Consider the following 112,697-nt stretch of genomic DNA (forward strand, 5'->3'; position numbering starts at 1 on the left):
CCCGTGCCGTGGCGACCGCCGAGCGCGCGTTGCTCGCGGCGCTGGAAGCCGGGTGCAGCGCACCGGTCGGAGCGCTGGCGGAGATCGTCGAGGACCTGGACGCCGAAGGGCGGGTCGTCGAGCGGATCTCGTTGCGGGGCACCGCCGCCGTCGAAGGGGACGGGGACGCGGTCGACATGGTGCGCGCTTCCGCGCTCGCCGACAAGCACGAAGCCGATCAGCTCGGCCGGACACTGGCCGCCGAGCTGCTCGACCTGGGGGCCGGTGCGCTGTCCGGCCCCGCCCAGTGAGTCAGAACGTTGAAGGTAGGGCCGCGCTCGACTGCGGCCGCTCAAGAGGAGAACGCACAGATGACCCCCGCGCGTAAGACCACCGGGCGTGTCGCCTTCGTGGGCTCGGGCCCCGGTGACGCCGGTCTGCTGACCGTCCGCGCTCAGGAGCTGCTCGCCAAGGCCGAGGTCGTGGTGACCGACCCGGACGTCCCTTCGGGCGTCTTGGCCTTCGCCGCCGAGGGCGCCGAAGTGCGCCCCGCCGTCGGCGAGGCCACCGAGGTCGCCAAGGACCTGGTGAACGAGGCCAAGGCCGGACGACTGGTGCTCCGGCTCATCGCCGGTGACCCGCTGACCCAGCCCGCCGTCGTCGCCGAGGTGCAGGCCGTTTCCCGGACCAGCGCCGTGTTCGACATCATCCCGGGCGTCTCGCCCGGCGCGGCCGTCCCGGCGTACGCCGGTGTCGCGCTCGGTGGCACGCACACCGAGGTCGACGTCCGCGGCGACGTCGAGTGGGCCGCGCTGGCCGCCACCCCCGGCCCGATCGTGCTGCACGCGACGTCGGCGCACCTGGCCGAGGCCGCGTCCGCGCTGACCGAGCACGGACTGGCGCCGACCACCCCGGTCGCGGTCACGTCGAACGGCACCATCAACACCCAGCGCACCCTGGACACCACGCTGGCCACGGTCGCGAACGAGGCGGGCGAGCTCGTCGGCCCGCTCATCGTGACCATCGGCCAGGCCGTCGGCCAGCGTTCGAAGCTGTCGTGGTGGGAGTCGCGCGCGCTGTACGGCTGGAAGGTCCTGGTGCCGCGCACCAAGGAGCAGGCCGGTGAGATGGCGGAGCGGCTTCGCGGCCACGGCGCCACCTCGCACGAGGTCCCGACCATCTCGGTCGAGCCGCCGCGCAGCCCCGCCCAGATGGAGCGTTCGGTCAAGGGGCTCGTCGACGGCCGGTACCAGTGGATCGTCTTCACCTCGACCAACGCCGTCCGCGCGGTGTGGGAGAAGTTCGAGGAGTTCGGCCTCGACGCCCGCGCCTTCTCCGGCGTGAAGATCGCCTGCGTCGGCGAATCGACCGCCGCGAAGGTGCGCTCGTTCGGCATCATCCCCGAGCTGATCCCGGAGGGCGAGCAGTCCTCGGAGGGTCTCCTCGCCGAGTTCCCGCCGTACGACGACGTCCTCGACCCGGTCGACCGCGTGCTGCTGCCGCGGGCCGACATCGCCACCGAGACCCTTTCGGCCGGTCTGCGCGAACGCGGCTGGGAGATCGACGACGTGACCGCGTACCGCACCGTGCGGGCCGCGCCGCCGCCCGCCGAGACCCGCGAGATGATCAAGACCGGCGGTTTCGACGCGGTCTGCTTCACCTCGTCCTCGACCGTGCGGAACCTCGTCGGCATCGCCGGCAAGCCGCACACCCGCACGCTGGTCGCGTGCATCGGCCCGAAGACCGCGGAGACCGCCGTGGAGTTCGGGCTGCGGGTCGACGTCCAGCCCGAGAAGGCCGACGTCCCGCACCTGGTCGACGCGCTCGCCGAGCACGCCGCCCGGCTCCGTGCCGAAGGAGCGCTTCCGCCGCCTCGCAAGGCGAAGCGGGCTCGCCGCTCCTGACGATCGGTTAGTACGTGAAGGCCCCCTTCATTGCGCTAGACGCGGTGAAGGGGGCCTTCACGTACTTGGGCCGTCGCGTGCGGCCTCAGCTGAAGAACTTCACGACCTCCGTGTACGCCAGGTAAGCGAACATCGCCAGGCAGATCCCCAAAAGCCCGTTCGACAGCCACCGCGAACGCCCTTCCCGCGGCACCCGCGAAGTGTTCAGCAGCATCAGCAACGTCGCCGCCAGGAACGGCATGAACAACGCGCCCAGCACGCCGTAGATCACGGTGAGCTGGAACGGCTGGTCCAGGAACAGCAACGCCATCGGCGGGAAGGTCAGCCACAGCACGTATCCGCGGTACGCGACACTGCGTTCACCGGCCTTCTTCTCATACGCCTCAACGCTTTCCGTGGTGTTCGCGGGCAGCCGAAGGATGCGCCACCAGTCGGCGAACAGCAGGCTCACGCCGTGCCAGACACCGATCACCGACGTGAACGAAACGGCGAAGAAGCCGATGAGGAACGGGATCCGCGCCCACTGCCCGTAATCCGCGGCGAGGGTGTCGCCGAGGAACAGCAGGCCCTTGTCGCCCGAGATGATCTTCTGGCCCAGCAACAGTTCCGCGCCGACGATCAGCATCGCGATCACGAAGATGCCGGTCATCACGTACCCGACGGCGTTGTCGGTGCGCATCATCGGCAGCCACTTCGACGAACGCCAGCCCTTCGCGAGAGTCCAATAGCCGTAGGCCGCCATGGTGATCGTGCCGCCGACGCCGCCGACCAGGCCGAGGACGTAGACGAGCGAGCCGTCGGGCAGGGTCGGGACGGCGCCCTTGAACAGTTCGGCGAAATCCGGCACGACGAGGATCGCGGTGCCGACCACGGTCACGAACATGACGCCGGTGAGCACCGTCATCAGCTTCTCGATGATCGCGTAGCGCCCGAACCACACCAGCGCGAAGCCGAGCAGGCCGCAGATCATCGCCCAGTACCGCACCGAAATCGCGGGGAAGAGCGCGTTCAGCGGCAGCCCCGACGCGGACATGGCCGTCGCGCCGTAGACGAAGCCCCAGATCACCGCGTAGATCCCGAAATAGATCAGCGCCCAGATCCCGAGCGTCCGCCAGCCGGAAAGGATCGTCCGGCCCGAGGTCAGATGCCAGCGGCCCACGGCTTCTGCCAGCGCGAGTTTGAAGATCGTGCCGACGAGCACCGCCCACAGCAGCGTGTACCCGAAGCGCGATCCGGCCACCATCGTCGCGACGAGGTCGCCCGCGCCGACCCCGGTCGCCGCGGCCATGATCCCCGGCCCGACCTGGCGCAGCCGTGCGCGCCAGCCGACGGGCGGTTCTTCCAGTTGGTCGGTCACCGTTGAACTCGACATGCCGTGGAAGGTAACCCAAGTCACACGGCGGAGGAATCGGACAAAGGTGACTCTTTACCGTTCCTTAGGAAAGGTTCGGCCGTTCACCGCCTCTCAAGCGGGCGGGAGTACCGTCGTGAGGGTGTTTCCCGAACATCGTCCCCGCAGGCTCCGTACCACTCCGGCGATGCGCAGGCTGGTCGGTGAGACGACGCTGCGCCCACGTCAGCTGATCCTCCCGATGTTCGTGGCCGAGGGCGCCGACGCGCCCCGCCCGATCTCCAGCATGCCCGGGGTCGTCCAGCACACCCGCGACACGCTGCGCAAGGCCGCCGTCGAGGCGGTCAACGCCGGTGTCGGCGGCCTGATGCTGTTCGGCATCCCGAAGACCCGGGACGCGGAGGGCTCCGGCGCGATCGACCCGAACGGCATCCTCAACGTCGCCCTGCGCGACCTGAGGTCCGAGCTCGGTGACGCGACGGTCCTGATGGCGGACACGTGCCTCGACGAGTTCACCGACCACGGCCACTGCGGTGTCCTCGACGCCGACGGCGGTGTCGACAACGACGCCACCCTCCGCGTGTACGCGGAAATGGCGCTGGCGCAGGTGGAAGCGGGCGCTCACCTGCTCGGCCCGAGCGGCATGATGGACGGCCAGGTCGGCGTCATCCGCGGTGCGCTGGACCGCGCCGGGCACACCGACGCCGGGATCCTCGCGTACTCGGCCAAGTTCGCCAGCGCGTTCTACGGTCCCTTCCGCGAAGCCGTCGACTCGCAGCTGAAGGGCGACCGGAAGACGTACCAGCAGGATCCGGGCAACGTGCGTGAGGCGCTGCGCGAGATCGAGCTGGACATCGCCGAGGGCGCCGACATGGTCATGGTCAAGCCCGCCCTGTCCTATCTGGACGTCATCAGGGCCGCCGCCGAGGCGTCGCCGGTTCCCGTCGCGGCGTACAACATCTCGGGCGAGTACGCGATGGTCGAGGCCGCCGCGGCGAACGGCTGGCTCGACCGCGAGCGCACGATCCTCGAGGTGCTGACCTCGATCCGCCGCGCGGGCGCGGACATGATCCTGACCTACTGGGCCGCCGAAGCCGCAGCTTGGCTGGATTAAGCTGCCCAGCGTGAGCGACAGCAAAGCCGACGAAACGGACGACGAGCGCCGTAAGCGCGGGATGTCCCCGGATCCGATCCTGCCGGGCCAGAAGCCGCCGAAGATCGTGGTGCCGAAGCCGGTCGCGATCTCGTTCTGGCTGTGGATCGTCGCCGGTGTCGTCCTGGTGGCCGGCCAGATCGCCCTGCTGGTGCTGAAAGACGAACTGACCGAGGGGATCCTCAAGCAGATCAGGGAGAACCCGGTCCCCGGCCAGCCCGCCGATCCGGCGCAGGTCGCGTCCGGCGTGAACACCCTGCTGTGGATGCTGTTCGGCGGTGCGCTCACCTTCGCCGTCCTGTTCGCGTTGTTCGCGTACAAGGCCCGCGAGGGAACACGGTCGGCCAGGACGGTGCTCACCGTGGGGGCGGTCTTCCTGGTCCTGGTGGAACTGCTGATCCTCCGCGGTTCGCTCAACGTGTTCCTGCTGGTGTCCACGTTGCTGGTGGCGATCGCGCTGGTCCTCATGTACCTGCCGAGCGTCTCCGATCATTTCCCGAAGGTCGGGCGCACGCTGCCATGACCGCCGAGCCGCCCCGCTACGACGAACCCGGCGTCGGCTGGACGGCTTTGCTGTGGGCGCCGCTGTTCGCCCTCGCCGGGCTGCTCGCCGAACTGGCGACCGGCGGCCCGGTCCATTGGCTCGCCTGGATCCTGGTCGCGGTGGGGCTGGTGGCGATCACCGTTCCCTGGGTCTACGCGCGCCGCCGGTACCTCTCGCTCGAAGTCACGCCGGACGGCTACCGGCAGGGCAAGGAAACGCTGGAGGCGGCCAGGATCGCCGAGGTGCTGGAAGACGAGGCGCCGGTCGGCTCGCGCGTCCTCGGCGGCGGCTGGACGATCCCCAAGAAGTTCGGCGAAGTCGGGTTGAAGCTCGAAGACGGCGTGTTCGTGCGCGCTTGGGCGAAGGATCCGGACGCTCTTCGCGAGGCTCTCGGGGATTTGGTGCGTGCTCGCACCACAGAGTCATGAGAAACTGCTCACCGTGATCGACCTTCCCCAGCCGACCGGCGCCGATCTGTGGCCACCGGAGGACTCCCGGCCCGCGGCCCGGCTGCACAAACCCCTGCGCGCCGTGGTGGGGGCGGTCGAGCTGATCCTCGCCGCGCTCGCGGTGTGGGGTGCCTTCGCGTGCTGGAAGGCCGGTGTCGTCCCGGTCGTGATCACCTACGGCGAGACGACGACGCTGGAATCGCAGCGGTATTTCGGCGGCCCGCTCGCCGGCGCCATCGGATTGGGCGTTCTGGCCGCGATCCTCGTGGTGGACGCGATCCGCCAGTTCCTGCTCGCGGTGCGCGCCAAGGGCCGCAAGCCCAAGGACTAGTTGAGCCAGACGACGGCGGCGTTGACCGCGGTCGAGTACAGCAACCACAGCAGATACGGCACCAGCAGCCAGGCGGCGAGTTTCGACCGGCGCCCGAACTCCATCATCGTGACGGGCACCATGAAGTCCAGGACGACGACGTCGGCCAGGGCCAGGGCGTGCGCTCCGCCGGCGAAGAACAACGGCGTCCACAGCAGGGTCAGCAGCAGGCAGACGCCGTAGAAGGCGAAGCCGCGTGTCTCGCCGTCGGTCCGCCAGTAGCACCAGCCCGCGACGGCGACCACGAGGAGCAGGGCCGTCCACGTCGGACCGTAGAGCCAGCCCGGCGGCGCCCACGACGGGCGGATCAGCGTGTTGTGCGTTTCGGAGCGGGTGGCCACGGCGAGCGCGGCCACGACGCCGACGATCGCCGACAGCGCGATGAATCCGGCCAAGGCCTGCCAGCGCAGGCGACGGTGGTGGGTCGGTGGTGACGGCACCGTGGACACGTGGATTCCTCCGCGAGGGTTTCGACGCCGAGTACTTCCACCCTAGTGGGCCTGGTCACGCCATGCCCGGAACAGACACGACCTGGCGGCGGGTGTCATCGGGGATTTGCGAGACTGGGGAAGTGACTACCGGAGTCGATCAGTCCAAGGCATGGTTCGAACGAGCGAAGGCCGCGATCCCGGGCGGGGTGAATTCCCCGGTGCGGGCCTTCAACTCCGTCGGCGGCACCCCGCGGTTCATGGTGCGCGGCGAGGGACCGTATCTCTGGGACGCGGACGGCGCCCGCTATGTCGATCTCGTCTCCTCGTGGGGGCCGATGATCCTCGGGCACGCGCATCCGGACGTCGTCGCCGCCGCGCGCGAAGCCGCTGTCGACGGGCTGTCGTTCGGCACCCCGACGCGCGGCGAGGTCGAGCTCGCCGAGGAGATCATCGCCAGGGTCGAGCCGGTGGAGCGGGTGCGCCTGGTCAACTCCGGCACCGAGGCGACGATGAGCGCGATCCGGCTGGCCAGGGGCTTCACCGGCAGGCCGAAGATCATCAAGTTCGCGGGCTGCTACCACGGTCACGTCGACGCGCTGCTCGCCGAAGCGGGCTCCGGCGTCGCGACCCTCGGCCTCCCGACCTCGCCCGGTGTCACCGGCGCGCAGGCGGCCGACACGATCGTCTTGCCCTACAACGATCTCGACGCGGTCCGTAAGTCCTTTGTGGACAACCCGGACTCGATCGCCGCGATCATCACCGAAGCCGCCGCGGGCAACATGGGCGCCGTCGCGCCGGTCGACGGCTTCAACGCCGGGCTCAAGGAGATCGCGCACGAGCACGGCGCGCTGCTGATCATGGACGAGGTGATGACCGGGTTCCGCGTTTCCAAGGCGGGCTGGTTCGGCCTCGACGGGGTCGCCGGCGACCTGTACACCTTCGGCAAGGTGATGTCCGGCGGATTGCCCGCCGCGGCCTTCGGCGGTCGCGCCGACGTGATGGCGAAGCTGGCCCCGGGCGGGCCGGTGTACCAGGCGGGGACGTTGTCCGGGAACCCCGTCGCCGTCGCGACCGGCCTCGCGACGTTGCGTGCGGCCGACGACGCCGTGTACGCGGCCCTCGACGCCAACGCGAAGCGGCTCGGTGACCTGTTCGACCGGTCGCTGACCGAGGCGGGGGTCACGCACACCGTGCAGTACGCGGGCAACCTCGTCAGCGTGTTCTTCAGCGAGAACCCGGTGACGAACTACCCGGGCGCGCAGGCTTCGGAGACCTGGCGGTTCCCGGCGTTCTTCCACGCGCTGCTGGACAACGGCGTGTACGCGCCGCCGAGCGCGTACGAGGCTTGGTTCGTCAACGCCGCCATGGGCGACGCCGAGTTCGAGATCATCGAGTCCGCGCTTCGCGTGGCCGCCCGCGCCGCCGCCGAGGCGGTCCAGGCGTGAGCGCGACGACGATCGTGCACCTGCTTCGCCACGGCGAGGTGCACAACCCGGACAAGATCCTGTACGGCCGCCTGCCCGGCTTCAAACTCTCCGACCGCGGACAGCGTCAGGCGCTGACGGTCGCCGAAGCGGTCGCGACGCACGACATCACGCATGTCGTCGCTTCGCCGCTTCAGCGCGCGCAGGAGACCGCCGCGCCGATCGCCGCCGCGCACCGGCTCGACGTCGAGACCGACGAGCGGCTCATCGAGGCGGACAACCAGTTCGAGGGCGAGCGGGTCGCCGTCGGCGATGGCGCGCTTCGCGAGCCCAAGCACTGGCCGAAGCTGGTCAACCCGTTCCGGCCGTCCTGGGGCGAGCCGTACGTCGAGATCGCGCACCGCATGCTCGGCGCGATCCACCGCGCGCGGCAGGCGGCCGAGGGCCACGAGGCGCTGTGCGTCTCGCATCAGCTGCCGATCTGGACCGTGCGGCGGTTCCTGGAGGCGAAGCGGCTCTGGCACGACCCGCGCAACCGGCAGTGTTCGCTCGCTTCGCTGACCAGCTTGGTCTTCGAGGGCGAGGAACTCGTGCGGATCGTCTACAGCGAGCCCGCCGGGACGACCGATCCGAAGGTGACCGGGGCATGAAGCGTGCGCTGGCCGCCATGGCGGTGCTGATGCTCGTCGTCACCGGCTGCACCACCGGCAAGGACGCCGTCGTCACCGGCGGCTCGTTCAACTTCGTGTCGCCGGGCGGGAAGGTCGACATCACCTACGACGTCGCGGAGCGCCAGCCGTCGCCGACGCTGTCCGGCGACGACCTGATGAACGAGGGCAAACAGCTTTCGATCGCGGATTTCCCCGGCAAGGTCATCGTGCTGAACCTGTGGGGCCAGTGGTGCGGGCCGTGCCGGGTCGAGGCGCCGGAGATGCAGAAGGTCTACGACCAGACCAAGGCGTCCGGCGTTCAGGTGGTCGGCATCGACCTGCGGGACAACGACCGGGCGCCCGCGCAGGACTTCATGCGGGACCGGAAGCTGACGTACCCGTCGATCTACGACCCGTCGGGGCGGACGTTGCTGCAGCTCTCGGGTTATCCGCGCAACATCATCCCGTCGACGATCGTGCTGGACAAACAGCACCGCGTCGCGGCCGTCTTCCTGCGGGACCTGCTGGCCTCGGACCTGCTGCCCGTCGTCCAGCGCCTGGCCGCCGAACCCGCCTGACCCCCTCCCGCGTTTCGTCCTCTGAATGCGTTCCTTGCGCGTGCAACGACTGCATTCAGAGGACGAAACGCGCTGGTCTGTCGGCCGGGGCGGCTATCCTCCTCGTCTCAGCCGCGCGACGGCTCTGAACTACTGGGGAGAAGGAAATGACGACCGCTTCGGACGTGCCCAGATCCGGTCAGCGTGACGCCGAGGCCATGATCGCGGAGGCCAAGAAGGCCTTCTGGGTCATGGTCGGCGCGCTGGTGGTGCTCTGGCTGATCCAGATCTACAACGCGGTGGACGGCTACGGTCTCGTGTTCGAATACGGGACGCGGGCACGCGAGATCAGCTCGCTGCCGACCGTGCTCACCGCGCCGCTCCTGCACGCCAGCTGGGGACATATCGAGTTCAACTCGGGGCCGCTGTTCATCTTCGGGTTCCTCGCGGCGTATCGCGGGGTGAAGAAGTTCCTCAGCGTCACGGTGCTGATCGCGGTGCTGAGCGGGCTCGGCGCCTGGACCCTGCACGACTCCGGCACGGTCGGCGTCGGAGCCAGCGGCCTGGTCATGGGCTACTTCGGGTACGTGCTGGTGCGCGGGATCTTCGATCGGCACAAGATCGACATCGTCATCGGGCTGGTGATGGCCCTGTGCTTCGCCTACCAGTTCGCGGGCCTGTTCCCGCAGGACGCGGGGGTCAGCTGGCAGGCGCACCTGTTCGGGTTCCTCGGTGGCCTGATCGGCGGCTGGGTGTTCCGGGACCGCCGTCCCAAGCCCGAGGTCACCGCGCCCGCCTTCCCGACCATCCCCTGACCCCCTCCCGCATTTCGTCCTCTGAACGCGGTCCTTGCGCGTGCAACGACCGCATTCAGAGGACGAAACGCGCGTGAGGGGGGCGGGACCAAGGTCCTGACCGGGTGCGACGTAGGTCCCGTTGGGCCAGCCCCGGCGTTTTCACGCCGACCACACTGCCTACGCTCAGCCGAGTGAACTCCGTTACCGAGCTGGCCCTGTCCGGGCCGCTGCTGCTCGCGGCGGGTGTGGCGCTGCTGGCCGGGACGATCTCCTTCGCGTCGCCGTGCGTCGTGCCGCTGGTGCCCGGGTATCTCGCGTACCTGGCGGCGCTGGTCGGCGCGGACGCCCCCGCCGTCAGCCCCGACGAGGAGCGCAAGAAGGGCCGTTACGCCGTCGTCGGCGCGGCGGCGCTGTTCGTGCTCGGGTTCACCGTCGTCTTCGTGGTGACGCTGGGGACGCTGGTGTGGATCGCCGACGTCGTCGCGCTCAACGTGGACCTCCTCCAGCGCCTCGGCGGCGTGCTGACGATCGCGATGGCGCTGGTCTTCATCGGCTGGATCCCGGGGCTCCAGCGCGAGTTCCGCTCCCACCACGTACCGCGCGGCGGACTGTGGGGCGCGCCGGTGCTCGGCGCCGTGTTCGGGCTCGGCTGGACGCCGTGCATCGGGCCCACGCTGTCCGCGGTCATGTCCATGGCCAGCGCCACCGGCGGCGCGGCGGCGCGCGGGTACGTGCTGACCCTGGTCTACTGCCTCGGTCTCGGCCTGCCGTTCCTCCTCATCGCGTTCGGCACCCGCTGGGCCGTCCGCGCCACCGACTGGCTGCGCCGCCACGGCCGTCAGGTGCAGGTCTTCGGCGGCGTCCTGCTGCTGATCGTCGGCCTTCTGCTGGTGACCGGACTGTGGGGCGACATGACCGGCTGGATCAGGAACACCCTCGTGACCGACATCAGGCTGCCCTTGTGACCACCACCGAATACCGTCAGACCCCGCTCAAGCGTGTCCTCGGTTTCCTGCGCAACACCTGGCGCGGTCTGACGTCGATGCGCACCGCGCTGGTGCTGCTGTTCCTGCTCGCGCTCGCCGCGATGCCCGGCGCCCTGCTGCCGCAACGGAACCTCAACGTCGCCAAGACCGACGAGTACATCGCCGCGCACGGCTGGTGGGGCGAACTGCTCGACCGCACCCAGTTCTTCGAGGTCTACGGGAGCGTCTGGTTCTCGGCGATCTACATCCTGCTGATGGTCTCGCTCATCGGCTGCCTCGCGCCGCGCAGCTTCGAGTACGCGAAGGCGATGCGCGCGAAGCCCGTGCTCACGCCGCGCAAGCTCTCGCGGATGCCGCATCACGTGTCCACCACGACCGACCGGACCCCCGAGACGGTCATGTCGGACACGCACACGCTGCTCAAAGGCTGGCGCCGCGTCGAACGTGAAGAGGCCGACGGGAGCCGAAGCATCTCCGCCGAACGCGGGTACCTCCGCGAGACCGGCAACCTCGTCTTCCACTTCGGCATGCTCGGCCTGATCATCTTCTTCGCGCTGGGCAAGATGTTCGGCTACGAAGGCCAGGTCATCGTCCAGGCCGACGGCAGCCCGTGGTGCAACTCCGGCATCCTCGGCTACGACACCTTCAACGCCGGGCTGCGCGTCGACGGCACCGACCTCAACGCGTTCTGCATCCGCCTGAAGGACTTCGAGGCGCGCTACACCGAGAACGGGCAGGCGAACTACTACCACTCCAACATGGAGTACCAGTCCGGCGAGGATCTGCGGACGGGCGCGTGGAAGCCGTACGGACTCGAGGTCAACTCGCCGCTGCGCACCGCGGGCGACCGCGTCTACCTGCTGAACTTCGGCTACTCCCCGAAGTTCACGGTGACCTTCCCCGACGGCACCGTGCGCACCAACATCACGCCGTGGCGTCCCGCCGACGAGCCGACGAAGCTCTCCGAAGGCGCGACGAAGATCGACCAGCCGGGCATCGCCGACCCGGTCGAACGCCGCACCCGTCAGCTCGCGATCACCGGTCTGCTCGCCCCGACCGCGTTCCTGCACGGCAACGTGCTGACGTCGTCGCGGCCCGAGGCGAACAAGCCGGCGGTGGCCGTCGACATCTACCGCGGCGACCTCGGCCTCGACGCCGGTCGCGGGCAGTCGATCTTCCAGATCGACCAGTCGCTCGTCGAGGACGGCAGGCTCAAGAAGCTCACCCGGCAGAACCTGGACCAGGGCCAGGAGACCGTGCTGGACGACGGCACGAAGGTCCGCTTCGACGGCGTCCAGGAATGGGTCGCCATCCAGGTCTCGCACGACCCCGTGCAGGGCTGGGTGCTGGTCTGCGCGGTCGCGATGCTGATCGGGCTGGCGGGATCGCTGCTGGTCAAACGGCGCCGGGTGTGGGTGCGGGTGACCCCGGCGCGTGAAGGTGGGACGGGTACCGTGATCGAGGTCGCCGGGCTGGCGCGCACCGATCAGGCGGGCTACGGCGAAGAGTTCCAGCGGATCAGCGACAAGCTGGTCCAGGGGCAGAGAGGCAACTAGAGGTCATGCCGATCAACGAGACGCTGTCCCAGTACAGCGACTACTCCTACACCACCGCGGCGGCGATCTACGTCCTCGCGCTGATGTTCGCCCTCGTCGAGCAGGGCTTCGGCGCGAAGGGTCGTCTGGCGGCGGAACGCAGCAAGCAGAAGGCCCGCGAGCTGGTCGGTGCCGGCGGTCCGCCTCCTGCTTACGGGACGCCCGTCGAGACGCCGCGCGAGGTCGGCCGCCCCGAGCGCATCGGCCGCATGGGTGCCGCGCTGCTGGTGCTGGCCGCGCTGCTGCACCTGGCCGCGATCGTGCTGCGCGGGTTCGCCGTGCACCGCGCGCCGTGGGGCAACCTCTACGAATACGGCATGGCCACGACCTTCATCGCCGTCGTGACCTGGCTCGTCATCATGCGGAAGTTCCCGGTCCGCCACCTCACCGGCTTCCTGCTGCTGCCGGTCGTGATCCTGATGTTCGTCAACGGCACGATGCTGTACACGACGGCCGCGCCGGTGCAGCCCGCGCTCCAGTCGTACTGGCTGGTCATCCACGTCTCCGCGGCGATCATCGGCTCGGGCGTCTTCCTGGTGCCCGGTGTCGCGAGCGTCCTTTACCTTTTCCGCGCCGCGCACGACGACAACCCGGCGAAGTTCGCCAAGTTCGCCCCGAAGCTGCCCTCCGCGGACGTGCTCGACCGCATCGCCTACCGCACCACCATCTTCGCGTTCCCGATCTTCACCTTCGGTGTGCTCTGCGGCGCGGTGTGGGCCGAGGCGGCGTGGGGCCGGTTCTGGGGCTGGGACCCCAAGGAGACCGTCGCCTTCGTGGCGTGGGTCGTCTACGCGGCGTACCTCCACTCCCGGGCCACCGCGGGCTGGCGCGGGAAGCGGGCCGCGATCATCAACATCGTCGGTTTCTCCGCGACGATCTTCAACATGTTCTTCGTGAACCTGGTGACGTCGGGCCTGCACTCCTACGCCGGGGGCTGACCGTCGCCGCTGCGCGCGACCCGGCTACCGTCAATACTGAGGTAATGGGGGAAGACGTGCGCGGAGGAGGAATTCAGCGGTGACCGGACCCAGCGAAGAATCGGCTCCTGGCCACCCCGAACCGACCGAGAGCGCCCAACCCTCGGAGCTGTTCTCCGAGGACAGGACGGACTCGGCGCCGCATCCGACCGCGAGTGGTTTCGAGGCCGAGCCGACCCAGGTCGTCCAGCCCCAGTACCCGCAGCAGGGTCAGTATCAGCAGCAGCAGCCCGCTCCTCCGCTGCCGCAGCCGTCGCACGGGCAGCAGTACCAGCAGCCCTACGACCAGAACCTGCCCCCGCTGCAGCCTCAGCAGGCGCCGCCGCAGCAGGCCGCCCAGTACCCGCCGCAGCAGCAGTACGCGCAGCCGCCGCAGCAGCAGGCGGTGCCGGGGCTTCCGCAGCCGCAGGGCAGGCACGCGCTCCCGGACGAACTCGCCACCGCGAGCCTGGTGAAGCCGCAGAAGCGCAAGCCGCAGTCGGGCTGGCGCAAGGCGCTTTACGTCGGCACCGGCAAGCTCGTCAATCCGGGGGAGAGCCCCAAGGACAGGCGTAAACGCGAACTGATCGCGCAGATCAACCAGCCGCTGCGCGGGTGCTACAAGATCGCGATGCTGAGCCTCAAGGGTGGCGTCGGCAAGACCACCACGACGACCACGCTGGGCTCGACGTTCGCGTCGCTGCGCGGTGACCGGGTGGTCGCCGTCGACGCGAACCCGGACCGCGGCACGCTGTCGCAGAAGATCCCGATCGAGACCACCGCGACCGTGCGGCATCTGCTGCGGGACGCGGACAAGATCACCAGGTACAGCGACGTCCGTTCGTACACCTCACAGGGCGGGAGCCGGCTGGAGATCCTCGCCAGCGAGCAGGATCCGGCGGTCTCGGAAGCGTTCTCCGAGGACGACTACCGGCGCACGGTCAACCTGCTGGAGCACTTCTACAACATCGTGCTCACCGACTGCGGGACCGGTTTGATGCACTCGGCGATGAAGGGCGTCCTGGACGTCGCGGACGCGCTGGTGGTGGTGTCGTCAGGCTCCGTCGACGGGGCGCGCAGTGCGTCGGCCACCCTCGACTGGCTGGAGGCGCACGGCTACGGCGACCTGGTCAAACGGTCTGTCGCGGTGATCAACTCGGTGCGGCCGAAGGGCGGCTCGGTCGATCTGGACAAGCTGTCGGCGCACTTCGGCGCGCGTGTCCGTTCGGTATGCCGCATCCCGTTCGACCCGCACCTGGAAGAGGGCGCCGAGATCGAACTGGACCGGCTCGACGAGGACACGCGGCTGGCGCTATTGGAACTGGCGGCCACCGTCGCGGACGGCTTCGGCGGCCAGCAGTACCAGCCGATCCAGCCCTAATCTTTGTCTTCGTCTTTACCTTTGCGCTGCTGCTCACCGAGCTTGCGCAGGAAGTCGGGGTCGTCGTCCGGGGCCAAGGTCGGTCGCGACGAGGGCACCCCGACACGCTCGATCCCGAACGCGCGCCACAACACCACGGCGACGGTGAGCGCTCCGATGGCCGCGAGCAGATAGATCATGCTCGGTCCCTTTCCGCGTGGAGGACGTTGCTCAGTCCCACGAGGCTAGCCTCTTTGCCGCGCGCGGGGGGACTCATGGATACCCCAATGTGACGAAGGGCGGTTACGAGCCCTTCGTCACTGGAGTCCTTTTTAGGGGAAATGCCTGGTCAGACCTTGCGAGCGGGCTCGCTGGCGTCGGTGGTCAGCTCGGCGAGGAGCTCGTTCACCTCGGCCTCGCGGAACCGGCGGTGCCCGCCGGGAGTGCGGATCGAGCCGATCCGGCCCGCGGTCGCCCAGCGGGTCACGGTCTTGGGGTCGACCCGGAACAGGGCCGCCACTTCACCGGGGGTGAGCAACCTTCCGCCCATGGTCGCGGTCATTTTCCGCCTCCTTCACGGTTTCGGTGCTAAACCGGAGGCGGGTCCGATGCCCGTCGTGCCGGGTAGCCAACACGGCAATCGTTGCATCTCACCCGTCAGGTACTCGAACGGTTGTCCATAGGTAAAGAGCCCTTAAAGGTCAAAACCGACAACCACGACATGCGCGGCTCGGTGCCCCGGTCTTGTCACGGATGTATGAAAACGCGCCCTGATCCCGCGAATCGGGCCGTGGCACCTAAGGTGTAGCGGTGGACCAGGTGGATCGGAAGATCATCGCGGCATTGCGGGAGAACGGGCGGGCTACCTACGCCGACCTCGGCCGGTCTGTCGGGCTCTCGGCTTCATCAGTGCACGAGCGGGTCGGCAAACTCGAGGCCGCCGGCGTGATCACCGGCTACCACGCCATGGTCGACCCCAACACGGTCGGACTCGGGGTGACGGCGCTGGTCGGCATCCACCCCACCGACACTGCGACCGAGGACGACGTCGCGGAGGCGCTCGGGGCACTCGACGAGGTCGAAAGCTGCTACGCCGTCGCGGGTGACGAGGCCTTCGTCGTCAAGGTGCGGGTGGCGACCGTCGACGATCTGGAGAAGACCCTCGGCAGGCTGCGGCGGATCCCCGGCGTCGGCCGGACGAACACCACCGTCGTGCTCTCCACCCGCTTCGAAGGGCGGCCCAACAACGCGGGCCTGGACGAGGGCCGCAACGGCAACGCGTAGCCTGCGTTGATGTGAGCGATAATCACCTGCCCCGTGACCTGACGCTGTACGTGCTGGCCAGGTTCGTCCTGGTCGGGGTCATCGCGGGGGGCTTGCTGCTGGTCAACGTCCCGCTGCTGGTCGCGTTGCTGATCGGCCTGGTCGTGGGGCTGCCGCTGGGTCTGCTACTGTTCCGCCCGCTGAACGCGCGCGTGACCGCCGGACTCGCCCGCCGCAACGAAAAGCGCGCTCGCGCCCGTGCCGAACTGCGTTCCCAGCTGCGCGGCGACCGAGCGGACGGCGCAGCGTGAGCCGTCTGCACAGCCGGAGCTGGGTCCGCGAAGCCGTCCGCATCATCGAGGCCGACGCGAACCGCAGCGCCGACACGCACCTGCACGTCTTCCCGCTCCCCGCCGAATGGGGCATCGATCTTTACCTGAAGGACGAGTCCGTCCACCCGACCGGCTCGCTCAAGCACCGGCTCGCGCGTTCGCTGTTCCTGTACGGCCTGGTGAACGGCCAGATCGGGCAGGACACCGTGCTCGTCGAGGCGTCCAGCGGGTCGACGGCGGTTTCGGAGGCGTACTTCGCGCGGATGCTGGGGCTGCGGTTCATCACCGTGGTGCCGCGCAGCACGTCGCCGGAGAAGATCGCGCTCATCGAGTTCTACGGCGGCGAATGCCACTACGTCGACCGCGCGCCGGACATGTACCCGGAGGCCGAGCGGCTCGCCGCGGAGTGCAACGGCCACTACCTCGACCAGTTCACCTACGCCGAGCGCGCGACGGACTGGCGCGGGAACAACAACATCGCCGAATCCGTGTACGCGCAGATGCAGTCCGAGCGGCACCCCGTGCCGACGTGGATCGTCGTCGGCGCCGGGACCGGCGGCACGAGCGCCACCTTCGGCCGCTACGTGCGCTACAAGCGGCACACCACGAAGATCGCCGTCGTCGACCCGGAGAACTCGTCGTTCTTCGGCGCTTGGCAGACCGGGGCACTCGACTACAGCACCGGCATGCCGTCGCGGATCGAGGGCATCGGGCGGCCGCGTGTCGAGCCTTCGTTCGTTCCCGGCGTGATCGACGAGATGCTCCAGGTGCCGGACGCCGCTTCGCTGGCGGCCATCCGCGTGCTGCGCGAGCGGACCGGGCACTGGGCGGGCGGCTCGACCGGGACGAACCTGTTCGGCGCGTTCACGCTGATCTCGCGGATGGTGTCGGAGGGGCAGGCGGGCAGTGTCGTCACGCTGCTGTGCGACGGCGGCGAGCGGTACGCGAACACGTACTACGACGACGCTTGGCTGGCGCAGAAGAACATCGACATCGCGCCTTATCTGGACAAGTACCGGGAGTTCCTGGTGAGCGGGAAGCTCGCTCCGGAGGCCTGAAGGTCTTCTACCTCAGGTGGCGCCGGATCACCAAAGGGAGCAAGGGACCTTTGCTACCACTTGGGCTACATGTGGTGACCGCGCCGCTCCCGAAGCACAACAGCTAGTGCCCCAATGCGAAAAACCCAAGGTATGAACGGTCCGTTCACGCCCACTGTGTGGATTTCGGGTCATCCAACGACCCGAAATCCACACAGTCGCGCATCAAAGGTCCGGTGACGCCTCAGCGATCACAGCGCCAGCGCGACCGCGGTCAGCACCGCCCACCCCAGCATCGCGAACCCGGTGTCCCGCAACGCCGGGATCAGCGCCCGACCCTGCGCGCCGCCGCCGACGGCCTTGACCGACTTCAGCAGCAACGGCGCGGTCAGCAGACCGAGCAGCGCCCACGGCGTCACGAAGGCGAGCAGCACGCTCACGACGTACGGGACGGCGACCAGCACCAGGTAAAGCCGCCGCGTGCCGCCATCACCGAGCCGGGTGGCGAGGGTGCGCTTGCCGGACTCGATGTCGGTCGGGATGTCGCGGAGGTTGTTGGCGGTCAGCACACCGGTCGAGAACGAGCCGACGGCCACCGCGCAGCCGAGCGCGGTCCAGCTCAACTGTCCGGCTTGGACGTACACGGTGCCCAGCACGCCGGCCAGCCCGAAGAAGACGAAGACCGCGATCTCGCCGAAACCGTAATAGCCGTAAGGCTTCTTGCCGCCGGTATAGAACCAGGCACCCAGGATGCAGACCGCGCCCATCGCCAACAGCCACCACAATCCGCTGATCGCGACAAGCACGAGCCCCAGCACTCCGGCGAGCCCGAGTGCGACGAGAGCGGCCGCGAGGACGGCCTTCGGCTTCGCGACCCCGGAGCCGACCAGCCGCAGCGGGCCGACGCGGTTCTCGTCGGTGCCGCGGATTCCGTCGGAGTAGTCGTTGGCGTAGTTGACGCCGACGATCAGCGAAAGCGAGACCAGCAACGCGAGAATCGAGCGAGGCCAGGAGAAGCCGTCGAGCGCGATCGCCGCGCCGACTCCGGCGACCACCGGCGCCACCGCGTTGGGCAGCGTCCGCGGGCGCGCCCCTTCGATCCATTCACCAGCAGTCGCCATGCCGCCATTCTGGCCCTGGCGACTACCGGCCGGTATGCGGGGCTCGTCACCTGCCCGGCCATCGCGAGCAGGTGACGAACCGCCCTACTTCAGGTCGTCGATCGTGTCTTCCAGGGTCCAGGTGAGCGTGCCGCTGTTCGGAACGGCGGTCTCCGGTTCGTCCGCCAGCGCGGGCCCGGCCAAAGCGACCAGTCCCATCGTGACGGCGGTGCAGGCCAATACTGTGCGTGTCCAGCGCGTCATATGTAGACGTAAACCCGCCGGTAATGATCGTGTCAACAACGTCCCGGTAATCGGTGGGGAATTCACGACCTTCGTAGGAGATTCCTGACGGCCGCCCTGTCGACCTTCCCTGGACCCCGCAGAGGGAGTTGTTCGGCGAATTCGACCCGCTTCGGAGCGGCCGCCGCACCGGCTTCTTCACGGCACGCGGCACGCAGCGATTCGACGTCGCGACCAGCGCCGACGACGAGCGCGACGACGGCCTCGCCCCACTCGGGGTCGGGTACTCCGACCACGCACGCGTCCCGGATTCCGGGCTGTGCGGTCAAGATCCGCTCGACGGCCGCGGCGGCCACCTTCACCCCTCCGGTGTTGATCATGTCGTCGATCCGCCCGAGGATCTCCAACCGGCCGTCGGCCGTCCACTGGCCGCGGTCAGAGGTACGGAACCGCCCGCCCTCGAAGGCCTCCGCGGTCAGGTCGGGTCGCAGCCGGTAGCCGTGCGCGAGGACGTCACCCGTGATACAGACCCGCTCGTCTTCGAGTTCGACGTGTACTCCGTCCAGCGGTACGCCGTCGTAGACGCAGCCGCTCGCGGTCTCGCTCATGCCGTACGCGGGCACGATCTTCACGCCCGCTTCGGCCGCGCGCTCGCGGAGCTCGGCGGTGGTCGCCGCGGCGCCGACGACGATCGCGTCGAAAGCGCGGGCCGCCGCGAGACCCGGGCCGCCCGCGTCGAGCAGCCGCCCGAGCTGAGTCGGCACGAGTGCGGTGTAGCGCGGGCCGCCCAGCGACAGCAGCGGCGCGGCGGCTTCGGCGAAGTCGTCCGGCCGGAAACCGGCGGCGTGCAGGACGGCCGGTGTCGTCCCGGCCAGCAGCGAGCGGACCAGCACCTGCAGCCCGCCGACGTACTGCGCCGGGGTCGCGAGCAACCAGTGCCCCGGCCCGCCGAGCCTCTTGTGCGTGGCGTGAGCCGACGCGGTCAGCGCCGCCGCCGACAGCAGCACACCCTTGGGTTCGCCGGTCGACCCGGAGGTGGCGATGATCACCGCCGTCCCGGGCTCGGCCGGCCGGGCCGGTTCCATCGCGTCCCGCAGGGCCTCGGACGAGTAGGGGAGGACGGGCGAGCCGCCGTCGAGCGCCCCGGCCAGTGCCGTGGTCAGCTCGACGATCGACTCCGGACTCCCGTCCACCTCCACCGCACGCATCCCGCCACCCTACGTCCGCGTTTCGTCCTCTGAATGCGATCGTTGCGCACGCAACTACCGCATTCAGAGGACGAAATGCGGGAGGTCAGTAGTAGTACGGGAACGCCGACCAGTCGGGGGAGCGCTTCTCCAGGAAGGAGTCGCGGCCTTCGACGGCCTCGTCCTGCATGTATGCGAGCCGCGTCGTCTCGCCGGCGAAGAGCTGCTGGCCGACCAGGCCGTCGTCGGTGAGGTTGAACGCGTACTTGAGCATCCGCTGCGCCGTCGGCGACTTGCCGTTGATCGCCCACGCCCAGTCCAGCGCCTCGGCCTCGAGTTCCGCGTGCGGGACGGCGGAGTTGACCGCGCCCATCGCCTGCATCTGCTCGGCCGTGTACTCGCGTCCGAGGAAGAAGATCTCCCGCGCGAACTTCTGCCCGACCTGCTTGGCCAGGTACGCCGAGCCGTAGCCGCCGTCGAAGGAGCCGACGTCGGCGTCGGTCTGCTTGAACCGCGCGTGTTCGGCCGAGGCCAGCGTGAGGTCGCACACCACGTGCAGCGAATGCCCGCCGCCCGCCGCCCAGCCAGGGACCACGGCGATGACCACCTTCGGCATGAACCTGATCAGCCGCTGGACCTCGAGAATGTGCAGACGGCCTGCCCTGGCCGGATCGATCGTGTCGGAGGTCTCCCCGTCCGCGTACTGATACCCGGAGCGTCCGCGAATACGCTGGTCACCGCCGGAGCAGAACGCCCAGCCGCCGTCCTTCGGCGACGGGCCGTTGCCGGTGAGCAGGACGCAGCCGACGTCCGAGCTCATCCGCGCGTGGTCGAGCGCGCGGTACAGCTCGTCGACGGTGTGCGGGCGGAAGGCGTTGCGGACCTCGGGACGGTCGAACGCGACACGTACGACACGTTTGCCTGAGCGGCTCTCAGAGGAGCGGTGATAGGTGATGTCGGTGAAGTCGAACCCTTCGACCTCGGTCCACAAGGCGGGGTCGAACAGCTCGGAAACCTGGGCGTCATCCACGTTTGGGAGAATAGGACGTGTGGCCGTGAGTCGTAGTGTGAAACCCGAGGTCTGCCGGTGAATCCTTCCACCGCGCAGGCCAGGGTCATCGTCGACGAACTCGTCCGCAACACCGTGTCCCACGTCGTCCTGTGCCCGGGCTCACGCAACGCCCCGCTGTCGATCGCGCTGTACGACGCGGCGGCCGCCGGACGCCTCCAGTTGCACGTCCGCATCGACGAACGCGGCGCAGCCTTCCTCGCCCTCGGCATCGCCGCGCGCACCGGCCGCCCGGTCGCCGTGCTGTGCACTTCGGGCACCGCGGCCGCGAACTTCCACCCCGCCGTGCTGGAGGCCGATCGCGCGGGGGTCCCGCTGATCGTGCTGACCGCCGACCGGCCGCCCGAGATGCGGGCCGCCGGCGCGAGCCAGGTCATCGACCAGCACCAGCTCTACGGCAACGCCATCCGCTACTTCGACGAGCTCGCCGTCGCCGAACGCCGTGCCGGGCAGAACTCGTACTGGCGCGGCCAGATCTGCCGCGCCTGGAACGCCGCGTACGGCGAATGGCGCTGCGGCCCCGTGCACCTGAACATCCCGTTCCGCGAGCCGCTGGTGCCGGACATCGACGATGACGGCGAGTGGTACGAGTCACTCGAAGGGCGTCCCGACGGTGCTCGCTGGACCGAGCTCCCCGACTTCGGCGCGCTTCCCTCGTTCGTGGTGCCCTCGGCCCGGTCCGGCCTGGTCATCGCCTGCGACACCGGTGTGCAGGCGGCCAGCGAATGGGCCGAACTGCACGGCTGGCCGGTCGTCTCCGAGACCGGCGGCATCGGGATGGCGGGCGCGACGGCGATCTCGTCCGGCGCGTGGCTGCTCGGGGTCGAGGAGTTCATCTCGCGGCACAAACCCGAACAGGTCCTGTGCATCGGGCGTCCGACGGTGTTCCGGCAGGTCCAGCGGGTGCTGTCCGATCCCGACGTCGAGGTGCTGCTGGTCCGGCCGGATTCGGACTGGCCCGCGCCCGCGCACAACGTCCGCCAGGTCGGGCAGTGGTTCGACGAGCCGTCCAAACCGGCCGACCCGGAATGGCTCGCGAGCTGGCAGCGCGCGGACCGGGCGGCGTCGGCCGCGGTGGCCGAGGCGCTCGCCGCGGAGCCGTGGCCGAGCGGGCTGCGGCTGGCGACCGAACTCGTCGACGCGGTCCCGGAAGGGTCGCTGCTGGTCGTCGGCTCGTCCAACCCAACGCGGGACGTCGCGCTCGCCGGACGCTTGCGGCCCGACGTCCTCGTGCACCGCAACCGCGGTGTCGCCGGGATCGACGGCATGGTCTCGACCGCGATCGGCGCCGCGACCGTCCACAGGGGACATTCGTACGCCCTGCTCGGCGATCTGACGTTCCTGCACGACGCGAGCGGTCTGCTGACCGGGCCCGCCGAACAGCGTCCCGACCTGACGATCGTGGTGCTCAACGACGACGGCGGCGGCATCTTCTCCCTTCTGGAGCAGGGTGCGCCGGAGCACAACGCCAGCTTTGAGCGCGTCTTCGGGACGCCGCACGGAGCCGATCTGGGCGCGCTGTGCGCCGGTTACCGCGTGCCGCACGTCGTCGCCGAGACGCTGACCGAGTTCCGCGAGGCGCTCAAGCCCGCGCCGGGGCTGCGGGTGGTGGAGGTCCGGGTGGACCGAACGCGTCACCGCGAGCTGCACGCGCGCCTCCGTACGGCGGTTTCCTCCGCGGTGCGGGCTGTCTAGCCGATTTTGCTCTCAGTCCAGGGGTTAGGAACCCCTCCTTTGGACGTGTCTGGAGCATGATCGGCTGGCTACGTTCGAGCGCGCTGACAAATCCTGGGAGGATTCGCAATGCGCTTGAAGACTCGCGCCGGCTTCGCCGGATTGACCGCGGGCGTCGTCTCGGTACTGCTCGCCGGCAGTGCGGCCGCCGCACCCGCGCCCGGCTCGATCGGCATCGGCGACCCGTACTACCCGCACGCCGGTAACGGCGGCTACGACGTCGGTCACTACGACCTGCGGCTGACCTACCAGCCGTCCACCGACCTGCTGTCCGGCGCCACGACGATCCTGCTCACCGCGACGCAGGACCTCTCGGCGTTCAACCTGGACTTCGGCCTGAAGGTGTCGAGCGTCCGAGTGAACAACCGGCCCGCGAAGTTCGCGACGTCGACCGACGGCACCGGCGAGCTGACCGTCACGCCGTCGGCGCCGCTGAAGAAGGGCCAGACGGCGACCGTCGTCGTGGCCTACGCGGACACGCCGTCGAAGGTGAAGATCGACGGCTTCACCGCGTGGAAGAAGACCCCGGACGGCGCGCTGGCCGTCGACGAGCCGCAGAGCGCGGCCTGGTGGTTCCCGTCCAACGACCACCCGACCGACCTGGCCACCTACGACATCTCGGTCGAGGTCCCGAACGACGTCGCGGCGCTGTCGAACGGCACGCTCGTGCGCAAGACGGTGCAGCGGCCCGGCTGGACGCGCTGGAACTGGCGCAGCACCAAACCGCAGGCGACGTACCTCACGTCGCTGGAGGTCGGCAAGTTCGAAGTGAACCAGCAGACCACCCCGGACGGTCAGCCGTTCATCACCGCGTACGGTGCCGACCTCGGCGAATCGCTCGGCGCGGCCAAGGCCAGCGTCGAACGGACGCCGGAGATCACCGAATTCCTCGCCTCGAAGTTCGGGCCTTACCCGTTCGAGGCGCAGGGCGGTGTCGTCACCACCGGCATCACCTTCGCGCTGGAGAACCAGACGCGGCCGGTCTACGGCGCCCGGGCGTTCCGGTCCGGTTCCAACACCTCGGTCGTCGCGCACGAGCAGGCGCACCAGTGGTTCGGTGACAGCGTCACGCTCGGCAAGTGGAGCGACATCTGGCTGAACGAGGGTTTCGCGTCCTACGGCGAATTCCTGTGGTCGGAGGAGACCGGCGAGGGCACGGCCGACGAACTCGCGCAGTACATCTACGACTCGGTGCCGGCCGAGGACCCGTTCTGGCAGGTCCTGCCCGCCGACCCCGGTGCGGAGAACCAGTTCGACGCGGCCGTCTACGACCGTGGCGCGCTCGCCGTGCACGCGTTGCGCAAGGCCGTGGGCGACGACAAGTTCTTCCGGATCCTGCAGACCTGGCAGCAGGTGAAGAAGGCCAAGCCGGCGGTGATCCCGGAGTTCATCGCGCTGGCGGAGAAGATCTCGGGCAAGCCGCTGTACGACCTGTTCCAGACGTGGCTGTACACCAAGGGCAAGCCCGCGGTGGGCCCGAACGGCGCGCAGGCCGCTGCTTTGCGGGCCGCTGTGGCCCCGGTCGCACCGAAGTCCTACCCGCAGATCAAGGCGACGCACGAATTCCTCGCCGAACGACACGCCCACTGACGGGTAGCGATACGCTCGCGGCGTGACGGCCAAAACGGAGCGGGTGAGGCGCATCGGGTGGTATGCCGCCCTCGTTGTCGCCTCACTCGTCACCGTGCTCGGTGTCTCGCTGCTGTTCGCCGCCATCCGCAACGACAACGCGATCGAAGCGGAACTCGGGCAGGCCACGGCCCAGGTCGAGTCGGTGACGTTCGACCGCACGATCATCAACTACGCCACCCCCGACGGCATCATCCACAGCCCGGCCAACGGCGTGCTCTACCCGTCGGGGCTGGCCGCCGGTCAGCTGGTGAACATCGAGTACGACGTCGGCGACCCGGAACTCGCGCGGGTGGCCGGGCGCTCGGCGGCGAACACGCTGCTGCCGCTGGGCAGCATGATCTTCTTCACCTGGCTGATCGCCGGTCCGCTGCTGTGGTGGATCCGGCGGCAGCGGCTGGCCTACCGGCGCTCGCTCGCCGAGTCCGCCGCCTGATCACGCGAGTCGCGCGCCCAATCACGCGAGTTCCGTCTTCAATCACGCGAGTCGCGCGCCCAATCACGTGAGTTCGCCGTCTGATCACGAGTGTCGTCCAATGCGGCACGCGGGCTCGGCGTGCGGAAACGGCGAACTCGCGTGATCAGACGGACGACTCGGGTGATCAGACGGCGAACTCGCGTGATCAGGGGCGGGACTTGCGTGATTAGAGGCGGAACTCAGCCGACCGAGTCCCGCCACCAGCCCAGGACCTCGTCCGCCACCCCGGGGGCAGCCACCAGGAGCGCGTCGACGGGCAGGGCGGTGTCCTCGCCGTGCCGGTCCAGCACCACGGCCCCGGCCTCGATGGCCAGCGCGACCGAGCCGGCGACGTCCCATTCGCGGTAGCTGTGCAGCACGGCCGCGGCCGCGTGCCCCAGCGCGACCTGCGCGATCGCGAGCGCCGCCGAGCCGAGCACCCGGACCCCGGCGTGCGCGGCGGCGGCCCGTTCGATGAACTGGCCCATCCCCGGCCAGACACCCTTGCGCGTCAGCTCGGTGCAGACGATCGCCCCGGCGGTACCGCACCGGTCGGTCAGCTTGATCGGTTTGCCGTTCGCCCGGGCGCCGCGGCCGCGCGCGGCGGCGTAGATCTGGGCGCGGTACGGATCCGCGACCACGCCCACCACCGGGCCCGAAGCGTCGATCAGGGCGAGGCTGTACGCGCACCACGGCACCCCGGCGACGTAGTTCGCGGTGCCGTCGACCGGGTCGACCACCCAGCGGTACTCCGCGACGTCGGCACCGTGGTCGGCGCCGAATTCACCGCCGACGACGGGAATGCCGGGGAACTCCGCGGTCAGCACGCGGCGGGTGTGGCGTTCGAGGATCCGGTCCGTGTCGGTCACCCAGTCGAAGGGCGAGTCCTTCGGATCGGGCTGGGCGCCCCGGCCGGCGGTCGCGGTGATCACGTCGGTCGCGTCGTTGGCCAGCCGCCCGGCCACTTCGAGGGCCCTCGACACCAGCCCGGGCTCGACGGGCTGAGGCGGCCTAGACGACAGGAGGGTCATGCCTGCCTAGTGTGGCCGAGCCTGGTTTACGGAACACGACCTTGAGATGACATGTCGTCTGTTCCGTTTTTGTTGGCGTGGCCGTCACAACCGGATGCGACAGTGATCCGCGTGCGAGTCGCGATAGTCACCGAAAGTTTCCTGCCCCAGGTGAACGGCGTGACCAACTCCGTGCTCCGCGTCGTGGAACACCTCCGCGACCGCGCGCACGACGTGCTGATCATCGCCCCCGGGCCGGGTCCCGTCGAGTACCTCGGCGCCCCGGTCGTGCGCATTCCCGCCCTCGATTTCCCCGGCGTGAACTCCCTCCCGGTCGGCGTGCCGACCAGGACGGTGCTCACCGCACTGGCCGATTTCGGGCCCGACGTGGTGCATCTGGCGTCGCCGTTCGTGGTCGGCGCGCGAGGGCTCGCCGCGGCCAGGCGGCTGCGCGTGCCGTGTGTCGCGGTGTACCAGACCGACATCGCCGGATTCGCCGCCGCGTATGGCTTCGGCATCGCCGCCCGCGCCGCCTGGCGCTGGGTGCGCCGCCTGCACTCGCGGGCCGACCGCACGCTCGCGCCGTCGACGGATTCGGTGGAACAGCTGAAACTGCACGGGATCCCGCGGGTGCACCGCTGGGCGCGAGGCGTCGACATCGAGCGGTTCTCGCCGGTCCACGCCGATCCGGCGTTGCGTGCCGAACTGGCGCCGAACGGCGAACTGCTGGTCGGTTTCGTCGGCAGGCTCGCACCCGAGAAGGAGGTCGAGCGGCTGACCGCGCTCGCCGGGGTCGACGGGATCCGCGTGGTCGTCGTCGGTGACGGGCCGGAGCTGCCGATGCTGCGCGAACGCATCCCGGGCGCGGCGTTCCTCGGCGCCCGCTACGGCGAGGAACTCTCCGCCGCGTACGCGAGCCTCGACGTCTTCGTCCACACAGGACCGCACGAGACGTTCTGTCAGGCCATCCAAGAGGCGATGGCGTCCGGTCTCCCCGTGCTCGCGCCGGACGCGGGCGGGCCGAAGGATCTGGTCCTGCCCGGTCGCACCGGCTATCTGCTACCCGCCGACCGCGCCGGATTCGCGACGGCGCTGGTGGACAAGGTGAACGATCTGCGTGACGAAGCGCTCCGGGCCAGGCTGGGGGAGAAGGCGCGCAAGGTCGTGCTCGGCCGGACCTGGCCCGCGGTCTGCCACGAACTGGTCGGCCACTACGAGGCCGTTCAGGGCAAAGTCGCTCGCGCGGCCTGACGAAATGCACCGGCCGGGAAGAGACCGGGCACGAGGTGGACTGGAATGCATATAGTCCAGCTGGCCAACTTCTACGGACCACGCTCGGGCGGGCTGCGGACGGCACTGCACCACCTCGGCGCCGGTTACGTGGCCAGCGGCCATCAGGTCACCCTCGTGGTGCCCGGGCAGCGCCACGCGGACGAGACACTGCCCTCGGGCGTACGCCGGTTTTCCCTTCCCGCGCCACAGATCCCCGGCACCGGCGGCTACCGCGCGGTCGATCCGCATCGCGTGCGCGCGGTGCTCAAACGCCTGGAGCCGGACAGGCTGGAAGTGTCCGACAGGCTCACCCTGCGCGGCATGGGGGTGTGGGCGCGGCGCAACGGCGTGCCCAGCATGGTGATCTCGCACGAACGCCTCGACCGGCTGCTGGAGCAGTTCCTGATGCCCGAACCCGTCGCGCGGCGCGTCGCGGACGTCGCGAACCGGCGGATGGCGCGGCATTACGACACGGTGGTCTGCACGACGGCGTTCGCCCGCGCGGAGTTCGACCGCATCGCCGCGCCGAACGTGCGGCGCGTCCCGCTCGGCGTCGACCTCACGACCTTCACCCCGGCCCGGCGAGACGACGGCTGGCGGCACGCGTTGACCGGGAACGCCGACGCGCTGATCGTCCACTGTGGACGCCTATCGCCGGAGAAACACGTCGAGCGCAGTGTGGACACCGTCGCCGAGCTGACCGAGGCGGGGCACCGCGTACGGCTCGTCATCGCGGGCGACGGGCCCCGGCGCCGGGCGCTGGAACGGCGGGCACGCGGGCTCCCGGTGACCTTCCTCGGCTTCCTCTCCGGACGCGGCGACGTCGCACGGCTGCTGGCCAGCGCCGACGTCTCCCTCGCGCCCGGTCCACACGAGACGTTCGGGCTCGCGGCGCTGGAGGCGCTCGCTTCGGGTACGCCGGTGGTGGTCTCGGCGTCGTCGGCGCTGCGGGAGATCGTGCGGCCCGGCTGCGGTGAGGCCGTCGACGATCGCGCCCCCGCGTTCGCGGGTGCGGTCACCGGACTACTGGAGAGCCCGGAGGACGCGCGGCGCGCGGCGGCGCGGGCTCGCGCGGAGGAATTCGCCTGGCCACGGGCGGTGCGGGGAATGCTCTCCGCGCACACTTGATCACTTTGTATCTCTTTTGTACAACCGGCATTCATCGTCCCCTCACGCCATCGAGCGAGAGGACGGCACGTGAGGTTCGAAGTACTGGGAACGTTCAGCATCTCTTCCGGTTCGGGGTCGGTCCCCCTGCACGGCCGGATGCGGAGAACGCTCCTCGGCGTGCTGCTGGTCCGGGCCAACACCTTCGTCCCGGTGAACGTGCTCACCGAGGCGCTGTGGGACAGCAAATGGGAGCCGCGGGCGGTGCCGAAGCTGCACTGGCACGTCCACAAGCTGCGGCAGGCCCTGCCCGAGGGCGACCGGCTCGCCTTCGACAACGGCGGCTACCGGCTGGAGGTCCACCCCGGCGAACTGGACGTCGAGACCTTCGAGACGCTGGCGGGCCAGGCGCTGAAGACCGCGGACCCCGCGCAGCGCGCGTCGCTGATCCGGCAGGCCCTCACGCATTGGCACGGCGCGCCCTACGAGGGCCTGGACGTCCCCTTGCTCTCGGACGAGACGATGCGGCTCTCGGAGCACCGCCTGGTCCTGCTCGAAGAGCTCTACCAGGCCGAACTCGACCTCGGGCGGCACGCGAGCGCGGCCGTCGAACTGGCCGATCTGGTCCGGCGGCACCCCTTGCGGCAGCGTGCCCAGTACCTCCTGATGGACGCTCTGTGGCGAGCCGGGCGCACATCCGACGCGCTGGCGGCGTACCGGCGTGCGCGCCGGATCTCGGTCGATCAGCTCGGCCTCGAACCGGGGCCGGAACTGCGGTTGCTGGAGCGGAGGATCCTCGCCGGCGAGGTCGCGGGGGCCGGTGCGCACCGTGCCCCGGCGTTGCTTCACCGGGCCAGGTGAACCTACGGGCTGTCGCTTTGCTCCCGCTTGGGTGACCTGTCTCAGGGGCTCGGGGTTAGTGTTCGGGTATGTCCCGAGCGAGTCTTGACAAGGATCCGCACGAAGTCGCCGCCATGTTCGACGACGTCGCGGACGGCTACGACCGCGCGAATTCGTTCATGACCTTCGGCTTCGACCGCCGCTGGCGCACCATCACCGGCCGGGTGCTGGACGCCAAACGCGGGGAGAAGGTGCTGGACCTCGCGGCGGGCACCGGCGTGTCCACCGTCGAGTACGCGCGCAACGGCGCGTGGTGCCTCGCGGCGGACTTCTCGGTCGGCATGCTCAAGGCGGGCAAGCATCGCGGCGTCCCCATGGTGGCCGCCGACGCGATGAAGCTGCCGTTCGCCGACGACAGCTTCGACGCGGTGACCATCTCGCTCGCGCTGCGGAACTTCGTCGACACCAAGGCCGCGCTCACCGAGATCGCGCGGGTGGTCAAACCGGGCGGCCGTCTGGTGATCTGCGAGGTGTCGACGCCCACATTCCCGCCGATCCGGTTCCTGCACCGGAAGTTCATCGCGAAGCTGCTCACCTGGGTCGGCGCCAGGACCTCGTCGAACCCCGAGGCCTACTCCTACCTGGCCGAATCCATGCTGGCGTGGCCGGATCAGCGGGCGCTGGGCGAGATCATCGCGAGCGCCGGATGGACCGAGGTGGAGTGGCTGAACCTCACGTTCGGCGTCGTCGCCATCCACCGCGCCAAAAAGCCCTCCGTAAACTCGCGGCCATGACACGTCGCAACGCAGACCACGACGCCGAGGTCATCGTCGTCGGTGCCGGACCGGCCGGCTCCACCGCCGCCACGTACCTCGCCCGCGCGGGCGTCGACGTGCTGCTGCTGGAGAAGACCGAGTTCCCGCGCGAGAAGGTGTGCGGCGACGGCCTGACCCCGCGCGGCGTCAAGCAGCTCATCGACCTGGGGATCGACACCAGCGAGGACGCGGGCTGGGTACACAGCCGCGGCCTGCGGATCCTCACCGGCGAGCTCACGCTGGAACTGGACTGGCCGGACCTGACGAGCTACCCGCCGTACGGCGTTTCGCGGACCCGCCAGGACTTCGACGACCTGCTCGCGAAGACCGCGGTGAAGGCGGGCGCGCGGCTCTACGAGCGCACCACCGTCACCGGTGCCATCACCAGCCCGACCGGTCGCGTGATCGGCGTCGAGGCGAAGGTCGGCCCGGAGAAGACGCCGGTGAGCTACCGCGCTCCGCTGGTGCTGGCCTGCGACGGCGTCTCCGCGCGGCTCGCGCTGAGCGTCGGCATCCAGAAGAACGAGAAGCGCCCGATGGGTGTCGCGGTGCGGCAGTACTACAAGAGCCCGCGTCACGACGACCCGTTCATCGAGGGCCACCTGGAGCTGTGGGACCGCTCGGACCCGCGCGACCCGAAGCTGCTGCCCGGCTACGGCTGGGCGTTCCCGCTGGGCGACGGCACGGTGAACGTCGGGCTCGGCATGCTGTCGACGTCGGCCGCGTTCCGCAGCACGGATTACCGCGCGCTGCTGCGCCAGTGGCTCGACGGGACGCCCGAGGAATGGGGCTACCGCGAGGAGAACGCCATCGGCAAGGTCGGCGGCGCCGGTCTCCCGATGGGCTTCAACCGCACTCCGCACTACCGAGACGGCCTGCTGCTGCTCGGCGACGCTGGCGGCATGGTCAGCCCGTTCAACGGCGAGGGCATCTCGGCCGCGATGGAATCCGCGCAGCTGGCGTCGGAGTTCGTCGTGCAGGCGCTGGCGCGGCGCGAAGGACCTTCGCGCGAGCGGGCGCTGGAGGGCTACCCGCGCGCCGTCGGGGAGCTGATGGGCGGCTACTACCGGCTCGGCAACGTGTTCGCGAAGCTGATCGGGAAGCCGAAGGTCATGCACGCCGCGACGAAGTACGGCCTGCGGATCAACTCGATCCTTCCGTTGGTCTACAAGGGACTTTCGGGTTGCTACGACGCCAAGGGCGGGGACGGCGTCGACCGCCTCATCGCCGCTCTGGCCCGCGCCACCCCCTCCCCGCGCTGACCCCGCGCTGACGCCACGCATTTCGTCCTCTGAATGCGGTAGTTCGCCCTCCGAACCACCGCATTCAGAGGACGAAATGCTGTACGCCACGGCCCGCCACCACACGTCTGGACCGCTCATGGGCAACCCGGCCCTGCTCAGAGGGTTGTGAAAGCCACTTTCACAACCTTCAGCGTTGCGAAAGTGGCTTTCACAACGTCCCGTCCGAGGGGACGGCGGCGGGCGCGTCGCTCCAGGGGTCGTGAGTGTTTTGGGTCGTTCTAACGACCCAAAACACTCACGACCAACCCCACCGCGCGCTTCGGAAGCGGCCGCAGGCAGTCGACTAATTGCGCTGGTTCCACACGTCTGGACCAGTCACGGGAACTCTGCGCAGTGGTATCGGTCACAGGACAAACGCGGTCAAACGGACCCCCGAAGCCGATCTTGAGAACGACGTCGCAGGTCACCGGCACCGCACGCGCGAAGAAACCGTACTGGCCGTGCGGTCAAGTTAGGGCAGCCTTATAGCACGGGGCCTAGGGACAAGAATGTGAGTCACGTCCTACACTCGCCCCATGCTTTGTGAATCGCTTCACATCCTCGACGGGAGGCTTGTGAACTATTTCACAAGCAAGGGGGCCGTCATGCACGGCCCGTAAGGGTTGCCTAACCCTCGGCGGTGTGACCCAGGTGACTTAGGGTGCCGACCGAGGGAAGCGGTGAACCCCGACTCGAATACCGCAGCGGCGCGGAAAGGATGGCGAAAACCCCGTGCTGATGTTGCCCGTGCTGGCCCAGGCGGACACCTCGAAGGTGCCCAACCTGGACATGTACCTCCCCTTGGTCCTCCTGTTCGTCCTCGCTCTCGCGTTCGCGGTGCTTTCGGTGCTGCTCGGCCCGCTCGTCGGCCCGAGCCGGGCCAACAAGGCGAAGCTCGCGGCCTACGAATGCGGTATCGAACCGTCGCCGCAGCCGGTCGTCGGCGGCGGCCGGATGCCGGTCGCGTACTACATCACCGCGATGCTGTTCATCCTGTTCGACATCGAGATGGTCTTCCTCTACCCGTTCGCGGTCTCCGCGGACGCGCTGGGCATGTTCGGCCTGGTGGAGATCGTGCTGTTCATCGCGACGGTCGGTTTCGCGTACGCCTACGTGTGGCGTCGCGGCGGCCTGGATTGGAACTAGAGAAGCATGGGCCTCGAAGAAAAACTCCCCAACGGCATCCTCCTGGCCAGTCTCGAAGGCCTGGTGAACTGGGCCCGCAAGAACTCCATGTGGCCCGCCACCTTCGGTCTCGCCTGCTGCGCGATCGAGATGATGACCGTCGGCGGTTCCCGCTACGACATCGCCCGCTTCGGCATGGAGCGCTTCAGCGCGACGCCGCGCCAGGCCGATCTGATGATCGTCGCCGGCCGCGTCACGCAGAAGATGGCGCCGGTGCTCCGCCAGATCTACGACCAGATGGCCGAGCCCAAGTGGGTGCTGGCGATGGGCGTCTGCGCCTCGTCCGGCGGCATGTTCAACAACTACGCCGTGGTGCAGGGCGTCGACCACATCGTCCCGGTCGACATGTACCTCCCCGGCTGCCCGCCGCGCCCCGAGATGCTGCTCGACGCGATTTTGAAGCTGCACGCCAAGATCCAGGACGAGCCGATCAACGCCCGCCGGGCCGCGATCCGCGCCGCCAGCGGTGAGCGCACCGAGCTGATCGCCTCCTCGATCAAGTACGCGAAGAAGTGAGCGACGTGCCCGAAGAAAACTCCCCCGAAACCCCGGAAACCGGCGGCGAGCAGTCCAGCGCCGACCGGCCCGCAGGCGGCCTCGAGCCGCAGGGCGCCCGCCCGGCCGAGCCGGTCGTCACCGGTAAAGAGCGCCAGGGCATGTTCGGTGTCCGCGGCACCGGCGACACCTCCGGTTACGGCGGCGTCCGCCTCCCCGCGTACAGCCCGCCCCCGGCGGAGCGCCCGTACGGCGGCTGGTTCGACGAGTTCGCCGACGAGTTCTACGCGGCCTTGGCGGACAACAAGATCCCGGCGAACGCGATCCAGCAGACGACGGTCGACCGCGGCGAGATCACCTTCTACGTCTCCCGCGAGCACCTCGTCGAGATCGCCAAGGTCCTGCGCGACGACGCCGGTCTCCGCTTCGAACTGCTCAGTTCGGTGTCCGGCGTCGACTACGGCGTCGACGTCCCGCAGCGGCTGCACTCGGTCTACCACTTCACGTCGATGACCTACCGCCGCCGCATCCGGCTCGAGGTCACCCTCGACATCGAAGACCCGCACGTCCCGTCGCTGGTCGGGGTCTACCCGACGGCCGACTGGCAGGAGCGGGAGGCCTGGGACATGTTCGGCATCGTCTACGACGGCCACCCGGCGCTGACCCGCATCCTCATGCCGGACGACTGGGACGGTCACCCCCAGCGCAAGGACTACCCGCTCGGCGGGATCCCGGTCGAATACAAGGGCGCGGAGATCCCGCCGCCGGACCAGCGGAGGTCGTACTCGTGAGCACCGAAAACCTCTCCGACGTCACGACAGGCACCGCCACCGGACCCCGAGGCGCCGACAGCACCGACGACGTCAACTACGCCGACTCCCGCGAGACCACCGAAGGCCGCGTCTACACCGTTTCCGGCGGTGACTGGGAAGACCTCATCGAGGACTCCCGCCACGACGAGCGCATGGTCATCAACATGGGCCCGCAGCACCCGTCGACGCACGGCGTGCTCCGGCTCGTGCTGGAGATGGAGGGCGAGACCGTCACCCAGCTCCGCTCGGTCATCGGCTACCTGCACACCGGGATCGAGAAGAACTGCGAGTACCGCACGTGGACCCAGGGCGTCACCTTCGTGACGCGCATGGACTACCTCGCCCCGCTCTCGACCGAGATGGCGTACTGCCTCGGCGTCGAGAAGCTGCTCGGCATCCAGGCCCCGCGCCGCGCCGAGCTGCTGCGCGTGATGCTGCTGGAGATCAACCGCATCGGTTCGCACCTGGTCTACATCGCCACCGGCGGGATGGAACTCGGTGCCACCACGGCGATGACGCTCGGTTTCCGTGAGCGCGAAGAGGTCCTGCACCTGCTGGAGCACCTCACCGGTCTCCGGATGAACCACGCGTTCATCCGCCCCGGCGGGCTCGCGCAGGACATGCCCGCCGACTACCACGAGGTGGTCAGCCAGTTCGTCAAGACGATGGACGAGCGGCTTCCCTTGTACGACAAGCTCTTCACCGGTCAGCCGATCTGGCGCAACCGGCTCAAGGGTGTCGGGTACCTGCCGGTCGACGCGTGCCTCGCGCTCGGTGTCACCGGCCCGGTGCTGCGCAGCGCCGGTCTCCCGTGGGACATGCGCAAGACCGAGCCGTACTCCCGCTACGAGGAGTTCGAGTTCGACATCCCGACCTCCACCGAGGCGGACTGCTGGGCGCGCTACCTGCTGCGTGTCGAGGAGATGCACCAGAGCCTGCGGATCATCAAGCAGTGCCTGAAGAAGCTCGAGCCGGGCCCGGTCATGGTCGAGGACAAGAAGGTCGCCTGGCCGGCGCAGCTCTCGATCGGCAGCGACGGCATGGGCAACTCGCTCGAGCACGTCCGCAAGATCATGGGCCAGTCGATGGAATCGCTGATCCATCACTTCAAGCTGGTCACCGAGGGTTTCAAGGTCCCGCCGGGCCAGACCTACACCTCCGTGGAGTCGCCGCGCGGCGAACTCGGCGTGCACCTGGTCTCCGACGGCGGCACCAGGCCGCTGCGGGTCCACGTGCGCGAACCGAGTTTCGTGAACCTGCAGTCGATGCCCGCGATGGCCGAAGGCGGCCTCGTGGCGGACGTCATCGCCGCCATCGCCTCGATCGACCCCGTCATGGGGGGAGTGGACCGTTGAGCACCCAGCCCGGAACGACACCCACGCCCGAGCCCGGCACCAGCCTGGCCGAGCAGACCCACATCGCCGCCGGTGGCGACGTCGACGTGATCGCGATCGCGCCGGATCCCGCCGAGGCGGAAGGGATCCTGGAGAACGCGAAGCTCGAAGACATCTTCGACGCCGACACGTACGCCAAGGCACAGAACCTGATCGCGCGGTACCCGCAGTCGCGGTCGGCGCTGCTGCCGATGCTGCACCTCGTGCAGTCGGTGCAGGGTTACGTGAGCCAGGAGGGCATCGCCTTCTGCGCACAGAACCTGGACCTCTCCGACGCCGAGGTCAGCGCGGTCGCGACGTTCTACACCATGTACAAGCGCCGCCCGTGCGGCGAGCACCTGGTGAGCGTCTGCACCAACACGCTGTGCGCGGCCATGGGCGGCGACGCGATCTACAAGAAGCTCCAGACGCACCTCGGCTCCGAAGAGAAGCCGTTGGGGCACAACGAGACCGCGGGCACGCCGAACGAGCCCGGCTCGATCACGCTGGAGCACGCCGAATGTCTCGCGGCCTGTGACCTCGCCCCGGTCATCCAGGTCAACTACGAGTACTTCGACAACCAGACCGAGGAAAAGGCCGTCGCGCTGGTCGACGCGTTGCAGGCGGGCAAGAAGCCGGCCCCGACGCGCGGTGCGCCGCTGACGAACTTCAAGGGCGCCGAACTGCAGCTCGCCGGGTTCTTCCCGGAGGACGCGCAGCAGTACCGCACGGATGTCGACGGTCCTTCGCAGGCCGTCGAAACGCTGCGGGGCGCGCAGGTCGCGCAGGACCGCGGCTGGACCGCGCCCGCGATGAAGGACGTCCCACTGCCCGAAGTGGAGAAGAAGTAATGGCCGATCCCATCACTCCGGTCCTCACGAAGCGCTGGCTTTCGCCCAACTCCTGGACGATCCAGTCCTACGAAGCCCTCGAGGGCTACACCGCGATCCGCAAGGCGCTCAAGGCCACTCCCGAGCAGATCGTCCAGCTGGTCAAGGACTCCGGCCTCCGCGGCCGTGGCGGCGCGGGCTTCCCGGCCGGCATCAAGTGGTCCTTCATGCCGCCGAACGAGGACAAGCCGCACTACCTCGTCATCAACGCCGACGAGGGCGAGCCGGGCACCTGCAAGGACATCCCGCTGATGATGGCGGACCCGCACTCGCTGATCGAGGGCTGCATCATCGCCTCGTACGCGATGCGTTCGCACCACTGCTTCATCTACGTCCGCGGCGAGGCGCTGCACTGCATCCGCCGCCTGAACGCGGCCGTGCGCGAGGCGTACGAAGCGGGCTACCTGGGCAAGAACATCCTCGACTCCGGATTCGACCTCGACATCACCGTGCACGCGGGCGCCGGGGCGTACATCTGCGGCGAGGAGACAGCGCTGCTGGACTCGCTGGAAGGCCGTCGCGGCCAGCCGCGGCTCAAGCCGCCGTTCCCGGCCGCCGCCGGTCTTTACGCCGCGCCGACCACGGTGAACAACGTCGAGACCATCGCTAGCGCGCCGTACATCGTCAACGGCGGTTCGAGCTGGTTCCGCGAGATGGGCCGCGAGAAGTCGCCCGGCCCGAAGATCTACTCGATCTCCGGCCACGTCGAGAAGCCCGGCCAGTACGAATGCCCGCTCGGCACCACGCTGCGCGAGCTCCTGGACATGGCGGGCGGCATGAAGGACGGCATCCCGCTGAAGTTCTGGACGCCGGGTGGTTCGTCCACGCCGATGTTCACCGCCGAGCACCTCGATGTTCCGCTGGACTTCGAAGGCGCGGCGGAAGCCGGGTCGATGCTGGGCACGACGGCCGTGCAGGTCTTCAACGAGACCGTTTCCGTGCCGTGGGCCGTGATGAAGTGGACGCAGTTCTACGAGCACGAGTCCTGCGGCAAGTGCACGCCGTGCCGCGAGGGCACGTACTGGCTGGCGCAGATCCTGGAGCGCATGGTCGAGGGCAAGGGCACCGAGGAGGACATCGACACCCTGCTCGACGTCTGCGACAACATCCTCGGCCGCTCGTTCTGCGCGCTCGGCGACGGCGCGGTCTCGCCGATCCAGAGCGGTATCAAGTACTTCCGGGATGAATTCCTGGCTTTGTGTCAAGCAAACAAGCGCGAATTGGTGGGGGCGCAGGCATGACGATCGCACCCGACAAGCCCGGGACGTCCACAGAGGACACTCCGGTCCCCGAGGGCCACGTCAAGCTGGTCATCGACGGTGAAGAGGTCATCGCGCCCAAGGGCGAGCTGCTGATCCGCACCGCCGAGCGGCTCGGCACGGTCATCCCGCGCTTCTGCGACCACCCGCTGCTCGACCCGGCGGGCGCCTGCCGCCAGTGTCTGGTCGAGGTCGAAATGGGCGGCCGCCCGATGCCGAAGCCGCAGGCCTCGTGCACCATGACGGTCGCCGACGGCATGGTCGTGAAGACCCAGCTGACCTCGGCCGTCGCGGACAAGGCCCAGCAGGGTGTGATGGAGCTGCTGCTCATCAACCACCCGCTGGACTGCCCGATCTGCGACAAGGGCGGCGAATGCCCGCTGCAGAACCAGGCGCTCGCGCACGGCCGTGCGGACTCCCGCTTCGTCGACCAGAAGCGGACCTTCGCGAAGCCGCTGCCGATCTCCTCGCAGGTGCTGCTGGACCGGGAGCGTTGCGTGCTCTGCCAGCGCTGCACCCGGTTCTCCCGCGAGATCGCCGGCGACCCGTTCATCGAGCTCCTCGAACGCGGCGCCCACCAGCAGATCGGCACCGCCGAGACCGCGGACGTGCTGGACCTGGCCTCCCGGACCACCTCCGGTCAGCCGTTCCAGTCGTACTTCTCCGGCAACGTCATCCAGATCTGCCCGGTCGGCGCGCTGACGTCGGCCGCGTACCGGTTCCGTTCGCGGCCGTTCGACCTGGTGTCCTCGCCGAGCGTGTGCGAGCACTGCTCGTCCGGCTGCGCCGAGCGGACCGACTTCCGCCGCGGCAAGGTCATGCGGAAGCTCGCGGGCGACGACCCCGAGGTCAACGAAGAGTGGCTTTGCGACAAGGGCCGCTTCGCGTTCCGTTACTCGACCGCGGACGACCGCATCCGGCGCCCGCTGGTCCGCAACGCCGACGGCGTGCTCGAAGAGGCTTCCTGGACCGACGCGCTGCGCGCGGCCGCCGAAGGGCTGGCCAAGGCACGCGACGGCAAGGGCGCCGCGGTGCTGACCGGTGGCCGGTTGACCGTCGAGGACGCCTACGCGTACTCGAAGTTCGCGCGGATCGCCTTGGGCACCAACGACATCGACTTCCGCGCCCGTCCGCACTCGGCCGAGGAGCTGGGCTTCCTCGCGTCGCACGTGGTCGGGACGACGCCGGAAAGCGGAGTCACCTTCGGCGAGATCGAGCGGGCGCGCACGGTGCTGTGCGTCGCGTTCGAGCCGGAGGACGAAGCGCCGATCGTGTTCCTGCGGCTGCGCAAGGCGGCCCGCAAGAACCGCACGCGCGTCGTCCACTTGGGACAGTGGACCACTTCGTCGGTCCGCAAGACCTTCGGTGAACTGCTGGCCTGCGCGCCGGGTGCCGAGGCCGCCGCGATCGACGGCATCGCGCAGCACGCGCAGGACGTCGACCAGGCATTGGCCTCGGAAGGAGCGGTGATCCTGGTCGGCGAACGTGCCGCCGAGGTCCCGGGTCTCTTCTCGGCCCTGCACCGGCTGGTCGAGCGCACCGGCGCCCGGCTCGCGTGGATCCCGCGTCGTGCGGGTGAACGCGGCGCCCTGGAGGCGGGCGCGGCGCCGACGCTGCTGCCGGGTGGCCGTCCGGTCGCCGACGCCGAGGCTCGCGCCGAGGTCGAAAAGGCTTGGGGCGTCACGCTTCCCGCCACGGAGGGCCGTGACACCACCGCCATCCTCAAGGCCGCTTCGGGTCAGGACATCGACGGCCTGCTGGTCGGCGGCGTCGACCCGGACGACCTGCCGGATCCGGACCTGGCCCGCCGCGCGCTCGAGAACGCGAAGTTCGTGGTGAGCCTGGAACTGCGGCACAGCGCGGTCACCGAGCACGCGAACGTCGTCCTCCCGATCGCCCCGGCGGTCGAGAAGGCGGGCAGCTACCTGAACTGGGAAGGCCGCCGCCGCGAGTTCGCCGTCACCCTCGAAGGCACCGGCGCCCTGCCGGACTGCCGGGTGCTCGACACCCTCGCCGTCGAGATGGACGCGGACCTGTTCACCCAGACCCCGGCCGCTTCCGCCGCCGATCTGGCCAAGCTGCCCGGCAAGACCGAGCCCGCGGTCTTCGAGCCGGTGGCGGCCGTCGCCGCGAGCGCGGGGAACGGCAAGGCCCTCCTCGCCACCTGGCGCCAGCTGATCGACAACGGTTCGCTGCAGGACGGCGAGCCGCACCTCAAGGGCACGCAGCGCGAGGTCGTCGCCAAGCTCTCGGCGAAGACCGCCGAAGGCCTGGGCGGCAGCGTCAAGGTCTCCACCGAACGCGGTTCCATCACGTTGCCGATCGAGGTCGCCGACCTGCCGGACGGCGTCGTGTGGCTCCCGGGCAACTCCGACGGCTCGGCCGTCCGCGCCGCTCTCGCGGCCGGTCACGGTTCGGCCGTCACCCTCACCGGAGGTGAGAAGTGACTCCGTTGCTCAGCCAGATGCCGGACGCCGCCGAGCGGGCGGCGCTGCTGGCGGACGACCCGTTGTGGCTGGTCCTGCTCAAGACGGTCGTCATCCTGCTGATCGGCCCGATCCTGACGATCTTCCTGATCGTCTGGGAGCGCAAGGCCGTCGGCCGGATGCAGAACCGTCCCGGGCCCAACCGGGTCGGGCCCGGCGGCTACCTGCAGTCCCTCGCGGACGCGATCAAGCTGCCGTTCAAGGAACAGATCATCCCGGACACCGCCGACCGCAAGGTGTACTTCCTCGCGCCGGTGATCTCCGCGGTGCCGGCGCTGATCGCGCTGGCGGCGATCCCGTTCGGGCCGGTCGTCTCGATCTTCGGTGAGCGGACCGTGCTCCAGCTGGTCGACCTGCCGGTCGGCGTGCTGGTGATCCTGGCCTGCTCCTCGATCGGGGTGTACGGCCTGGTGCTGGCGGGCTGGTCCTCCGGCTCGCCGTACCCGCTGCTCGGCGGCCTCCGCAGCGCGGCCCAGGTGATCTCCTACGAGATCGCGATGGGTCTGTCGATCGTCGGCGTCATCCTCTACTCGGGTTCGATGTCCACCTCGGCGATCGTCGACTCCCAGCAGACCGGCTGGTACTTCTACCTGCTGCTGCCGAGTTTCGTGATCTACCTGATCTCCATGGTCGGTGAGACCAACCGCGCGCCGTTCGACCTCCCCGAGGCCGAATCCGAGCTGGTCGGCGGTTTCCACACCGAGTACAGCTCGATGAAGTTCGCGATGTTCTTCCTCGCCGAATACGTCAACATGGTGATCGTCTCGGCGTTCGCGACCACGTTGTTCCTCGGTGGCTGGAAGTTCCCGTTCGTCGGCGCGGACCACGCGCTGAACCAGGGCTGGCTCCCGCTGATCTGGTTCTCCGCCAAGCTGTTCATCCTGCTGTTCGGGTTCATCTGGCTGCGCGGCACGCTGCCGCGGCTGCGGTACGACCAGTTCATGCGGCTGGGCTGGAAGGTCCTGGTGCCGGTCAACCTGGTCTGGATCGTCGTGATCGTCACGGTCCGCGCGATCAAGAACTCGGGTGGCCTGTCCACCCCGCAGATCCTCATCGGCGGCGGCGCGCTCATCCTCGTCGTCGTCATCCTGAGCCTGCTGCTGCCGGACAAGAAGGTCCCGGAAGACGACTACGTCCCGGTGACCGGCGGCGGATTCCCCGTGCCGCCGCTCGACCTGCAGGTCCCGGAGAAGACCCCGCGTCAGAAGGCCCTCGCGAAGGCCGAAGCCCGGGCTGCCAAGCGCAAGCCCGCGGCGGTTTCCAGTGGAAGGGAGGCCGGCGATGGGGATGTTTGATCCCATCAAGGGTTTCGGTGTCACCTTCGGCATGATGTTCAAGAAGGTCGCCACCGAGGAGTACCCGGAGGCGGGTGCCCCCGCGGCTCCGCGGTATCACGGCAGGCACCAGCTCAACCGGCATCCGGACGGGCTGGAGAAATGCGTCGGCTGCGAGCTGTGCGCGTGGGCCTGCCCGGCGGACGCGATCTTCGTCGAAGGCGGCGACAACACCGAAGAGGCGCGGTACTCGCCCGGTGAGCGGTACGGCGCCGACTACCAGATCAACTACCTGCGCTGCATCGGCTGCGGGTTGTGCGTCGAAGCCTGCCCGACCCGGTCCCTGACGATGATCAACTTCTACGAGCTGGCCGACGACGACCGGCAGCGGTTGATCTACACCAAGGAAGACCTCCTCGCGCCGCTGCTGCCCGGCATGGAGCAGCCGCCGCACCCGATGCGGCTGGGCGACAACGAGCAGGACTACTACGTCAACGGCCCCGAGCTGGCGCGCAAGCAGCCCGCTGAGAGCACGGAGGCCGTCAAGTGATCACGGCTCTCCTCGCGCAGGCGCCGGACGTTTCGGCCGGGATCACCACCGGCGAGACCATCGCGTTCTGGGTGCTCGGCCCGCTCGCGCTGCTCGGCGGACTCGGCATGATCTTCTCCCGCAACGCCGTGCACTCGGCGCTGTGGCTGGTCCTCACGATGCTGTGCCTCGGCGCGCTGTACATGATCCAGCAGGCGCCGTTCCTCGGCTTCACGCAGATCATCGTCTACACCGGCGCGATCATGATGCTGTTCCTGTTCGTGCTGATGCTGGTCGGCCGCGAGAGTTCCGACTCGGTCGTCGAAGTGCTGCGCGGGCAGCGGGTCATGGCGACCCTGCTCGGCATCGGCGTCGGCGGCCTGCTCGCCGCGGGTCTCGCCCGCGCGCTGGCCAACGTCACCCCGGCGCTGCCGCGCGACCCGGCGAACCTCGACGGCGGCGGCCCCGGCGGGCTGGGACGGCTGATCTTCACCAAGTACCTGTTCCCGTTCGAGCTCACCTCGGCGCTGCTGATCACCGCCGCGCTCGGCGCGATGGTGCTCGCGTTCACCGACCGGCACGCCAAGGGCGGCAAGAAGAACCAGAAGGAACTCGTCGTCGACCGGTTCACCGGCAAGCACGACCGGCCTTCGCCGCTGCCCGGCCCGGGTGTGTTCGCCACGGCCAACTCGGTCGCCACCCCGGCGCTGCTGCCCGACGGCTCGATCGCCAGGGAGTCGCTCTCGGAGATCATCGAGTCGACTTCGGCCGCACAGCTGGAAACCGAACGGAAGCAGGTCGCCGGGACCGAGGAAGGTCCGGACGCCCACGCTCTGGTCGGCAAGTCTGAAGGGGAGAAGGAATGACCCCGACGTACTACCTGCTCCTGTCCGCGCTGCTGTTCGCCATCGGCGCGGTCGGGGTGCTGGTGCGCCGCAACGCGATCGTCGTGTTCATGTGCATCGAGCTGATGCTGAACGCGGCGAACCTGTCCCTGGTCACGTTCGCCCGGATCAACGGGTCGCTGGACGGCCAGGTGATGGCGTTCTTCGTGATGGTCGTCGCCGCCGCCGAGGTCGTGGTGGGGCTCGCGATCATCATGGCGATCTTCCGCACCCGGCGCTCGGCCTCGGTCGACGACACCAACCTGCTGAAGTACTAGGGAGCACCGAGAGTGACCGCATCATCGTGGCTGCTGGTGGCCTTCCCGGCTCTCGGCGCCCTCATTCTTTTGCTGGCGGGTAAGCGGGCCAGGGGCTGGGGACACCTCCTCGGCAGCGCGACCGTCTCACTGTCCTTCGTGTACGGCCTGATCCTGTTCTTCACGGCCGACACGAAGGCCACCGCCGACGTCAAGCTGTTCTCGTGGATCCCGGTTTCGGCGCTGCAGGTCGACTTCGGGCTGCGGATCGACGCGTTGTCGCTGACGTTCGTGCTGCTCATCACCGGCGTCGGCATGCTGATCCACTTCTACTCGATCGGCTACATGGCCGAGGACCGCGACCGGTCGAGGTTCTTCGCGTACCTCAACCTGTTCGTCGCCTCGATGCTGATTCTGGTGCTGGGCAACAGCTTCGTGACGCTGTACCTCGGCTGGGAAGGCGTGGGTCTCGCGTCGTACCTGCTCATCGGCTGGTACCAGGACCGCCCGTCCGCGGCCACCGCGGCGAAGAAGGCGTTCCTGATGAACCGCGTCGGTGACGTCGGGCTCGCGCTGGCGATCTTCCTGATGTTCAAGTACGTCGGGAGCACCGGCTACGCCGAGGTCTTCGGCGCCGTCGGCCAGATCCCCACCGGTGCGGTCACCGCGATCGCGATCCTCCTGCTGCTGGGCGCCTGCGGTAAGTCCGGCCAGTTCCCGCTGCAGGCCTGGCTTCCCGACGCGATGGAGGGCCCGACCCCGGTCTCGGCCCTCATCCACGCGGCGACGATGGTCACCGCCGGCGTCTACCTGGTCGCCCGCGCGCACGAGATCTTCAACGCCACCGCGGACGGCCGCCTGATCGTCACCCTCGTCGGCACGGTCACACTGCTGATCGGGTGCGTCATCGGTTGCGCCTACGACGACATCAAGAAGGTCCTGGCGTACTCCACGGTCAGCCAGATCGGGTACATGATGCTCGCCGTCGGCCTCGGGCCGATCGCCTACGCGCTCGGCATCATGCACCTGGTGGCGCACGGTTTCTTCAAGGCCGGGCTGTTCCTCGGGGCCGGTTCGGTCATGCACGCCATGAACGACGAGGTCGACATGCGGAAGTTCGGCGGGCTGCGCAAGCACCTGCCGGTCACCTTCTGGACCTTCGCCCTCGGCTACCTGGCGCTGATCGGCATCCCGCCGCTCTCGGGCTTCTTCACCAAGGACGCGATCATCGAAGCGGCGCTGTCGCAGGGCGGCTGGCGCGGCTGGGTGATGGGCGGCGCGGCACTGCTCGGCGCCGGGCTCACCGCGTTCTACATGACCCGCCTGATGGTGATGACCTTCTTCGGCAAGGAACGCTGGAAGGAGATCAAGTCCAGCGACGGCCGCGACTTCCACCCGCACGAATCGCCCGCGGTGATGAAGTGGCCGATGATCATCCTGGCCGTCGGTTCGGTCGGCGCCGGTGCGTTCTTCGCCCTCGGCGACCGGTTCGCCGAATGGCTTTCGCCGGTGGTCGGGCCGCTCGAGGAGGGTGGCCACAGTGTCATCCCGCACGCGCTGGTGCCGATCCTCACCGTGGCGCTGTCGGTGCTCGGCGCGGCGGCGGCGTGGCTCTTCGTCGGCCGTAAGGACGTTCCGGTGGAACGCCCCGAGCGGGTCTCGGCCGTGGTCAAGGCCGCGCGCAACGACCTCTACGGCAACACCCTGAACGAGACGCTGGTCGCCCGTCCGGGCACCTGGCTCGCCAGGGCGCTGGTCTACGTGGACAACCGCGGCGTCGACGGCGCCGTCAACGGCCTCGCCGCCGCGCTCGGCGGCGGATCCGGGCGCCTGCGCCGCCTGCAGACCGGCTTCGTCCGCTCGTACGCACTGTCCATGCTGGGCGGCACATTCCTGCTTCTGGCGGCACTTCTGCTGGTGAGGTTCGCATGACCTGGGTACTCGCAACCATCCTGCTGCCGCTCGTCGGCGCCGCGGTCGTCGCGGGGATGAAGAAGAACGACAGGCTGGCGACGCTCACCGCGCTGGTGGTGTCGCTCCTGACGTTCCTGCTGGTGATCCCGATGTGGGCGAGCTACACGCCTTCGGGGGACCGCATCCAGCAGAAGTCCTCGATGGACTGGATCCCGAACTTCGGCATCCACATCTCGTTCGGCATCGACGGCATCGCGCTGGTGATGATCGCGGTCATCGGCCTGCTGGTGCCGATCGTGGTCGGCGCGCTGGGCCTGACCGACAAGCTCCCGGCCGGGCGCTCGGCGGGCGGGTTCCTGTCGCTGATCCTGGTGCAGGAGGCGCTGACCATCGCGGTGTTCGCCGCGACCGACGTCTTCCTGTTCTACGTGCTGTTCGAGATCATGCTGATCCCGATGTACTTCCTGATCGGCGGCTACGGCGGCGCGAACCGGCAGTACGCGGCGGTCAAGTTCTTCCTGTACTCGTTCCTCGGCGGCCTGATCATGCTGGCCTCGGCGATCGGGGCGTACTCGCTCGCGTCGGACAAGCTCGGCAAGGGCAGCTTCGACTGGGAAACCCTCGTCACGGTCGTCCGCGACGCCCCGCTGGGCACGCAGATCTGGCTGTTCCTCGGGTTCTTCCTCGCGTTCGCGATCAAGGCCCCGCTGGTGCCGTTCCACACCTGGCTGCCGGACGCCGCGGGCCAGGCGCCGATCGGCGTCGCGGTCCTGCTGGTCGGTGTGCTGGACAAGGTCGGCACGTTCGGGTTCCTGCGCTACTGCCTCCCGATGTTCCCCGACGCCAGCAAGGAACTCGCGCCGTGGGTGCTGGTGCTCGCCGTCGCGGGTGTCCTTTATGGATCGATCCTCGCGGCCGGGCAACGCGACATGAAGCGCTTCATCGCGTACGTGTCGATCGCCCACTTCGGCTTCATCGCACTGGGCATCTTCACCTTCAACGAGCAGGCGATGGTCGGCTCGGTGTCGTACATGCTGAACCACAGCCTCGCCACCGGCATGCTGATCGTGGTCGTCGGCCTGATCGTGATGCGCGGCGGATCCACCAGGATCTCCGACTACGGCGGCATGGCGAAGGTGACCCCGCTGCTCGGCGGGATGCTGCTCATCGCCGGTCTGTCCACTTTGTCCCTGCCCGGCACGAACTCCTTCATCAGTGAGTTCCTGGTGCTGCTGGGGTCCTTTGTGGACTACCCGGTGTACACGATCATCGCGACGGTCGGCATGGTGCTGGCCGCGGCTTACGTGCTCTGGCTCTACCAGCGCGTCATGCAGGGCCCCGTCCGCGGTGACGCCCTGATCGGCGCCGGTGGCGGGCCCGGCACGGCCATGGCTCCGGAACTCGGTGCCACCAAAGCCATCAAGGACCTCGGCGGCCGGGAGATCGCGATCCTGGCGCCGATGGTCGTGCTGATCATCGCGCTCGGGTTCTATCCCAAGCCGGTGCTCGACACGATCACCCCGTCGGTGCAGGCGACGATGTCGTCCGTGCAGGGAGGCAAGTAAACCGTGCTCTTCTTGACTCAGGCGCCACCGGTGCAGGTGCCGTCGATCGACTACTTCGCCGTCACGCCGATCCTGATCATCCTCGGGGCCGCGTGTGTCAGCGTGCTGCTCGAAGCCTTCTTGCCCAAGCACATGCGGTGGCCGTCGCAGGTCTTCCTGTCCCTGGTCGGGATCGGGGCGGCGGGCGTCTTCCTCGCCTGGTACGCCAGCACTTCCGCGCCGAAGGGCGGCGTCACGACCTTCAGCGGCGCCATCGCCGTCGACCGGCCGTCGCTGTTCCTCTGGGGCACGCTGCTGGCGCTGGCGCTGGGCGCGCTGCTGCTGATCGCGGACCGCTCGGTCGAGCCGGGTGGCGCGTTCGTCGCGCAAGCCGGTATTCGTCCGGGCACGGTCCAGGACCGCGCGCAGGTCGGCACCACCGGTATGCAGACCGAGGTCTTCCCGCTGACGCTGTTCGCGCTCGGCGGCATGATGGCGTTCGTCGCGGCCAACGACCTGCTCACCATGTTCATCGCGCTCGAAGTGCTGAGCCTGCCGCTGTACCTCATGTGCGGTCTGGCCCGTCGCCGTCGCCTGCTCTCGCAGGAATCCGCGGTCAAGTACTTCCTGCTCGGCGCGTTCTCGTCGGCGTTCTTCCTCTACGGGCTCGCGCTGCTCTACGGCTACGCGAACTCCGTGAAGCTGTCGGACATCGCCAACGCCGCCGCCGGTTCGGACCGGTCGGACACCCTGCTGTTCGCCGGGCTCGGGCTGCTCGCGGTCGGCCTGCTGTTCAAGGGTTCGGTCGGTCCGTTCCACACCTGGACCCCGGACGTCTACCAGGGCGCGCCGACGCCGGTCACCGCGTTCATGGGCGCCTGCACCAAGGTCGCCGCGTTCGGCGGGATCCTGCGGGTGTTCCAGGTGGCGTTCGAGTCGACCAGCTGGGAATGGCGCGGCGTGCTCTGGGCCGTCGCGATCATCTCGATGCTGATCGGCGCGGTGCTGGGCCTGACGCAGACCGACGTGAAGCGCATGATCGCCTACTCGTCCATCGCGCACGCCGGCTTCCTGCTCGTCGGTGCCATCGCGATGACCGAGGAAGGCCTGTCGAGCACGCTGTTCTACCTGCTGGCGTACGGCTTCACCACGCTCGCCGCGTTCGGTGTCGTCTCGCTGGTGCGCGACTCGAACGGCGAGGCGACGCACCTGTCCGCCTGGGCAGGCCTGGCGAAGCGGTCTCCGGTGCTGGCGGGCGTGTTCACCTTCCTGCTGCTCGCGCTGGCCGGTATCCCGCTGACCAGTGGTTTCGTCGGCAAGTTCGTGGTGTTCTCGGCGGCCCTGTCCGACGGGATGGCGCCGCTGGTCGTCGTCGCCCTGATCTTCAGCGCCGTCGCCGCGTTCTTCTACCTGCGGGTGATCGTGCTGATGTACTTCTCCGAGCCGGCGCCCGACGGCCCGACCGTCACCGTGCCCGGCGCGTTCACCACCACGGCGATCACGCTCGGCGTCATCGTCACGCTGGTGCTGGGGCTGCTCCCGGCGTTCGCCCTCGACTGGGCGGGCTCCGGCGGTTTCGCCCTCAAGTAGTCCTCGCTTCGCGAAAGGCCCCCTCGCTGTCGTGAGGGGGCTTTTTCGTGTCAGGGCGACGTCAGAGCGGTGTCAGGCCGGACCTCGATAGTTCCCTCATGACTTCCTCTACCTGGACCGGAATGGTCTCCGTCGAAGACACCGCGCTGGCCGTCACGGACACCGGCGGCCCCGGCATCCCCATCGTTTATCTCAACGGCCAGTTCGCGACCCAGGGCTACTGGCGGCGGATTCTCGCCGACCTGGGCACGGACTTCCGCCACATCACCTACGACGAGCGCGCCCGCGGCAAGTCGCGGCGTTCGGCCGACTACTCCTTCGAGGCCGCCGTCCGCGACGTCGACGCCGTCCTCGCGGCCCGCGGCGTGGAGCGGGCCATCGTGGTGGGCTGGTCCTACGGAGCGGTCGTCGCCGCTCACTGGGCCGCCCGGAACCCGGAGCGGACCATCGGCGCGGTGCTCGTCGACGGCGCGTTCCCGTACGACTGGCTGGACGACGCCATGGAACAGCGGATCAGGAAGATGTTCAAGCGGCTCAACCTGATCATGCCGTTGCTGCGCCCGACCGGCCTGACGCCGCGGATGAGCGCCGCCCAGCAGGCGGAGAGCAACATCGAACTCGGCAAGCTCTCGCGGGAGTCGGAATTGGGACCGGTGCTCGACCGGGTGAAGGTGCCGATGCGGTACGTGGTCGCGTCGGGAACCTCCTTCGGCAGCAAGGGGGACGAGCAGGAACAGATCCGCGCCGGGCTCGACGCGGTGACCGCCCGCAACCCGAACATCAAGGTGAGCGCGAAGGTCGAGAGCAACCATGGGGCGCTGCTGAAGAAGGACTTCACGGCTATTTCGGGGGCTGTTCGCGAGGTCGCCCGGCTCGGGGAATGACTTGCCGGGGCGCACCGGGCAGGGTGCTCTTTCGCGGTGCTGGGCCAGAAGAGACCTGCCGCTCACCTCGACGAAGCGGTGCTGCGCCGCCCGGTCGGTGCGCCTGATCGAGTCAGTGGTCGAGACTCGCTCGCAGCGCGGCGACCTTCTGCGCCAGTAGCGCGGGTTCGCCGGGGAGGACGGTGATGTACCGGTTCCGAGGAGAACCGCTCACGTGCATGGCCACCCGGCCGGCGTCGAGGTCGAGATACGTCAGGTCATCCGTGGCCTCCGTGCGTCTGCCCCCGTCAGGACGCATGGCCGCGGCGAAGAACCCGACACCGAAATAGGGCTGCTCGAACACTTCGTCCAGTTGCCGGGCCTCTCTGCTTCGAGACGCGGGCTCGTCGTAGAGGTCGTTGCTGCCGTCGCCGTTGAAATCGTCCTGGGGCAAGGAAAACGGGGAAAATCGGGCCGGCGGGTACTCGGGCAGGTTCATCACGAGCGCGGCCGCGCGGTCGGAGGTCCGCACGCCTTTCAGCCACACCCGGTTTCCTTCGCAGATCGCCGTCACCGCGGCGCGCCCGCGCACGGCGACGAGCACGCTGTACTGCTCCGCCTCGGTGCGGACCGTCGCGTAATACTCGGTGTTCGGCCGGTCGAGTATGTGCAGGACGTCCTCGAAGTCGCTGGTCAGCCGCTTGCCTTCGGTGAACCCGAGCCCGCCGAGCTCCTCGAACGCTGCCCGGTCTTCGCCGTTTCGCGACGACGGCGGAATGTATCGCAGCCCGCCCGCGAAGATCAGATGCGGATCTCCGCAACCGGCGTGACGGAACGCGGTCAACAGTGTGTCGAGCGTGATCTCGACCGGGCGCGCGAGCACCACGTGCCTCCCTCCCCTGGGACTGTGGTGCTACTTCTTCTTCTCGCCGATCACCGGCGGCGTCGGTTTTTCGATGTAGCCGCCGAAGGTCTCATCGGGATCCGGGTTCTGGAGGTACGCCGGAGCCTTCTTCTCCTTGTCCTCCTCGCCCTTCCCGCCGCGCCCAGCGCCCGCTCCCATCGGCATGCCGTTCGCCCCACCACGACCGGCGGCACCCGCCGCCCCCGTCGTGCCGCGGCCGGCCATGCCCTCGCCGGGCATCCCGGCGCCGCTACGGCCACCCATGCCAGGCTGCTGACCTGCCCCGCCAGGTCGGCCGGTCGCGCCGGGGCCGCCCGTCACGCCTGGCGGCCTGCCGCCAGGACCGTAGATGCCGGGCCCGCTCGTCCCGGGTCCGTACCCGGGCGGGAACGCGCCGGGCGTGTTGTACGTGGGGCTCGGCTTGCCGGTCGGCCCGAAGTCGAGGTTCGCCGCCGGCGGTACGACCGGCGTGGTCTGGGGCGGCGTGTACGAATTCGCGCGGGTCCCGTCGTCCGGCTGCTGCGCGCCGGGCTGATGCGGACCCGGGTACTGACCCGGCTGGGGGCCTTGCCCAGGCTGGGGACCGCTGTCGGGCGCAGGGGTGTTCGGCCCGCTGGGTCCACTCGGCGTGCTGGGGCCGTGGGGTGCACTGGGTCCGCTCGGTCCACTGGGGCCGCTCGGTCCTCGGTAGGGCTCGCCAGTACCGTGCTCGCGTCCGTCGGAGCCGTCGCCGAATCCCCTCACCGCGGGCTTCCCGGCGCCGCCCTCGTCCAGAGTGACGCTGCCGCCGGGGTCGGTGAGCTGCGCGTACTGAGCAGGCAGCTCGTCGCCGTTGGCGGTGCTGGCGGAGTGGTAGGACGCGAAGGTGTCGATGTTGTGCTGGCTGTCGGCCTGGTATCCCTGAACCCTGCTCCAGTAGCCGATCAGGCTGCCACTCATGACGGCCTTGACGTCGTCGGCCGTCGGCGCGGGCTGCTCGGGCGGCACCGGTTTGACCGAGTTCTTGGCCGTGCCGAACGCGTCCATCTGGGAGCTGATGGCGGTCTGGGCCCGCGTCAGATGCGCCACGTCGTCCGCCGCCGCTTCGACGACCGGCATCGTCGCGTCGACCGCGGCCATGCTGGCCCCACCCTGCCAACCCGCCAGAGTCTTCTGGGTGAGGGCGGCGAGACGCTGTGCCCGTTCATGGTGTCGCCGGGTCAGCTCATGGGCTGCCCGCTGGGCATCGGAGAGCGAGCCAGTGCCCTCGCCCTTCGTGATCTGCTCGTAGATCTGGGGCGCGGTGAGCGGTCCTTCGGCGACCATCAGTTGCTCCCTCGGATGGTGGTCAGGACCCTGATCGCGGCTTCACGGGCAGCGTCGCAGGGGTCCTTCTTGCTGATGTTGGCTTCGGACTGCTCCACCACGATTCCGACGGTTTCGGTATCGCTGGCTCCAAGCGCCACCGAGCACTTGCCTGAGGGGCGTTCGTCCGTCACGCCGTAGACGGTCAGCGGGTAGCCGTCTACCGGCGAGAGCGGTTCGACGAGCTTGTAGGTAGCACCTTTGGCTTTGTAAACACTTGCAGTACCTCCGTCGGGAGACCGGCCGAAGATCACGTCAATCAGCGGGCGGGAGGTGGAGGGAATGGACCACATGCAGGAAGGACCCGCTGTGCCATCTAGACGTTCTTTGGGTGCGGCGCCGGGGCCGAGGAGCTCACTAGCCTGTATTTCGGATAGAGCATTGCAAGGTGCTTGCTTGACCTGTGTCAGGGTGAGCGGATTCGCGACTTTGGGAACATCAGGGCCAGGCACCTGAGAGGAGCTTGAAGGACCTGCACTCGTGCCACCATTCGTAGGAGTGGGAGTGCCATCGGTCGTCGTTGGCGAGCACCCGGCAAGCGCAAGCGCGGCAATACCGACGAGAAGGACGGAGCGTTGCATCACAAGATGCCCTTCGGCTGGTGATTGATGACCGTGGCGGCGTGCTCGTCCGCAGCGGTGTACTTGCCGAGTGCGGTCAAGTACTTGCGCGCCATGTTCTCGCAGTAGACGATGCGCTGGTTCAGTGCATCCCTGAGGGCGGCGCCGGATTGTTGAGTGACGTCGGCGTTGTTCCCGCTCGCGTACTCCGCTCCAGGCGGCTTCGTCTTGACGAGGAAGTCCGCCTGATTCAGATCAGCCTTGTACTCTTTGGCCAGGTCAGACCACTCATTCGCCAGCTCATGCAGCGTCGCCTCGTCGTACTTGAACCCCGCCCCTTCGGCGACAGGCGTTCCGTAAGAACCTCCGGCAGGGCGGAAGCGGTCGACCTCACTCCAGCGCAAGCCCGGCTCGTAGACAGGTGTCCCCTCAGGCACGGCCATGCACCCCCGCAGCGCTGCACCGTTCCCCGCTGAATGGCCGAAGCCGCCCCGAAGTCACCGTCGTCATGTGCCCCTCCCGTGGCTACAAGGCGCGTCTCCCCGATGCACCCTGCGTAATCCGACGCCGGGAAGATTACCAGGGTTCCCCGGCCGGTGAACCCGTCTGCATGATGCCCCGTTCCCTGCTGAATAGCCGAAGCGAACTCGGTGACTATCCGTGAAAACCGATCGTGTGAATGCGCCCTGGGAAACGGGGTTCTACCTGGTAGGTGGCTAGCGAAATTCGCATACTCTGCGTAATGAAGTTTCGAAGGGTGATTCTCGGCGCAGTACTCCTGGGCCTGCTGACGGCTTGTGCGGAATCCGTGGAGACGCCCCCTCCGCCACCGCAGTTTCCGAAATGGCAGCCGAAACATCCGCGTCCCGCGGATCGCGACGACGAGAAGGCCGTCGATGCGACGCTGGATCTCTGCGAGTTGATCGACCTCGCCGTTTACGACCGCAGAAAGGGAGACGTAACCCGGCCTGTCGAGCGGAAAGCGAGGCCAAGCACGGCAGGAAGCAGTGCTCGCTGTTCCGCGGGGCTACGACCTCGTCTCGGTCCGCGATATGGACCCGAGTCACGTCGTTCTCGACCGGGTCGACGACGCCGTCATCGACTTGGGCGGGGTGAAGGGCAATCAGACCGAAACCCGGCGCATGGGCGGTCTCGATGGTTGCGGGATCACGGCACGCTGACCCGAACAAGACCTACAAAGACCACCAGTTGATCACGTTCGGCGCGAGCCCTGGGGTCACGTTCCGTACGCAGGACGACCGCGAATTCGCCCTTTACGCCTCACCGCTCGGGAACATCGACGTCCGCGGGCATGTCCGGCTGCGGACCGCCAGAAGGTCGTTTCGGACCTGGACGTCGGCAAGGCGCTCGCTGTGATGGATTTCGTGATGGCGACCCACTTTCGGGGGCCCAGGTGACGCCGACGCCGTCGTAAGCTTCCTCCATGTACATCGAGCGGGTCCGGCTGGAGAACATCCGCGGCTTCAGCGGCGCCCGCGCCGTCGACCTCCGGCTGCCCGGCCCCGGCTGGGTGGTCCTCGCCGGGCGCAACGGCTCGGGCAAGACCTCGTTGCTGCGCGCCATCGCGGTCGCGGCGGCGCCGGACGTCGCGTGGGGCCTGTTGTCGGACGCCGGCAGCTGGATCTCGACGGACCAGACGTCCGGGTCGATCGAGCTTTCGGTGATGCGCGAGGAGGGCCCGGCGCCGGTCGAGGTCCGCTGGCTCGACTCCGGTCTCCTGCCGATCTCCGGGCTTCCCCCTGGCCAGCCGTTCTGCGCCGCATACGGGCCCTTTCGACGGCTCGCGGGCGGCAGCGGCGAGGCCGAATCGTGGATGCGCGGCGCGGGATCGCTGGCGCGGATGGCCAGCCTGTTCCACGAAGACGCCTCGCTAGCCGAGGGGGTCACGTGGCTGATCAATCAGCATCTCCGTGCCCTGGAAGGAAAAGCGGGCGCGCGTGAGCTGAAGGACAAGGCGTTGGAGATCCTCGGGGACGGTCTCCTGCCGGGCGGCTACCGGATCCGGGACGTCGATTCGGACGGGCTCTGGGTCGAGTACCGGGGCGACCGGTTCCCGCTGCGCGAGATGAGCGACGGCTACCGCACGGTGACCGCGCTCGTCGTCGACCTGCTCAAGCAACTCGACGGCGCCGGCCTCGATCACGAGAGTCCCGGCGTCGTGATCATCGACGAGGTGGACGCGCATCTCCACGTGTCGTGGCAGAAACGCATGGGGCCGTGGTTCAAGGCGCATTTCCCGCGTATCCAGTTCATCGTCACCACGCACAGCCCCTACGTCTGCCAGGCCGCCGACCCGGGCGGGCTCATCCGGCTTTCCGGGCCCGACGAAGAGGTTCCGCCGCGCGTGGTCTCCGAGGAGCTGTACGAGCGGGTCGTGTTCGGGTCCGGGGACGACGCGGTGCTGTCCGACCTTTTCGGCTTGGACACGCCCTATTCGCCGCAGGCGGTCGAACTGCGGGAGCATCTCGCCGAACTCGAATTCCAGGTGGCGTCCGGCCGGGCGGACGCGAACGGCGTCCGGGAATGGGAACGCCTGCGCGGCATGCTGAGCAGTTCGCCGCCGAGCCGGGTCGACGAGGTGGCCAGGCGGTTCGAGGCCGACGATCGGTGATCGGGATCCGCCGGATCGCGCTGCCGGGGCAGGTGGTGGCCGATCTCGAAGAGCTGACGGCGCGCATCCCTCCCGGTGACACGAAAGAAGCCCGGCGACTCTGGCGGGTTTCCCGTGCCGTGCGGCGTTCCTTGCGGGCCGGGCTGGACGTCATGGCCGCCGGCCGCGGGTACTGCATGTACTGCGGCGACGGCCTCGGGTCCACTGTGGACCATTTCGAGCCGATCGCGAGGAATCCGGGACGCGCCTTCGACTGGCTCAATCATGTGCTCGCCTGCGAATACTGCAACAGCCACCACAAACGCGACCTGTTCCCGGTGGACGAAGACGGCAACAGCCTGCTCGTCGATCCGACCGCCGAAGATCCGCTGGAGCATCTGTTCCTGGTGCTCTCTATCGGGACCTACCGCGCACTGACCGAAAAGGGCGAACAGACCATCAAGGTGTGCGGGCTGAACCGCGCGCAATTGGCGCGGGGGCGGGAAACCGCGGTCAACCAGGTGACCGCGCTCGTCTTCGCCTGGTGGACCGCGCGCGAACTGGGGGACGAGGTGAAACGGCGCGCGATGGTCTGGACCCTGCTCGACCAGCCGCACGCCGACGTCCTCCACGCGATGCTCCGTCAGGCGGGGATGCCGGGCGCCCGCGCCGTGTTCCGGGCGGACGACGAGCTCATCGACCTGCTTCGCGCCCCGGAACTCGCCGAAGACCTTCAGCTCTCCGGCGGCGCGGTGTAAGCGGCCAAGGTGGCGTCGGCGCGGGTGCGGGCGATGGCGGGGTCCGTCCCGTTGGCGACGTCGGCCTCGTACCAGGCCTCGTTGCTCAGCGTCATGAACCGCACGCCTTCTTCGCTGGTCATCCAGGCCATGGCCGCTTCGGGATCGGCGGCTTCGCCGGACGCGAGGTGGAGCGCGAGCCCGTTCAGCATCATGTCCCAGCCGATGCCCACCGCGCCGGGCCCGAACTGGTTCCAGTGCTCGTTGGGAACGGCGGTGTGGTCGAGCTCGAACCGGGTGCGGCCATCGGCTTCGGGGCTCAGCCGGAGTTCGATCCAGCTGACATCGCCGCCGTACTCCCAGGTCGCGGCGAAGCTCATGGGCGGGTCACAGCGTTCGATCGTCCCACCCGCGTTGCCTTCGAGCTGGTACTTGCCGCCGACGCGCAGTTCGCCGCTCACCGGAAGGAACCAGCGCGGGATGCGTTCGGGATTGGTGCAGGCGTCCCAAAGGTCGTCGAGGCCGGTGTCGTAGACCTGGCTGACGGTCGCCGTCACCGCCTCGCCCGCTTCGATCACGCGTTTGCCCAGTTTGCGCTGGACGGAGTCGATCTGGCTGGTCACGTCGACCATCGGTGCCCTCCTCTGCTCGGCTGCCGCCAAGGTATCAGCAGAGGCTTATATAAGCCAGAATGGAAAAGGGGCGCCCGGCAGGTTCCGGACGCCCCTTTCCCGGCGGGCCGGCTTACGGAGTGGGGGAGCAGGCCGTGCGCCCGATGACCACTTCGCCGGTGATGTTCGAGGCCGGGGCGAACTTGATCCGCAGCATGGTCAGCCCGATGCTGCCGTCGCCCGGCAAGGTCTGCTCGTTGAAGATCGCCTCGGCGAGCAGCGTGCCGTTGGACTTGGTGATCGGCTTGACGTAGCCGACCGGCACCGGCGACGGCAGGGTGCCGAGCCCGGTCGCGCCGCCGTAGGTCCAGCTGGCGTTCGTGCTGGTCTGGGTCGCCGTGCAGCTGACCGAGTAGGACCTGATCTTGATCCGCGGCCCGCTCGACGACACCAGCGCCGACAGCTCGAAGTTCTGTCCCTTGGCTTCCGACTTCGTCGTGGTCACGTCGTTTTCGGGGTCGACGACGGTGGTCGTGCACGTCGTCGTGCCGCCACCGAACGTGATCCCGGTCCTGGTCACGACCCCGGAAGAGTTGCTGGTCGGTCCCTCGACCGCGCAGTCGGCGAGCGAGGCGATCGAGATCGGCGCCGAGGTGCCCTTGGTGAAGGCGGCGGAGCCGAGTGAAGCCACCCCGGCCGGGTTCGAAGCGGCGGCCGGGGACACCCCGGCGCCGAGACCTGCCAGCAGCAGTGCGCCGACGAGGCCTGCCCGGCTTGCGATGGTGATGCGCATTTCCACGTCCTCCTCACGTGACGGAGAGCGAGCCGGTTGGCCGTTCTTCCTTTGTCATCACTATCTGCGTGTCGGATTCGCCCGTTGCGCGCGTGACGGTCGTTTCACTCGACAGTGGATCATGGACACCCATTGGATATTCGGGTTCGTATCCGGATACAGGTCTGTATATTCGGGCGTATGCCGACCTACCGCGTCCTCGTCAACGGCAAGTTCGACCACCCCGACGCCGACACCCGTGCCCGGCTCCTCGCGGAATTGAGCGACCATCAGGCGATCGGGTTCACCGAGGACGGCCTGCTCACCTACAGCGCGCACCTCGGCGCGTTCACCTTCCGGATCACGCTTCAAGGCGAAGAAGAACGTGACGTGCTCGACGAGGCCGAGCTGAAGGTCATGGAACTGCTGGACGCCAAGGGCTATCCGTATCGCGACGTCGCGGGCAAGGCGACCTGCATGGACGACATCAAGATCCGCCGCCGCTGACCCGTTCGCGCCCGACGGCGCGGGATACTCGGCGGGGGTGTCATCTTCGTCACCGTTTCCGCAGGACAGCACGTCAACAGGCCTCAGCGGGTAGCCACTACGCTGGGACCAACCCCGAACGGTGTCAAAGAGAGCGGAGCCGACGTGTCTGTGTCTTCACCTGCCCCAGGTGGTGCCATCGAGGACCTGCGCGCGTCCGTGGGGCTCCAGATCGCCGACGAGCAGCTCCTGCGCACCCTCGCGACCGGTCTCGCCGACGTCGAGACCCTGCTCCGCGAGGTCGTCCGCAGTGACGTCAAGGCCGTCGAGGACGCCGCTTCGCACCTGGTCGAGGCGGGGGGCAAACGTTTCCGTCCGCTGTTCACGCTGCTGGCCTCGCAGTTCGGGCCGAAGCAGGGCGACCAGGTGGTCACCGCCGCCGCGGCCGTCGAGCTGGTGCACCTCGCGACGCTGTACCACGACGACGTGATGGACGAGGCGACGATGCGTCGCGGCGCGGAGAGCGTCAACGCCCGCTGGGACAACACCATCGCCATCCTGACCGGCGATTTCCTGTTCGCGCACGCCTCGCGGCTGGTCGCCGACCTCGGCACCGACGCGGCCCGGATCATCGCCGAGACCTTCGGCGAGCTGGTCACCGGCCAGATGCGCGAGACGGTCGGCCCGGCTGACGGCGACGACGCCGTCGAGCACTACCTCACGGTCATCGCGCAGAAGACCGGTTCGCTGATCGCCACCTCCGGCCGGTTCGGCGGGATGATGTCCGGCGCGCCCGACGAGTACATCGACGCGCTTCGCCGCTTCGGCGACATCATCGGGACGGCGTTCCAGATCTCCGACGACGTCATCGACATCGCGTCCGCTTCCGACGAGCTCGGCAAGGCGCAGGGCACGGACCTGCGCGAAGGTGTCCGCACGCTTCCGATGCTGTACGCGCTCGCCGACCCGGCCACCGACCCGCGCCTGGTCGAGCTGCTGTCCGGCCCGATCTCCGACGACAAGCTCGTCGCCGAGGCCCTCGGCCTGCTGCGGGCCTCGTCCGGACTCGAACGCGCACGCGAAACTCTTTCCGACTACGCTCGTCGGGCGCGTGCCGAGCTCGCGGCGCTGCCCGCGTCGCCCGCCCGGGACGCCTGCGAATCGGTCGCCGACTACCTGGTCGCGCGAACGCATTGACAAAGGGCAGGTTAGATGTCCATTTTCGGACAGGTTTGGCTGTGGAGTCTGCTGGCGTTCGTCGTCGGCGCGCTGCTCACCTGGCTGGTGCTGGTGATCCCGGCGCGCAAGCGCATCCGTGAGCTCGAAAGCTCGCTGACCACCGCGCACGCCGAGAAGTCCCGGCTGCCCGCCGGGGTGAGCCTCGGCGCGGGTGCCGCGGCCGTCGCCGGCGGGACCGCGTACCTCACGAAGCCGTTGCACGACGATCTGGACGAGGAGTTCGCGGCGGTCGAGGAGCCGAAGCCCGCGTACCCCGAGACGCTCACCGAGCAGGAGCCCGCGCAGCAGTGGACCGAACCCGCTGAGGAGCCTGTTCAGGACGTTGTCGAGGAGCCGGAGCACACCCCGGCCGCGACGCAGACCTTCGAGCCCGAAGAAGAGTACGAGGCCGAGTACCGCACGGCGGAGCAGACGGAGCCCGAACCCGACCCGGAGCCGGAGCCCGCGGCCGAGCGGACGCAGTACATCCCGGCGGCCTTGGCGGAGCCGGAACCCGAGCCCGCGCCCGAGCCGGAGAACCCGTACGTCGCCGCGGCGACCGATTATCTCCAGCCCGCTTCGAAGCTGGACCTCGAACCTGAGCCGGAACCCGAGCCCCAGCCGCCGTTGCCGGGTGAGGGGCCGTACCGGTCCCGTCTCGAGATGCAGCTGGATCCCGAAGGCGCCGAGACGCAGCCGGAGCCGGTGTCGCTGTTCAGCCCCGCGTCGCGCGTGGAGACGGAGCAGGCACCCGTCGAGACCAACTGGTTCGAGCGGGAAGAGGAGCTCCACGATCCGCCCGCGTACGCCTTCGGGTCGGACGAAGAAGCGAAGGCCGGGCACCTCGACTCGGAACCCGAGACTCCCGCCGAAGCCACCCAGGTGCTGCCCAAGCGCACGCCGCGGGGCGCGGTCCGCGGCGGTTTCGAGCCGCCTCAGCCGATCCAGCCGTCGATGCGGGCGATCGAGCGCCGTGAGCCGGAGCTGTCCGGTGGGCAGAGCGGTTCGCTGTTCGAGCCCGCCGTCCAGCCGGGCGACGCGATGCCGGCGCCGGAGCCCCCGCCCGCGCGGCAGGTCTCCGCTCCGGTGGCCGAGTCTGTTCCGCCGGGCCCGTTCGGACCCGGCTCGGCGATGCCGCGGCCGGGTGGTGGCCGTCCGGCCGACGACTTCGCGGTCAAGGCCAGCGTGACGGCTCTGCGGTACTGCACGGAGGATTCGCAGCAGTTCCCGAAGATGGTCGCGGAGGTCTGGTTCCGGACCGCCGCCGACGCGGAACGCGTGGGCTTCCGTCCGTTGGTTTGAGAAACGCGACCAGAAGGGTCTCCCCAAGGGCGCCCTGCGCCCGACGGAGACTTCACGTCGCGCGCCCTCTTTTGGGCCGAAGGCCCACGGAAACACGATGAAGGGGCGCCCTCCGCACTCACCGTGAGGTGAATGTGGAACGGGCGCCCCTTCGGCGTTTTTCCGTCAGCGCGCGACCTAAACCACTGTCCAGGTGTCCTTGCCGCGCAGCAGCCCCTGCAGATCCGGCTTGCGGGCGGCCTGCGCCTCCGCGACCTGGGCACGCGCCTGGTCGTCGTAGGTGGGCCGCTCGACCTGCCGCAGGATGCCGGTCGGCACGTGGTTCAGGTTCTGGTCGCCGATCCGCGAAAGCGCGAACGCGTACGCCGTGTCCTCGATCGTGGGGTCGTGCACGACGAGGTTCTCCTCGCCGATGTTCGCGACCTTCCCGACCTCCAGCCCGGCCCAGCCGCCGCGCGTGACGCCGTATTCGCCCTGCGGGCCGAACTTGATCGGCTCGCCCGCCTTCAGCGGGATGAGCCGGGTGGCGGCCTCGTCCTTGTCCTTGAGGACGTCGAAGGCGCCGTCGTTGAAGATCGGGCAGTTCTGGTAGATCTCCACCAGCGCCGACCCGCGGTGTTTCGCGGCGGCTTCCAGCACCTCGGTCAGGCCCTTGCGGTCCGAGTCGAGCGCACGGCCCACGAACGACGCCTCGGCGCCGATCGCCAGCGAAAGCGGGTTGAACGGGGTGTCGACCGAGCCCATCGGGGTGGACTTCGTGACCATGCCCGGCCCGGACGTCGGCGAGTACTGGCCCTTGGTGAGGCCGTAGATCCGGTTGTTGAACAGCAGGATCTTGATGTTCACGTTGCGCCGCAACGCGTGGATCAGGTGGTTGCCGCCGATGGACAGCGCGTCGCCGTCACCGGTGACCACCCACACCGACAGATCCGGCCGCGCGGTCGCGAGCCCGGTCGCGATCGACGGCGCCCGGCCGTGGATCGAGTGCATGCCATAGGTGTTCAGGTAGTACGGGAATCGCGACGAGCACCCGATACCCGAGATGAACACGATGTTCTCGCGCTTGAGGCCGAGCGTCGGCAGGAACGACTGCACGGCGTTGAGCACGACGTAGTCACCGCAGCCTGGGCACCAGCGGACCTCCTGGTCCGACTTGTAGTCCTTGGCCTTCTGCGGTTCGGTCTCGGTCGGCACAAGGTCCAAGCCGCCGAGGGTGGGGATCCCCAGGTCGATCGCGGTCACTTCGCCCCCTCCGTACTGGTGATGATCTCCGTGAAGACGCCTTGCAGCTCTTCGGCCTTGAAGGGCAGCCCGGCGACCTTCGTGTACGACTTCACGTCGACGAGATACTTGGCCCTCAAGAGCATCGAAAGCTGGCCGAGGTTCATTTCCGGGACGACGACGGTGTCGTACGAACGGAGTACGTCGCCGAGGTTGCCGGGGAACGGGTTGAGATGGCGCAGATGCGCCTGCGCGATCGGCATGCCGTCCTTGCGGACGCGGCGGCACGCGGCGCCGATCGGTCCGTAGGACGAGCCCCAGCCGAGTGCCAGCACCCGTGCCTTGCCGCCGCTCGGATCGTCGACGACGAGGTCGGGGACGTCGATGCCGTCGATCTTGGCCTGGCGCAGCCGGACCATCTTGTCGTGGTTGTCCGGGTCGTAGGAGATGTGGCCGGTCTTGTCGGCCTTCTCCAGCCCGCCGATGCGATGCTGCAGCCCGGCGGTGCCCGGCAGCGCCCACTCGCGGGCGAGGGTCTCGGGGTCGCGTACATACGGCCAGAATTCCCCGGAACCGTCCTCGGCATTCGGCTCGGTGGCGAATTCCACGCGCAGATCCGGCAGGTCCTCGACGTTCGGGATCAGCCACGGTTCGGAGCCGTTCGCGATCGCGCCGTCCGACAGCAGGAACACCGGCGTGCGGTACTTGAGCGCGATCCGGGTGGCCTCCAGCGCCGCGTCGAAGCAGTCCGCGGGGGACAGCGGCGCGACGATCGGCACCGGCGATTCGCCGTTGCGGCCGAACATCGCCTGCAGCAGATCGGCCTGCTCGGTCTTGGTCGGCAGACCGGTCGACGGGCCGCCGCGCTGGACGTCGACGACGACCAGCGGCAGTTCGGTCATCACCGCGAGCCCGATGGCCTCGGACTTCAGCGCGACACCGGGCCCGGACGTCGAGGTGACGCCCAGCGCGCCGCCGTAGGAGGCGCCGAGCGCCGCGCCGATACCGGCGATCTCGTCCTCGGCCTGGAAGGTGAGGATTCCGTAGTTCTTGTGCTTGGACAGCTCGTGGAGGATGTCCGAGGCCGGGGTGATCGGGTACGTCCCCAGCAGGATCTGCAGGCCCGACTGCTGCCCGGCGGCGACCAGCCCGTACGCCAGCGCGGTGTTCCCGGTGATCTGGCGGTACGTGCCCTGGTTCAGCTTCGCGGGCGCGACCTCGTACGTCGTCGCGAACGACTCCGTCGTCTCGCCGTAGTTCCAGCCGGCGCGGAAGGCCAGGATGTTGGCCTCGGCGATGTCGGCCTTCTTCGCGAACTTCTCGCGCAGGAAGCGTTCCGTGCCTTCGGTCGGCCGGTGGTACATCCAGGAGAGCAGACCGAGCGCGAACATGTTCTTCGCGCGTTCGGCGTCCTTTTTGGACAGTCCGGTCTCTTCGAGCGCGCCCCTGGTCAACGTCGACATGGCGACCCGGTGGACTTGATAGGCCGAAAGGGTGTCGTCGTCGAGGGGGTCGTTCTCGAAGCCGACCTTGACCAGGTTCCGCTTCGAGAACTCGTCGGTGTTGAGGATGATCGTCCCACCGGCCGGGACGTCGGCGAGGTTCGCCTTCAGAGCGGCGGGGTTCATCGCGACGAGGACGTCCGGCCGGTCGCCCGGGGTCAGGATGTCGTAGTCGGCGAAGTGCACCTGGAAGCTCGAGACGCCCGGAATGGTGCCCTGGGGCGCGCGGATCTCGGCGGGGAAGTTCGGCATGGTCGACAGGTCGTTGCCGAAAGCGGCCGCTTCCGAGGTGAACCTGTCGCCCGTCAGCTGCATGCCGTCACCGGAGTCGCCGGCGAACCGGATGACCACCCGGTCCAGCTTGGCGACCTCGGTGGGCCTGACGGCCGACAAGGAGCCGTTGCCGTTCGCACTCGTGCTCATAGGTCAGGGATTCCCTCTCTCCCGACGTGCGTCGTCCCCGGCCGTGCCGGAGATCGGCGTGCCTCGCCCGGCGATGTCGGACAGGTCACAGGTGCCATGTCCCGAGGCTAGTCCTCGGCACACTTCCCAGGTTGCCGTAAAAACGGGCCGGACCTACTTCTCGAGTGTCCTGAGCTCGTCGCTGAGCGGGGATTATCCGGTTTATCTGTTACTGATGGTAACGGTCGGCGATGCGGCCCGATTGTGAGCCGTATCTCCTTCCAGCGTAGTGAAGTCCGGTCGAGGACCAATCATCAGTTGGACAGTGAAGCCCTCAACCTGGCCAGCCGTTCGGTGAACGCGGGTGCGGTGAGTGACGCCACCTGGGGCTCGATCTCGGCGTCGACGGCGGCCGAATGGTCGGTCAGCGTGGCGGTGTGCCGAAGCGTGCGCTTCGTCGCCAGGAGGACGTCTCGCGGAGCGTTGACGGCGGGTTTGGCCAGTTCACGGGCGGCCTCGACCAGATCTCCTTCGACCAGCCGGAGCGCGAGCCCGCATTCGACAGCGGCTTCGGCGCCGACGACCTCACCGAAGAGTGTCATCGCCGCGGCCTTCTGCGGGCCGACGAGCCGCTGGATCATCCACGTCATCCCGCCGCCGGGATGGATGCCGAGATCGAGAAATCTGGCCACGAACTTCGCCTTCGGTCCCACGATGCGGACGTCCGCGGCGAGCGCGAGGTTCAGTCCGGCGCCCACGGCGGCCCCGCCGACCGCGGCGATCGTCGGCAGGGAACACCGCGCCACCGAGAGAAAACCGTCATAGATCGCGCGGAGTCCGTCCTCCCGGGCGCCGGCGAGCGTGTTCAGGTCGGCGCCCGCGCAGAACGCCGGTGGCGCGCCCGTGACGACCAAGGCGTGGACACTTTCGTCGGCTTCGGCGCGCGAGACGGCCTCGGCCAGCTGCGCGGACAGGTCGAGGGTCAGGGCGTTGCGGGTCGCGGGCGCGTCGATGGTGAGCACGGCGACGCCGCCGTCATGGCTGGAGCGGATCTGATCGGTCACGCGGTCGAGGGTGTCACGCTTCGGGCGTCGGCGGGCGTTCCAGTAGCCGAGACAGGACGACGGTGGACACCGTGCGGTCGACGATCTCCAGTCCGCGCAGCCGTTCCAGCGCGGTCTCGAGGTGGTGGATGTCCGAAGCGCGCAGATGGACGATCGCGTCGGCCGCGCCGGAGACCGTGTAGGCCGCGACGACCTCGGGCAGCGGTTCCAGCCGGGCCCGGATCCGGGCCGGGGTGATGTTGCCGTTGCAGGTCATCTCGACGAAGGCCTCGGTGCCCCAGCCCAGCGCCTCGGGGTCCACGACCGCGGTGAATCCGCGCAGGACCCCCGTTTCGAGCAGTCTGTCGACCCGTCGTTTCACCGCGGGCGCGGACAGGCCGACGACTTTGCCGATGTCGGCGTAGCTGGACCTCGCATTGGCCATCAGGCATGAAACGATTCGCTGGTCGATGGTGTTCACACGCAATGTTTAGCAGGTATATGCGCAGCGAACAGCGATTGATTGCGGAATTAGGTGAGCCTTACCCTTCGGGTATGCCGGAACTGGAGCAGCAGCCCCGTGTACCCACGACGCGCCGCTACCTCATGTGCCCGCCGCGGTACTTCGCGGTGGATTACGTCATCAACCCGTGGATGGACCCGTCGGTCCCGGTCAGCGTCGACGCCGCGATGGCGCAGTGGACCGAACTCCGCGACACCTACCGACGCCTCGGCCACACCGTCGAGGAGATCGACGCCCAGCCCGGTCTGCCCGACATGGTGTTCGCCGCGAACTCCGGCACCGTCGTCGACGGGCGGGTCCTCGGCTCGCGGTTCCGCGCCCCGCAGCGCACCGCCGAGGCCGAGCACTTCCGCCGCTGGTTCGTCGAGCACGGCTACCGCGACATCACCATGCCCGAGAAGATCAACGAGGCCGAAGGCGACTTCGCCTGGACAGGCAAGATCCTGCTCGCCGGCACCGGCTTCCGCACCGACCCGGCGGCGCACGCCGAAGCGCAGGAGGTCCTCGGCGTCCCGGTCGTCTCGCTGCGGCTGATCGACCCGAGCTACTACCACCTCGACACCGCGCTGTTCGTGCTCGCCGAGGCGACCGACACCACGTCCGCCCAGATCGCCTACTACCCGGAGGCCTTCTCGGCCGGGTCGCGGAAGGTGCTGGAGCGGATGTTCCCCGACGCGGTAATCGCGGACCGCGCCGACGCGGAGTGTTTCGGCCTCAACGGGGTGTCCGACGGCCGCAACGTCGTCCTGCCGGTCGAGGCGACCGGATTGGCGGCGCGGCTGACCGAACGCGGCTACGAGGTCGTCTTCCTGGACATCTCCGAGCTGCGGAAGGCCGGCGGCGGCCCGAAGTGCTGCACCCTGGAGATCCGCAAGTAATCCATTAGTGGACACCTTGCGGGATCATGTAACTACTCCATTCGCCAACGCGATTAATCGGGAAACACACTCGGTCCCGAATGAGGCGCGGATGGTGATCCTGGCGATTGGCGGCGTGGGCAAACCCGTGCGCGCGCTGGATCCAGGCGAAGACGAAACATGGGTGACCGTCGAGCAGTTCGAGCGGGTGCTCGACTCGATGGCCGGACGCGAAGACGTCGGGCTCACCTTCGACGACGGCAACGTCTCGGACGTCGAGATCGCGCTCCCCAGACTGGTGGAGCGCGATCTCACGGCCGAGTTCTTCCCGCTGGCCGGCCGGATCGGGCAGCGGGGTTTCGTCGACGCCGACGGTCTTCGCGAACTGGTCGAGGCGGGGATGTCGATCGGTTCGCACGGCTGGGAGCACCGCGACTGGCGGCGCCTCGACGGCAGGCACGCCCGGCGCGAACTCGAAATCGCGCCGAAACTGCTCGAGGACCTGAGCGGCGAACCCGTACGCGCGTACGCGCCGCCGTTCGGCGCCTACGACCGGCGGGTGCTCAGCAGGCTCCGGCGTTCCGGCGCGACGCGGGTCTACACGCACGAAGGCGGAGCCGTGTCGCGCGACAGCTGGCTGCGGCCGCGCACGGAGGTCCGGCACGACATCGATCAGGACTGGATCGACGGCGTGCTCGGTAACCGGGAAGGCCTGTACCGCCGAGCGGGACGGGTCATGTCGCGGGTCGCCAGGCTTGCCCGCTTTTGACCGGTTTTCTTTGTGTGGTGGGAAAATAACCCTTGAGCTGAAACTGCGGCGAAGGCATCCTGAGGACCCTCGATAAAGAAGCTTTATTAACTAAGGGGTGCTCGGTATGCGGAAACTGCTCCTGTTCTCGGCGATGGTGGTGGCCGCCGGACTGGCCCCCGCGGCGACGGCCGCGGCCGCCCCTTCGATCCAGGCCGGGCCGACCGCGCAGCAGCTGCTGGCGAAGACCACCAGCTGCAAGCAGGTCTCGAACGGCAAGTACAAGACCGACGAGGAGACCGGCCGGACCATCGCGGTCTGCGACGCGGGGAGCGCCGTGTTCTGGAAGGCCGACATGGACGTCGACTGCGACGGGCAGCCGACCGCGCGGTGCAACAAGAACACCGACCCGTGGTTCCAGGACGGCACCGCGTACCCGCGCTCCGACGGCAAGGCGCTGGTCGCCGACGAGACGCCCTACATCGTCGTGCCGAGCATCAGCAGCACGTGGAACTTCGAGAAGGCCGGCCTCAAGGGCGCCGGATCGTGCGCGGTGATCTACAACAACAAGGTGCTCTACACCGTCATCGGTGACACCGGCCCGAAGGACATCATCGGCGAAGCGTCCTACGCGACCGCGAAGGCGCTGGGCATCAACCCGGACCCGAAGAACGGCGGCGTCGACTCGGGCGTCACGTACATCTGCTTCAAGAACTCGAAGGTCTCGCCCATCGAGAACCACGGGAAGGCGACTTCCGTCGGGGAGGGGCTCGCTGCGAAGTGGGTCGGGTAAAAGCCGTCGTGAGTGGTAAGTGACGTTCTAACGTCACTTACCACTCACGACCACCCGGACCGTTCTGCCGCTCGCCGCACCGCGAACAAGTCGTCGTGCGGGCCCCTGCCGGGTCCCAACCTTCGCGAACCAGAATGGTGCGGACCTCGGCGGCCACCTCGCACGGCGAGTCCTGGACGTCTTGCCAGCCGTAGACGAGTCTTGCCCGTCCCGCCAGTTCGGCCGCGTTGTCCCGTCGGCGATCCCGGAAAGCGATGCCTGCCATCGCATGGGTCGCCCGACCGTCGAGCCGGACCGTCATCGCGGCGCCGTGATCGTCGTAGGTGACGTCCTCCCAGAGCGTTTTGCCGTCCACCTCGATCGGCGTTTGCCGGTTTCCACGCGGTAATCAGTGCTCGTCCTCGACCTTTTCCAAGTAGGCCACTTCGAGAGCCGACATCAATCCCCCGCCGACGAGGGCGAGGCCGTATCGAATGGCGGGCCGATAGCGGAACGGCGGCCGGACCAGCACGCACGCCTCCATGGCGGCCACGGACGTCCTGGTCCGGCCGAGCAAGTCGACGATGGTGTTCGTCGCCTGGTGCGGGGTCCGCTGGGCGGCGGCCAGATCGAGGATCGTGTCCGTCACCTTGCTTCGTGGGGGATGCGTTCCCGCGGCGATGTGCGGCAGCGCGCGAGACCTGTGCACGATGACAAAGGGAGTCTGCGAGATCGCGGAGAAGGTGTACGGAACCGTGATTTCGACAGGCCCTTCGATGACCGGGAGGATTTCCCATTCTTCGGCGGCCGTTCGATGGCTCAAAATCGCGTACCCGCCTCCGTAGAGCAGCGCGGCTTGGATCTTGGCCGAGCGTGACAAGTCGCCGGTGAACGTCGAGTAAACCCGTGGGAGAACCCGCTGCCAGCGTCCGGCCGCGAGATTCGCCCTGATGTCCGACATGGTTTGACCGTAGGCGCGCAATTGCCCCCTCGAGACGATTCCCTGTTGCTCCGCCAGGAGGATCGGCCAGCTCGGGCGTTGTCCGGCCGGGACGGAGTCTTCCGACCAGCGTCTGTTGGTGGGCACCCTCTGACGATCGCCGGTGGAGGGTCGTTGTGGGTGGCTCGAAGCGGATCTGTGGACAAGCAGCGGGGGAGGGCGCTGGCTGTGGATAACTGGGTCAGGGTGGTCGTGAGTGGTAAGTGACGTTCTAACGTCACTTACCACTCACGACCAACCCGACCCATGCCTCACCGCCGCCTGAATCACTCACGAGATCGTTACGCGCGCCCTGTAGCGTTTCGCGCCTCTCGGACGATGAGTGATTCCCTTGCCGCACAGGCATTCCGCCAAAAGCAGGCGAACGACGGACACCGGTAACGAACCCGGTCCCACCGCCGACCAACGGGCAGCGGAACGCGGCTGGAGGAATTCGTCATGAAGATCAGTGTCTTCGGGCTCGGTTACGTCGGTTGCGTGTCGGCGGCGTGCCTGGCCGGACGCGGGCACGAGGTCGTCGGGGTCGACGTGAACCCGGTGAAGATCGAACTCGTCTCCAGCGGCAAGGCGCCGGTGGTCGAGGAGCGGATCGGGGAACTGACCGCGCAGGTGGTCGCCGAGGGCAAGCTGAGAGCGACCACCGACGTCAGACAGGCGATCGCGGACAGCGAAGTCTCCCTGATCTGTGTCGGTACCCCGTCCGCGCCGAACGGCAGCCTGTCGACGGCGTTCCTGGAGCGTGTCGCCGAGGAAATCGGCGAAGCGCTCCGAAACAAGACCGAGCGCCACACGGTCGTCTTCCGCAGCACCATGCTCCCCGGCACCTGCCTTGATCTGCTCGTCCCCATCCTCGAGAAGTCGTCCGGCCGCACCGCCGGTGTGGACTTCGGGGTCGCGGTGAACCCCGAGTTCCTGCGCGAGGGGAGCAGCGTCAAGGACTTCTTCGATCCGCCCAAAACCGTCATCGGCGAGCTCGACCCGGCCAGCGGCGATGTCGTCGCGGCCCTGTACGAAGGCCTTCCCGGCGAGGTCTTCCGCGTCGCGATCCCGGTCGCCGAGATGACGAAGTACGCCGACAACTCCTTCCACGGGCTCAAGATCGGCTTCGCGAACGAACTCGGCGCCATCTGCCGCGCGCTGGGGCTCGACTCGCATCAGGTGATCGACGTCTTCCTCGCCGACCGCAAGCTCAACATCAGCCCCGCCTACCTCCGCCCCGGGTTCGCCTTCGGCGGCTCGTGCCTCCCCAAGGATCTGCGCGGCCTGGTCTACGCCGCGCACCGCGCGGACGTCGCCGTCCCGATCCTCTCGCACGTGCTGCCCTCCAACGACGAACACCTCCAGCGTGCCTTCGATCTCGTCGCGCGCACCGGAAAACGCAAGATCGGCCTGTTCGGCCTGTCGTTCAAACCCGGCACCGACGACCTCCGCGAGAGCCCGCTCGTCGAGCTCGCGGAGCGGCTGCTCGGCAAGGGTTACGACCTCCGCATCTACGACGCCAACGTCAGCCTTTCGCGGCTGATGGGCGCGAACCGCGAGTACATCGAGGGCAGGCTGCCGCATCTCGGCCAGCTGCTGGCCGGCTCCATCGACGAGGTCGTCGACCACGCCGAGGTCTGCCTCATCGGCTCCTCCGATCCGGAGGTCCTCGCGGCGCTCCCGGCCGGTGGCGGCCACACCATCATCGATCTCGTCCGCGTACCCGACGCCGCCGAGCGCCGGGCTGAAGAGGGATATGTCGGTCTTGCCTGGTAAAGCTCTCATCCTCGTCGAGAACCTTTCCGTCCCCTTCGATCGCCGTGTCTGGCAGGAGTGCCAGACCCTTCGCGACGCCGGCTGGGAAGTCCACGTCATCTGTCCACAAGGGACGAAACGGGACACCGAAGCCGAAGTCACCATCGACGGCGTCCACATCCTGCGGTACCCGCTCAAGGCCGCCACCGGTGGTCCGGCCGGATACGTCCAGGAGTACGGATCCGCGCTGTGGCACACGCTCCGGCTCGCCCGCAAGGTCGGCCGGGTCGACGTGGTGCACGCCTGCAACCCGCCGGATCTGCTGTTCCTGGTCGCGCTATACCTCAAGCGCCAGGGCGCGAAGTTCATCTTCGACCAGCACGACCTCTGTCCCGAGCTGTACCTCTCGCGCTTCGACCGCGGTGAGGACTTCCTGTACCGCGCGGTGTGCGCGCTGGAGCGCCGCACCTACAAGACGGCCGACGTCGTCATCGCGACCAACGAGAGCTACAAGGACGTCGCCGTGAAACGCGGCGGCAAGTCGCCGGACGACGTCTTCGTCGTACGCAGCGCGCCCGTGGTCGAGCGGTTCCACATGGTGCCCGCCGAGCCCGAACTCAAGAAGGGCAAGCCGCATCTGCTGGCGTACCTCGGCGTGATGGGCCCGCAGGACGGCGTCGACTACGCGTTGCGCGCGCTCGCTTCGCTGCGTGACGAGGTCGGTCGCACCGACTGGCACGCCGTGTTCATCGGTTCCGGGGACGCCTTCGACGCCATGGTGGCGTTGTCCAAGGAACTGAAGCTCGACGATCAGGTCGAGTTCACCGGCCGGATCTCCGACGAGGACCTGCTGCGCTACCTGTCCTCGGCCGACGTCTGCCTTTCGCCGGATCCGCTGAACCCGCTCAACGACGTGTCGACCATGAACAAGATCATGGAGTACATGGCGATGAGCCGTCCGATCGTCTCCTTCGAACTGCGGGAGGCCCGCGTTTCGGCCGGGGAAGCCGCGCTGTACGCGCCGGCGAACGACGAGCCGGAGTTCGCGAAACTGATCGCGCATCTGCTCGATTCGCCGGAGCAGCGGGCGGAGATGGGTGAGCTGGGGCGGGCACGCGTCGCCGGTCCGCTCTCGTGGGAGAACTCCCAGAAAGCCCTGCTCGCGGCCTACGCGGCCGCGGTCCGCTGATCGACTTCCCGATCGCGTTTTGAACAAGACTCGGGCAAACCTGTAACCAACATCGCGGTCGCTCCGACGGGATTCATGCCACACCCACACGCACCGGACGGAGATCCCGGCTTTGACTGACGACACGGTGCGCCTGTCCATGATCGGGCAGGTCCTGCGCGGGAGGTGGCGGACCCTGGTGGTCCTCGCCCTCCTCGGCGCACTGGTCGGCGCGGGATCGTCGATGATCCTTTCCCCCGGATACCGGACCACGTCCAACGTCCTGCTCCAGGGCCCGCGCGAGGCGAGCGAACTGCTCACCCAGGCCGAGGTCGCGACCAGTTCGGTCGTACTCGACCGGGCCGCCGCCGTCCTCGGCCGCGGCAGCGGCGCCGATCTGCGCGACCGCGTGACCACCACGGTCGCGCAGGGCAACGTCATCACCATCGCCGCGACGGACGACTCCGCCGAGCACGCGCAGCAGGTCGCGGACCAGGTCGCCCAGGAATTCGTGAAGTACTCGACGCAGGTCCTCGCCAGCACCGGGGACGCCGCGGTCAAGGTGGCGCAGGAACGCCGCGAGACCTTGCGTCAGCAGGTCGCGCAGGCGAACCAGCGGATCTCCGAGCTGACGGAGAAGGTCTCCGACGGGACGACGTCGGTGGAGACCGTCCAGTTGCGCACCGAACTCGCCGCGTTGCGTTCGTCGATCGAGCAGGCGATGTCCACGCTCAACGCCACCGACACCACGAGCGGCGGTCTCGGCAGCATGGTCGTGATGGGCGCGGCCGAACGGCCGACTTCGGCGGCGGCGCCGACGTTGCCGCAGCTCGCGCTCGGCGGCGCGCTCCTGTTCTTCGTGTTCGGCCTGCTCGGTCACCTCTTCGCCGCCCGCACCGACCGGCGGCTGCGGGACGAGGAGGAGGTCGGCGCCGCGCTCGGCGGCCCCGTACTGGCCACTGTGGACGTCGCCGAGGAGGCGGTTCCCGAAGCCGGGCGGAGCCTGCGGGCGAAACTGCTCGGCGACGACCGGCCGTGGAACATCCGGCGCGTGGACGTCACCCCCGAGGAGATCGACGGCGAGGTCCACTTCCGCCGTCTCGTCGCCCGGTTGCCCCAGCGCCGGTTGCTGGTGCTGGTGGCGGACGGCGACCACGCCGCGCGGACCGCGGCCGACCGGATCGCCGCGCTCTCCGACCGCTGGTTCACCGTGGTCGAAGTGGCTCCCGGACGGCCGGTGGTGGAGGACACCTCCGCCGAAGGCGTCCTGGTCGTGCTCGGTGTCGGCACCCGCACCGCGTGGGAACTGGTCGGTTTCGCCGAGGCGTGCGCCGACGCGGGTTTGGCCGTGGTGGGGGCGGCCCTGGTCCGCCCCGTCCGGCCCACCCGGGCCTCGAAGGCCGAGAAGAAGGCCGAAACAGATCGAGAAGCACTGGCAGGTACCCCGTGACGACCGCCGAAAAAGAGAAATCCGAGCCGCTCATCGATCTCCAGCGGCTCGTGGTCTCGGTCCGGCGACGTCGTCGCCTGTGGCTGGCCACCGCGCTGTTCGGGCTGATCGCGGGCGCGCTCGTGGCGTTGCTCCTGCCGTCCCCGCCGACGGCGGTGGCGAAGATCCTCGTCATCCACGCCGACGATTCGCCCAGTGACAGCGGCACGCTGATGGAAACCGACGTCGCCGTGCTGCAGACGACGAAGATCGCGGGCGAAGCGCTCAAGAAACTGAACAGCACCCAGCCCGCGGAAGAGTTCCTCAAGGACTACACCGGGCTCGGCGTCACGAACAACGTCCTCCAGGTGACGGTCAAGGGCAAGGACAACGCCGACGCGGTCGCCCGCGCGCAGGCGTTGTCGGACGCGTTCATCACCGAGTACGTCGCGCGCAACCAGGCGGCCGCCGCCGCCGAGCAGAAGGCCCTGATCGATCAGCGCAACCAGGCGCAGACGGAACTCGCCACCGTCCAGAACGACATAGTCACCGAAGAGGCGAAGAGGAATCCCAATCCGGCCCAGCTGGAGCGGATGTACTCCCGCCGCGCGGAGCTGACGTCCAAGATCTCCGACTACGACGGCCGCGCGCAGGAAGCGGGGATCGGCACGCCGAAGGTGGGCGCGGGGACGCAGATCGTGGACGCGCCGAGGATCGTGCCGAAGTCGTTCCTCAAGTCCACCGGTGCCGCCGCCGGGATCGGTGCGGTACTCGGCCTGCTGCTGGGGCTCGTGCTGGCCGCCATCAGCAGTGTGGTGAAGGACCGGCCGGTGCTGCGGCGCGAACTTTCGTGGCATCTCGGCGCTTCGGTGCTCGCCCAGCTGCCGAAACCGCGGCGCTGGTGGCGGAGGTCCCGTGCGGTGGCGGAACGCGAGCGGGTCGCGGCGACGTTGCTCCGCACGATCGGCGAGCACGGGACGGTGTCGCTGCTCGACCTCGGCGCCCGCGCCACGACGGCCGCGTTGGCCGTCGACATCGCCAACGGGCTCGCGGAGAAGAGGCCGGTCACGCTCGTCGACGAGCTGCCGAAGGCGGATCTGCGCGCTCTCGCCGGCGAAGGCAAGGTCCACGTGCTGGACCGCGATGAGCCGAAGGCGCCCGGTGAGTGCCGTGTCGGTGTCGGGTCGATCGAGCCGGGGACGGCCTGGACGGACCTCGAACACCTGGGCGCGGAAACGATCCTCGTCGTGCGCGCCGGGCGGGCGAACACGGAGTGGCTGCACACCGTCGCGCGTCAGCTGGCCGAACGGCGGATCCCGATCATCGGGATCGTCGTGGTGGACCCGGATCCGCGTGACCACACCGACGGAACCCTGTGGGACGGCCTGCACACGGCGTTGCGCGGCCGGGGCGCGGAGACGCGGGCCGCTCTGCCCGGACCGGAGCCGGTCGAGTCGCCGGAACCGGTGAAGGCACCTGAGCCGCCGCCCGTCCGCCGCCCGCGGCCGCGGTTCGACCGTGCCCCGCAGTCGAAACCGGTCGAGATGTTCCCGGACGACGAGCCCACCGTGCGGCGGCTCGCGGTGGCGCCGCCCGAGCCCGCGAAGCCGGTCGACCGCGTACTCGAACCGGCGAAGGACAAGAAGCCCGTCCGTCGTCGTCCGCCGACGCCGTACAAGCGGCCGGAAGAGCTCGACAACGCCGATCAGCCGACCAAACGATTCTCGCCTGTGTCACCGGATAATGCCGAAGCCTTGTAGGGGGAGTAAAAGCAGATGTGCGGCATCGCAGGGGCCTACTTCTGGCCGGACGGGGGACCGCTCACCGATCGGCTCACGAAGACACTCGCCCACCGGGGCCCCGACGGTTCCGGGCGGTACGACCACGGAGAAGTCCATTTAGGACATCGGCGTCTGTCGATCGTCGACCTGACCGAGACCGGCGCGCAGCCGATGGTCAAGGACGGGCTCGCGCTCACCTACAACGGCGAGCTGTACAACGCGCCGGAACTGCGGAAGGAACTCGAAGCCGCCGGCGTGCGCTTCCGTGGCACGTCCGACACCGAGGTTCTGCTGGAAGCCTGGCGGAAATGGGGCACCGAGGGTCTGCACCGGCTCCGCGGCATGTTCGCGTTCGGTGTCTTCGACGAACGTTCCGGTGAGCTGGTACTGGTCCGCGATCAGCTGGGGATCAAACCGCTCTTCCTGGTGCGCCGCGGCAAGGGGGTCGCGTTCGCGTCCGAGCTGAAGGCGCTGGCCGCCGAGCTGGGCGGCTCGCTGACCATCGACGACACCGCGCTCGTCGCTTCCCTGCTCTACTACTGGGTCCCGGACGGCCGTTGCGCGTTCCGCGAGGCCGAGAAGCTGCCGCCGGGCAGCTGGGCGCGGTTCCGGCCGAACGGCGACGTCGAACGCGGTACCTTCTGGTCCCTGCGCCAGGTCGCCGAAGAGGGCGCCGCGTATGAAGGCGAGTTCGACCTCAACGCCGTCATCGAAGACTCCACGCGCAAGCACCTGATCGCCGACGTGCCGGTCGCGACGTTCCTTTCCGGCGGGCTCGACTCCAGCTACCTGACCGCGCTCGCCGCGCGCGAGCGGCCGGGGATCTCCGCGTACACCATCGGTTTCCGGGCCGAGGACGCGAAGTTCGAGGCCATGCCGGACGACCTCAGGTACGCGAAGAAGGTCGCCGCGAAGTTCGGCGTCGACCTGCACGAGATCGAGATCGCGCCGCAGGTGCTCGACCTGCTGCCCCGGATGACCTATCACCTCGACGAGCCGATCGGCGATCCGGCGGCGATCAACAGCTACCTGATCTGCACCGCCGCCCGCGAGGCCGGGGTCAAGGTGATGCTCTCGGGGATGGGCGCCGACGAGCTGTTCGCCGGATACCGCAAGCATCTCGCGAACAAGATCGCCGTTCAGTACCAACGGGTCCCCGGTCTCGTGCGGCGGCCCGTCGAGTCCCTTGTGGACAGACTGCCGGTGGCGACCTCGAAGCGCGGGTTCCGGTCGGTCCGGTTCGCCAAGCGGTTCCTCTCGTTCGCGGAGCTGCCCGAAGAGACCGCGTTCCGGCGCAGCTACACGATGTACGACCAGGCCGAACTCGCCGGTCTGCTGAACCCGGACCTCGCGGGCGCCGTCGACGACGTGATCACCGAACATGCGGACACCTATCACGACAACACGTTGTCGGATTTCGTGAACCGCATGTGCCTCGCCGATTCCCGGCTCTTCCTGCCCGGGCTCAACCTCGCCTACACCGACCGGTCCAGTATGGCCGCCTCCACCGAGGTGCGGACGCCGTTCGTCGACATCGAGGTCGTGAAGGCCGCGTTCCGGATCCCCGGGGACAAGAAGATCGTGAAGCGCCAAGGGAAGATGGCGCTCAAGGAAGCGGCGCTGTCCATCCTCCCCGCCGAGATCGTGCATCGGCCGAAGGGGCTGTTCAGCGCACCGCTGCGGGCTTGGATGAGCCGCGACCTCGCGCCGCTGGTGCGCGAGGTGACGAACGAAGGTGAATTGGTGAAGGCCGGGTTCCTCCGTCGGGAGGCCCTGCGGAAGCTCGTGGACGAAGACGCGTCCGGGCAGCAGGACCGGTCCAAGCACCTCTGGCACATCTTGACCCTCGAGTACTGGTATCGCGGCGCCGTGTCGGCCCGGACCACCTGATCGCTGAGGAGCGACGTGAAGCAGGTAGTGCAGAACTACAAGAGCGGGGAGCTGGCGCTCCTCGACGTCGAAGTGCCCGCGTGCAAACCGGGGGGTGTGCTGGTCCGCACCGCCTATTCGCTGATCTCCACCGGCACCGAGATGATGAAGGTGTCCGAGGCGAGCCTTTCGCTGGTGGGCAAGGCGAAGGCCCGGCCGGATCAGGTCGCGAAGGTGATGCAGAGCGTCGCCACGAACGGGCTGGGCGCCACCTATCGCAAGGCGATGAACAAACTCGACTCGTACACGCCGCTGGGGTACTCGCTGTGCGGCGTGGTCGAGGAGGTCGGCGCGGGCATCGACGACGTCGCCGTCGGGGACTACGTGGCGTGCGCGGGGAACGAGCACGCGCTGCACGCGGAACTGAACTGGGTGCCCAAGAACCTCTACACCAAGGTGCCCGACGGCGTCGACCCGCGGCACGCCGCGTTCGGCACGGTCGGCTCGATCGCGATGCAGGGTGTCCGGCAGGGCGAACCGCAGATCGGCGACATCGCGCTGGTCATCGGGCTCGGCCTGATCGGCCAGCTGGTCGTCCAGCTGCTGGTCGCGTCCGGGGTCCGCGTGGTCGGTGTCGACCCGGACCCGTCGCGATGCGCGCTCGCCGAACAGCTCGGCGCTCTGAAATGCGGTGACCCGGGGTCCGGCGTCGTCGACACCGCGGTCGCGGAGATCAGCTCCGGACACGGCGTCGACCAGGTGTACCTCGCCGCGGGCGGTAGCACGAACGAGCCGGTGGAGCTGGCCGCGAAGCTGGCCCGCGACCGCGGCCGCGTGATCGACATCGGCAAGTGCTCGCTGAACCTGCCGTGGAACGCCTACTACGAAAAGGAACTCGACGTCCGGTTCTCCCGCTCGTACGGTCCCGGCCGGTACGACCCGGAGTACGAACTCGAGGGCCGCGACTACCCGATCGGCCAGGTCCGCTGGACCGAGCGCCGAAACCTCGAATGCGTCGTCGACCTGATGGGCAGCGGCCGTCTCGACGTCGAGCCGCTGATCTCGCACGTCTCGGAATTCTCCGACGCCGTCGAGACGTACCGGAAGCTGAACGAGGGCGAACTCAAGGCCGTCGCGGTGCTGTTCGAGTACGAGAAGCGCGCCGTCGCGGCCACCGAACAGGTCTCCGCGGTCACGCTCCCGGCACCGGTGACCACCCGCGCGGTGCCGAAGATCGACACTCTGCGGGTCGGCTTCATCGGCGCCGGCAACTACGCGTCCTCGATGCTTCTCCCGCATCTCGTGGAGATGGAGTACCTCGACCTCTTCGAAGTCGTCACCACGTCCGCGCTCTCCGGCGCGAACGCCAAACGCAAGTTCGGCTTCGCCCGCGCCTCCACCGACGTCGACGCGATGCTCGAAGACGACTCGATCCACGCCGTGTTCATCGTGACCAGGCACAGCTCGCACGCCGAGCTGACCAGGCGCGCGCTGCTCGCGGGCAAGGCGGTCTTCGTGGAGAAGCCGCTGGCGTTGTCGGAGAAGGAACTGGAGATCGTGCTCGGCGCGATCGAGGAATCCGGCAACGACCGGCTGCAGGTCGGCTTCAACCGCCGGTTCGCGCCGCTGCTGAACGAGTCGATGCTCCACTTCGGACCGCGGATCGGTCCGGCCTCCGTGCGGTACCTGGTCAACGCCGGTCATCTCGACGCGAACAGCTGGTACAACCAGGCCGACAGCGAGGGTTCGCGGTTCGCGGGCGAGGGCGGCCACTTCATCGACACGGTCAGCTGGCTGCTCGGCTCCGACCCGGTGTCGGTGTACGCGACCGCGACCCCCGGCCACCAGGACCTGCAGATCCTGCTGCGCTACCCGGACGGCTCGACCGCGTCGATCGCGTACACCACCAGCGGTTCGCCGGCGTTCCCCAAGGAGACGATCGACGTCACCGCCGACGGCAAGGTGCTGAAGTTCGACGACTTCGCGCGCGCGTCGGTGTTCGGCCGCAAGAAGTGGGCGAGCTCCCGTATCCCCAAGGGCCGGGACAAGGGGCAGGCCGCCGAGCTCGAAGCGTTCGTCAACGCGCTGACGACCGGTGTCTCGATGCCGGTTTCCGTCGAGTCGCTCGTTTCGACGACTTTGGCCACGCTCGCGGTCAACCGCAGTCTCGAAACCGGGATGCCGGTCCGGATCAACGCCAAGGAAGGTCTCGGCTGATGGATCCGTCCTGGTACCTGCGAAGACTGTCGAGGATGGGGCCCGCCGAGGTCGCGGGCCGGGTCACCGACGTCGTGCGCAAACGCCAGTGGCGCGGGGTCGCGGGGGAGAAGGCGGCCTGGCTGCCGGACCGCCGGTTCGCGACGGTGCCCGGTGAGGACGTCCTCGCCGCCGTCTCGGGCGAAGCGGTGAAGGATCTGCTCGTCACCGCCGACCGGCTGATGGACGGGCGCGCCGAGTACTTCGGCGTCGAGCGCGACGACCTCGTCGATCCGGACTGGTCGTACGACCCGAAGACCGGCCGCCGCGCACCGTCCGATGTGTACTCCTTCGACATCCCGTACCGGAGCGAGGAGACCGTCGGCGACATCAAGCAGATCTGGGAGCCGTCGCGGCATCAGCACCTCACCGTGCTGGCCGCCGCGTACGCCCTGACCGGGGAGGCCCGGTACGCCGAACGCGTGGCCGCGCACCTCGCGTCGTGGTGGGCGGCCAACCCGCCGATGCGCGGGGTGCACTGGGTCAGCGGGATCGAACTCGGCATCCGGCTGCTGTCGTGGGTGTGGGTCCGGCGGCTGCTCGATGGCTGGGCGCGGGTTTCGGCGCTGTTCGAGGACAACCCGGTGGCGCTCAACCAGATCTGGCACCACCAGCGCTGGCTGGCGGCGTTCCCCAGCCGGGGTTCGTCGGCGAACAACCACGTGATCGCGGAGGACGCCGGGCAGCTCGCCGCGGCCTGCGCGTTCGCCTGGTTCCCCGAATCCGGCCGGTGGCGGGATTCGGCGCTCGCGTCGCTGGACAAGATGTTGCGGCACAACACCTTCGACTCCGGTCTCAACCGCGAACTCGCCACCGAGTACCACGGGCTCGTCCTGGAGCTGGGGCTCGCCGGGGCGCTGGAGGCGAAGGCCGCCGGGGTCACGGTGCCCGAGTCGACCTGGCTCGTGCTGCTCCGGATGACCGACGCGCTGGCGTCCATTGTGGACAACAAGCTGCGGCCGCCGAGGCAAGGTGACGCGGACGATGGCTTCGGCCTCATCGTCGACGGTGACGAGACCAGCCGCTGGGCCTCGCTGATCGACACCGGATCCGTCCTTTTCGGACGGTTGGACTGGTGGCCGGAGACGCCGGGCGGGGACGTCCGCACCCAGCTGTTCTCCGCGCTGGCCAAGGACATCCAGGTCGCCGGGCGGCGTCCGGCGCGGCGGCGGGACGACTTCGCCGACGCCGGGATGACCATCCTGCGCGACGGCGCGATCTGGTGCCGGTGCGACGGCGGACCGCACGGCTTCCTGTCCATCGCCGCCCACGCGCACGCGGACGCGCTCTCGGTGGAGGTCCGGCACGACGGCGTCGACATCCTCGCCGACCCGGGAACGTACTGCTACCACGGCGAACCGAAGTGGCGGTCGTACTTCCGGTCCACGGCCGGGCACAACACGCTCGAACTCTCCCGCACCGACCAGTCCGTCTCCGGCGGGCCGTTCCTGTGGACGAAACACGCGGTCACCACGGTGATCGCGGCGGGGACGCCGTCGCGCTGGAGCGCGGAACACGACGGCTACGCGCCGTCGGTGCACCAGCGTTCGGTGGAACTGGACGGCACCGAGCTGAGGATCCTCGACGAGGTCCGCGGCGGCGAGGCACAGCCCTGCCGTCTCGCGTTCCACTTCGGCCCGGCCGTCGAGGTCGTGCTCACCGGGTCGACGGCGAAGCTGTCCTGGACGGTCGACGGCCGGGTGCGCGGCGCGTCGATGGAGCTTCCGGCACGGCTCAGGTGGTCCGCGCACCGCGGGGAGACCAGCCCGCCGCTCGGTTGGTACTCGGCGGGATTCGGCCGCCGTGAGCCCGCGTGGACGCTGATCGGCACCGGAACCGCCTCGACCGGGATGACCACACTGCTCACCTTCGAGCCCGAGGGACCTCCGTTGTGACGGTTCGACCGCACCGCTTCCGCCGCGTCGTCCTGCCCGCCCTGCTGGCCGCGGCGGTGCTGGCCTCCTGCACCGCCGAACCCGCCGACGAGGCGGGGAAACCGCCGGACCCGGCGCGGGCGCCGTCCGGCGGGGTGGCGCAGGTCTGCGGCAAGCTGCCGCCGGGGCCGTCGGTGGCCCCGCCGGGAGCGGTGACGGTCGATCCGGCGATCCCCGGCGATCTCGCGGCGAAGACCAGGGCGAGTGGCCCGGGGACGACGTTCTGGCTGGCGCCGGGAACGCACCGGCTCGGGGACGACCGGTTCGACCAGGTGCAGCCGAAGGCCGAGAACGTCTACGTCGGCGCGCCGAAGGCGATCCTCGATGGTCGCAAGATCAACCAGTACGCCTTCTCCGGCAACGCCGCCGACGTCAAGATCCAGTACCTCACCGTGCGCGGTTTCCTCGCCCCGCGCGACGAGGGCGTGGTCAACCACGATTCCGCCCCCGGCTGGATCATCGAGCACAACACGGTGGAGGACAACGACGGCGCGGGCCTGATGGCCGGCGCGCGGCAGCAGGTGCGGGGCAACTGCCTGCGGAACAACGGGCAGTACGGGATGAACGCCTACGAGGGGCAGAACCGGATCACCGGGTTGCTCGTCGAAGGCAACGAGATCACCGGCAACAACACCGGCGACTGGGAGAAGAAGGTCGAAAGCTGCGGCTGCACCGGCGGCGTGAAGTTCTGGGCCGTCGACGGCGCCGACGTCCGCGGCAACTGGGTGCACGGCAACCGCGGCGTCGGGCTGTGGGCGGACACGAACAACAACGACTTCCTGATCGAGGGCAATCTCGTCGAGGGCAACGACAGCACCGGGATCATGTACGAGACCGGCTACAACGCCGTCATCCGCGGCAACACCGTCCGCCGCAACAACGCGGTGGACGGCAAGTCCTACATCGACCGCGGCGACAGCTTCCCGGTGGCGGCGGTGTACATCTCCGAATCCGGCGGCGAGCCGAGGGTGAAGGCGCGGACCGACAAGATCGAAATCGCCGGGAACGTCCTCGAGAACAACTGGAACGGCATCACGCTGTGGGAGAACTCGGACCGGTTCTGCAACAGCCCCGCCAACACCTCGTCCGGGGCCTGCACGCGGCTGGTGCCGGACCACGCGACGTGCGCCCGGCCCGCGATCGCGTCGGGCGCGCTGTTCGGCGACTGCCGCTGGAAGACCCAGCGCGTCGAGATCCATCACAACCGGTTCGTCCTCGACCCGGCCGTGACCGGTTGTGAGAACACCTGCGCGCGGATGGCCGTGCTCGCGAACTTCGGCACGTACCCGGACTGGTCGCCGTACAAGGGTGAGGTCGTGCAGCAGGCGATCACCTTCGACCAGGGCAACAAATGGCACGACAACACCTACGTCGGCCCGTGGAACTTCATCGCCTTCGAACCGAGCCGGAACCTGAGCATCGGCGAATGGCAGGGCGGCCCGTACCACCAGGACGCCGGATCGACCTACACCCGGCAAGGGGGTGGCTGACATGCGGCCGAGAACCCGTTTCCCGCATCTGCCCCGGGGCGAACGTCCCTCGCAGTCGCCGGGCATGCCGAAGGCGGTCGCCTTCGTCTGGGCGCTGCTGATCCTGAACACCCTCGGCTCCACCGGAGCGACGACGGTCATCCCGATCCCGCGTTCGGTGATCCAGCTGGTCACCATGGGCTCGCTCGTCCTGGCGTTCTGTATCGCGCTGGCGCTGAACCTCCGGCTCCGGATCCGGCCGAGCGCGTACCTGCTGCTGCTCAGCATCCTCGTGGTGCTGAGCCTTCTGGCGAGCTTGAACCTCGAAGTCGGTCTCGGCGCGCTGTTCCGCTGCTTCCGGTTCGGCCTGTTCGTCAGCACGCTGTGGCTGCTGACGCGGTGGTGGGACGGCGGGATCCGGCTCGTCCGCCAGCACATCCGGACCTATTCGGTGGTGCTGGTGACGGTCGTCGCCGGGCTGGCGGCGTCACCGGGGATCGCGCTGGCGGAGGAGTACGGCGGACGGCTGACCGGCACGATCTGGCCGCTGACCCCGCCGCAGGTCGGGCAGTACTCGGCGGTGGTCATCGGGCTCACGCTGCTGCTGTGGCTCGGTGGCGAACTCGACCGCCTGAACGCGTTGATCGTCATCGTCCCGTCGATCGGCATCCTGCTGCTGACCCACACCCGCACCGCCACGCTCGGGCTGATCGCCGGGGTCCTGATCGCGTTGCTGTCGCTCTGGATGTCCAGCGCGCGGGCCAGGAAGGTGTTCGCCGGGGCCGCGCTGATCGGAGCCGTCTCCACCGTCGTCCTCGGTTCCCTGCTGCAGGCGTGGTTCCTGCGCGGCCAGAGTTCGGAGAACTTCTCCAGCCTCACCGGCCGGGCGAAGGTGTGGGACGCGCTGCTGTCCGACCCGCGCACGATCGGCGAGTACATCTTCGGTGTCGGGCTGACGAACAAGTCCTACATCGGCCTGCCCATCGACAACAGCTGGCTCGCGGTCTATCACGAACAGGGCTACGTCGGGATCGCGATCGTCGCGGCCTTCATGCTCGTGCTGATCGTGGTCGCCGCGCTGCGGCCGCCTTCGCTGGCCAGGGCGTGCGCGATCTTCCTGATCACCTACTGCGTTTCGGCGTCCTACACCGAGGCGGGACTCGGTGACGCGTCGCCGTACCTGCTGCATCTGGCGCTGGCGGCGTCGCTGCTGGTGCGGGTGCCGTCCGAACCCGTCGTCGAGAAGAAGTTCATTCCGGCCAAGGAGCCTGCGTGAAGGTCCTCGTGGTCCACAACCGCTACCGGTCCGAACAGCCGAGCGGGGAGAACAACGTCGTCGACCAGGAGGTCGCGCTGCTCGCGGCCGCCGGGCACGACGTCGGCCTCTTCGAACGGCGCAGTGACGACATCTCCGCGATGTCGTTGCCGCGCAAGGCCGTCGTCCCGCTCCAGGTGCCGTGGAACCGGGCAGTGCGCGCCGACCTCGGCCGGCGGCTGACCGAAGACCGGCCGGACGTCGTCCACGTCCACAACACCTTCCCGCTGCTGTCGCCGTCGGTGCTGGCGGCGTGCGCGGACGTCGGCGTGCCCGTCGTCGCGACGGTGCACAACTACACGCTGATCTGCCCGCCCGGCACGCTGTACCGCGACGGGCGGGTGTGCACGGACTGCGTCGGCCGGACGCCGGCGCCCGCGGTCCGGCACGGCTGCTACCGCGGTTCGGCGCTCGCGACCGTGCCGATGGCGGCGAGCCTGCTGCTCAACCGGCGTCGCTGGTGGTCCGGCGTGTCCCGGTTCTTCTGCATCTCACGGGCGCAGCGCGAAACCCTGATCGCCGCGGGCATGCCCGCCGGACGGCTGGCGGTGAAGTACAACTTCGTCACCGATCCCGGGATCAGGCGCACGGGCACCGGCGAGCATGTGCTGTTCCTCGGCCGGATCACCGCGGAGAAGGGCATCGGCCTGCTCATGGCGGCCTGGGACCGGCTCGCGGCGGCGGGTGGGCTCGGTATGCCGCTGGTGATCGCGGGTACCGGGCCGATGCAGGACGAGGTCGCCCGCTGGGCCGAGGGCCGTGAAGACGTCCGCTACGAAGGACTGCGCACCAAGGCGGAATGCGCCGAACTCCTCACCCGGGCCGCGGTCGCGGTGGCGCCGTCGGAATGGCTGGAGACGTTCGGGCTGGTGGTCGTCGAGGCGATGGCCGCCGGTGTCCCGACCCTCGCCGCCGCGCACGGCGCGTTCCGCGAACTCGTCGAGGACGGCGTGACCGGGGCGCTGCACGAGCCCGGCGACGAAGAATCACTGGCGCGGCGGCTGCGGGAGATCGTCGGAGACGTCGAACGGAACCGCGAACTCGGCAAGGCCGCGAGGCTGGTCTACGAACAGGAATTCACCCCCGAGGTGGGGCTGGAGCGGCTGATCGGCGGCTACGAGGACGCGATCGAGGCGGCCGAGCGGGTGGTCGCGGAGTGAAAGAGGGCGTACTGGCGGCACCACGGGCCCTGCCGCCGGTGCTCCGCCCGGCCGCGTTCGTCCTCGCCGTCATCGGCGTGCTCACCGCGTCGGTACTGGGACTCGGTTACGCGGGCACTTCGGCACCGACCGGACCGGACGCGACACTCGTGGACGCGCTCGCCTGGTCCGGCGATCCCTGGTGGACCATCGCGACCGTGATCGATTTCGTCGGCGAACCCGTCGGCGCGGCCCTCACGCTGATCCTGTTCTCCGGGCTGTGCCTGTATTCGCGGCGGCCACGCACCGCCGTCACCGGTGTGGTGGCGGTATTGGTCACCGTGGGCCTGACGAGCGGGCTGAAACCGCTGACCGGCCGGTACATCCACGGCGAATTCCTGTCGTATCCGAGCGGGCACACCGGGTTCGTCGCCGCGCTGGCCTTCACCGCCGCGCTCGGTGCCTTCGGCGGTCTTCGGCGCGGGCCGGCCACGGCGCTGCTGGTCGTCGTGGTCTTCGCCGCCGGAACGGCGATGGGCTGGGCCCAGGTAACGATGGGCGCGCACTACCCGACTGACACGCTGGGCGGCCTCGGTGTGGCACTCGCGGTGGTCCCGGCGGTCGCGTCGCTCACGGACAGGGTGTCGGCCCGGCGAACGCCGTGAACGCTATTTCCCCGAAAACCGCGCAGCGAAAGGAAGGCCATCCCATGTCTCTCCTCGATACCGCCAAGCGGGTCGCCGCACGGGCGGAGGATCTCGGCCAGCGCGCGCTGGCCACGGTCGGTGCCAAACAATCGGAATCCGCCATCTCGGCCGATTCGCAGGGATATTGGAACGCGCCGGACGGGAAAAGATGGAAGGACAATTCCCATTGGCGTGATTCCGGCACGTTCGACGGCAACGACCTCTGGTCGGAAATCGGCGCACGGCATCTGGAGATGTTCGAAGGCGGTGCCCGGCTGGCGGGGTTCGACCGGCCGTGGAACCGCGTCATCGAATGGGGTTGCGGCGGTGGTGCGAACGCCGTCCACTTCGCCCCGCGCGCCCAGGAATTCATCGGCGTCGACATCTCCGCCGAGACACTGGCCGAATGCGGGAAACAGGTCGCGAACGTCTGCGACACCCCCTTCCAGGCCGTCGACATCGACGTCGCGAATCCCGAAGCCGCGCTCTCGGTGGTGAAGGAACCGTGCGATGTGTACGTGAGCTTCTACGTTTTCGAGCTCATTCCGACGCCGGAGTACGGCGAGCGTCTGCTCCGCATCGCGCGGGAACTGCTCGTCCCCGGCGGGCTCGCGCTGATCCAGATCAAGTACGACCCCGGCACCTGGCGGACGCGGTCGCGCCGTCGCTCGTACCGCTCGGGGCTGGCGGCGATGACGACCTACCGCGTCGACGCCTTCTGGCAGCTGGCGGAGCGGTGCGGGTTCACGCCCAAGGCGATCCAGCTGGTGCCGAAGAACGAGCTGGACGAACGGTACGCGTACTTCTTCCTGCAGAAGGACTGACCGCCGCCGGAAAGACGTGACTCGCGTGATCGGTCTCCGATCACGCGAGTCACGTGAAGCGTCAGCAGCCGCCGGCGCCGTCGAAGGTGCTGCAGGGGTCCTGCCGATACGGAGCCGCCTGCCAAGCCGGCACATCGAGGGACCGTGACGCGTCATGCGCCACGAACGACCAATGCCCGAGGTAGGTGTTCGAGAACCACTCGTTGTCCTGCCCGAAGGTCACCGCGTCGGACACGACGTTGCCGCGGTACGGCGACCAGGACGGATAGGTGCCGTAATTCGCGAGCACCGCCATCCGGCCGCACAGCCCCGTGCAGTCGGGAGCACTGCGGAAAACGTTGTCGTGCACGTTGACCCGCTGCGTCTTCCAGCGGCAATCGTCGTACGCCGGTGGTCGCGCGATCGACTCGGGCGCGCATTCCGACGGCGAGGAGACGACCCGGGTGCAGGTTCCGGTCGAAGTGTTCGACGGGCTGTTGCAGAACCGGTCCGCGTTCTCCCACAGGGTCAGCCCGCCCCAGTTGTCCTCGAACTCGTTCTCCGCGATCTCGATCATGTCGGTCCGCGCCGGGAGCCGCGGCTCGCCGCCGGATTCGCTCAGATACACCGCGGCGACCGGGAAGTTGTTGCCCCGCGCGGCGAAATCGCGGCCCATCACCAGGGTGTTGCGACGGAAGGTGTTGCTGCGGATGATCAGGTTGTAGCTGATCTCGTAGAACAGCGCCTCGGCTTCGTTGTCCTCGATCACGTTGTCTTCGATGACGAAATCGTTGTTGTTCGTGTCCGCCCAGAGCCCGGCGCCGTGGTTGTGGTGCACCCAGTTCCCCCGGATGTCCGCGCCGTCGACCGCCCAGAACTTCGCCCCGCCACTGCAACCGCAGCCGGGCACCTTCTTTTCCCAGTTCTCGGTGTTGTTCCCGGCGATCTCGTTGCCCTCGATGACGAGCCCGCTGATGCCGTTGCCCGCGCGATAGGCGTTGATGCCGTACTGCCCGTTGTTCCGCAGGCAGTTCCCGAGCACCTGCTGCCGGGGCCCGGCCATCATCGCCGCGCCGCGGTTGTCCTCGATGACGTTGCCCTCGATCACCCAGTGCTCGCCGGAATCGTGGTTCACCACGCCCTGGTCCTGCGGGGCGGCGAAGCCGCGGATGGTCAGCCCACGGATGACGACGTCCTTCGCCTGCTGGGTGAACGCCGCCCGGTTGACGCCGCGGCCGTCCAGGACCGCGCCGGGCGCGCCGAGGTAGACGTTGCCGTCCTTCGGGATCACCTGGCTGTACGGGTCGTCGGCGAGGATGTGCGTGCCGGCGGCGAGCCAGAACGTCGTCCCCGGCGGATGCGCCGCGGTCTCGATCGAAAGATGTTCGCCGGGTTCGACGACGACGGCGTCCTCCGGTTTGGGGAAACTCGCCGGTCCGGACGCGCAGACGGCCGGCGCCTCGGCCGCCGCTGCCACGGCGGTGAAGGAGCCGGCCGTCAAGACCACCGACAGCGCGAACGCCGTCGTTCTTGCCCAAGTCATACGAATCAAGGTAAATCACCGCGCAGCGCAGAGGAGGGACACGAACGAGTGGTCCTCAGGAATACTTACGGAACACCGGTTTCACCGGCCTGCCACCCATCCATTGCGACGGGTCTCCGAGATCGAGCGCCTTCCGGTAGGTGGTGCAGGCCCGCGCGACGACGTCGATCGTCTTGTCGATGTCGTCCTCGGTCAGCCCGGCACTGACCACGAAGGACGGTCCGAGCACACCGCCGCTGATCAGCTCCCGCATGAACAGCGTCCGATACGCCTGTGACGGCTCACGCGCTTCGTCGAGCGTCGCGAACACCAGGTTGCTCGCCCTACCGCGCACGAGCACGTGCTCGCCGACTTCGGCGCTCGCGGCGACTTCGCGGACCCCGGCGGCGAGCCGGTCGCCCAGTTCGTGCAGGCGCGCGGTGATGCCTTCTTCGGCGTAGGTGTCGAAGACGGCGATCGAAGCGGCCAGGCAATGCGTTTCGGCGCCGTGCGTGGTCGAAAGCAGGAAGACCCGCTCGCGGTGGTCGTGCGTACCGCCCAGCTCCATGTACTCCCGTTTGCCCGCCAGCGCCGAGACACCGAAACCGTTGCCCAGCGCCTTGCCGAACGTCGAGAGATCCGGCGTGACTCCGTACAGCCCTTGGGCGCCGGACGCCGACCAGCGGAACCCGGTGATCATCTCGTCGAAGACCAGCAGGGTGCCGTACCGGTCGCACAGCTCGCGCAGCCCGGCGAGATACCCGTCCGGCGGCTCCTGCTGCGTCGCGGCTTCCAGGACGAGACAGGCGACCTCATCGGTCCGCAACACCTCTTCGGTGGCCGCGAGATCGCCGTAGGGGAAGGAAACCGTCAGCGCGGTGGTCTCGTCCGGGATACCGGCGGGCATCGGCGTCGTGCCGATGAACCAGTCGTCGGTGGAGAAGAACGCGTGATCGCGGCAGATCGCCACGAGCCGCCGTCCGGTCGCCGCCCGCGCCAGCCGGACGGCGGCGGTGGTCGCGTCGGAGCCGTTCTTCGCGAACTTGACCATTTCGGCGGTCGGCACGGCGGCGAGGAACCGTTCCGCGGCTTCGGCTTCGATGATCGACGGCCGGACGAAGTTGGCGCCTTTCGCGATCTCCGTCCGGACGGCTTCGAGGACCCGCGGGTGCGCGTGGCCGAGACTGACCGCGCGAAGTCCCGAGCCGTATTCGATGTATTCGTTCCCGTCGACGTCCCACACATGGCCGGCGAGGCCACGCGCGATGACCGGTGAGAGGTCGTCGGGGTACTGGTCGTTGCCCTTGGCGTAGGTGTGCGCGCCACCGGGGATCGCCCGGTGCAGTCGTTCGTTCGCCTGGTCGGAGCGCGGCAAGGGGCGGTTCACGTGATCACCTCGTGGTCGTCAGTGCGGCGGCTAGAGGAGGAGCGTGTGCGTCACGTTCGGACACCGCGCTGATCGGGAGCGGCCACGGGATGGCCAGTTCGGGATCGGCGTACGAGATCGCGATGTCCTCGGCCGGATCGTGCGGCCGGTCGATGCGGTAGGAGATGTCCGCCGGGTCGGTGAGCGCCTGGAAACCGTGCGCGCAACCCGCCGGGATGTACAGGGAGACCTGGGTCTCCCCGGTGAGCTCGAACCCTTTCACGGTCCGGAAGGTGGGGGAGTCCGGCCGCAGGTCCACGATGACGTCGAAGATCGCGCCGGAGGAGCACCGGACCAGTTTGGCCTCGCCGCGTCCGCCGCGCAGGTGCATCCCCCGGACGACACCCTTGCGTGAACGCGAAATGCTGTCCTGGGCGAAGCCGCCCGGGTCGATGCCCACCGACGCGACGACCTCGCTGTCGAAGGTGCGGCTGAAGAATCCGCGCTCGTCGGCGAACGGGGTCGGCGTGAAGAGGTAGGCGCCTTCGATTTCGGGGACCGGCTCGGCCTTCATCGGACCTCCTTGGCCGTGCGGAACAGGATCTCGTCGAGGACGTCGTACTGCTTTTCCAGCAGTTTCCGCTTGGCGGCGCTGCGATCGCGCAGCCGCTGCCAGAACTCTTCGGGTTCGGCCTCGAGTTCGGCGAGTTGCCGGACGAGCAGGTCGACGTCGACGGCGCGGGCGGACTGGCAGTACTCCGCCAGTCCCATGTTCGCCATGATGCTGTCCATCTTCTGTGAATAACTGATCGAGATCGTCGGTTTCGCGAGTTTCAGCGAACACAGGACGTTGTGGTAGCGGGTCCCGACGACGGCGCCGAGGGAGGCGATCTCGGTGAGGAGGTCGCCCAGCGTGGGCAGTTTCGCCGCGGTCACCCGGTTCGGGTCGAGGCCGGGCCGGTGTTCGCGCAGGTCGGCGAAGATCCGCTCGACCACCGGATCGTCGATCTCGTCCCCGGTGAGCAGCCGGACCTCGCGTCCGTCGTCGACCAGCCTGCGCACGAACCGTTTCATCGCGTCCACATAGGACGAATGGATCTCGTCGCCGTGACGCCGGTCGTCGTTGCCGCCGTGGAACTCCATGACACCGACGCCGACGACGTCCGACGGCCGTCCGGCGGGGATCGGCAGGGCGAAGGCCAGGTCCGGGTAGACGTCGTCCTTCGCGGTGTCGAGCCCCATCTCGGCCCAGGCGTCGCGGGACAGTTCGTCGCGGAAGGAGCGGTAATGCGCGGAGCGGGCGGCGATCCGGTACAGCCGTCGCGTGGTCCGCTGCCGGATGACGTTCGACCCGACGTTCAGCAGCGCGACCCTGGTGCCCCACAGCCTGCCCGACACCCCCAGCAACGCCATCGCGTACGGGAAACCCCAGGGGCGCAAGGGAAGCGTGGTTTCGAGGACGCCGGCGCCGGGGACGATCACGACGTCGCAGCGCCGGGTCCAGAAGAGGATCTTGAGTGTGTCGGCGACCTTGCCGACGGCTTTCAGCAGCGCCGCGCGAAGCCCTCCCGCGTCGCGGTTGCGCGAGTAGTACCAGAGCAGGGATTCCGCTTTGACGCCGTAGCGTGTCTCCACCTGTTCCGGCCCGGAGCAGAGGCAGCTGAGCTCCGCGTCCGGATGTCGTTCCCGCACGTACGCGAGCACGACTTCGAGTGATCCGTCGTTGCCGATGTTCCCTGCCCCCAGAAGGCCGAAGAAGCCGACTCTGGGGTGTCTTCGCGTTCTCGCTCCGGGGCGAGAGCTCACGACGTCCTCCTCTGCCGCCCAGGGACGACGGCGTCGATGTTCATCCGGTCGATTTCGAGTTCGGGGACGCCGTCCTCGGCCCGGTCCTCGTTGCGGCCGCGGGAGCGGTCGGCGAGCCAGGAGGCGAGGTGCCGGTAACACTCGCGCCGGTCCGCGGAGGAGAGCGGCGCCCGGCGGATTCCGCCGACGAAACCGCCGACGTACTCGCCGATCAGCCGCGGCATCGGGTTCCGCACCGGGTCGGCGCGCCGCGGATCGAGGTTCGAACAGCGTTTGCGGATGCCGGGGTTCGCCCGTTCCGCGCGGCCGGGGTGGTCGCGGCGGAAGTACTGCACCTCGGGGACCTGGTGGAACGGACCGTGAAGGCTCAATTCGGCCACGAAGGTGCGGTCGGCGTGGTGATAGCTGTCGAGCGGCTTGACCCGGCGAAGCACGTTCGTGCGCATCACGCCGTAGAAGTCGTCGCCGCCCGTTTCGAACAGCAGGCTGCGGAACCGCGCCGGTGCGTGCGGGGAGTCCGTGGCCAGCGGATAGTCGAGTTTGTGGGTCACCGAGCCGTGGTCGTCGATGATGGCCTGCCAGCTGTGGGCGACGATCACCTCCGGCCGCTCGTCGAGCGCCTCGATACACAGTTTCAGCAGGTCGCGGCCGTAGAGGTCGTCATGGGAAGCCCATTTGAACAGCTCGCCACGTGCCTCGTCGAGGACACGGTTGTGGTTCGGGGAGGCGCCGACGTTCTTCGGCAGCCGCAGGTACCGGATCCGGGTGTCCCGGCTCGCGTAGTCGCGGCAGATCTCTTCGGTGCCGTCGGTCGAAGCGTTGTCCGAGATGATCAGCTCGAAGTCCTCGTGGCTCTGGCCGAGCAGGGCGTCGAGTGATTCGGACAGGAACTCCTCGCCGTTGTAGACGGGCAAACCGATGCTGAGCCGTGGAACCTGGGTCATACCGTTCCCACCTCTTCGTCGTTCGTGCGCAGCGCGGCCGGTTCCGGCGCGGGCGGCCGGTACTCGCGATACGCGACACGGAGCTGGTACCACCACAGCGCGGCGCCCAGCCAGACCGAGAGCATCGAGCCCCAGGCGGCACCTTCGGCGCCGTCGAGGTAGGCGCCGAAGATCCCGAAGACCACATAGCCCGCCGACGCGACCAGCTGGGCACGGAGACTGCGTTTGGCGGCGCCGAGGGCCCGCAGCCCGGCGGCGGCGCCCGCGGTGAAGCCCGCGGCGGTGACGGACAGGGTCACCGGGAGGATCAGCGGTTCCGCCGCGTCCCAGACCGAGCCCATGATCCAGCGGCCGACGTCGTGGGGGACCAGGAGCAACAGGCCGAGCCCCCACAGCAGGGCCGCGCCGGCCTGGCCGCCGCCGAGTACCACGCAGAAATGCTTCAGCCGGTGCGGGGCGTGCCGCAGGACACGGGCGCCCTCGGCCACCGTCGTGAGCGAAAGCCCCATCAGGAGCGCGAGGAACGGCCCGAGCAGCTGTTCGGCGCCGCGGACCGCGCCGACCGCGGTGATCCCCGCGATCGCGCCGAGCCCGTAGGCCCGCAGCTGGGACGATCCGGCGTTGCTGACGTTCTCGATCAGGTAGCGCACGCTCAGGTCGCGCTGGTCCTTGAGCCAGCCCTTCATCTCCGAGAGCCTCGGCACGATGCCGGTCTGGAACAGCCCGTAGACCGCCGCGACCGCGCCCGCCAGCCCCCAGGCGAGCACGAAGGCGACCACGGTGCCGAAATGCGAGGCGATCGCCAGCGCCGGGATCAGGGCCACGCCCCAGACCGTGTCGTTGACGAACGCCTTCTTCCCGTCGCCCTTCGCGAACAGCGCGAACCGCCAGGCGTCCTGCAGCATCAGGCCGGGGAGCACGGCGCCGAGCGCGATGAACACCCCGCCCAGCGGCTGTACCGCGAGGGAGCCGGCGAGCACGCTGATCAGCCCGGTCACCAGGCCGACCCCGATGGCCGTCCCCGCCGCGCTCGACACCGCGCGGCGCCAGGATTCCTCCGGCACCGCGGAGAAGCGCACCATCATCGGGTCGGTGGCCATGCCGCGCGAGATGTTGAGCACCACGCCGTAGGTCACCCACGCCAGGCTGAACATGCCGAAGGCGAAGGTGCCGAGGGAACGCGCGACGAACAGCCCGACCGCGAAATTGGTCAGACTCGAAACCGCCTGGTCGCCGAGGCCCCAGCTGAGCCTGCCCGCCATGGCCCGCACGGCCCCGGAGGCCAGTGTCGCCCGATGTTTCCCGCTCGTCACCCGCGTCACTCCTTCAGCAATCCGGCGCCCTGCAGCGCGTGAGCGGCGGCGACGACGGAATCGAAGGGGAGACCGGATCGCTGTGCGACGTCGAGCAGGCTGTGCTCGCCGTCCGAGAGGTTGAGCACCCAGAGCATCGCCATCTGGGCCGCCTTGGCGTCACTGCGGCCGCCGAGGGAGTCGTAGAGCCCGCGCTTGCCGAGCTGCGGCTCGCCGTAGGGGCTCAGGTTGACGTAGCGGCGGTTCCGGTCCAGCACCGAGAACGCCTCGCGCAAGGTCGCGAGGGTGTCCTCCATCGCCTCGGTGGACACGAAATCCAGGTCGTCCGCCGACGTGTGGTACTCGGGATAGCCGGCGTACGGCGTCCTGGTCAGCGAGCCGACGCCGAGGTTGAACCCCGGCGAGCAGAACTGCCGCTCGTCGTAGCCGTACGGCGAGAAGTCGAGGATCTCGTGCGGCTTCCCGGCGAGGACGTATTCGAGCACCTTGTCGATCTCGGCGTCCCCGCGGCGGCTTCGCTTGTAGTGCAACGATCCCGGATCGCCCGCGCAGGCGAGCACGATCCCGGCCTCGACCTTGCCGAGCCGTTCGGTGTTGCGCGCGAGCCAGGTGATCGCGCCGATCGTGCCCGGCATGAACAGGAACCGGTACGTGTGATGCGGTTTCCCCTGGGCCAGCCGTTGGGCGAGCGCGGCGGCGACGGCGATACCGGCGACGTTGTCGTTCGCCAGCGACGGATGGCAGGTGTGGCACGACACCAGCACCTCGTCGGTGACCTCGCCGGGCACCACGTGCTCGGCGTAGGTCAGGTGCCCGTCGTCCAAAGTGGAATCGATCCGGACCTCGTACTCGCCGTCCGGCAACGCGTCGAGCGTGTCCTGCGCCAGGCAGAAACCCCACGCCGGCGCGTAGTAGCTCGTCCGGTACGGCACCCACGAAGGCCGGTCCGGCAGGGTGTGGAGGTGCTCGCGCAGTTTCGCCAGCGGCATCTTCTCGTCGACGGGCACGCTGTAGCCGACGACGTGCAGGTTCGACGTCTGGAAGTCGACGACCTTCCGGCCGGACGGATCCTTCACGTAGGCGTCGCGGATGTTCCACTCCCGCGGAACGGTCCAGTCGAGCACCTGGGTCCCGGTCGGCACCTCGTGGACGTCGAGCGGGATGTACTCGCCGAGGATCTCCAGCGTGGCGCGGACGCCGTCGCCGGTGATGCTGCGGCAGAGCGGATACAGGCGCTCGACCAGCTTTCGCAGGTCGGCGCCCGTGTCCAGGGGCTTGTCCGTCATCACCGTCGCCGCAAGGTCTCGTCGATCTCGCCCGCGGCGGTCCGCGAGTTGAGCGTGGCCAGCCGGGTGAAGCGGTTCTTGAAGTCGTGCGCGGTCAGACCGTGCGTGCGGTAGGCGTAGATCAGCTCCAGCGCGCCGTCCTTGACCGACCAGTCGCATTCGAAACCGGGGATGGCCTCGCGGAACCGGGAGAAGTCGACGCGGTACGAGCGCGGGTCGCCCGCGGACTCGCCGGTGATCCGCAACGTCGCGCTGGGCGCGGCCTCGACGACCTGCTGCGCGATCTCGGCCACGGTCACGTTGTTGCGTTCGGTGCCGATGTTGAACGCCTTGCCGTGCACGGCGGCCCTGGGTGCTACCAACACTTCGGAAAAGGCCCGCGCGATGTCCTTCGCGTGCACCAGCGGACGCCACGGCGTCCCGTCCGACATCACCAGGATCTCGCCAGAGACGTGGGCGTGCGCGGTGAGGTTGTTGAGCACGATGTCCGACCGCAGCCGCGGCGAGAAGCCGAACGCGGTCGCGTTGCGCATGTACACCGGGGTGAAATCGTCGTCGGCGAGTTCGTTCAGGTCGTCCTCCACCCGCACCTTCGACTCGGCGTACGGCGTCACCGGGCGCAGCGGCGCGTCCTCGTCGACCAGGTCGTCGCCGCCCGAAGCGCCGTACACCGAGCACGTCGACGCGTAGAGGAACCGCTTCACTCCGGCGTCCTTCGCCAGCTTCGCGAGCTTCACCGAAGCGTGGTGATTGATGTCGTAGGTCAGCTCCGGCGCCAGCGAACCGAGCGGGTCGTTGGACAGCGCCGCGAGGTGGATCACCGCGTCCACGCCGGTCACGTGCTCGGCGGTGACGTCGCGAAGGTCGACTTCGTGGCCCTTGGGGTCTTCGGGTTGCGGGCCCAGCACACAGGCCTCGAAGAGACCGGAGTCGAGGCCGACGACCTCGTGACCGGCGGCGGCCAGCACCGGGGCCATCACCGTGCCCAGGTAACCCTTGTGCCCGGTCAGCAGCACACGCATGGCTTTCAGCCTTTCGGAGTGAGGTCGAGCGTCAGTTTCTTGAGGTCGAAGGCCTCGGCATAGCGCTGCCCGCATTCGATGCCGCGAATGCGGGCGAGGCCGAGGAAGGCTTCCCGGTCGTACCAGGGCCGGTGCCGCTGGGAGGCGTAATGCTCCTGCAGCAGCCGGACCTTTTCTTCGGCGAGCTTGGGGGAAAGCGGCACGTACGCGGTGGGTTTCCCGAGGTCGCCGTCCCATTTCACGATCTCGTACTCCAGCTGGAGATGGGTGCGGAACACCGTCGGCACCAGCTTCGCCAGGCCGCGGTGGTCCTGGTGCGCGTCCGCCGTGCGCGGGGAGAGGACGAGGTCCGGATCGGTGCGGCGGCGCAGCTCCTCCAGCCCGTTCTTGGCCTCTTCCCAGTGCGCGGGGAGCCGGCCGTCGGGCAGTTTGAGCACGGTGACCTCGACGTCGGCGCCCGGGCAGAAGGCCGCGAGCGCCGCGCGCTCCTCGGTCTCCCGCTCGGTGCCGCCGCCGGAAAGGACGAGGGCGTCCACCCGGACACCCGGGTTGGCGGCGCAGACGGTCAGCAGCGTGCCGCCCGCCCCGATGGCGATGTCGTCACAGTGCGCGCCGAGGGCGACGATCCGCTGGACGCCGCCGGTGCCGAGCTCGATCACGCCGTGCTCGCCGCTTCGCGTTCCCAGCGTGCCCAGGGACGGTCTCCGTGCGCGTACGCGTCGTCCAGCTGGACGCGCTCCTTGACGGTGTCGGTCGGCTTCCAGAACCCGCGGTACGGGTACGCGAGCAGCTTGCCCTGTTTGGCGAGCTCGCCGCAGCCGTCGGCGACCAGGTCGCCGCCCTCGGGGATGTGGTCGAAGATCTCCTGGCGCAGCACGAAGTACCCGCCGTTCTCCCACAGCGGCATCTCGCTGACCGGGGTCAGCGCGCCGATGCGGCCGTCCTCGCCCATTTCGACGCAGTGGAACGACGACTGCGGCGGCACGACCATCATCGAGGCGCCGGCGTCGGATGCCGAGAACCGCTCGATCATCTCCGGCAACGGGGCGTCGGTGAGGACGTCGGCGTAGTTGGCGAGGAACATCTCGTCGCCCTCGAGATACGGGCGCACCCGGCGCAGCCGTTCGCCGATGGCCGATTCGAGACCGGTCTGCACGAAGGTGATCGACCAGTCCGCGATGTCGGTCGACAGCAGTTCGGCCTTGCCGCGGCGCAGGACGAAATCGTTGGAGGTGGTCTCCTGGTAATTGAGGAAGAACTCCTTGATGTGGTGCGCGCCGTAGCCGAGACAGAGGATGAACTCGGTGTGGCCGAAATGCGCGTAGTACCGCATCACGTGCCAGATCAGGGGTCTGGGGCCGACCATGGCCATCGGCTTGGGCACGTCGGACGCGTCACCGTTGCGCATCCGCATGCCGTAGCCGCCGCAGAAGAGGACTACCTTCACGACTTCACCTCGACGATTTCCAGGTGCGGGATGGGGAAGACCAGTTTCCCGCCCCATTCGTCCACATAGGACAATTGGGCGGTCAGCTCCTTCCGGAGGTTCCACGGAAGGACGAGCACGTAATCGGGCCGGTCCGCTTCGATGCGCTCCGGCGGCAGGATCGGGATCCGGGTGCCGGGGGTGAACCGGCCGTGCTTGTACGGGTTGCGGTCGACGGTGTACCGCAGCACGTCCGGGCGGATACCGCAGTGGTTCAGCAGCGTGTTGCCCTTGCCGGGGGCGCCGTAACCGACGACGGTCTTGCCTTCGAGCGCGGCGTCGGTGAGGAACTTGTTCAGCTCGAGCCGGACCTTGGTGACCCGCTCGGAGAATTCGGTGTAGCCGGACATTTCGTGCAGTCCGGCCGCCTTTTCGGCGTCGAGGACCTGCATCATCCGCTCGCTCGGCTCACCGGCGACGGCGTCGGGGCGTGCCCACAGCCGGATCGAACCGCCGTGCGTGGGCAGGAGTTCGACGTCCACAACGGACAATCCGCCGCGCGCGAGGGCCCGGCGCGCGGATTCCACCGTGTAGTACTGGAAGTGCTCGTGATAGATCGTGTCGTACTGGTTCTCCTGGATCAGCGTCAGCAGGTGCTGGACCTCGATGCTGACCCAGCCGTCATCGGCGACCAGGGCGCGGAGCCCGTGCGTGAAACCGATGATGTCCGGGATGTGCGCGTAAACGTTGTTCGCCACGACGAGGTCGGCGGGACCGTGCTCCTCGCGGACGGCACGTCCGCTTTCGGCACCGAGGAAGGCGGTCTTCGTCGGCACCCCGGCGTCACGCGCGGCTTGGCCCACGTTCACCGAAGGTTCCACGCCGAGGCAACGGATCTTCTGCGCCACAACGTGTTTGAGGAGATAGCCGTCGTTGCTGGCGACCTCGACGACGAACGAGGACCCGTCGAGCCCCAGCCGCTCGACGGCGCCGTCGACGAACGTTTTGGCGTGGTCGACCCAAGAGGCGGAATACGACGAGAAGTACGCGTATTCGGTGAAAGTCTCTTCCGGGGTGATCAGCGGCGGGATCTGGGCCAGCCAGCATTCGGTGCAGACCCGCAGGTGCAGGGGGTAGGTCGGCTCCGGCTCCTGCAGCTGCTCCGCGGTCAGGAATCGTTCGCACGGCGGCGTCGCCCCGAGGTCGACGACACTGGCGAGATGGGCCGAGCCGCAGAGACGGCAGGTGGTCATCGAGAGGCTCCTTGGCTCGCGTCACGTATCCCAGACGTCGGCACCTCGGGTCGCCTCGTTACATGCCTTCCAGGGGTCTCACGCTTCCGTCTCACAACCGAAACCTGACGTCTCGGCCATCGGCGCAGACGCCTCCGCCATCCGGGCGCGGGCAACCCCACCCGATCGCGTTCAGCCGACTAAACGCGCCCTGCCCCAGCCTCCCGACCTCGATCGCGTTTAGCCGACTAAACGCGATCCGCCAGGCCCCCACGGACGTCGCGAAAGCCACTTTCGCGACGTCTGATGTCCCGAAAGTGGCTTTCGCGACATCCCTTCACCGCCCCCCCCCGGCGCACGGATCGCGTTCCGCGGGCTAATCGCGATCCGCCAGACCCAGGCCCGATCGCGCGTGAAGGCCTCCTTCCCTCGACTGAGCCGAGGGAAGGAGGCCTTCACGCGCCATCACCGGTCACTTCGCGTTTAGCGGGCTAAACGCGATCCGGGCGGTCATACCGTCAAGAAACCACCAACGCGTAGTCCGCATCGGTCGCCGACGTCTCCGGGTGCCCGTCGGCGTTCACCTGGGTCGCCACGACCTCCACCGTCCACGTGCCGGCGGCCGGCTTCTCGAGGATGACGTTCTCCACCGTGTCGACGGTGTTCGGCGACCCGCCCGCGGTCGAGAAGTTGCCCGCCTTCAGCCCGTTGTTGCCGTAGTAGACGGTCCCGTTCGGCGCGGTGACCTTCAGCGTCAGGTCGTTGACCCTGGTGACCGACGCGCTCGGCGAGCCCGCCGGGTCGGTGTAGGCCAGCGTGGCCTTGAACTGCTTGGTCCCGTTCACCGCGACTGTGTACTTCTTCGACTGCCCGGTGCCCAGCAGGTCGGTCTCGTTCACCAGCACCGGCAGCTTCCACCCGTTCGCCTTGGCCTGTTCGTGCAGGTACCGCACGTTCGCGGTGCCCCAGCCCTGATGCGTCCGGGTCATGTCGTGCGAAGTGCCGCTGAACGCGAACTGGTCGGCCCCGTTGATCAGCAGCGCCTTCGCGGTCGCGGCGTGCGGGCGGCTCGCGAAGACGTCGCGGCCCTTGCCGGGGCCGCCGTCGAATACGCCGTCGGCCCACATCTGGAACAGCAGCCCGGCGTTTCCGCAGGTGATCGGCGTCGCGCCGCTCGTGCCGCCGAACGACGTCGTGTACGAGGTGTCACTGCCGGACGACGTGGTGTCGATCCGGTCGTAGTAGTTCGACAGTTCCGGTTTGATCCGGCCGTCGGCGGCCGGGCCGATGCTCGCACCGCCGTTCCACTTGTCGTCGGTGCGGCCCAGCGTGTTGTAGTGGTACTGCCCGCCGACCGAAAGCACGTTCTTCGACCAGGCCTGCGGCCGCGACTGCTGGGTGCCCGCGTTGCTCTGCGACTGGCAGATCAGCAGGTCGTGATCGAAGACGATCTTGTCGAGCTCGGCGGAGACCGAGTTGTAGGCCGTGGTCAGCCCGCCACCCCAACTGTTGCTCTGGAACACGGCGCGGTACTTGCCCGCTGGGTCGACCAGTTCCTTGGTGTGGGCGTAGCGGTCCGGCTTGTCGTAGGTGGCGAAGATCCCTTGCGCCTCGGGCAGCAGCCCCCGTTGCGGCGCGCTCACCCCCGACGCGAAGATCTGGCCGTACGTGGACGTCCCGTGGCTGGTGCTGGTGGAGTTCGACCCGTGCAGCACCGTCGGCCGGGCCTTGAATTCCTGGTGCGTGACGCGCAGTCCGCCGTCCATCACCTCGCCGCGCACGCCCTGGCCGCGGTACCCGCCGACACTCTCGATGTAGTTCGCGCCGCTGCTCTCCCTGGCGTTGGCCATGTCGGTCTCGGGCGCGGTGATCGCGCCGACCGCGAGCACCTCGGCCCCTTGCGCCACGGTGGCGGCTTGACCGGGGCCGAGCTTCGCCACGATGTGCTGGCCGCTCTGCGAGATCGCCTCGATGCTCCCGCCGAGCCGCAGGATCCGCTCGGCGACCACGCGCTGATCCCGCGCGTCCGATTCGACGAGCGTCACCAGGTAACCGCCCGTCGCGGCCAGTGAGATCTCCACCTTGTCGTCCGCCCGGTATTCGCCGAGCCAGCGGACGAAATTCAATTTCGCGACCGATTCACGGTTCTCCTGCTTCAGCCGGACCACATAGGCGAAATCGGGAATGTAGGTCCCGATCCGCACGCCGAGTGAACGCAATCGCCCGCGCTGTTCGTCGGTCAGCGCGCTCCGGACCTGGAGCAGGTAGGCGCCCTTCCAGTCCTGGCTCGCGGCCGTTCGCTGGCTCAGCGGATCGAAGGTCCTGCTGGCCAGGCGGATGAACTGGGGGTCTTCGGCGGCCGGGGCGGCGACGGCCACCCCGCTCGTCAGTAGCATCGCGCCGACCAAGGGCGCGAGAAAGCGGACAGACTTCGACCGTGGCATGAAATACCTCCGGGGAGCTCTGCAGGGGAGAGGTCTTCCGAAGGTACCGGCCGAAAAGCGGGATGATCAGCCGCTGAACGGACCAGCCGTTTTCCGGTGTTGCGGGAAATGGAGCATAAACGGTTAAAAAGCGATTCAGGAAAGCTCGTCGATCGCCCCGCTGAACCGCGTCAACCGCTCGCGTTCCTCGTCGCAGAGTCTTCGCGTGCTGCCTTCGGGTAGGACGCACGCGACCCAGATGGTGCGGCAGCGCGCGTAAACGGCCCGCTCGTCGCGCAGCCTGCTGTTCACCACGACGTCGCAGGTCCCGATCCGGCCGACCACGGTCTCCACCTCGACCGGGCTGTCGCGGAAGGTCAGCCTGCGCAGGTAGCTGACGTTGTGCTTCGCGATGAGATACGCCGGTCCCTTGGCCTGGAAGAGGTGCTCACGCCGCGGGTCGAGCATCGCGACCTGGGCTTCCTGGAAGTAGTCGAGCAACCGCACATTCCCGACGTGGCCGAGATGGTCCAGGTCGGCGACACGCAGGCGATGGCGGTGGAGGTGGATCTCAGGAGCGGGACGCGCACTGGTCGTCCCCAGCGGATGTGCGTGCACGAAGTGGATCTTGAACGATCGCGTGGTGTTCCGGCCGCGCGGCGCAACGGACACCGGCGCGGTTCACTCCATCAGGGCTTCGGAGAGTTCGCGGATCGCGGCGGTCTCGGCGGTGTGGATGTCCCGGAGCCGGGTGCCCATCGCGCTGAAAAGCTCACGGGCTTCGACGTCGGTGAACGGGGTTTCGTCGTTGTAGTGCGTGCGCAGTTTCCACATCTCCTCGGCCGCGGCCGAGGCGGCTTCCTGCCCCGCGTCGCCCTCGCGAACACCCGCGGAAACCGCGCTGACGAGCCCGCGCATCCAGGCGAATTCGGCGTTCGACGCCGGAACGGCCGTCTCGGCCAGTTCCGCCCAGCGCTCGGCGATCCCGCGCCAGGTCGACGCCTGTTCGGCCAGCGCCGGGAGTTCGAGCAGGACGGCGGCCTCGGTGAGCGCGTCGGCGAACAGCCCGCGCAGATGCCCGCCCTCCATCCCCGCCGGAGTGACGCTCTCCCACACGGTGAACAGCGCCCCGACGAGCCCGCGCCGCTCACCGAACGCGCGTGGCCAGCCCTTGGGGTCGCGTTCGTCGGTCATCGCCTTCGCCCAGCGCTCCCAGGCGGGGAGCGAGAACGACTTCGACGGCTCCGAGAGGTTCCGCGCGCAGTCCGTCAGCCCGCCGCGCACGGCAGCCCGCCAGTCGGGGACCTCGCCGGGCTCGATCGTGGCGAGCAGGTTCTTGTACGAGCCGACCCGGCCCCGTGCGGAGTCGAACGTCTTCCGGTCGACCGTCAGCGGGGCGAGGTTCCGGTCGTCGACCAGCACCCGGCCGTCCTCTTCGCCGTACGCGACGACGAAGTGGCCGCCACCGCCGGACATCTCCGGCGGCAGCCGCCAGTAGCCGAGCGATTCGCGGTCGGGGAGGACGATCGACGGCCGTCTCGCTTCGAGATTCGCGGAAAGCCGTTTCGCGGCGGCACGTTTGCTTCCGGTGGTGTGGATGTCGATGGCGAGCCCAAGACAGTCCACTGTGGACTTGAGCCATTCCCGCGGGTACTGCCAGCGCGCGCGGAATCCGAACACGATCGTCGACGTCGTCTCGTGCGCGAAATCCCACAGGATGTAGCCGGCCCCGATCCCGCCGGACGCGGCGAAGACCAGCGCCTCGCCGGGCGCCTGACCGTCCGGCCCTTCGACACCGTGATGGGTCAATACGGCGGTGACCGCCGAGACGTCGGGTTGCAGCCCGCCACGCAATGCGTACTCGCTCACCCCGCCATCATGCCCGTTCCGGCGTCAGAAGTCCCTGATGAGGGAAACCCTGCCGCGTAAGGGATCCGTCACGTACACCGTCCTGGTGCGCTGGTCGATCGCGACCGCGCCGGGGTTCACGCCGAGTGACAGGTCGCCGGTGAGCAGGCTCGTCCTGCCGTCGATCCTGGCGATGCCGTTGGGGCCGCCGTTGGTGTAAACGGTGTTCGATCCTTCGTGGACCGCGAGCGCGGAAGACTCCGAACGCAGCAGCACGGTCGCCTTTTCCTTGCGGGTGCCCGTGTCCACGATGGACAGATGGTGGATGGCCGAATTCGCGACGAACACCGTGCCGGTGGCGCCGTGCACGGCCACGCCGGTCGGCGCCTTGCCGACCGGGATGCCGCCGGTGAACTCGCCCGCGCCGATGTCGAAGACCTCCAGCGAGTCGGTGGCCGTGCTGGTGCAGTAGGCGAGCTTGCGCCCGCTGTCGACCGCTATGGAGGAAAGCCCTCGAGGCGGGCCGGGGACCAGGTCCAGCAGGCGGCAGCTCACGCCGTCGATGACGGCGAGTGTCCCGGTGAGATCACTGACCGCGTAGATGCGGTTCGCCTGCTCGTCGACGTCGACACTGGACGCGCCGGGACCGGCGGGCACCACGCTGACGACGTCGTTGGTCCGCCCGTCCAAGACGAGGACCGTTCCGGCGGGCGGATTCGCCACGAAAACCCGGTTGGTCACCGCGTCCACGGCGAGTCCGGCGGGTTCGCCGCCGACCGGGATCACGTCACCGACCGTGCCGGACCGCGAGTCGAGGACGACGATCGTGCCGGTGGACGGGTCCGAAACGTACGCGAAGCCGGTGACGGAATTCACCGCGACCGCTTCCGGGGCGCCCCCGACCTCGACGAGAAGGACTTTCTCGGCTCTGGCCGCCGGTGCGAAGGCGACCGCGGAGGCACCGGCCGCGGCCAGCGTGAGCAGGGCTCGGCGGCTCAGTTCGGGTCCTCGCACAGGCGCCTCCCGATGATCGTTCCGGGCTTCGACGATAACCCGCGATCCGAGCACGCGAAGGAACTTCGCGTCCCCCGATCGCGTTGTTTCCGATGAGTAACCCCCACCCTGAGAAAGAAAGGAGCAGGACGCCGTGCACAAGCACCAGAACGGACTGAAGACCGTCGTCCTGCTCGGCCTGCTGTCCGCGCTGATCGTCGGGATCAGCGGTTTCTTCGGGCGGGGTGCGCTGGTCATCGGCCTGGTGGTGGCGCTCGGCGTCAACGCGTACGCCTACTTCAACTCCGACAAGCTGGCGCTGCGGGCCATGCGCGCGCGGGCGGTGTCCGAGGCCGAGCAGCCGGCGATGTACCGGATCGTGCGGGAGCTGGCGACCACGGCGCGGCAGCCGATGCCGCGGCTCTACATCAGCCCCACCGTCGCCCCGAACGCCTTCGCCACCGGCCGCAGCCCCCGGCACGCGGCGGTGTGCTGCACCACCGGCATCCTCGACCTGCTCGACGAACGCGAACTGCGAGCGGTGCTCGGGCACGAACTGTCCCATGTCTACAACCGCGACATCCTGATCTCGTGCGTCGCGGGCGCGCTGGCGAGCGTCATCAGCGTGATCGCCAACATCGCGATGTTCACCAGCGTCTTCGGCGGCGGCGACCGGGAGGACGGCGACAGTCCGCTGGTCGGGCTGCTGCTGGTGCTGATCGGGCCGATCGCGGCCGCCGTCGTGAAACTCGGGGTGAGCCGCTCGCGGGAGTTCCAGGCCGACGCGTCGGGCGCGGAACTCACCGGCGACCCGCTCGGGCTGGCGTCCGCCCTGCGGAAACTCGATCGAGGGACGCGCGCGGCGCCGCTCGTGCCGGAGCCGAAGCTGGTCTCGCAGTCGCACCTGATGATCGCGAACCCGTTCCGTCCGGGCGAAGGCCTCTCGAAGCTCTTCTCGACCCATCCGCCCATGGCCGAACGCATCCGGCGCCTGGAAGACATGGCCCGCCACCCCCACTGACCTCCCGGATCGCGTTTAGCCCGCGAAACGCAGGTCCCGCCGGGGATCTCACCTCGTGGGAGCGGGAATCGAGGGCCGGGTACGCGAGTTCCCCGGGGCATGGGTTCCGCACAGCAGTTGCACCTCGGGGTCGCGCTCGACGGGGCCGGGCAGCATCCGGCCGCCTGGCGGGTCTCCGACGTCCGCCCGTCCGCGTTGTTCACCGCCGCCCACTACCTCGCCCACGCGAAGCTCGCCGAAGCGGCTTCGCTCGACTTCGTCACCCTCGACGACACACTCGCGCTCCAACCTGGAGGCGAGGAAGTCGTCCGAGGCAGGCTCGACGCGCTCCTCACCTTCGCCGCGATCGCCCCCGTGACCAGCGGAATCGGCCTCGTACCCACGGTCACCACCACGCACACCGAGCCGTTCCACATCTCGACGGCCGTCGCTTCGCTCGACTTCGCGAGCCGCGGCCGCGCAGGCGTCCTCGCGGTGCCTTCGCGCACCGAGGCCGAGGTCGCGCACTTCGGCAGGCGCACCCTGCCGTCCGAGGTGGACGCCGAAGCGGAGAACGCCGAGGTCGTCGACGTCATCGCCCGACTCTGGGACAGCTGGGAGGACGGCGCGATCATCCGCGACGAGCCGACCGGCCGCTTCATCGACCGCGAGAAGCTGCACTACGTCGACTTCGAAGGCCGCTTCTTCAGCATCAAGGGACCTTCGATCACACCGCGCCCGCCGCAGGGCCACCCCGTCGTCGCGGTGTACGGCGACTCGCCGTACGCACACGGTGCCGACGTCGTCCTGGTCGACGAGATCCGCGGCGCCCGCGAGCGTTTCCCGGACGCGAAACTCCTCGCCGGCCTGTCGATCGTGCTCGCCGAAACCGAGCAGGCGGCCATCGACCGCCGCCGCGCGCTGGAGGCCTACGCGCCCTTCCCGCCGGGCCCGAGCTTCACCGGCACTCCCGCCGACCTCGCCACCGAGCTGCCCCGCCTCGCGGCGTCCAACAGTCTCGACGGTTTCCACCTCCGGCCCGCGGTCCTGCCCGACGACCTGACGCTCTTCACCGCCGAGACCGTGCCCGCGCTCCAGGCCGCGGGCGCGTTCCGGCAGGCCTACACCGGCGCCACCCTGCGCGACCATCTCGGCCTCGGGGTCGCCGCCAACCAGTACGCGGAGGCGTGACAAATGCCCAAACAGGTCAAACTCGCCGCGCACTTCCCCGGCGTCAACAACACCACCGTGTGGAGCGACCCGCGTTCGGGTAGTCAAATCGACTTTTCGTCCTTCGAACATCTCGCGCGCACGGCCGAACGGGGCAAGTTCGACTTCCTGTTCCTCGCCGAGGGCCTGCGTCTGCGCGAGCACGCGGGCAAGATCCTCGATTCGGACGTCGTCGGGCGGCCGAACACCACCACCGTGCTGGCGGCGCTCTCCGCGGTCACCACCCGGCTCGGCCTCGCGGGCACGCTGTCGTCCACCTTCAACGAGCCGTACGAGGTCGCGCGGCAGGTCGCGAGCATCGACCACCTCTCCGGCGGCCGCGCCGCGTGGAACGTCGTGACCTCGCCGGACGCGTGGACGGGCCAGAATTTCCGCCGCGGCGGCTTCCTGAAACGCGAGGACCGCTACCGTCGCGCCGAGGAGTTCCTCGCCACCGTGCGCGAACTCTGGGACAGCTGGGCGCCCGACGCGGTGGTGGGGGACAAGGAGAACGGCGTCTTCGCCCGCGGCATCGAGCGCTTTGTCCACAGTGGACCGCAGTTCGACATCCGCGGCGAGTTCACCGTCCCGAGGACCCCGCAAGGCCAGCCGATCGTCATCCAGGCAGGGGACTCCGACGAGGGCAGGGAGTTCGCCGCCAAGACCGCCGACGTCATCTTCAGCCGACACGGTTCACTCGAGAGCGGCAAGGAGTTCTTCGCCGACGTCAAGCGACGGCTGCCCGCCTACGGCCGCGAGCCCGGCGAGCTGCTGATCATGCCCGCCGCCACCTTCGTCCTCGGCGACACCGAGGAGGACGCGCACGAGCAGGCCCGCGAGATCCGCTATCAGCAGGTGCGGCCGGCGACCGCGATCCAGTTCCTCGAACAGGTCTGGAGCCGCGACCTCTCCGCCTACGACGCCGACGGCCCGCTCCCTGAGATCGACCCGGATCCCGACGCCGAACCGCTGACCTGGGGCCGGGTCCGGCACGAGAAGGAGCCGCTGGCAGTGGCCGCGAAATGGCGGGCGATCGCGGAGGAGAAGAAGCTCTCCATCCGCGAACTGGTCATCGAGGTGACCGCGCGCCAGCAGTTCGTCGGCACCGCCCGGCAGATCGCGGAATCGATCGACGAGTACGTCCAGAGCGACGCCGCCGACGGCTTCGTGCTGGTGCCGCATCTGACCCCGGGCGGGCTGGACGCGTTCGTCGACGAAGTCGTCCCGCGGCTTCAGGAACGGGGTGTCTTCCGGACCGATTACACCGGCGACACCCTGCGGGAACACCTGTTCAGCCGGTAGCACCCTGGGTGCGCGCGACGTTCATCAGATATTCGCCGTAACCGGACTTCGCCAGCTTCGCCCCGAGCGCGAAGCACTGCTCCGCGTCGATGAAGCCCATGCGCAGCGCGACTTCTTCGAGACAGGCGATCCGGACACCCGTCCGGTGCTCGAGGACCTGCACGAACTGGCCCGCCTCCAGCAGCGAGTCGTGCGTTCCGGTGTCGAGCCAGGCGAATCCGCGGCCGAGGTCGATCAGGGTCGCGCGGTCCTGCCGCAGGTAGGTGAGGTTGACGTCCGTGATCTCCAGCTCGCCGCGCGGGGAGGGCTTGAGGTCACGGGCGATCTCGACGACCTGGTTGTCGTAGAAGTACAGACCGGTGATGGCCTTGTTCGACTTCGGCTTCTCGGGCTTCTCCTCGATGGAGAGGAGCTTGCCGTCGGCGTCGATCTCGCCGACGCCGTACCGCTGCGGGTCCTTGACCGGGTAGCCGAACAGCACGCAACCGTCGAGCGCGGTCGCCGCGGCCTGCAGCCTGCTGGAGAACCCCTGGCCGTAGAAGATGTTGTCGCCGAGCACGAGCGCGACGTCGTCGTCGCCGACGAAGTCCGCGCCGATGACGAACGCCTCGGCCAGCCCGTTCGGTGCGGCCTGCTCGGCGTAGCTGAAGCTGAGCCCGAACTGGCTGCCGTCGCCGAGCAGGCGCCGGAAATGCGGCAGGTCGACGGGGGTCGAGATGATCAGGATCTCGCGGATCCCGGCGAACATCAGCACCGAGATCGGGTAGTAGATCATCGGTTTGTCGTAGACCGGTAGCAGCTGTTTCGAGATCGCCTGGGTGATGGGATGCAGACGCGTCCCACTGCCCCCGGCCAGCACGATGCCCTTCATGCGATGCCCCCGCTTCGTAGCCGATCGCTCGGGACCTCACACTACCGGGTGGCTCAGAACGCCGGGCCCTTCGCGAAATACGCCTTGCAGCCGAGGTTGTACTCGGTGGAGATCTGCAACACGTTCTTGCCGCCGTCGACCGGCAGCAGCGTCGAGCTGTAGTTGGGGCAGAAGTTGTTGTGGATCCCGACCACATGCACCGGCGCGGGCAGTTCGTACCAGTGCCCGGCGCCGAAGTTGTCGTTGGCCAGCAGGACCTGGCCGTTTTTGGCCTGCGGGACCCCGGCGGCGTTGGTGTAGATCTGCCCGACCATCACCAGTCGCACCCCGTTCGGTCCGCCGGGGAACAGCGTGATCGTCTGCGCGTGCTGGAAGTAGTTGCCGCTGGCGGTGGTGACGCGGGTGCCGGGGTCGAGGGGATCGCCCCAGTTGGCGCCGTCGGGGGAGATCTTGAAGTACGGGTCGCAGTAGCGGTCGCGGTAATTGCAGATCTCGTAGGCCAGGTAGTACCGGCCGTCGGGGAGGCGGCGGATGATCGGCATCCCGGGCCGCACCCGATGCGGCGGGATGGCCATCGTGCGCTGCTTGGTGCCCCAGTTCACCCCGTCGGTGGAAGCGACCCGGTTCATCACCTGCGCGAACTGCGGCGCCTCGGTCTCGTCGGCGTAGTGCAGCCAGAGCGTGCCGCCCGCGTCGACGACGAATTCCGGCTCCCAGATGCCGTCGTGGTTGTGCGAGCGCGCGGCCTCGGACAGGAAGGCCCACGAACGGCCGGCGTCGCGGCTGTACCAGATCCTGATGCCGATCCGCCGCTGCGGACCGGCGTCCTGCCGGTAGCTCGCGGCCCACAGCAGGGTGCCGGCGCGCAGCCTGCCGACCCGCTGCGGCAGTTCGTACAGCGTTCCGCAGCACATGCCGCGGCGACCGTCGCGGTCGCGGACCTCGCCGATCTTGTGGAAGGTCTGGCCCTCGTCGGTGCTCTCCATGATCGGCGTGAACTTGCCGCTCGCGTCTTCGCTGGTCAGCGACGCGAGGATGCGGCCACGGCCGATCGGGGAATGCTCAAGGCGAATCAGCCGCGGGTACGAGCCGTAGCCGGGCACGAGCTGCTGGCGCTCCGCGGCCTGCGCGGACGTGAACAGGGACGCGATCACCGTGAGTGACAGCGCGAAGGCGAGTGCGGAGCTGAAACGGCGTCTCATCGTGACCTTCCTCGAACGCGATCGCCGGATTACAACACGGGCTTTTGTCCCTTTCGGACTCTCGCGGAGGCGTTGCGGCGGAAACCCACGTCCGAGTGGCCTGAATCGCTCGGGCGAGTGATCCGGTAACGCTGGGCTATCGGGCGGCGAAGATCGGATGACGGGTTCGACTAGGGGGAAACACGTGATCAGGCGCTTGTGCGCGGCCGCGAGTGCCGTGCTGCTGACCGCGGGCCTGATGGCCTGCTCGCCGCCGGCTCTGGGCCGTGTCGTCCCGCACGCGGCCGCCCCGGAAGGGCTGCACGCGCCATCGACGACCCCCACGCCGACCACCACCCCGAAGCCCGGCCCGCAGCCGGAGGAGAAGCATTCGGGGAAGGGGAACGCGTCGGTCCCCATGGCCTGGCCGTCGCGCATCGGCTTCGTGACCTTCGAGTGTCCGAAGTGTTCCGGGCACGTCGCGGTCAACACCGAGAACGAGCTGATCGTCAACGACGTCGGCCCGTACAAGGGCACGCAGTGGATCAACGACATGCCCGGCCGTCAGGCGAAGACGTTCACCGTCAAGGCCAACGCCGCCTGGACGCTGACCATCACCGACGAAAGCGGCCTGCCCGTACTCACGCCGGGCAAGCCCCTGTCCGGTAAGAGCGAAGCTGTCTTCGCCGCGCCTGATGGCGTCTCGGCGGTCGCCGTCACCACCAAGAACAGCGGTCGCACGGCGGTGTGGGTGCACAGCGGCGACTACTCGGAGCTCCCCGTGAACCAGCTCGGCGACTACAAGGGCAGCGTTCCCGTGTCCGGACCGGCCTTCGTGTCGGTGGAAGGCGACGGGACCTGGACGGTCACCGCGTCGTAGACATGACGAAGGCCACCTTCCGGCGAAGGTGGCCTCGTCGTCGCCGTGCTCAGCGGTAGTTCGTGAACTGCAGCGCGATCTCGAAGTCCTTGCCCTTCAGCAAGGCGATCACGTCCTGCAGCTGGTCCTTCTTCTTGCCGGACACCCGCAGCTGGTCGCCCTGGATCTGCGCCTGGACGCCCTTGGGGCCTTCGTCGCGGATGAACTTGGCGATCTGCTTCGCCTTGTCCGACGCGATCCCCTGCAGGATCTTGCCGCCGATCTTGTAGATCTTGCCGGACAACGCCGGCTCGCCCGCCTCGAAGGCCTTCAGGGAGATGCCGCGTTTGATCAGCTTCTCCTTGAACACCTCGACCGCCGCCAGCGCCCGCTCCTCGGTCTCGGACTCGATCGCGATCGCCTCCTCGCCGGACCAGTCGATCTTGGTCCCGGTACCCCGGAAGTCGAACCGCGTACCGAGTTCCTTGCTGGCCTGGTTCAGGGCGTTGTCCACCTCCTGGCGATCGACCTTGCTCACCACGTCGAAAGAGGGATCCGCCACGTGTTCTCACACCTCGTACTCGCTTGTCAGGAGCTTCCACCCTAGCCCTGCGGAACCCGGTTGACCGGCCCGCCACGGCATTGGGTATTCTTTCGTCTCGGCCGGGGACACCCGGCCACGGCGAGTTGCCCGAGCGGCCAAAGGGATCTGACTGTAAATCAGACGGCACTGCCTTCGGGGGTTCGAATCCCTCACTCGCCACACCAGAGCGGCCCCGTGACCCAGTCACGGGGCCGCTCTGTTTTGTTGCGCAGGCTACCTTTAGTTAGTGGTTAGTAACCAGTAACTTTAGAGGCATGGCTGGACGGATGAGCGGACCCGAACGACGTGCCCAGGTGCTGGCCATCGCCGCGAAGGAGTTCGCGGAACACGGGCTGCACGGGGCGTCGACGGAAGCGATCGCGAAGACGGCGGGGATCACGCAGGCGTACGTCTTCCGGATGTTCGGGACGAAGAAGGCCCTGTTCCTGGAGCTGGTCCAGGCCGCGTTCGAGCGGCTCAGCGACGCGATGCGGGACGCGGGCGACGGGAAGACCGGACTGGACGCGCTCTCGGCGATGGGCGCGCAGTACTACGACCTGCTGGCCGATCGGACCGGGTTGTTATTGCAGCTTCAGGGCTTCGCCGCGTGTGGCGACCCGGAGGTGCGGGACGCGGTGCGGTCGTGTTTCGCGCGGATGTGGGGCACGGCCGAGGACGGCACCGGGCTCGACCCGGTGACCGTGAAAACGTTCCTCGCCTTCGGGATGTTGCTCAACACCGGCGCCGCGATGGACGTCGAGCAGGTCGGCGACGCCTGGGCCGAAGGCGTCCGCACGCGGATCCAGCCCGGGCTGTTCACCCACATCACCACCGAGACGAACCGATGAGTGTCCCCGTCCGGCACGACGGGCGGCTGAGCCCGGCGCTGGTGTGCACGGCGTTGGCGGGCGCGGTGATCGGCAGCGTCGGGGCGCCCCTGATCACTCCGGTCGCCACGGGCATGCACGTCTCGCTGGACGCCGCACAGTGGACCCTGACGGTGACGCTGTTCAGCGGCGCGATCGCGGGCCCGGTACTGGGCAGGCTCGGCAGCGGCCCGTACCGGCGCGCCACGATCCTGGGCACCCTGGCCCTGGTCATGACGGGTGGGTTGCTGACGGTGCTCCCGCTCCCGTACGCGGCGCTGTTGATCGGACGCGGCATGCAAGGGCTCGGGGTCGCGGCCGGGGCGCTGCTGATGAGCGTCGCCCGCGCACACCTGCCACCTGAGCGCGCGACATCGACGATCGCCGCCCTTTCGGTCGCGTCGACGGTCGGCATCGGCGTCGGCTACCCGGTGGTCAGCCTTCTCGACCAGCTCGCGGGACTACGTGTCGCGTACGGTTTCGGCTTCCTCCTTTCCGCTGCCGCGTTCGTCATCGCCTGGCGGTTCCTGCCCGCCGAAGCACCCGGCGAGCTTCCTCGGATCGACGTTCCCGGCACGCTGCTTCTCGCCCTCGGCACGCTCGGGATCCTCCTGGTCATCGCCGAGCCCTCGATCTGGACGACCGCGTGGCTGGGCATCGGTGTTCTCGCCGGGGCCGTCGCGGTCCTGGTCGTGTGGGCGTTCACCGAACTGCGCACGACGGCGCCGCTGGTGAACCTCCGGTTGCTAGGCCAAGGCGGCATCCTTCGCGCGAACCTGGCGATTCTCGTGGCCGGTGCGGGCTTGTACCTGCTGTTCAGCTTGTTCACCCGTTACGTGCAGACGCCAGCCGGCGCCCATTACGGCTTCGCGCTTCCTGGAGTCGCCGCCGGTGCGGCGCTGATCCCTTTCTCACTGCTCGGATTCGTTGCGGGAAAAGCGATCCCGCGGCTCATCGCACGCCTCACCGAACGGTGGACGTACGCGTTCGCGGTCCTGATCGCCGTGGCGAGCGCCCTGCTGTTCGCCGCCGGCAACCGGTCGCTTCTTCTCGTCCTCGTCGCGATCGCCCTGCTCGGTTTCGCCGTCGGAGGTGTCTTCGCGGTGATGCCCAAACTCGTTCTGGCCGGTGTGCCCCAAGGGGAAACGGCGAGCGTGCTCTCGATCAACCAGATCGCCCGCAGTATCGGGATGGCCGTGGGCAGCGCTCTCGCCGGTCTCCTGCTCGCCGCCGCCACCCCGGACAGCGCGTTGCTTCCCGCCCGGACCGGCTATCTCACGACGGCGCTGTGGGCGCTGCCCCTGCTCGCCGTCAGCGCGGCCATCATCCTCACGAACCGCGCTCCCAGACCGACACGTGCTTCGTGCTCTCGGCAGTGAACTCCGAGCGGTCCCAGTCCGCCCGACGGTGCTTCAGTCGCATCCCGGCGATACGTCGAAACCGACATAGCCCGGCTCCATCGCGAACGGGCCGCGCCGCCACCCGGCTTGCCCGCGATCCGTCCGGTTCCGACGGCGAACTCGGGCACTGGGCCGTCGGCCAGGTTTCGAGGACGTCCACCGCGGGTGCCACCACGTCGGGCGCGTTCGCTCCGCCCGGCTCGTTGTAGTCAGCGGCCACGCTCTCGGGGTACCAGCCGTCCGAAGGGTCGTCTCCTGTGCCCGTCTCACCGATCACGGTCGCCGGCGCTACGCGCGGGACCGTGCGCTCCTCACCCTGTTTTCTCACGGGGGCCGCTCACCGGCCGCGTCCCCGCCTTTGCGGCCATGCGGGACGCGTGTTCGGTTCGGCCAGGTCTTCGAGGTAGGTGTACTCACTGAAGTCGTCGTCCGTCGTCGGCGCTCGTCGCGCGCGCCGGGGTTCGGCGGGCGGAGGCTCCGACTCGAGCTCCGCGGCGACCTCGGCCAGCAACGGCCACAGCTTCTCCTGGGCTCTGGGCGCGAACAGCGCCTGTGCGAGCGGGTGCTCGCAATTCCCGGTAGCGACCTCCTCCCAAGTGAACTTGCCTTCCCGGACGCAGGTCGCCGCCCGGGCCAGCCGCGGTGGGACCTGAGGCCGTTCCGACGCGCGACGGAACACCTCGGCCGTGAACTTCGACGCGTCGGCCATGCGCGCCACCTCCGTCGTTCTCCCGCCGCCGAACCGGAGCACGACCCTACCGAGCGGCTGGTGTGCAGGGAATTCCCGCCGCACGACCCGGTGAAGCCGTCAGTTCGACGCCGCGCGGTAGCGCAGCAGCACGATTCCCGAAGCGAACGACCTCTCCTCCACCAGCCGAAGCTTCGGGACACCGGTGGCGCCCTCGAACAGTCGACGGCCTTCGCCGACCACGACGGGGTAGACGAACAACCGGTACTCGTCGACGAGCCCCTCGGCGATGAGCGATCGCACCAGCGAGACGCTGCCGGTGGTCACGATGTCCTTGCCTTCGGCGGCCTTCAGATTCTCGATCTCCGAGCGCAGCTCGCCGGAGAGCACGGTGGTGTTCTCCCACTCCGGCTCCGTGAGCGTGCTGGAGACGACGTACTTGTTCACGGTGTCGAGGTAAGCGGAAATGCCTGTCGTGTCTTCGGTTAGGTGCGGCCAATACCCGCGCATGTCTTCGAAGGTGACGCGTCCGAGCAGGAACGCGTCGGCGTTCTCACGTTGTTCCCGGAGCGTGGCCAGAACGTCGGACTGGTCCACGTCCGGATCGGTGTCGCCCGGGCTGAACCAGTCGCCCGCCAGTTCGATCACGCCGTCGATCGTGCAGTTCTCGGTGACGATCAGCTCCCGCATGGATTCGAAGGTACCGCCACCCACCGACAAGAATGGACCGATGACCGAGCCGCCCGCCCACGGATCCGTCGTCCTTCGCGAGTTCACCGACGCCGATGTCAGGCTCGCCCTGGAACTCGGCGAAGATCCCTACATCCCGCTCATCGGTAGCCTTCCCGCGCATCCGACCCTGCAACAAGCCGAGGAATGGGTGCGGCGGCAGCGAAGCGGCCGGGCAGAGGGGCGGGGCTTTCCCTTCGTGATCGTCGTGGACGGAACCGCCGTCGGCACGATCGGACTCTGGTTGCGAAAGCTGTCCGAAGGTATCGGGATTTTGGGCTATTCGATCTCGCCCGAGCGCCGGCGGCGCGGCTACGCGACCGACGCGCTCAAGGCGATCACCGAGTTCGCCTGGACCGTGTCCGGTGTCGAACGGATCGAGCTGTACATCGA

At 68.6% G+C, this 112,697-nt stretch carries 109 protein-coding genes and 1 tRNA gene (2 of these 110 only partly in view); 69 read left to right on the forward strand and 41 right to left on the reverse strand.

Annotated features, from left to right (window positions below):
* A protein-coding gene (gene hemC / locus DMC64_RS03370; RefSeq protein WP_016330928.1) for a hydroxymethylbilane synthase crosses the window boundary here: on the forward strand, nt 1-290 show its end. The gene continues 658 nt to the left of window position 1, outside the view; only the last 290 of its 948 coding nucleotides appear in the window; its start codon lies off the left edge, out of view; the stop codon is at nt 288-290.
* A 60-nt stretch (nt 291-350) separates the two neighbouring features.
* Complete coding sequence (locus DMC64_RS03375; RefSeq protein ID WP_005151748.1) at nt 351-1,883, forward strand: bifunctional uroporphyrinogen-III C-methyltransferase/uroporphyrinogen-III synthase; 1,533 nt, start codon at nt 351-353, stop codon at nt 1,881-1,883.
* An 85-nt stretch (nt 1,884-1,968) separates the two neighbouring features.
* On the opposite strand, the gene DMC64_RS03380 is transcribed toward DMC64_RS03375, so the two are convergent.
* Nucleotides 1,969-3,255, reverse strand: a complete 1,287-nt coding sequence (locus tag DMC64_RS03380) for an Nramp family divalent metal transporter (protein WP_125731985.1) — start codon at nt 3,253-3,255, stop codon at nt 1,969-1,971.
* 121 nt (nt 3,256-3,376) lie between these two features.
* On the opposite strand from DMC64_RS03380, the gene hemB reads away from it, so the two are divergent.
* Genes hemB through DMC64_RS03400 form a run of 4 tightly spaced genes read left to right on the forward strand, consistent with a single transcriptional unit; the run spans nt 3,377 to nt 5,711 of the window.
* The gene (gene hemB / locus DMC64_RS03385; protein ID WP_081975687.1) at nt 3,377-4,348 is read left to right on the forward strand and encodes a porphobilinogen synthase; all 972 of its coding nucleotides are present in this window, start codon (nt 3,377-3,379) and stop codon (nt 4,346-4,348) included.
* 10 nt (nt 4,349-4,358) lie between these two features.
* Complete coding sequence (locus DMC64_RS03390; protein ID WP_016330932.1) at nt 4,359-4,910, forward strand: hypothetical protein; 552 nt, start codon at nt 4,359-4,361, stop codon at nt 4,908-4,910.
* Nucleotides 4,907-5,359 carry a hypothetical protein gene (locus tag DMC64_RS03395; protein WP_125731987.1) on the forward strand — a complete coding sequence of 151 codons (453 nt, stop codon included), beginning with the start codon at nt 4,907-4,909 and terminating at the stop codon, nt 5,357-5,359. The genes DMC64_RS03390 and DMC64_RS03395 overlap by 4 nt, the downstream gene beginning before the upstream one ends.
* The gene (locus DMC64_RS03400; RefSeq protein ID WP_037332976.1) at nt 5,337-5,711 is read left to right on the forward strand and encodes a hypothetical protein; all 375 of its coding nucleotides are present in this window, start codon (nt 5,337-5,339) and stop codon (nt 5,709-5,711) included. The genes DMC64_RS03395 and DMC64_RS03400 overlap by 23 nt, the downstream gene beginning before the upstream one ends.
* Here DMC64_RS03400 and DMC64_RS03405 read toward each other — a convergent pair.
* Nucleotides 5,708-6,199: a tryptophan-rich sensory protein gene (locus DMC64_RS03405; RefSeq protein WP_125731989.1), complete on the reverse strand. Its 492-nt coding sequence runs from the start codon at nt 6,197-6,199 to the stop codon at nt 5,708-5,710. The two genes, DMC64_RS03400 and DMC64_RS03405, sit on opposite strands and share 4 nt — an antisense overlap.
* Before the next feature lie 122 nt (nt 6,200-6,321).
* On the opposite strand from DMC64_RS03405, the gene hemL reads away from it, so the two are divergent.
* From hemL to DMC64_RS03445, 8 genes are all read left to right on the forward strand, one after another.
* Nucleotides 6,322-7,626, forward strand: coding sequence for a glutamate-1-semialdehyde 2,1-aminomutase (gene hemL / locus DMC64_RS03410; protein WP_125731990.1), 1,305 nt, complete (start codon nt 6,322-6,324; stop codon nt 7,624-7,626).
* Nucleotides 7,623-8,255: a histidine phosphatase family protein gene (locus DMC64_RS03415; protein WP_125731992.1), complete on the forward strand. Its 633-nt coding sequence runs from the start codon at nt 7,623-7,625 to the stop codon at nt 8,253-8,255. Before hemL ends, DMC64_RS03415 begins: the two co-directional genes overlap by 4 nt.
* Entirely contained in the window at nt 8,252-8,833 is a 582-nt protein-coding gene (locus DMC64_RS03420; RefSeq protein WP_037332969.1) for a TlpA disulfide reductase family protein, read from the forward strand. Before DMC64_RS03415 ends, DMC64_RS03420 begins: the two co-directional genes overlap by 4 nt.
* A gap of 146 nt (nt 8,834-8,979) precedes the next feature.
* Entirely contained in the window at nt 8,980-9,627 is a 648-nt protein-coding gene (locus tag DMC64_RS03425; RefSeq protein ID WP_125731994.1) for a rhomboid family intramembrane serine protease, read from the forward strand.
* A 173-nt stretch (nt 9,628-9,800) separates the two neighbouring features.
* Nucleotides 9,801-10,574: a cytochrome c biogenesis CcdA family protein gene (locus DMC64_RS03430; RefSeq protein WP_037332967.1), complete on the forward strand. Its 774-nt coding sequence runs from the start codon at nt 9,801-9,803 to the stop codon at nt 10,572-10,574.
* Nucleotides 10,571-12,151: a cytochrome c biogenesis protein ResB gene (locus tag DMC64_RS03435; RefSeq protein ID WP_125731996.1), complete on the forward strand. Its 1,581-nt coding sequence runs from the start codon at nt 10,571-10,573 to the stop codon at nt 12,149-12,151. Before DMC64_RS03430 ends, DMC64_RS03435 begins: the two co-directional genes overlap by 4 nt.
* 5 nt (nt 12,152-12,156) lie before the next feature.
* A complete protein-coding gene (ccsB, locus tag DMC64_RS03440) occupies nt 12,157-13,128 on the forward strand; it encodes a c-type cytochrome biogenesis protein CcsB (protein WP_037332963.1) in 972 nt (323 codons plus the stop codon).
* A gap of 79 nt (nt 13,129-13,207) precedes the next feature.
* Nucleotides 13,208-14,527, forward strand: coding sequence for a MinD/ParA family protein (locus DMC64_RS03445; RefSeq protein ID WP_125731998.1), 1,320 nt, complete (start codon nt 13,208-13,210; stop codon nt 14,525-14,527).
* On the opposite strand, the gene DMC64_RS03450 is transcribed toward DMC64_RS03445, so the two are convergent.
* Both DMC64_RS03450 and DMC64_RS03455 read right to left on the reverse strand, forming a co-directional pair.
* Nucleotides 14,524-14,706, reverse strand: coding sequence for a hypothetical protein (locus DMC64_RS03450; RefSeq protein WP_016330943.1), 183 nt, complete (start codon nt 14,704-14,706; stop codon nt 14,524-14,526). The genes DMC64_RS03445 and DMC64_RS03450 overlap by 4 nt on opposite strands.
* Before the next feature lie 149 nt (nt 14,707-14,855).
* A complete protein-coding gene (locus DMC64_RS03455) occupies nt 14,856-15,068 on the reverse strand; it encodes a BldC family transcriptional regulator (protein ID WP_005151795.1) in 213 nt (70 codons plus the stop codon).
* A gap of 248 nt (nt 15,069-15,316) precedes the next feature.
* Here DMC64_RS03455 and DMC64_RS03460 point away from each other — a divergent pair, with 248 nt between their 5' ends.
* The 3 genes from DMC64_RS03460 to DMC64_RS03470 are packed head-to-tail and all read left to right on the forward strand — an operon-like array spanning nt 15,317 to nt 17,159.
* Nucleotides 15,317-15,790 (forward strand): Lrp/AsnC family transcriptional regulator, encoded by a 474-nt coding sequence (locus DMC64_RS03460; protein ID WP_037332958.1) that lies wholly within the window; start codon nt 15,317-15,319, stop codon nt 15,788-15,790.
* An 11-nt stretch (nt 15,791-15,801) separates the two neighbouring features.
* Nucleotides 15,802-16,080 (forward strand): DUF4229 domain-containing protein, encoded by a 279-nt coding sequence (locus DMC64_RS03465; RefSeq protein ID WP_016330946.1) that lies wholly within the window; start codon nt 15,802-15,804, stop codon nt 16,078-16,080.
* Nucleotides 16,077-17,159 carry a PLP-dependent cysteine synthase family protein gene (locus DMC64_RS03470; protein ID WP_125732000.1) on the forward strand — a complete coding sequence of 361 codons (1,083 nt, stop codon included), beginning with the start codon at nt 16,077-16,079 and terminating at the stop codon, nt 17,157-17,159. Before DMC64_RS03465 ends, DMC64_RS03470 begins: the two co-directional genes overlap by 4 nt.
* 230 nt (nt 17,160-17,389) lie before the next feature.
* Here DMC64_RS03470 and DMC64_RS03475 read toward each other — a convergent pair whose 3' ends face one another.
* From DMC64_RS03475 to DMC64_RS03485, 4 genes are all read right to left on the reverse strand, one after another.
* Complete coding sequence (locus tag DMC64_RS03475; protein ID WP_038520094.1) at nt 17,390-18,259, reverse strand: 1,4-dihydroxy-2-naphthoate polyprenyltransferase; 870 nt, start codon at nt 18,257-18,259, stop codon at nt 17,390-17,392.
* 84 nt (nt 18,260-18,343) lie between these two features.
* Nucleotides 18,344-18,502 carry a hypothetical protein gene (locus tag DMC64_RS42930; protein WP_162836880.1) on the reverse strand — a complete coding sequence of 53 codons (159 nt, stop codon included), beginning with the start codon at nt 18,500-18,502 and terminating at the stop codon, nt 18,344-18,346.
* A 62-nt stretch (nt 18,503-18,564) separates the two neighbouring features.
* A complete protein-coding gene (gene menE / locus DMC64_RS03480; protein WP_199754868.1) occupies nt 18,565-19,689 on the reverse strand; it encodes an o-succinylbenzoate--CoA ligase in 1,125 nt (374 codons plus the stop codon).
* Between the two features lie 85 nt (nt 19,690-19,774).
* Entirely contained in the window at nt 19,775-20,698 is a 924-nt protein-coding gene (locus DMC64_RS03485; protein WP_038520089.1) for a 1,4-dihydroxy-2-naphthoyl-CoA synthase, read from the reverse strand.
* Between the two features lie 57 nt (nt 20,699-20,755).
* Here DMC64_RS03485 and menD point away from each other — a divergent pair, with 57 nt between their 5' ends.
* From menD to DMC64_RS03500, 3 genes are all read left to right on the forward strand, one after another.
* Nucleotides 20,756-22,432, forward strand: coding sequence for a 2-succinyl-5-enolpyruvyl-6-hydroxy-3-cyclohexene-1-carboxylic-acid synthase (gene menD / locus DMC64_RS03490; RefSeq protein ID WP_199754869.1), 1,677 nt, complete (start codon nt 20,756-20,758; stop codon nt 22,430-22,432).
* A 108-nt stretch (nt 22,433-22,540) separates the two neighbouring features.
* Entirely contained in the window at nt 22,541-24,061 is a 1,521-nt protein-coding gene (locus DMC64_RS03495; protein WP_125732004.1) for a M1 family metallopeptidase, read from the forward strand.
* A gap of 22 nt (nt 24,062-24,083) precedes the next feature.
* Nucleotides 24,084-24,536: a DUF3592 domain-containing protein gene (locus DMC64_RS03500; protein WP_037332948.1), complete on the forward strand. Its 453-nt coding sequence runs from the start codon at nt 24,084-24,086 to the stop codon at nt 24,534-24,536.
* A gap of 221 nt (nt 24,537-24,757) precedes the next feature.
* Here the strand turns inward: DMC64_RS03500 and DMC64_RS03505 are convergent, their stop codons facing one another.
* Nucleotides 24,758-25,588, reverse strand: a complete 831-nt coding sequence (locus DMC64_RS03505; protein WP_037332946.1) for an inositol monophosphatase — start codon at nt 25,586-25,588, stop codon at nt 24,758-24,760.
* A 111-nt stretch (nt 25,589-25,699) separates the two neighbouring features.
* On the opposite strand from DMC64_RS03505, the gene DMC64_RS03510 reads away from it, so the two are divergent.
* From DMC64_RS03510 to DMC64_RS03605, 20 genes are all read left to right on the forward strand, one after another.
* On the forward strand, nt 25,700-26,818 hold the full coding sequence (locus DMC64_RS03510) for a glycosyltransferase family 1 protein (protein WP_198941757.1): 1,119 nt from the start codon (nt 25,700-25,702) through the stop codon (nt 26,816-26,818).
* A 45-nt stretch (nt 26,819-26,863) separates the two neighbouring features.
* Nucleotides 26,864-27,967 (forward strand): glycosyltransferase family 1 protein, encoded by a 1,104-nt coding sequence (locus DMC64_RS03515; protein WP_125732006.1) that lies wholly within the window; start codon nt 26,864-26,866, stop codon nt 27,965-27,967.
* A gap of 69 nt (nt 27,968-28,036) precedes the next feature.
* Nucleotides 28,037-28,807: an AfsR/SARP family transcriptional regulator gene (locus tag DMC64_RS03520; protein WP_037332942.1), complete on the forward strand. Its 771-nt coding sequence runs from the start codon at nt 28,037-28,039 to the stop codon at nt 28,805-28,807.
* A gap of 68 nt (nt 28,808-28,875) precedes the next feature.
* Nucleotides 28,876-29,580 (forward strand): demethylmenaquinone methyltransferase, encoded by a 705-nt coding sequence (locus tag DMC64_RS03525; RefSeq protein WP_125732008.1) that lies wholly within the window; start codon nt 28,876-28,878, stop codon nt 29,578-29,580.
* The gene (locus DMC64_RS03530; RefSeq protein ID WP_037332937.1) at nt 29,577-30,863 is read left to right on the forward strand and encodes a geranylgeranyl reductase family protein; all 1,287 of its coding nucleotides are present in this window, start codon (nt 29,577-29,579) and stop codon (nt 30,861-30,863) included. Before DMC64_RS03525 ends, DMC64_RS03530 begins: the two co-directional genes overlap by 4 nt.
* A gap of 759 nt (nt 30,864-31,622) precedes the next feature.
* Nucleotides 31,623-32,030, forward strand: coding sequence for an NADH-quinone oxidoreductase subunit A (locus DMC64_RS03535; protein WP_037335926.1), 408 nt, complete (start codon nt 31,623-31,625; stop codon nt 32,028-32,030).
* A gap of 6 nt (nt 32,031-32,036) precedes the next feature.
* Nucleotides 32,037-32,585, forward strand: a complete 549-nt coding sequence (locus DMC64_RS03540) for an NADH-quinone oxidoreductase subunit B family protein (RefSeq protein ID WP_005151847.1) — start codon at nt 32,037-32,039, stop codon at nt 32,583-32,585.
* 5 nt (nt 32,586-32,590) lie between these two features.
* Entirely contained in the window at nt 32,591-33,355 is a 765-nt protein-coding gene (locus tag DMC64_RS03545) for an NADH-quinone oxidoreductase subunit C (protein ID WP_037335924.1), read from the forward strand.
* Nucleotides 33,352-34,731: an NADH-quinone oxidoreductase subunit D gene (locus DMC64_RS03550; protein ID WP_125732010.1), complete on the forward strand. Its 1,380-nt coding sequence runs from the start codon at nt 33,352-33,354 to the stop codon at nt 34,729-34,731. Before DMC64_RS03545 ends, DMC64_RS03550 begins: the two co-directional genes overlap by 4 nt.
* Nucleotides 34,728-35,600 carry an NADH-quinone oxidoreductase subunit NuoE gene (nuoE, locus tag DMC64_RS03555; RefSeq protein WP_037332932.1) on the forward strand — a complete coding sequence of 291 codons (873 nt, stop codon included), beginning with the start codon at nt 34,728-34,730 and terminating at the stop codon, nt 35,598-35,600. Before DMC64_RS03550 ends, nuoE begins: the two co-directional genes overlap by 4 nt.
* The gene (gene nuoF, locus DMC64_RS03560) at nt 35,600-36,880 is read left to right on the forward strand and encodes an NADH-quinone oxidoreductase subunit NuoF (protein ID WP_016330964.1); all 1,281 of its coding nucleotides are present in this window, start codon (nt 35,600-35,602) and stop codon (nt 36,878-36,880) included. The genes nuoE and nuoF overlap by 1 nt, the downstream gene beginning before the upstream one ends.
* Entirely contained in the window at nt 36,877-39,345 is a 2,469-nt protein-coding gene (locus tag DMC64_RS03565) for an NADH-quinone oxidoreductase subunit G (protein ID WP_125732012.1), read from the forward strand. Before nuoF ends, DMC64_RS03565 begins: the two co-directional genes overlap by 4 nt.
* Nucleotides 39,342-40,679 (forward strand): NADH-quinone oxidoreductase subunit NuoH, encoded by a 1,338-nt coding sequence (gene nuoH, locus DMC64_RS03570; protein ID WP_233629548.1) that lies wholly within the window; start codon nt 39,342-39,344, stop codon nt 40,677-40,679. The genes DMC64_RS03565 and nuoH overlap by 4 nt, the downstream gene beginning before the upstream one ends.
* On the forward strand, nt 40,666-41,208 hold the full coding sequence (gene nuoI / locus DMC64_RS03575; RefSeq protein ID WP_125732014.1) for an NADH-quinone oxidoreductase subunit NuoI: 543 nt from the start codon (nt 40,666-40,668) through the stop codon (nt 41,206-41,208). Before nuoH ends, nuoI begins: the two co-directional genes overlap by 14 nt.
* On the forward strand, nt 41,205-42,053 hold the full coding sequence (locus DMC64_RS03580) for an NADH-quinone oxidoreductase subunit J (protein ID WP_125732016.1): 849 nt from the start codon (nt 41,205-41,207) through the stop codon (nt 42,051-42,053). Before nuoI ends, DMC64_RS03580 begins: the two co-directional genes overlap by 4 nt.
* A complete protein-coding gene (nuoK, locus tag DMC64_RS03585; protein WP_005151882.1) occupies nt 42,050-42,349 on the forward strand; it encodes an NADH-quinone oxidoreductase subunit NuoK in 300 nt (99 codons plus the stop codon). Before DMC64_RS03580 ends, nuoK begins: the two co-directional genes overlap by 4 nt.
* A gap of 12 nt (nt 42,350-42,361) precedes the next feature.
* Complete coding sequence (nuoL, locus tag DMC64_RS03590; RefSeq protein ID WP_125732018.1) at nt 42,362-44,260, forward strand: NADH-quinone oxidoreductase subunit L; 1,899 nt, start codon at nt 42,362-42,364, stop codon at nt 44,258-44,260.
* Nucleotides 44,257-45,807, forward strand: a complete 1,551-nt coding sequence (locus tag DMC64_RS03595) for an NADH-quinone oxidoreductase subunit M (protein ID WP_037332906.1) — start codon at nt 44,257-44,259, stop codon at nt 45,805-45,807. Before nuoL ends, DMC64_RS03595 begins: the two co-directional genes overlap by 4 nt.
* Nucleotides 45,808-45,810: 3 nt before the next feature.
* Nucleotides 45,811-47,376 (forward strand): NADH-quinone oxidoreductase subunit NuoN, encoded by a 1,566-nt coding sequence (gene nuoN, locus DMC64_RS03600; protein WP_037332903.1) that lies wholly within the window; start codon nt 45,811-45,813, stop codon nt 47,374-47,376.
* A gap of 98 nt (nt 47,377-47,474) precedes the next feature.
* Nucleotides 47,475-48,260 (forward strand): alpha/beta fold hydrolase, encoded by a 786-nt coding sequence (locus tag DMC64_RS03605; RefSeq protein WP_125732020.1) that lies wholly within the window; start codon nt 47,475-47,477, stop codon nt 48,258-48,260.
* Nucleotides 48,261-48,372: 112 nt separating this feature from the next.
* Here the strand turns inward: DMC64_RS03605 and DMC64_RS03610 are convergent, their stop codons facing one another.
* The 4 genes from DMC64_RS03610 to DMC64_RS03625 are packed head-to-tail and all read right to left on the reverse strand — an operon-like array spanning nt 48,373 to nt 51,490.
* A complete protein-coding gene (locus tag DMC64_RS03610) occupies nt 48,373-49,125 on the reverse strand; it encodes an ESX secretion-associated protein EspG (protein ID WP_125732022.1) in 753 nt (250 codons plus the stop codon).
* Between the two features lie 27 nt (nt 49,126-49,152).
* Nucleotides 49,153-50,448, reverse strand: coding sequence for a PPE domain-containing protein (locus DMC64_RS03615; protein ID WP_125732024.1), 1,296 nt, complete (start codon nt 50,446-50,448; stop codon nt 49,153-49,155).
* The gene (locus tag DMC64_RS03620) at nt 50,448-51,068 is read right to left on the reverse strand and encodes a DUF3558 domain-containing protein (RefSeq protein ID WP_125732026.1); all 621 of its coding nucleotides are present in this window, start codon (nt 51,066-51,068) and stop codon (nt 50,448-50,450) included. The genes DMC64_RS03615 and DMC64_RS03620 overlap by 1 nt, the downstream gene beginning before the upstream one ends.
* The gene (locus DMC64_RS03625; protein WP_125732028.1) at nt 51,068-51,490 is read right to left on the reverse strand and encodes a hypothetical protein; all 423 of its coding nucleotides are present in this window, start codon (nt 51,488-51,490) and stop codon (nt 51,068-51,070) included. Before DMC64_RS03625 ends, DMC64_RS03620 begins: the two co-directional genes overlap by 1 nt.
* A 564-nt stretch (nt 51,491-52,054) precedes the next feature.
* Here DMC64_RS03625 and DMC64_RS43160 point away from each other — a divergent pair.
* The 3 genes from DMC64_RS43160 to DMC64_RS03640 all read left to right on the forward strand — a co-directional run bounded on the left by DMC64_RS43160 (nt 52,055) and on the right by DMC64_RS03640 (nt 54,416).
* Complete coding sequence (locus DMC64_RS43160) at nt 52,055-52,228, forward strand: hypothetical protein (RefSeq protein ID WP_233629549.1); 174 nt, start codon at nt 52,055-52,057, stop codon at nt 52,226-52,228.
* A gap of 263 nt (nt 52,229-52,491) precedes the next feature.
* A complete protein-coding gene (locus tag DMC64_RS03635; protein ID WP_037332894.1) occupies nt 52,492-53,679 on the forward strand; it encodes an AAA family ATPase in 1,188 nt (395 codons plus the stop codon).
* Nucleotides 53,676-54,416 (forward strand): HNH endonuclease, encoded by a 741-nt coding sequence (locus DMC64_RS03640; RefSeq protein WP_125732030.1) that lies wholly within the window; start codon nt 53,676-53,678, stop codon nt 54,414-54,416. The genes DMC64_RS03635 and DMC64_RS03640 overlap by 4 nt, the downstream gene beginning before the upstream one ends.
* Here DMC64_RS03640 and DMC64_RS03645 read toward each other — a convergent pair.
* Entirely contained in the window at nt 54,392-55,027 is a 636-nt protein-coding gene (locus DMC64_RS03645; RefSeq protein WP_125732032.1) for an SRPBCC family protein, read from the reverse strand. The two genes, DMC64_RS03640 and DMC64_RS03645, sit on opposite strands and share 25 nt — an antisense overlap.
* Nucleotides 55,028-55,139: 112 nt before the next feature.
* Entirely contained in the window at nt 55,140-55,799 is a 660-nt protein-coding gene (locus DMC64_RS03650) for a hypothetical protein (protein WP_125732034.1), read from the reverse strand.
* Between the two features lie 180 nt (nt 55,800-55,979).
* Between DMC64_RS03650 and DMC64_RS03655 the strand changes: the two genes are divergently transcribed.
* The 3 genes from DMC64_RS03655 to DMC64_RS03665 all read left to right on the forward strand — a co-directional run bounded on the left by DMC64_RS03655 (nt 55,980) and on the right by DMC64_RS03665 (nt 58,784).
* The gene (locus DMC64_RS03655; RefSeq protein ID WP_037332883.1) at nt 55,980-56,285 is read left to right on the forward strand and encodes a DUF6204 family protein; all 306 of its coding nucleotides are present in this window, start codon (nt 55,980-55,982) and stop codon (nt 56,283-56,285) included.
* A 150-nt stretch (nt 56,286-56,435) separates the two neighbouring features.
* Nucleotides 56,436-57,461 (forward strand): polyprenyl synthetase family protein, encoded by a 1,026-nt coding sequence (locus tag DMC64_RS03660; RefSeq protein WP_043847873.1) that lies wholly within the window; start codon nt 56,436-56,438, stop codon nt 57,459-57,461.
* 15 nt (nt 57,462-57,476) lie between these two features.
* The gene (locus DMC64_RS03665) at nt 57,477-58,784 is read left to right on the forward strand and encodes a hypothetical protein (protein WP_125732036.1); all 1,308 of its coding nucleotides are present in this window, start codon (nt 57,477-57,479) and stop codon (nt 58,782-58,784) included.
* 177 nt (nt 58,785-58,961) lie between these two features.
* Here DMC64_RS03665 and DMC64_RS03670 read toward each other — a convergent pair whose 3' ends face one another.
* The 4 genes from DMC64_RS03670 to DMC64_RS03685 all read right to left on the reverse strand — a co-directional run bounded on the left by DMC64_RS03670 (nt 58,962) and on the right by DMC64_RS03685 (nt 63,433).
* The gene (locus DMC64_RS03670; RefSeq protein ID WP_125732038.1) at nt 58,962-60,026 is read right to left on the reverse strand and encodes a 2-oxoacid:ferredoxin oxidoreductase subunit beta; all 1,065 of its coding nucleotides are present in this window, start codon (nt 60,024-60,026) and stop codon (nt 58,962-58,964) included.
* Entirely contained in the window at nt 60,023-61,930 is a 1,908-nt protein-coding gene (locus DMC64_RS03675) for a 2-oxoacid:acceptor oxidoreductase subunit alpha (protein WP_125732040.1), read from the reverse strand. Before DMC64_RS03675 ends, DMC64_RS03670 begins: the two co-directional genes overlap by 4 nt.
* A 293-nt stretch (nt 61,931-62,223) precedes the next feature.
* The gene (locus DMC64_RS03680) at nt 62,224-62,973 is read right to left on the reverse strand and encodes an enoyl-CoA hydratase (RefSeq protein ID WP_125732042.1); all 750 of its coding nucleotides are present in this window, start codon (nt 62,971-62,973) and stop codon (nt 62,224-62,226) included.
* A gap of 13 nt (nt 62,974-62,986) precedes the next feature.
* Nucleotides 62,987-63,433, reverse strand: coding sequence for an Lrp/AsnC family transcriptional regulator (locus DMC64_RS03685; protein WP_005151923.1), 447 nt, complete (start codon nt 63,431-63,433; stop codon nt 62,987-62,989).
* A 74-nt stretch (nt 63,434-63,507) separates the two neighbouring features.
* On the opposite strand from DMC64_RS03685, the gene ddaH reads away from it, so the two are divergent.
* The 3 genes from ddaH to DMC64_RS03700 all read left to right on the forward strand — a co-directional run bounded on the left by ddaH (nt 63,508) and on the right by DMC64_RS03700 (nt 65,873).
* Nucleotides 63,508-64,353 (forward strand): dimethylargininase, encoded by an 846-nt coding sequence (gene ddaH / locus DMC64_RS03690; RefSeq protein WP_199754870.1) that lies wholly within the window; start codon nt 63,508-63,510, stop codon nt 64,351-64,353.
* A gap of 91 nt (nt 64,354-64,444) precedes the next feature.
* The gene (locus DMC64_RS03695; protein WP_125732044.1) at nt 64,445-65,101 is read left to right on the forward strand and encodes a polysaccharide deacetylase family protein; all 657 of its coding nucleotides are present in this window, start codon (nt 64,445-64,447) and stop codon (nt 65,099-65,101) included.
* 106 nt (nt 65,102-65,207) lie between these two features.
* The gene (locus DMC64_RS03700) at nt 65,208-65,873 is read left to right on the forward strand and encodes a glycoside hydrolase family 75 protein (protein WP_037335914.1); all 666 of its coding nucleotides are present in this window, start codon (nt 65,208-65,210) and stop codon (nt 65,871-65,873) included.
* 37 nt (nt 65,874-65,910) lie between these two features.
* On the opposite strand, the gene DMC64_RS43165 is transcribed toward DMC64_RS03700, so the two are convergent.
* The gene (locus tag DMC64_RS43165; protein WP_233629550.1) at nt 65,911-66,228 is read right to left on the reverse strand and encodes a hypothetical protein; all 318 of its coding nucleotides are present in this window, start codon (nt 66,226-66,228) and stop codon (nt 65,911-65,913) included.
* Nucleotides 66,229-66,261: 33 nt separating this feature from the next.
* The gene (locus DMC64_RS43170; protein ID WP_233629551.1) at nt 66,262-66,813 is read right to left on the reverse strand and encodes a hypothetical protein; all 552 of its coding nucleotides are present in this window, start codon (nt 66,811-66,813) and stop codon (nt 66,262-66,264) included.
* Nucleotides 66,814-67,290: 477 nt separating this feature from the next.
* Between DMC64_RS43170 and DMC64_RS03710 the strand changes: the two genes are divergently transcribed.
* The 12 genes from DMC64_RS03710 to DMC64_RS03765 all read left to right on the forward strand — a co-directional run bounded on the left by DMC64_RS03710 (nt 67,291) and on the right by DMC64_RS03765 (nt 84,456).
* Complete coding sequence (locus DMC64_RS03710) at nt 67,291-68,607, forward strand: nucleotide sugar dehydrogenase (RefSeq protein WP_037332866.1); 1,317 nt, start codon at nt 67,291-67,293, stop codon at nt 68,605-68,607.
* Nucleotides 68,588-69,775: a glycosyltransferase family 4 protein gene (locus tag DMC64_RS03715; RefSeq protein WP_037332864.1), complete on the forward strand. Its 1,188-nt coding sequence runs from the start codon at nt 68,588-68,590 to the stop codon at nt 69,773-69,775. The genes DMC64_RS03710 and DMC64_RS03715 overlap by 20 nt, the downstream gene beginning before the upstream one ends.
* A 139-nt stretch (nt 69,776-69,914) precedes the next feature.
* Nucleotides 69,915-71,204, forward strand: coding sequence for an exopolysaccharide biosynthesis protein (locus tag DMC64_RS03720; protein WP_125732830.1), 1,290 nt, complete (start codon nt 69,915-69,917; stop codon nt 71,202-71,204).
* Nucleotides 71,201-72,943 (forward strand): Wzz/FepE/Etk N-terminal domain-containing protein, encoded by a 1,743-nt coding sequence (locus DMC64_RS03725; protein ID WP_125732046.1) that lies wholly within the window; start codon nt 71,201-71,203, stop codon nt 72,941-72,943. The genes DMC64_RS03720 and DMC64_RS03725 overlap by 4 nt, the downstream gene beginning before the upstream one ends.
* Before the next feature lie 15 nt (nt 72,944-72,958).
* Nucleotides 72,959-74,854, forward strand: coding sequence for an asparagine synthase (glutamine-hydrolyzing) (gene asnB, locus DMC64_RS03730; protein WP_125732048.1), 1,896 nt, complete (start codon nt 72,959-72,961; stop codon nt 74,852-74,854).
* A 15-nt stretch (nt 74,855-74,869) separates the two neighbouring features.
* The gene (locus DMC64_RS03735; protein ID WP_125732050.1) at nt 74,870-77,050 is read left to right on the forward strand and encodes a bi-domain-containing oxidoreductase; all 2,181 of its coding nucleotides are present in this window, start codon (nt 74,870-74,872) and stop codon (nt 77,048-77,050) included.
* Nucleotides 77,050-78,984, forward strand: a complete 1,935-nt coding sequence (locus tag DMC64_RS03740; protein ID WP_125732052.1) for an alginate lyase family protein — start codon at nt 77,050-77,052, stop codon at nt 78,982-78,984. Before DMC64_RS03735 ends, DMC64_RS03740 begins: the two co-directional genes overlap by 1 nt.
* A complete protein-coding gene (locus DMC64_RS03745) occupies nt 78,981-80,513 on the forward strand; it encodes a right-handed parallel beta-helix repeat-containing protein (protein WP_125732054.1) in 1,533 nt (510 codons plus the stop codon). The genes DMC64_RS03740 and DMC64_RS03745 overlap by 4 nt, the downstream gene beginning before the upstream one ends.
* A 1-nt stretch (nt 80,514) precedes the next feature.
* Nucleotides 80,515-81,768, forward strand: a complete 1,254-nt coding sequence (locus tag DMC64_RS03750; protein ID WP_370323655.1) for an O-antigen ligase family protein — start codon at nt 80,515-80,517, stop codon at nt 81,766-81,768.
* A complete protein-coding gene (locus DMC64_RS03755) occupies nt 81,765-82,967 on the forward strand; it encodes a glycosyltransferase family 4 protein (protein WP_125732056.1) in 1,203 nt (400 codons plus the stop codon). The genes DMC64_RS03750 and DMC64_RS03755 overlap by 4 nt, the downstream gene beginning before the upstream one ends.
* Complete coding sequence (locus DMC64_RS03760) at nt 82,964-83,611, forward strand: phosphatase PAP2 family protein (protein ID WP_125732058.1); 648 nt, start codon at nt 82,964-82,966, stop codon at nt 83,609-83,611. Before DMC64_RS03755 ends, DMC64_RS03760 begins: the two co-directional genes overlap by 4 nt.
* Before the next feature lie 44 nt (nt 83,612-83,655).
* The gene (locus tag DMC64_RS03765) at nt 83,656-84,456 is read left to right on the forward strand and encodes a bifunctional 2-polyprenyl-6-hydroxyphenol methylase/3-demethylubiquinol 3-O-methyltransferase UbiG (protein WP_125732060.1); all 801 of its coding nucleotides are present in this window, start codon (nt 83,656-83,658) and stop codon (nt 84,454-84,456) included.
* A gap of 61 nt (nt 84,457-84,517) precedes the next feature.
* Here DMC64_RS03765 and DMC64_RS03770 read toward each other — a convergent pair whose 3' ends face one another.
* The 15 genes from DMC64_RS03770 to DMC64_RS03840 form a co-directional block, all read right to left on the reverse strand.
* Nucleotides 84,518-85,978 (reverse strand): right-handed parallel beta-helix repeat-containing protein, encoded by a 1,461-nt coding sequence (locus DMC64_RS03770; RefSeq protein ID WP_125732062.1) that lies wholly within the window; start codon nt 85,976-85,978, stop codon nt 84,518-84,520.
* A gap of 55 nt (nt 85,979-86,033) precedes the next feature.
* Nucleotides 86,034-87,344: a glutamate-1-semialdehyde 2,1-aminomutase gene (locus tag DMC64_RS03775; protein ID WP_125732064.1), complete on the reverse strand. Its 1,311-nt coding sequence runs from the start codon at nt 87,342-87,344 to the stop codon at nt 86,034-86,036.
* Between the two features lie 4 nt (nt 87,345-87,348).
* Nucleotides 87,349-87,897 carry a dTDP-4-dehydrorhamnose 3,5-epimerase family protein gene (locus DMC64_RS03780; RefSeq protein ID WP_125732066.1) on the reverse strand — a complete coding sequence of 183 codons (549 nt, stop codon included), beginning with the start codon at nt 87,895-87,897 and terminating at the stop codon, nt 87,349-87,351.
* A complete protein-coding gene (locus DMC64_RS03785; protein WP_052120230.1) occupies nt 87,894-89,129 on the reverse strand; it encodes a polysaccharide pyruvyl transferase family protein in 1,236 nt (411 codons plus the stop codon). The genes DMC64_RS03780 and DMC64_RS03785 overlap by 4 nt, the downstream gene beginning before the upstream one ends.
* Nucleotides 89,126-90,073 (reverse strand): glycosyltransferase family 2 protein, encoded by a 948-nt coding sequence (locus DMC64_RS03790; protein ID WP_125732068.1) that lies wholly within the window; start codon nt 90,071-90,073, stop codon nt 89,126-89,128. The genes DMC64_RS03785 and DMC64_RS03790 overlap by 4 nt, the downstream gene beginning before the upstream one ends.
* Nucleotides 90,070-91,335 (reverse strand): hypothetical protein, encoded by a 1,266-nt coding sequence (locus tag DMC64_RS03795; protein WP_081975736.1) that lies wholly within the window; start codon nt 91,333-91,335, stop codon nt 90,070-90,072. The genes DMC64_RS03790 and DMC64_RS03795 overlap by 4 nt, the downstream gene beginning before the upstream one ends.
* Before the next feature lie 56 nt (nt 91,336-91,391).
* Nucleotides 91,392-92,672: a DUF4910 domain-containing protein gene (locus DMC64_RS03800; RefSeq protein ID WP_125732070.1), complete on the reverse strand. Its 1,281-nt coding sequence runs from the start codon at nt 92,670-92,672 to the stop codon at nt 91,392-91,394.
* Nucleotides 92,672-93,694 (reverse strand): NAD(P)-dependent oxidoreductase, encoded by a 1,023-nt coding sequence (locus DMC64_RS03805; protein WP_125732072.1) that lies wholly within the window; start codon nt 93,692-93,694, stop codon nt 92,672-92,674. The genes DMC64_RS03800 and DMC64_RS03805 overlap by 1 nt, the downstream gene beginning before the upstream one ends.
* 5 nt (nt 93,695-93,699) lie before the next feature.
* Nucleotides 93,700-94,353: a PIG-L deacetylase family protein gene (locus DMC64_RS03810; protein WP_125732074.1), complete on the reverse strand. Its 654-nt coding sequence runs from the start codon at nt 94,351-94,353 to the stop codon at nt 93,700-93,702.
* Complete coding sequence (locus DMC64_RS03815) at nt 94,350-95,141, reverse strand: sugar phosphate nucleotidyltransferase (RefSeq protein WP_125732076.1); 792 nt, start codon at nt 95,139-95,141, stop codon at nt 94,350-94,352. Before DMC64_RS03815 ends, DMC64_RS03810 begins: the two co-directional genes overlap by 4 nt.
* Nucleotides 95,138-96,373: a class I SAM-dependent methyltransferase gene (locus DMC64_RS03820; protein ID WP_125732078.1), complete on the reverse strand. Its 1,236-nt coding sequence runs from the start codon at nt 96,371-96,373 to the stop codon at nt 95,138-95,140. Before DMC64_RS03820 ends, DMC64_RS03815 begins: the two co-directional genes overlap by 4 nt.
* Nucleotides 96,374-96,870: 497 nt before the next feature.
* Entirely contained in the window at nt 96,871-98,748 is a 1,878-nt protein-coding gene (locus DMC64_RS03825) for a S8 family serine peptidase (RefSeq protein WP_233629553.1), read from the reverse strand.
* Between the two features lie 183 nt (nt 98,749-98,931).
* Nucleotides 98,932-99,447, reverse strand: a complete 516-nt coding sequence (locus tag DMC64_RS03830) for a thioesterase family protein (RefSeq protein ID WP_125732082.1) — start codon at nt 99,445-99,447, stop codon at nt 98,932-98,934.
* A 9-nt stretch (nt 99,448-99,456) separates the two neighbouring features.
* Nucleotides 99,457-100,644 carry a BtrH N-terminal domain-containing protein gene (locus DMC64_RS03835; protein WP_125732084.1) on the reverse strand — a complete coding sequence of 396 codons (1,188 nt, stop codon included), beginning with the start codon at nt 100,642-100,644 and terminating at the stop codon, nt 99,457-99,459.
* 24 nt (nt 100,645-100,668) lie between these two features.
* Nucleotides 100,669-101,637 carry a YncE family protein gene (locus tag DMC64_RS03840; RefSeq protein WP_125732086.1) on the reverse strand — a complete coding sequence of 323 codons (969 nt, stop codon included), beginning with the start codon at nt 101,635-101,637 and terminating at the stop codon, nt 100,669-100,671.
* Between the two features lie 133 nt (nt 101,638-101,770).
* Here DMC64_RS03840 and htpX point away from each other — a divergent pair, with 133 nt between their 5' ends.
* The 3 genes from htpX (at nt 101,771) to DMC64_RS03855 (ending at nt 105,127) form a co-directional block, all read left to right on the forward strand.
* Nucleotides 101,771-102,637 carry a zinc metalloprotease HtpX gene (gene htpX, locus DMC64_RS03845; protein ID WP_125732088.1) on the forward strand — a complete coding sequence of 289 codons (867 nt, stop codon included), beginning with the start codon at nt 101,771-101,773 and terminating at the stop codon, nt 102,635-102,637.
* Nucleotides 102,638-102,736: 99 nt separating this feature from the next.
* Nucleotides 102,737-103,807 (forward strand): LLM class flavin-dependent oxidoreductase, encoded by a 1,071-nt coding sequence (locus tag DMC64_RS03850; RefSeq protein ID WP_125732090.1) that lies wholly within the window; start codon nt 102,737-102,739, stop codon nt 103,805-103,807.
* A gap of 3 nt (nt 103,808-103,810) precedes the next feature.
* Complete coding sequence (locus DMC64_RS03855; RefSeq protein WP_125732092.1) at nt 103,811-105,127, forward strand: NtaA/DmoA family FMN-dependent monooxygenase; 1,317 nt, start codon at nt 103,811-103,813, stop codon at nt 105,125-105,127.
* Here DMC64_RS03855 and rfbA read toward each other — a convergent pair.
* Both rfbA and DMC64_RS03865 read right to left on the reverse strand, forming a co-directional pair.
* Nucleotides 105,117-105,998 carry a glucose-1-phosphate thymidylyltransferase RfbA gene (gene rfbA, locus DMC64_RS03860; RefSeq protein ID WP_037332809.1) on the reverse strand — a complete coding sequence of 294 codons (882 nt, stop codon included), beginning with the start codon at nt 105,996-105,998 and terminating at the stop codon, nt 105,117-105,119. The genes DMC64_RS03855 and rfbA overlap by 11 nt on opposite strands.
* 53 nt (nt 105,999-106,051) lie before the next feature.
* Nucleotides 106,052-107,200: a sialidase family protein gene (locus DMC64_RS03865; RefSeq protein ID WP_037332807.1), complete on the reverse strand. Its 1,149-nt coding sequence runs from the start codon at nt 107,198-107,200 to the stop codon at nt 106,052-106,054.
* A gap of 184 nt (nt 107,201-107,384) precedes the next feature.
* Between DMC64_RS03865 and DMC64_RS03870 the strand changes: the two genes are divergently transcribed.
* Nucleotides 107,385-108,059, forward strand: a complete 675-nt coding sequence (locus DMC64_RS03870) for a hypothetical protein (RefSeq protein WP_125732094.1) — start codon at nt 107,385-107,387, stop codon at nt 108,057-108,059.
* A 49-nt stretch (nt 108,060-108,108) separates the two neighbouring features.
* Here the strand turns inward: DMC64_RS03870 and DMC64_RS03875 are convergent, their stop codons facing one another.
* A complete protein-coding gene (locus DMC64_RS03875) occupies nt 108,109-108,600 on the reverse strand; it encodes a YajQ family cyclic di-GMP-binding protein (RefSeq protein ID WP_016331028.1) in 492 nt (163 codons plus the stop codon).
* A 119-nt stretch (nt 108,601-108,719) separates the two neighbouring features.
* Between DMC64_RS03875 and DMC64_RS03880 the strand changes: the two genes are divergently transcribed.
* From DMC64_RS03880 to DMC64_RS03890, 3 genes are all read left to right on the forward strand, one after another.
* Nucleotides 108,720-108,801, forward strand: a tRNA-Tyr gene (locus DMC64_RS03880).
* A gap of 95 nt (nt 108,802-108,896) precedes the next feature.
* Nucleotides 108,897-109,469, forward strand: a complete 573-nt coding sequence (locus tag DMC64_RS03885; RefSeq protein WP_233629554.1) for a TetR/AcrR family transcriptional regulator — start codon at nt 108,897-108,899, stop codon at nt 109,467-109,469.
* Entirely contained in the window at nt 109,466-110,866 is a 1,401-nt protein-coding gene (locus tag DMC64_RS03890) for an MFS transporter (RefSeq protein ID WP_125732096.1), read from the forward strand. Before DMC64_RS03885 ends, DMC64_RS03890 begins: the two co-directional genes overlap by 4 nt.
* 358 nt (nt 110,867-111,224) lie before the next feature.
* Here DMC64_RS03890 and DMC64_RS03900 read toward each other — a convergent pair whose 3' ends face one another.
* Nucleotides 111,225-111,596: a hypothetical protein gene (locus DMC64_RS03900; RefSeq protein WP_125732098.1), complete on the reverse strand. Its 372-nt coding sequence runs from the start codon at nt 111,594-111,596 to the stop codon at nt 111,225-111,227.
* Between the two features lie 99 nt (nt 111,597-111,695).
* Nucleotides 111,696-112,265 (reverse strand): dihydrofolate reductase family protein, encoded by a 570-nt coding sequence (locus tag DMC64_RS03905; RefSeq protein WP_125732100.1) that lies wholly within the window; start codon nt 112,263-112,265, stop codon nt 111,696-111,698.
* Nucleotides 112,266-112,305: 40 nt separating this feature from the next.
* Here DMC64_RS03905 and DMC64_RS03910 point away from each other — a divergent pair, with 40 nt between their 5' ends.
* Nucleotides 112,306-112,697: the 5' portion of a GNAT family N-acetyltransferase gene (locus tag DMC64_RS03910; protein ID WP_233629555.1), read on the forward strand. 124 nt of this gene lie beyond the right edge of the window; 392 of the gene's 516 nt are visible here — the first part of the coding sequence; it begins with the start codon at nt 112,306-112,308; its stop codon lies off the right edge, out of view.

Origin of the sequence: Amycolatopsis sp. WAC 04197 (assembly GCF_003947475.1) — a bacterium.
Classification (GTDB): Bacteria; Actinomycetota; Actinomycetes; order Mycobacteriales; family Pseudonocardiaceae; genus Amycolatopsis; species Amycolatopsis japonica.

Excerpts from the sequence above, each read along its gene's own strand:
- DMC64_RS03595 (WP_037332906.1), top strand. The coding sequence starts at position 44,257 with ATGACCTGGGTACTCGCAACCATCCTGCTGCCGCTCGTCGGCGCCGCG.
- nuoI (WP_125732014.1), top strand. The coding sequence starts at position 40,666 with ATGGGGATGTTTGATCCCATCAAGGGTTTCGGTGTCACCTTCGGCATG.
- DMC64_RS03675 (WP_125732040.1), bottom strand. The coding sequence starts at position 61,930 with ATGAGCACGAGTGCGAACGGCAACGGCTCCTTGTCGGCCGTCAGGCCC.
- DMC64_RS03525 (WP_125732008.1), top strand. The coding sequence starts at position 28,876 with ATGTCCCGAGCGAGTCTTGACAAGGATCCGCACGAAGTCGCCGCCATG.
- DMC64_RS03425 (WP_125731994.1), top strand. The coding sequence starts at position 8,980 with ATGACGACCGCTTCGGACGTGCCCAGATCCGGTCAGCGTGACGCCGAG.
- DMC64_RS03605 (WP_125732020.1), top strand. The coding sequence starts at position 47,475 with ATGACTTCCTCTACCTGGACCGGAATGGTCTCCGTCGAAGACACCGCG.
- DMC64_RS03450 (WP_016330943.1), bottom strand. The coding sequence starts at position 14,706 with ATGATCTATCTGCTCGCGGCCATCGGAGCGCTCACCGTCGCCGTGGTG.
- DMC64_RS03700 (WP_037335914.1), top strand. The coding sequence starts at position 65,208 with ATGCGGAAACTGCTCCTGTTCTCGGCGATGGTGGTGGCCGCCGGACTG.
- DMC64_RS03900 (WP_125732098.1), bottom strand. The coding sequence starts at position 111,596 with ATGGCCGACGCGTCGAAGTTCACGGCCGAGGTGTTCCGTCGCGCGTCG.
- DMC64_RS03635 (WP_037332894.1), top strand. The coding sequence starts at position 52,492 with ATGTACATCGAGCGGGTCCGGCTGGAGAACATCCGCGGCTTCAGCGGC.
- rfbA (WP_037332809.1), bottom strand. The coding sequence starts at position 105,998 with ATGAAGGGCATCGTGCTGGCCGGGGGCAGTGGGACGCGTCTGCATCCC.
- DMC64_RS03800 (WP_125732070.1), bottom strand. The coding sequence starts at position 92,672 with ATGACGGACAAGCCCCTGGACACGGGCGCCGACCTGCGAAAGCTGGTC.
- DMC64_RS03765 (WP_125732060.1), top strand. The coding sequence starts at position 83,656 with ATGTCTCTCCTCGATACCGCCAAGCGGGTCGCCGCACGGGCGGAGGAT.
- nuoF (WP_016330964.1), top strand. The coding sequence starts at position 35,600 with ATGGCCGATCCCATCACTCCGGTCCTCACGAAGCGCTGGCTTTCGCCC.
- DMC64_RS03515 (WP_125732006.1), top strand. The coding sequence starts at position 26,864 with ATGCATATAGTCCAGCTGGCCAACTTCTACGGACCACGCTCGGGCGGG.
- DMC64_RS03395 (WP_125731987.1), top strand. The coding sequence starts at position 4,907 with ATGACCGCCGAGCCGCCCCGCTACGACGAACCCGGCGTCGGCTGGACG.
- menE (WP_199754868.1), bottom strand. The coding sequence starts at position 19,689 with ATGCGTGCGGTGGAGGTGGACGGGAGTCCGGAGTCGATCGTCGAGCTG.
- DMC64_RS43170 (WP_233629551.1), bottom strand. The coding sequence starts at position 66,813 with ATGTCGGACATCAGGGCGAATCTCGCGGCCGGACGCTGGCAGCGGGTT.
- DMC64_RS03625 (WP_125732028.1), bottom strand. The coding sequence starts at position 51,490 with ATGGCCGTGCCTGAGGGGACACCTGTCTACGAGCCGGGCTTGCGCTGG.
- DMC64_RS03850 (WP_125732090.1), top strand. The coding sequence starts at position 102,737 with ATGGGTTCCGCACAGCAGTTGCACCTCGGGGTCGCGCTCGACGGGGCC.
- DMC64_RS03655 (WP_037332883.1), top strand. The coding sequence starts at position 55,980 with ATGCCGACCTACCGCGTCCTCGTCAACGGCAAGTTCGACCACCCCGAC.
- DMC64_RS03420 (WP_037332969.1), top strand. The coding sequence starts at position 8,252 with ATGAAGCGTGCGCTGGCCGCCATGGCGGTGCTGATGCTCGTCGTCACC.
- DMC64_RS03750 (WP_370323655.1), top strand. The coding sequence starts at position 80,515 with ATGCGGCCGAGAACCCGTTTCCCGCATCTGCCCCGGGGCGAACGTCCC.
- DMC64_RS03455 (WP_005151795.1), bottom strand. The coding sequence starts at position 15,068 with ATGACCGCGACCATGGGCGGAAGGTTGCTCACCCCCGGTGAAGTGGCG.
- DMC64_RS03375 (WP_005151748.1), top strand. The coding sequence starts at position 351 with ATGACCCCCGCGCGTAAGACCACCGGGCGTGTCGCCTTCGTGGGCTCG.
- DMC64_RS03825 (WP_233629553.1), bottom strand. The coding sequence starts at position 98,748 with ATGCTACTGACGAGCGGGGTGGCCGTCGCCGCCCCGGCCGCCGAAGAC.
- asnB (WP_125732048.1), top strand. The coding sequence starts at position 72,959 with ATGTGCGGCATCGCAGGGGCCTACTTCTGGCCGGACGGGGGACCGCTC.
- DMC64_RS03380 (WP_125731985.1), bottom strand. The coding sequence starts at position 3,255 with ATGTCGAGTTCAACGGTGACCGACCAACTGGAAGAACCGCCCGTCGGC.
- ccsB (WP_037332963.1), top strand. The coding sequence starts at position 12,157 with ATGCCGATCAACGAGACGCTGTCCCAGTACAGCGACTACTCCTACACC.
- DMC64_RS03865 (WP_037332807.1), bottom strand. The coding sequence starts at position 107,200 with ATGAGACGCCGTTTCAGCTCCGCACTCGCCTTCGCGCTGTCACTCACG.
- DMC64_RS03565 (WP_125732012.1), top strand. The coding sequence starts at position 36,877 with ATGACGATCGCACCCGACAAGCCCGGGACGTCCACAGAGGACACTCCG.
- DMC64_RS03620 (WP_125732026.1), bottom strand. The coding sequence starts at position 51,068 with ATGCAACGCTCCGTCCTTCTCGTCGGTATTGCCGCGCTTGCGCTTGCC.
- DMC64_RS03790 (WP_125732068.1), bottom strand. The coding sequence starts at position 90,073 with ATGACCCAGGTTCCACGGCTCAGCATCGGTTTGCCCGTCTACAACGGC.
- DMC64_RS03855 (WP_125732092.1), top strand. The coding sequence starts at position 103,811 with ATGCCCAAACAGGTCAAACTCGCCGCGCACTTCCCCGGCGTCAACAAC.
- DMC64_RS03695 (WP_125732044.1), top strand. The coding sequence starts at position 64,445 with ATGGTGATCCTGGCGATTGGCGGCGTGGGCAAACCCGTGCGCGCGCTG.
- DMC64_RS03770 (WP_125732062.1), bottom strand. The coding sequence starts at position 85,978 with ATGACTTGGGCAAGAACGACGGCGTTCGCGCTGTCGGTGGTCTTGACG.
- DMC64_RS03890 (WP_125732096.1), top strand. The coding sequence starts at position 109,466 with ATGAGTGTCCCCGTCCGGCACGACGGGCGGCTGAGCCCGGCGCTGGTG.
- nuoK (WP_005151882.1), top strand. The coding sequence starts at position 42,050 with ATGACCCCGACGTACTACCTGCTCCTGTCCGCGCTGCTGTTCGCCATC.
- DMC64_RS03475 (WP_038520094.1), bottom strand. The coding sequence starts at position 18,259 with ATGGCGACTGCTGGTGAATGGATCGAAGGGGCGCGCCCGCGGACGCTG.
- DMC64_RS03535 (WP_037335926.1), top strand. The coding sequence starts at position 31,623 with ATGTTGCCCGTGCTGGCCCAGGCGGACACCTCGAAGGTGCCCAACCTG.
- DMC64_RS03885 (WP_233629554.1), top strand. The coding sequence starts at position 108,897 with ATGGCTGGACGGATGAGCGGACCCGAACGACGTGCCCAGGTGCTGGCC.
- DMC64_RS03505 (WP_037332946.1), bottom strand. The coding sequence starts at position 25,588 with ATGACCCTCCTGTCGTCTAGGCCGCCTCAGCCCGTCGAGCCCGGGCTG.
- DMC64_RS03615 (WP_125732024.1), bottom strand. The coding sequence starts at position 50,448 with ATGGTCGCCGAAGGACCGCTCACCGCGCCCCAGATCTACGAGCAGATC.
- DMC64_RS03805 (WP_125732072.1), bottom strand. The coding sequence starts at position 93,694 with ATGCGTGTGCTGCTGACCGGGCACAAGGGTTACCTGGGCACGGTGATG.
- ddaH (WP_199754870.1), top strand. The coding sequence starts at position 63,508 with ATGCCGGAACTGGAGCAGCAGCCCCGTGTACCCACGACGCGCCGCTAC.
- DMC64_RS03710 (WP_037332866.1), top strand. The coding sequence starts at position 67,291 with ATGAAGATCAGTGTCTTCGGGCTCGGTTACGTCGGTTGCGTGTCGGCG.
- DMC64_RS03740 (WP_125732052.1), top strand. The coding sequence starts at position 77,050 with ATGGATCCGTCCTGGTACCTGCGAAGACTGTCGAGGATGGGGCCCGCC.
- DMC64_RS42930 (WP_162836880.1), bottom strand. The coding sequence starts at position 18,502 with ATGACGCGCTGGACACGCACAGTATTGGCCTGCACCGCCGTCACGATG.
- DMC64_RS03905 (WP_125732100.1), bottom strand. The coding sequence starts at position 112,265 with ATGCGGGAGCTGATCGTCACCGAGAACTGCACGATCGACGGCGTGATC.
- DMC64_RS03795 (WP_081975736.1), bottom strand. The coding sequence starts at position 91,335 with ATGGCGGGCAGGCTCAGCTGGGGCCTCGGCGACCAGGCGGTTTCGAGT.
- DMC64_RS03540 (WP_005151847.1), top strand. The coding sequence starts at position 32,037 with ATGGGCCTCGAAGAAAAACTCCCCAACGGCATCCTCCTGGCCAGTCTC.
- DMC64_RS03530 (WP_037332937.1), top strand. The coding sequence starts at position 29,577 with ATGACACGTCGCAACGCAGACCACGACGCCGAGGTCATCGTCGTCGGT.
- DMC64_RS03645 (WP_125732032.1), bottom strand. The coding sequence starts at position 55,027 with ATGGTCGACGTGACCAGCCAGATCGACTCCGTCCAGCGCAAACTGGGC.
- DMC64_RS03820 (WP_125732078.1), bottom strand. The coding sequence starts at position 96,373 with ATGACCACCTGCCGTCTCTGCGGCTCGGCCCATCTCGCCAGTGTCGTC.
- DMC64_RS03715 (WP_037332864.1), top strand. The coding sequence starts at position 68,588 with ATGTCGGTCTTGCCTGGTAAAGCTCTCATCCTCGTCGAGAACCTTTCC.
- DMC64_RS03720 (WP_125732830.1), top strand. The coding sequence starts at position 69,915 with ATGATCGGGCAGGTCCTGCGCGGGAGGTGGCGGACCCTGGTGGTCCTC.
- DMC64_RS03495 (WP_125732004.1), top strand. The coding sequence starts at position 22,541 with ATGCGCTTGAAGACTCGCGCCGGCTTCGCCGGATTGACCGCGGGCGTC.
- DMC64_RS03665 (WP_125732036.1), top strand. The coding sequence starts at position 57,477 with ATGTCCATTTTCGGACAGGTTTGGCTGTGGAGTCTGCTGGCGTTCGTC.
- DMC64_RS03780 (WP_125732066.1), bottom strand. The coding sequence starts at position 87,897 with ATGAAGGCCGAGCCGGTCCCCGAAATCGAAGGCGCCTACCTCTTCACG.
- DMC64_RS03650 (WP_125732034.1), bottom strand. The coding sequence starts at position 55,799 with ATGCGCATCACCATCGCAAGCCGGGCAGGCCTCGTCGGCGCACTGCTG.